Consider the following 114600-nt stretch of genomic DNA (forward strand, 5'->3'; position numbering starts at 1 on the left):
CTGAGCCGCCGAGCCTTCCCCTGCCCCAGCAGGAGCCGGCCCGTCGAACGCCGCACACCCCGGCGGACGTTCAGGAAGCCAACCCCTGTGTCGCGAGATCTCCAAGACGACAGGGCCGCGATGAGTTTGGCCGCGTTGTCCAGGGAGCCCACGAAGTCGAGCTCCACTTCGCCCTCGGGCCTGCGGGGCTGGTCGGCGGCGGTCCTGTCGGCGTGCCCGGATCCGTCGGCAGCGGGCGGCAGATGCACTCCACCGATGTCGGCGCACACGACCATGCCTATAGCTGCTGGCTATGCTGAATCAGCAGGAGTCCCACCGTAGGCAGAGCTCAACAAGCCCCGGTAGGAGACATCAGCGAATGGAGCGATAACCCATGGCTATCATCGATCGCCTGAATCCCGAAGGGCTCCGGTACGCGCAGGCGGTCGCCGAGACCAAGTCGTTCAGCGCCGCCGCACGCGCCTACGGCGTCACCCAGCCCGCCCTGTCCAACGGGATCGCCAAGCTGGAGGAGCGCCTGGGCGACAAGCTGTTCGACCGCTCGCCGCGCGGTGTGACCCAGACGGCGTTCGGTGCCCGGATGCTGCCCCTGATCGAGCGGGCCCTGGACGCGCTCGACGCCGTCGCGGCGGAGGCCGGACGGCTGAACGAACCCGGTGAGCAGAAGATCCGCATGGGTGTCTCGCCCCTGATCGGCTCACACCTGGTCGCCCGGGCGTTCAGCATGGTCCAGGGCCTTCCCGTGCCCCGCGACCTCGTACTGCGCGAGGCGAACATGCAGGACCTGCGCGAATGTCTGCTGGCCGGTCAGCTCGACATCATCCTGATCCCGGCCGTGGCCGCGATGCCGCGCTTCGAGCACCGGGTCATCGACGTCGAGCCGATCGTCGTCGTCAGCCCCGACACCGCTCAGGCTCCGCTCGAACTCGAAGAGGCCGGCAAGGAGTGCTTCATCCTCGTTCCGGACACGTGCGGCCTGACCACGTTCACCACGCGGCTCTTCCAGTCGCACGAGATGCCCCTGCGCACCTATCCGGGAGAAGCCGCCGGCTACCAGGTCCTGGAGGACTGGACGAAGCTGGGCCTGGGCTCGGCCCTGGTCCCCCGATCCAAGCTCACCTCGCCCGACGTGCCCCACCGGCCGCTGCTGAACCGGGGACGCGAGGTGCAGATCTCCTTCGAAGCGGTCTGGAGCGCCGGCACCCCGCTCGCGGCGGACCTGCTCCGCCTCGCCGACAGCCTCGCGGCCGCCCGCCCCTAGCCATACACGTTGCTTATGGCGCGATTCAGCGGACGCCCCTACCGGACGGCGTATGGAATGCCTAACTTGGCAGGCACGTCGCGGAACCTACCGCCACTGCCCATCCCAGCCGATCAAGTGAGGCATAACCATGGCGTATCGCGAGATCACGCTGCAGGTGGACCCCGCCGACCGCGTCGCGGCCACGGGTGTGTACGAGAAGTACGAGCAGCCGTTCCTGGACACCGTCCCGGGCGCCACCGGCGAGGAACTCCTCGTCCGCGAGGAGGGTGTCCAGGTCTCCCACGCCTTTCGGACCGTATCCGGGGCGAAGGCGTACCTGGCGAGCGCCCTGTTCACCCGCGATGTGGTCGGCGGTCCGCCTCCCCCGCTGAAGGCGGCACCCGAGGTGCGCCTCCGGGACGCCGTCCGAACGCGGCGGGTGGGGTGATGCACGAACTCGAAGCGTTGCTGCGCGAGTACGACCGTGCCCGCGCGTACACCGACGACCTGTGGAAGGACCTCACCGCGGACGAGGTGACCTGGCGCCCGCACGAGAATTCCAGCGCCATCGGCTGGCATCTCGGCCACCAGGCCCACGTGGCGCACTTCATGATCCGCAATCTCACCGCGGCCGAGCCCAGCCCCGATCCGCACCTCGACGGACTCATGGACGCGGCGAATCCGGAGAGGTTCCGCGGCGCGCTGCCCACGGTCGAACGGCTCGCCGCGTTCCGCGGCACCGTCGCCGAACGTGTCCACGCCCGCATCGGCGACATCGCCTCCGGCAGCGTCGGCGCGCCCACCCAGTTGACCACCGTCGGAACGCATCTGCTGACCGCGCTGGTCAACCACGAGTACCAGCACGACCAGTGGATCAGCGAGGTCCGCGCCGACAACCTCGGCCACCAGCTGCCGGACGACCCCGTCTCGGACCGGCTCAGCCGCGTCGACGGCTACCTCGTCCTCAACCCCTACGCCTGAGCCCGCACCGGACGACCGCCCGGGCCACCCCTCTGCACCAGGAGCACCACATGTCCACCACACCCCTCGACTTCACCGGCCAGAAGGTCGTCGTCATCGGCGGCACCAGCGGCATGGGCCACACCGTCGCCCGCCACGTCCTCGACGCCGGCGGCACCGCCGTCGTCACCGGCCGCACGCAGTCCGGCGCCGACGAGGCGGCCGACGCCCTGTCCACCCACGGCAAGGCCGTCGGCCTCGCGGCCGACCTGGCCGATCCCGCGGCCGTCGACCGCCTGCGCGCCGTCCTCACCGAGGAGCACGCCGACGCCACCCTCCTGGTCAACGCGGCCGGTGTCTTCGCCCCGAAGTCCTTCCTGGAGCACACGTCCGAGGACTACGACCGCTACCAGGCCATCAACCGGGCCTTCTTCTTCCTCACCCAGACCGTCGTCGGCAACATGATCGAGCGCGGCGCGAAGGGCTCCGTCGTCAACATCGGCTCCATGTGGGCACACCAGGCCGTCGCCGCGACGCCCTCGTCGGCGTACTCGATGGCCAAGGCCGGGCTGCACTCGCTGACCCAGCACCTCGCGATGGAACTCGCCCCGCACGGTATCCGCGTCAACGCGGTCGCCCCGGCCGTCGTGCGCACCCCGATCTACGAGGAGTTCATCCCCAAGGCGGACGTCGACTCCGTCCTCGACGGCTTCAACACCTTCCACCCTCTCGGCCGGACCGGCACCCCCGACGACGTGGCCGCCACCGTGGCCTTCCTTCTGTCGGACCGGACCGACTGGGTCACCGGCGCCGTCTGGGACGTCGACGGCGGCGTCATGGCCGGACGCAACTGACCCGTCCCCCGATTCTCAGCGGCGCAGGGCTCGCCGCCGGCGTCACCGTCGGCGCCCTCCTCTGCGCCAGTGCCCGGTCGCACCGTGCGACCAAGGGCGAAGATCATGCCGGGGGCGGTGCTCCCCCTGCCCGCCCCCGTAATCTGCAGCTCCCACGCCGTGTCACTGCCCCGGGCGATGACGGAGAGATGGGGCGAGCGACGGCCTCAGCCGTCTTCCAACGAAGGATGGCTGGGACACCTCCTCACGCGAGTAGGCGGGACGCTCCAAGCCGAGGTTGGGCCAGACCAGCCGGGCCCCACCGCTGGGACTGCCGCCTGGAGACGAGGTCCGTGCACCGCTCGCCCGTGGCGGACCGCATACCGCAGACGGCCCCTCCTCCGGACAGGAAGGGCCCCCTGATCACAGCCGTACCCGCGTACGTCAGCGGCTACGCGGGATCCAGCACGGGCCTCGCGGGGAGCCCGCCGTTCTTCTCGCAGCGCAGTTCCTTGGCCATGGCCAGCGAGAAGGAGTGGGCCACGGTCGCGTAGGCGTCCTTCAACGCCTCGATGTCGCCCTCGGGCTCCGTCGGCATGCCCCAGCGCTCCACGCCGATGGCGACGTGAGCCGCATTCGTCGAGTTGGGGAACCTGTCGCTCCGGCACGCGAACCGGACCGACGCCCTGTTCGCCGCCGCCAGGGTGCGCTCCCCCATATCCAGCACGGTGAAATCCGCGGCCGGAGTTCCCGTCGGGGGGCCGCCATCCAGCCCCCAGGTGACTCGGATCGCGAAATCCGGCGCACCGTCGGCCGTGTAGATGCGGCAGACGTCGTCGCGCCCCCCGGTGGCGACCGGAAACGCCTCGACGAGGTCCGTCGCGGCCCGCGCGACGGTGGACTTCTCCGCCGTCGTCCCGAACCGCGACGACCCCGTGATCACCTTCAGCGCCTTGGACGCCTGGGCGGACACGGCGTCGCCACCGCACAGTTGCGTCCCCGGCAGAGCCTTGTCGGCCGCCTCCTCGTCTCCGTCCCCACCACAACCGGTGGCCCCGAGATACAACAAGCCGGCCACGGCCGTGGCAAGCAGTCCAACGCGCACCGGCCTACGATTGATCACTATCCGCATCCTTACGTGTCCTCGGCCGCCGGCCTCAGCCGGTCTCCGGGCGGTTGCCCTGCTGGTTCTCCCGGTCGTTGCCGACCCCGTAGCCGATCAGCATCGATTCGCGAAGGTCCTGCGCGAACGTGCTGTTCTCGGGGTCCGGGACGTGCCGCCCCAGAAACTCCTCCATCGGTGCCTCAGCCAGGGCCTCACCGGCGGAGAAGATCGCCATTCTCTCCTCATCGGTGAGCTCCTCCATCTTCTCCTTGTGCTCGTCCACTGATTTGTCGGAGATGTCGCCGACCATCTGGCCGATGACTTGTTCGGCAGCACCACTGGCGGTGTCGGTCGCCAGCGGGACGAGCACCGCGGCCGTGCCCACGGCCGCGGTCGCGGGCAGGAAGGCGACGCCCGCCGCGATGCCCGCCGCGGCCCCGAACTCGACCCAGCCCGCCCGCTTGGCGACCGCCTTCTCGTAGTCCTCGTGGGTCTTGAGGTTCGTCGCCTCCACCTGGTCGGCCCGGGACTGGTCGAGCATGCCCTGCACCTCGGCGCCCACGCGCACGGTCGCCCTGGCCCTGGCAGCGACCTCGTCGTCAATCTTTCCGTCCGGGCCCACTGCCCCTTCCAGCACGCTGCGGGTGTAGACCTGCTCCGCGGTCGAGACCGTCGCGTAGGCGTCCGGGTGCTGACCCAAAGTGCTGAGGAAGCCCCGGACGACGCTCCGTCCGTTCCCGTCCACGGTGTCCGCGAAGTCGAGGTGCCCCTCCGGGTTCTTGCCCGGCGCGAACACGCTGTCCGGATGGTTCTTGGCCAACGCCCAGTTGACGTCGTCGATGTAGCCGCCGCCCATGACGCCCAGGCTGTCGGCCATCGCCTCGTGGTGCTCCTTGAGCAGACCCGGGTCCGCACCGTACTTCTCCATGACCTGCTGCATGACCGCGGCGTTGTCCGCGTCCCGCACCACGCCGGGGTCCGGGTGCCCGGCCGGGTAGCCGAGGGTCGCTGCCTCCAGGGCGTGGCCGAGGGCGTCGGGCATCTGGTCGAGCGACGCCTTGAGCTCCTTCTCGTCGAGCGAGTTGACGTCGGGGAAGGACTCCCACTTCTCGTTGCCGAAGAAGTCGAGGTAGTTGTCGATCGCCTCGCCGTCCTTGTCCTTCCCGAGGTCGGCCGTGGCACCGCGGTTGACCGTGCCGTCCTCGTTGTACGCGGTCGGGGGGTCGGCGAAGAACTTCTTCGCCGCTTCCGGACTGTTGCCGAGGGCTTCCAGCATCGCGGTGGCCGGGTCGTAGCCGGCCCCGTTCACGCCGGAGGGGTTGAACGGGTTCTTGAACGGACTGTTCACCACCTTGTTCTCGGCGAACATGTACGGGTCCTTCGCGTGCAGCTGCGCCACGTGTTCGGCGATCGGGTTGAGGAACTTCGCGTCGTAGTTCCCGTACCGCATGATCCCGCCGAGCAGCTGGTATCCGAACGGCCCGCCGTAGTCGTGCTTGGCCAGCGGAATGCGCTCCGTACCCAACTGGCGGAGCTCCGGACCCCACTTGTCGGTGAATGCCTTGTCGTGGGAGGCGGTGGCCAGGTTGAGGCCGAGGTTCTCCTGGAGGTCCTGGACGTCCTTGAGGCGCTGCGGGTCGACCTTGCCGTACTCGTACGTGTCCGTGGAGAGCTGGCCGAAGAACGCGAGCGACTTCTCGGGGCCGAGCTTCTCGTAGAAGTTCTTGGAGAACTCCACCGACGAACCGTTGTCCTTCAGCAGCTCGTTGAGCTGCTGCAGTTCGGCGTGTGTGATGTCCCGGCCCTTGGCCGCCAGAGCGGCGGCGCGGGCGGCCTCCTCCTGGTCCAGCTTCGTGTACGTCGGAGCGCTGAAGTCCTTGCGGTCGGTAACGTTGGCCTCAAGGGTGTTTTTGAGGGCGAGGTCGGTGTCGTTGCAGTTGTCGACGATGAGGTCGATCCTCTTCTGCCACGACTCGATGTTCCGCTCCTCCTCCCGTAGAAGCTGGCTGTAGTCGGGGTCGTGCCGCGCCGCGGGGATCCCGGACAACGGGTTCCGCGCCGTGACCTTGCCGTTGCCGTCCACGCGGATGCCGGCCGCGGGCCCCTCGTGGTCCTGGATGTTGACCAGGTCGTCCTTGGCCTTCTTGATGGCCGCGTAACCCTCTTCCAGGATCAGCTTCACACCCTTGGCCTCGGCCGCGGCGTCCGCGAACTCCTTGGCCGTCTTACCGATGAACGCCTTGGTGACCCCTGCGTTGACGCCCTCCCAGGCCGCTCTGTCCGCCTTTGCCTTCATCCCGTCGGCGGCGTCGGTGGCGAGCTTGTCCAGCTTTCCCGCCATCTCCGACCAGTCGTCGGCGGCGGCCTTCAGCTTCGCCACCGGGGCGTCGATTATGTCCTCGTACTTCAGCATTTGCGCGCTCCCCCGAGCCCTATTTCATGTATTCCGTGAGCACCGACATCCGCGTCAGATCTCCCTCGATCTTCGCCTCGTCCTTGGCGTGCTGGGCCTTGCTGTAGTCGAGGTGATTCGAAATCTGCGCGCAGGCGTCCAGCAGCGTCTTCAGGTGGGTCTGCCAGAAGTCATGCACCTTCAGCACGGCCGAACCGCTCACGAAGTTCCCGTTGGTCAGCGCCGTCGCCGCGTCGAACGTGGAAGGACGGGCGATGTCGCCCTCCTTCGCCAGCCGACCCAGCAGGTCATACGCGTCATTGCCGATAGCGCCGAGGTCGTCCCGATTGACCACCAGGTCGTTCCCGCCACCACCACCTCCGCCGCCGTCGGCCGGAATGCTGTTGATCTGCATGGCAGTCCGCTCGGCCGCCGCCGCGCGCAGTTCGGCCCATTCTTGTTCGAACGTCATGAATTCCCCCAAGGCCATCCGGGCAGGCCACTCCACCGTACTCGCGCGGCCACCGACCTGATCACCTGTCTCTTGTACCATCACCCGCCCACGGGGCGGCCGGTAGTTGATTCCCCGAAGCCCGGACGACAACGATCGAATCCCGGCAGGGTCATGCCCTGTGGAACCGGCCTCCCCGGCCTCCCCGCCTGCCCGAAGCCGGCAGATACGGCCCCAGAGACGACGAAAGGTTCATTCCTCCCGTTTGAACCACGTGGTGCCACCGAGCGGGAATCCGTAGCGCGGACGGCCGTTCATGGCGCTGGTACGGAAGGGCTCGCTCTGGTCCCTTATCTCCATCGTTCCCTGGCGGCCGCCGCTGGACCATTGCAGCTCCAGATACCACCTCACGTAGCGGGAGCCGGTGTGGGCGGTGATGTGAAGCACTTCGGGGTCGGATCGGCTGACGCTGTAGGGGAAACCGCGCTGGCCTCCCTTCGGCACCACAGTGGGCCGTGCGGCGTCGAGGTCCACCTCGAACGGCCTTGTCGCCACACCTCCGCCGCAGCCATCGCCCATGGCGTACGCGTTCCAGGCCAACGGCGCTTCGGCGCCGATCACGCGGACGTACAGCGACTCGATGACCACGGCCTGCTCCCCGGTGCCCTGGACGGTCAAGGCCACGCGCTGCCCGCCGGCGGGGACGGCGCCGAGTTCGCTCGCCCAGCCCTGGGCGTCCTGCGGCAGCGGCGGCTGCGGAACCTTGGTGGGGGGCCGGTCGACCAGGGAGGAAGCGTCGCAGGGGTGTTTCCAGGCGTGGGCACGGACGCTCACCGTCAGTGGCGCGGGTGCACCGTCCGGGGCGGTGTCCTGGGCCCGGTCCGGGGCGACGGTGGCACCGCCGCTCACCGACGTCGACGGCCGCGCGCTCGGCGTCTGCGAGGCGGAAGAGCGGCTTGGCCGTGCAGAGGGGGACGACGACGAGGACGCAGTCGTAGGCCCGTGTGCTGCCCCCAGCGTCCCGAAGTGCCCGCCTGGAATGGCGGATGGGACGGAGCATGGCACAGGCTTTGGTCATCCAAGCACGCCGCTCCGGCCACCCGGTGACGGCGCTTTGGACTCTCCTGGATTTGGCACCAAGTCGGCCTTGAGGCAGGGCCGTCGCACGGCAGCGTTCCGGCATCCGGCCGGGCAGCGGCACCACCTACCAGCACGGCACACCCAGGCACGACCGACCGTCGGCCAGGACCAGAAGATCATTTCTCGGAACATCACAGAAAGCAGTCTTTCCATGCGTAGCGCCAACCGCTTCACCGCCCGCGCGGCCGTCTCATCCATGGTCGTGGCCGCGGCCCTCTCGCTCGTCGCTGTCCAGGCCGCCTCCGCCGCCGCCCCGAGGAAGGCCGCCTCGATCGTCGACTGCACGACGGAGAACACGAAGCTGACGGTCAAAGATGTCCCCCACCCCATAAACCACCTGTTGCTCACGGTCACCAACACCGGCACCAAGCTCTGCAACGCCTACGGCGCGCCCTTCCTGGCCGCCGGCGCCGGTGCCCAGGCCGCCGTCCCGTGGCTGGAGTCCAGCCGGCCTCAGGCCGTGGTGACACTGGCTCCCGGAGAGTCCGCGTACGCCGGCATCGGGACGTACACGCCCGACGGCTACGAGGGCCACACCGCCAAGACCCTGGGCGTGTCGTTCTCCAACAGGCAGCTGAACGGCTCGATCGGCGCGGGCAAGACTCTGAAGCTGCCCAACGGGGGCGTGTACTTCAACAGTTCCAACTACGTCACCTACTGGCAGAGCGACGTGGACAACGCCCTGTTCGGCTGAGCCGTCCGGCGTCCCACGGCACCGTCACGGCAAGACCGCGGTCGCGGGTGCGCGGCGAGCACCGCCGGTGATGGCGGTGCCGTGGGACGCGGAGCATGAGCGCGAGCAGGGTACTCCGGCGACTCGGCCGCAGCCCCAAAGCCCTGGCGGACCTGGCCCACGGCACCATCGATGCCAGCCACAGCACCCTGGCCGAGGCCCTGACCGGCCGGTTCGAAGAGCACCACGCCTTCATGTGCCGGATGCTGCCGGACACCGTCGACCACCTCACCGCCCGTACCGCCGGTGTAACGGCGGCCACCCGCTGTTCCGTCGAACAGTCGGCATCGCCGCTCCAGAGGCTCGTGCCTTCCCGTCGAGCGTGACGTGAGCCGCGGTCTGCCGTTGTAGAAGCCGATGCCCCCGACACCACAGCCAGACTTCAGCGCTCCCACGATCGTTCGCGCCGGATGACGCACGTCCGCAGAAGCGCTGCGAGGGGTACTTCCATGCAGGAGCCCGCGCGCACCCGGCCCGGGGCGGGGGCCGTCCGCCCGGACAGGGCTACCGCACGCTGGAAGCCTGTCGGCGGTCGGCCTGACACATCCGCTGCACAGCCCTGGCCCGACGCGCTTCGGCATCACGGCGGGGAAGGTCAGGTGGTGAGCGGGCAGGCACTCGGGGCGCCTGCCCCTTCCGTCACACGCTGAGCGCCGCCCGAACGGTCTGCTCGAACTCCGCTCCTCCCTCGCCGGAGGAGGTGACCCGGCCCGCCTCCAGCACGTAGTAGCCCTGGGCGGCCCGCATGGCGAAGCCGACGTGCTGTTCGACGAGGAGGACGGACAGGCCGCCTCGCCGGGTCAGGGCGAGGATCGTCTCCTCGATCTCGGAGACGACGGAGGGCTGGATGCCCTCGGTCGGTTCGTCGAGGAGGAGCAGTCGGGGGCGGGTGATCAGGGCGCGGGCGATGGCGAGTTGCTGGCGCTGGCCGCCGGAGAGAAGTCCGGCGCGGCGGCCGGACAGCTCGCGCAGGACCGGGAAGAGGTCCAGGGACTCGGCGATGGCCTCGTTGCCGTCGGGGCGGCCGTCGGCGACGAGTTGGAGGTTCTCGGCGGTGGTCAGGTGCGGGAAGGACTGCTGGCCCTGCGGGACGTAGGCCATACCTCGGGCGACCCGCTGGTGCGGAGCGAGGCGGGTGATGTCCTCGCCGTCCAGCAGGATCGTCCCGCCCGTCGGCTTGATCAGCCCCATGGCCGCCCGCAGGAGGGTGCTCTTGCCGGCGCCGTTGTGGCCGAGGACGGCCGCGACGCCGTCCTTCGGTACCGCGACGGTCACTTCGTGCAGCACGGTGGTGCGGTCGTAGCCCGCCCGGACGGTGTTGATCTCCAGCATGGGCGTCACGCCTCCTCGGGGACAGGAACGGCAGCGGGCTCGGGTTCGGATGCGCGGCCGAGGTAGACCTCCTGGACCTCGGCGTCGGCCTGGACCTCGGCGACGGAGCCCTCGCTGAGCACCTTGCCGGCGTGCAGGACACTGACGCTGCGTGCGAAGGAACGCATGAAGTCCATGTCGTGCTCGATGACGACGACCGTGTGGTCCTCGCTGACCCGTTGCAGCAGTTCGCCGGTGGCCTCGCGTTCGTCGTGGCTCATGCCGGCGACGGGCTCGTCGAGCAGCAGCAGCTTCACGTCCTGGACGAGCAGCATGCCGATCTCCAGCCACTGCTTCTGGCCGTGGGCGAGCACGCCCGCCGGGCGGTCACGGAGGTCGGTGAGGCCGGTGGTCTCCAGTGCCTTCGTCACTGCCTCGGGGATGTCCTTGCGGCGCCGCAGCATCGTCAGCGGGCCGCGCCTGGCTCCGGCGGCGATGTCGAGGTTCTGCAGGACGGTCAGTTCTTCGAAGACCGTGGCCGTCTGGAAGGTACGGCCGATCCCGAGGCGGGCGATGCGGTGCACGGGCTTGCCCAGGAGGTCCTCGCCGCCGAAGCGCACGGACCCGGTGGCCTTCACCAGTCCGGTGACCGCGTCGACCAGGGTGGTCTTGCCCGCGCCGTTGGGGCCGATGAGGAAGCGCAGGTCGCCGGGGCGGATGTCCAGGTCCACGCCGTCGACTGCCTTGAAGCCGTCGAACGTGACCCGCAGGTCGCGGACGGTCAGTCCCTCGCCGCTCATGCTGTCTCTCCAGTCGTGCGGGCAGGGGTACGGCGCTTGCGCAGGACGGTCACCAGCGAGGCCAGACCCCCGGGCAGGAAACCGACCGCCACCACGAACAGCAAACCCTGGAGGTACGTCCACGCGGCGGGATAGGCGTCCGAGAGCGTGCTCTGCGTCCAGGCCACCGCGATCGTGCCCAGCACCGCACCCACCAGCGACGCCCGGCCGCCGACCGCCGCGCCGATGACGAAGCCGATGGACGGCACGATGCCGATCAGCGCCGGGGAGATGATCCCCACCGCCGGCACGAAGAGGGCACCGGCCAGGCCCGCCATGCCGGCCGCGACGACGTACGCCACCAGCTTGACGTTGGCCGGGTTGTAGCCGAGGAAGCGGACCCGCTCCTCGGAGTCCCGTACGGCGATGAGGAGTTCGCCGTAACGGCTGACGAACAGCTGGCGGGCGGCGGCCATCAGCAACAGAAGCACGGCGGCGATGATGAGGTACACCATCCGCTGGTTCACGGGGTCGTTGAGGTCGTAGCCGAAGAAGCCCTGGATGTCGGTCAGGCCGTTGGTCCCGCCCGTGGTGGCCTGCTGGCCGACGAGCCAGATGGCCAGGGCGGCGGCGAGCGCCTGGCTGAGGATCGCGAAGTACGCGCCCTTCACCCGGCGGCGGAAGACGAAGAAGCCGAGCAGCGCAGCCACCGCCATCGGCAGCAGCACGGTCATCGCGAGGGCGAACGCCGGGTTGGCGAACGGACTCCACCACCAGGGCAGCGCGTCACCCGTGCCGTACAACTGCATGAAGTCCGGCAGCCTCTGGCCGGTGTCTGCGGCGTCGGCGAGCTTGAGGTGCATGGCCATGGCGTAGCCGCCGAGACCGAAGAAGACGCCCTGGCCGAGGACCATCAGTCCGCCGCGGCCCCAGGCGAGGCTCACGCCGACGGCCACGATCGCGTAGCACAGGTACTTGGCCAGGAGGTTGAGCCGGAAGTCGGACAGGACGAGCGGGGCAACGCCGAGGAGCAGGAGGGCGCCGAGGAGGAAGGCGCCGGGCACGCGGAAGCGCTCCAGGAGGGACACCGACGGCTGCACCACGGACGTCGTCTCGGTCGGGGAGGTCGTTGTCGTCATGCCAGGCTCCGGGTGCGCAGTGTGTACAGGCCCTGGGGTCGCCACTGAAGGAAGGCGACGATCGCCACGAGCACGATGACCTTGGCGACGCTCACGGTCGTGGAGTACTCCAGCACGGACTGCAGGACGCCGAGCGCGAAGGCCGTGATGACGCTGCCCTTGAGCTGGGCGATGCCGCCGACGACCACGACCAGGAAGGCGTCGACGATGTAGTTGGTGCCCATGGTCGGGCCGATCGGGCCGACCAGGGTGAGCGCGACGCCGGCCACACCCGCCAGGCCCGAGCCGATGAAGAACGTCGTACGGTCCACCCGCTCGGTGGCGATGCCGGAAACCTCGGCGAGGTCGCGGTTCTGGACGACGGCCCGGACACGGCGCCCGAGCGGGGTGCGCCGCAGGATCAGCGTGAGGGCGAGGACGCACAGCAGGGCGAGGACGAGGATGAACAGGCGGTTGTTGGCGAGGGTGACGCCCGCGACCGAGATGTTGCCGGTCAGCAGGTCCGGGGCGTGGGTCTGGACGTTGGGGGCGCCGAAGATGTCACGGGCGAGCTGCTGGAGCATCAGGGAGACGCCCCAGGTGACCAGCAGGGTGTCCAGGGGCCGGGTGTACAGGCGGCGGATGAGCAGCCACTCCAGGAGCGCTCCCATGGCGCCGGCGACGAGGAAGGCCAGTGGCAGGGCGACGAGCAGGGAGACGCCGGCGCTGCTGACGGACTTCTGCAGCACGTACGTGGTGTAGGCGCCGGCCATGATGAACTCGCCGTGCGCCATGTTGATCACGCCCATCTGACCGAAGGTCAGGGTCAGGCCGAGCGCGATGAGCAGCAGGACGGCACCGATGCTGATGCCGGTGAAGGACTGGTTGAGGATGACCGTCATGAAGCGGCTCCGGGTCCGGGACGATAGGTGCGGGCTTTCCATGGCGTGACCCGGCCTCACGACGAGGCCGGGTCTACCGCGAGGGGCCGAGCGGGGCTCAGGAGAGGCCGGAGGCCCAGGAGTAGCCCTTCAGGTACGGGTCCGGCTTGATCGGCTTGCCCGAGTTCCAGACCTCCTCGATGAGGCCGTCCGAGCCGATCTTGCCGATGCGGGCCGTCTTGTAGACGTGCTGAGTGGCGCCGTCGACGGTGACCTTGCCCTCGGGGGCGTCGAAGGTGACGCCGCCGGAGGCCGCCTTCACCTTCGCCACGTCGAAGGAGCCCGCCTTCTCGACCATCTCCTTCCACAGGTAGACCGAGATGTAGGCGGCCTCCATCGGGTCGCTGGTCGGCTTGTCCTTGCCGTACGCGGCCTGGTACGCCTTCACGAACTTCTCGTTCGCCGCGCCCGGAGTGGTCTGGTAGTAGTTCCAGGCCGTCAGCTGGCCCTCCAGGTACTGGGTGCCGATGCTCTTGACCTCCTCCTCCGCGATGGAGACCGACAGCACCGGCAGGCTCTTCGCGGTCAGCCCCGCGGACTTGTACTCCTTGAAGAAGGCCACGTTGCTGTCGCCGTTGAGGGTGTTGAACACGGCGTCCGCGCCGGCGTCCTTGACCTTGTTGACGATGGTGCTGAACTCCGTGGAGCCCAGCGGCGCGTAGTCCTCGCCGACCACCTCCATGCCGTTGGCCTTCGCGTACGCCCGGATCTCCTTGTTGGCGGTACGCGGGAAGACGTAGTCGCTACCGACCAGGTAGAGCTTCGTCAGGCCCTGCTTCCTGAGGTAGTCCAGCGCGGGAACGATCTGCTGGTTGGTGGTCGCACCGATGTAGAAGATGTACGGCGACTGCTCCAGGCCCTCGTACTGCACCGGGTAGAACAGCAGCGACTTGTTCCGCTCGAAGACCGGCTTGACGGCCTTACGGCTGGCCGAGGTCCAGCAGCCGAACGTGGCCACGACCTTGTCGTCCGTGATCAAGGTCTGCGCCTTCTCGGCGAAGGTCGGCCAGTCGGAGGCGCCGTCCTGGCTGATCGGCTTCAGCTTCTTGCCCAGTACACCGCCGGCGGCGTTGATCTCCTTGACCGCGAGCAACAGCGCGTTGTGGACCGTCACCTCGCTGATGGCCATCGTGCCCGAGAGCGAATTCAGCAGACCGACCTTGACGGTGTCGCCGGAGGTGTCCGCCTTGGCGCCGGAGCCGGACGACGTGTCACTGCCGGTCTTGGCGCCGCACGCGCTGAGAGCGGCGGATGCGCCGAGGGCGGATACGCCCGTGAGGAGACCGCGTCTGCTGATGCTGAGCCCGGACATGCAATACCTCCTTGCCCCGAAGGGCGGTGCGAAGTGAGCGGAAGTCTCTGGGGAAGGAATGGAGGGAGTGGATGAGACGCGCTTCAGAGAGGCGGCGGCGTTGGCGCGCGGGTCCCCCAGCCGTTCCGGGGTGACCTCCGGGCTGGTCGCTGAAGTGCGTCCACAGCCTGCGGCGGAACTGTTTCAACCGTGTTTCCGTGCAATTGAAGAACAGTTTCCAGCGGAAGTATCTCGGTAGGTCAGAAAGAGAAAAGCCGTAACTGGCGACGCACGGATGGCGGCATCTCAGTGACGGCACTTATTGCTTCCACCGGGAAGGATCAGATTCTGGGAATCCACTGTCAAGAGTGAGGTGTCGACGGTAGGCTCAAGTCGCCCCCGCCGCGGGGACATTGCGGATGCGACCTGAGGAGTGCGATGGCGAGGCGGCCCCAGGACCTGCTCCACCTGCTGACACGGGCCGAGCGCCTCTCGGTGCGCCGAGTCCAGTCCGTGCTCGACGAGTTCGACTGCTCCATCGAGGCGTGGCGGGTACTCGACCTGCTCTCCGACGGCGACGGACACATCATGACGGCCCTCGCCGACCACGCCTTCGTGCCAGCACCGACCCTGACCAAGCTGATCGACCAACTCGTCGACCAGAACCTGGTCTTCCGCCGCGTCGACCCCGCCGACCGGCGCCGGGTCCTGGTCCAGCTCACACCACGGGGCATGCAGCGCTGGCAGCGGCTGTCCCGCGCGGTCCGGGCCGACTGGGGCGGCGTGGAGCCCCTGCTCGCGGAGGACGAAGCGGAGCAGCTGAAGACCCTGCTCGATCAGCTGGCCGGGGCACTGGAGGGCAACGGCGGAGTCACAACAGCTCGTGCGGAGCGCGCAGTTGGGCGAGCACGTTGAAGTCGAGACCGTCCGCCTGCGCCAGGTAGATGCGCTGGCGCACATGCCGTCCGTCCAGGCTCAGCAAGCCGCGTGGACCTTCGTAGGCGACGTTCTCGGCGGCCGCTCCGATGGCGGAAACGTCCAGGGTGCGGGCCCGTTCGATGAGCGCCGCGAGCAGCAGCACGCCCTCGTAGCAGGACTCGCCGAGGCTGCCGGGCGCCGGTGCGTCCATCCCGAAGCGGCCGGCGTACCGGCCGTGGAAGTCCATCGTGTTCTGGTCGGCCAGTGACGCGAAGAACCCGGCCGTGCTGTAGAGATCGGTGGTTGCCTCGGGGCCGCTTGCCAGCAGCATGCTCTCGTCCATGAGCGTGCTCAGCCGCAGGCAGCGCTGATCGAGGCCGGCAGCGGCGAAGGCCCGGTTGAAGCGAACCGCGTCGCTGCCCACAAGGAGCATGAGCACGCCGTCCGCGTCCGCCCGCTCAATGCGCCGCAGCACGTCGGTGAAATCGTCGATACCCAGCGGGAGGTACGCCTCACCGGAGACCCGGCCCCGGCCCTCGCGCGCGTAGCGGCGCGCGGCCCGGGCGGTGCGCCGGGGCCAGACGTAGTTGTTGCCGACGACGAACCAGCGGCGCACACCCCGCGCCTCAGCGAGCAGCTGCATCGCAGGCAGCAGCTGCCAGGCGGGGGTCTCGCTGGTCATGAAGACGCCCTCGGTGCGCTCGCCGCCCTCGTACAGGGCCGTGTAGACGTACGGCACCCGGTGCGCGATCCGCGGCGCCACCGCCTGCCGCACCGAGGAGATGTGCCAGCCGGTGACACCCTGCACCGCACCCGCCGCCACCAGGGCCTCGACCACGTCCGCGACCCGCTGGGGCTCCGCGCCGCCGTCGACCTCAAGCAGCCGCAGTTCCTTGCCGAGGACACCGCCCGCCTTGTTGATCTCCTCGGTAGCCAGCCGCGCGCATGCCTCACAGGCGGGGCCGAAGATTCCGGCAGGACCCTGCATCGGATACACAAACGCGACATTCAGGGTTGACTCGTCGGCCGTGAACCACTCGGAGGCGTGGAGGCGGAGCGGCGGCCGGTGCATGGGCCCCATGATTGCCGCACCGCCCTCAGGGCCCAAGCGGTGGCCCGGATCGAGACCGATTCGTAGACATGGGGCACGACTCGCTGTCTCGGCAGCCGGATCAGGTCTGCGCTGCCCGGTTCTCCGTGGCGGCCAGTACCAGGATCTGGTCGGTGTCCCAGGTCTTGGCTGCGGTCTGTTGGTGAAGGTAGGGCTCGAACGGTCCTCGTAGAGGTCGGGATAGTGCGACCGGAGCAGGTGGCAAGAGACGAGCAGGTAGGAAAGCAGCCAGTCGCCGGCTTGTCCCACCTCAAGCACATCGGGCAGGCCCTGGGAAATCAGTCGGCGAGCAGGCTGCAGCCCCGGGGGCGGTGAGGTGGGCGAAGAGTGCGCGGAGCGGGGTGCCGGGTGGGGAGGACTCGGGCGTCTTGGAGGTCGTCGTCAGTCCGTTTCCGGACCGGCACCCTCTGCTGGGGCGGGACGTCCGCTTTTCGTGTGCTCGGCACGCCCATGCCGCCCTTCCCCTGGTCCAGCCGGAGCACCACCGACGATGTCACCGTCGGCTCCGGACAAAACGCACCGGTTCCGCGAGCACGGCGGTAGCGGACTCCGTGTCGGCCAGCCGGGCCGACAGGGTGGCCTCGGCCAGGCGTGGAGGAAGGGCCTCGCCGAACTTCAGGCCGCGCAGGGCGCGTTCGTCGACGTCCGGCAGACACAACCGGTCCGTCACGTCCCGCGTCGCGTCGCTCCAGGTGCGCGCGGTAATGTCCTCCCGCAGTCGGATCCAGCGGTCGTTGATGTGCTGCCCCGGCACGGCGACCGTGCCGAGGGTCGCGGCAAGTGTGGCGTTCGTGCGGTGGCCCGCCCAGGTCCACCAGCGCAGGTGGCCGCCCGTGTCCTGAATGATCAGGGTGCCTCCGGGGTGCACTCGCTCCAGGTAGTCCTCGCGGGCCTGGCGCAGGGCGGCAGCCGCCCGCCCCGTCATCCTCACGGGCGGGTCCTCGCCCAGTAGTACCCGGCGTTCGGCGCGCGTCAGCTCATGGGAACCCGCCGGGCCGAACCCGGCGCTGCTCCACTTGGCCTTTCCTCCGCCGTCGACGGGCTCGACGAAGCAGCGCCTGCGCCGCCAGTCGATGTACGTGACCTGCCAACTCCGACCGCCCAGCAGCAGCCGGCGCGGACCGTCGATCCGTTCGGTGAGGAGGCTGGGGTCGGTGCGGCCGATCTCCGCGCGTCCTTGCAGGACGGTGAACTGCGGGGGCGCGGTGAACACGGCGGTGAGGTTCATGAAGTGACGGTGGCCGAAGCGCCGTTCCGCCTCCGGGCCGATGAACAGCATTCCGTCGTCCCGGTCCAGGTAGCCCTGGTCTACGAGGTGGCGCACGATCGGCTCGGCCGATGTGCCGAAGGGGCCGAGTCCGTTCCACCATTCCTGCCAGAGGTGTTCACCGACGCGGTTCTCCTGCAGGCACAGGGCGAGGAGTTGCTGGGCGACGATGTGCCGGGGCTCCGGCGGGGCCACGACCGGTTCCACCCAGCCCTGCGACCATGTGAGCAGCAGTCCGGCCGCGCCCAGCAGACCGTCCTCGTCCAGGGCGAGGAACAGGCAGTTGCGTGCGGCACCCTCGCGGCGTCCCGAGCGGCCCAGGCGCTGCAGGAAGGAGGCGACCGAGGCGGGGGCGTCGATCTGGATGACGCGGTCCAGGTCCCCGACGTCGATGCCGAGTTCCAGGGTGCTGGTGGAGATGATCACGCAGTCTCGGGCCTCGGCGAAGGCTGCCTCGGCACGTCGGCGCTCGTCGAGGGAGAGCGAGGCGTGCGACAGGAAGGTGGTGACGCCCTTCGCCCGGAGCTTCTCGCCGAGTTCCTCCACGTACCGCCGCGACTCGCAGAAGACGAGGCGTTTCTCTCCGCGGTGCAGCGCGGCGATGACGGTGGCCGCGTTGTCGAGCGAGCCGACGTGGTCGAGCTGGATGTCTCCCGGCGGTACGGCGGCCGGGGCGCCGGCTGCCGCGGGCGAAACCCCGGCACCGGTCGTCGCCGAAAACCCTGTGCGGTCAGGGGCGATCACCTGCCCCGGTCGCTTGCCCGCCCCCGAGCCCTGCAGCCAGGTGAGCAGCGCCTCCGGGTTGCCGACGGTGGCCGAGAGGCCGACGCGCTGCACCGGTCGGCCCGCGACCCGTTGGAGTCGTTCGAGTACGGCGAGGAGGTGCCATCCCCGGTCGTCGCCGGCGAAGGCGTGCACCTCGTCCACCACGACGGCCCGCAGCCCGGAGAAGAACGACGCGTGGTCGACGTTGGCGCTCACCAGCATCGCTTCCAGCGATTCCGGCGTGGTGAGCAGGACGTCGGGCCGCGCGGCGAGAATGCGTTTGCGGGCGCCGGCCGTGGTGTCGCCGTGCCACAGGGCCGCGGTGCGGCCGAGCCAGGAGGTGTAGGTCTCCAGCCGTGGCAGCAGGTTGTTGAGCAGGGCCTTCAGCGGGCAGGCGTAGAGGACGGAGGTGCCGCTCCAGCGCTCCCCCGCCATCCGGGTCAGCAGCGGGAAGACGGCCGCCTCCGTCTTGCCGCCCGCGGTGGGAGCGAGCAGGACGGCGTCGTCCCCGCAGACCAGGGGGGTGACGGCGGCCTCCTGGAGTGGGCGCAGGCTCCGCCAGCCCAGGGTGTTGACGATGTGGTGGATGAGCGCCGGGTCCAGGTCCCCGCCGCTCACGGCAGCTCCAGTTCCACGGCGCCGGCGTCCGCGTCCCCGGACGCGGCCGCGTTGCGCTCGGTCTCGGTGAGTTCGGACGAGGTGATGGTGAGCGCGTAGTGCGTGCGCGGGTCGAAGTCCTCGAACTCGTCGACGCGGTCGAGGATGTCGGCGACCAGCTTGCGCAGGAACACGCGGGGCGCGATGCCGACCTTGCCGCCGAGTCCGCCGGTGACGGCCCTGGCCAGCTCTGCCAGGTACGCGTCGTCGACCCGCGCGGCCACCCGCTCGGGATGGCGGGCGGTCTGGGCGTACAAGCCGCGTACGGTACGGCCGAGTTCGCCGAGCTGCGTCAGGTCGAATCCCGGCAGTCGGAGCTGGACGGCGCGCGGGGAGTCGAAGCGCGGGTCGGTCGTGAAGTCGGTGGCCAGCCGTTGCGCGAGCGGAGGCAGCCGCTGCGCTCCCTGCTGTCCGTCGTAGAACGCAGAAGTCCCGGTGATGACGAGGAAGAGCCCCGGGAACCGGCCGGCGTCGATCTCGTCCAGGAGTTGCCTCAGCGCGTTGAGGCCTTTCTCCCGGACGTCGCCGCGGACGCGTTGCAGGGTCTCGATCTCGTCGAGGACGAGGAGGAGGCCGGGGTGGCCGCAGTCGCGCAGCACGGTGAGCAGCCCTTGCAGGAAGCCGAGGGCCGCGAAGTGGTCGAGGTCGCCACGGACGCCGGCGCTGCGGCGGGCGGAGGCCGCGACCGACTTCTGGCCGCCGAGCCAGGCGATGAGTGCTTCCGCCGTGGCGCCGTCTCGGGCGGCCACGGCCCGGCGGTAGCCGCGCAGTGCGGCGGCGAAGGCGGGGGTGGTCCTGGCGACGTCGGCGAGTCTGCGTTCCATGAGCTCGTCGACGGCCGCCGCGAGCGCCACCTCGTCCTCCTCGTCCGTCTCCCCGGCGTCGAGGACTTCCTCCTCCAGTGTGTAGAACCACGAGTCGACGACCGCGCGCAGTGCGCTGGGCTGGTGGGTGGCGGTCGTCAGGCGCTCGGTGAGTCTGCGGTAGACCGTTTCCAGCCGGTGGAGCGGAGTCTCGGTCTCGGAGATCTGGACCTCGGCCGTGGCGAGTCCGGCTCGCTTGGCGCGCTCGGCGAGCCACCGCGCGAAGAACGTCTTCCCGGAGCCGTACTCGCCGCGAATGGCGTGGAACGCCGCTCCGCCTCGTGCCGCCCCGGCCAGGTCGTCGTCGAGCGCGGCCTCGAACCGGCCCAGGCCGACGGCGAGCAGGTCCAGCCCGGCCTGCGGTACGGTGCCGCGCCGCAGCGCGTCCACGACCTCTCGCAGGCGTACGGGACTGGCGGGTGCCGCCGCGTTCACGGCGTGTCCTTCCTCGGCGGCCCGGCCTTGGCGTCGGCGGCCAGGAACTGGTCGCGCAGCAGGGCGATGTCGAGCTTGACCGCGTGACCGGCGTCGACGAAGCCGAGCACCGGGTATCCCTCGACGTTGAGCAGACGCTGCACGGTGGCGACGAAGCCCTCGATGTTGCGTCGCACCCGGCCGGTCGCGGAGATGGCGGCGGCCAGGGCTGCCGGGGACATGGTGCCCCCGGCGGCGGCGAGGGCGTCGATGACGGCGGCGACGACCTTGCCTTCGGGGGCCTTGCGGACGTACTCCTTCTGCGCCTCGTACACCTCGCTCGCCACCACGCTCCCCCCGAGGGTCGCGGGAGCGGAGGCCGCCCCGGGCAGTGCTTCCGGCATCACGACGTCGTCGGCGCCGAACAGTTCCTCGTCCTGTCGGCGCGTGGGTTTCGCCGGCCTCCGCGCGGGTTGCGCGGCGCTTGCGGGGCGGGGTTCGGGCACCTCGACGGGTGCCGTGGTGGCGGGCGTCCACCAGGAGGGCGTGGCCTGTTCGCGGGGCAGCGGTTCCCAGTCGCGTGGAGCGAGTTGCATCGTGGGGAGGAGTACGAGGACGGGGACGGTCGTCTCGGCGAGGGAGGCTCCGCCGTGGTATCCGGCCCGGCGTGCGGCGTACCGGATGTCCTCGTGCCAGGCGGCGGTGATGGTGCCGTCTCCTTCGAGGACGCGGGGTCCGCTCAGCACGACCTCGCCGTCGCCGGCCTCGGTGTCCGGCCGCCAGCGTGCCGACCCGCCGCCGTCCGCGGCGGGGGTCAGCCGGCCCCGGCCGCGGTCGATGACATGTCCGTGGTCGGCGACGAGGACGACGGGACGTGCGTAGCTGCGGGCGGCGGCCAGCAGCTCCCGCAGGTAGGTGATGTCGCCGAGGGACCACACGGTGCGCTGCCCCTGCTGGCCGGAGTCGAGCGCGTCGTCGATGGTGTTGAGGACGACGCCGACGACCGCGTCGGAGGCGAGTGCGGAGGTGAGTTCCGGGGCGAGGAAGTGGCCCGCGTCTCCCCCTATCGACGCCTTGTGGAAGAGGACCGCGTCCTTGCGCCGCTTCGTCCAGCAGGACGCGAACCCGGAGACCTCGGTGGACTGGCCTCCCTGGGTGGCCGCGCCACTGAGCAGGGAGGCCCGGCTCGTGCGGGTGATCGAGGGCAGCATGGAGACGGCGGCGAGACGGGTGCGCCGTGTGCCCTCGTCGGGCCGGGGGACGATCTCCTGCCAGCCTTCGCGCTCGGCCTCCTCGCCCAGTTGTGCGGCGACGGCACTGCTCATTCCGTCGAGCACGATCACCAGGGGCGATCCGGCCGCCGCCAGGGGGCGGACGACGGCGTCGAGGACGTTCTCCACGACGAGGCAGCCGCCCGGTTGCTGGGCGGTGGCGTTCGGGGTCCAGCCGGCCAGGTGCCGGGCGAACTGCTCGTCCAGCCGTTCGCGCTGGGCGCGGCCGTCCTCGTAGAGGTCGCGCAGGCTCCGCGCGACGGCCGGGTCGCCGCCGGGGTCGCCGGCCCAGAGCACGGACAGCGCCCGGTCGGCCCAGCCCCAGTCGGCGACATGCTCGCGTACGCCCGTGGCGACGGACGTCACGGCCGGTGTTCCCCGGCGCAGCCAGCGGGCGAGGCGCACGGCCATCTCGGCGACGCGCACCCGGTCGGGGAAGAGGCCCGCCAGCGCGTGCCCGGACAGCTCGGCCAGCGCGGCCTCCCCTTCGGCGGGCGACCTGTGCGCGCCGTCGACGACGGCGGCGAGCTCGGCGGCGAAGCTGGAGACGAGGAAGCGGCTGCCGGTGAGGCCCGCGGCGAGTCCCGCGTCCCGGGCCAGTTCGTCGGCGCGCTGCAGTACGGCGAACACCTTCTGCCGGGCGTCGACCGACTGCGCGGCCTCGGCGATCCAGCGCAGCAGGGTGCCCTCCACCGCGTCGGTGAAGGCGCCGATCTCGCCCCGGCGCGGACCGGCCTTGCCGAAGAGGCCTCCGACGGCCAGGGCCACGTCGGGGTCGGCGGCGGGGTCGCGCAGCGCGGCGCCGAGCAGGCCGAGCGCCATCGCGTCGTGTCCTCGCCCGGTCTCGGCGAGGGTGAGCAGGACGGGGACGGCGGGTCCGGCGACCTCGCCGAGCCATTTCTTCAGTTCCCCGCGTTCGGTGTCGGGGAGTTCGGCGAAACGGCGGGGCCCGGCGGGGGTGCGTGACCAGGCGAGCAGGACGTCCGCGTCGACGGCGGCCTCCGCCGTGGCGTGGGGCGAGATGTCCGGGTGGTCGAGGCCGAGGCGTTCGACGGCCAGGGCGCGCAGGGCGGCGTCCCGGGTGAGGACGCCCGCGGCGCGCGGCCATCCCCGTCCGGCGGGTTCGGCGTCGACGAGGGCCTGGAGCAGCCAGTCCTCCCGGTACATCCGCACGTCGAGCCCGGTGGCCCCGAACCGCTGCGCCACGATCTCGGCCCTCTCGACGGTGAGGGTGCGCCGGTGCACCGCGTGCCCGCGCAGGTCCCAGCCGAGCTGGTCGTCGTCGACACCGGTGGTGACGACCAGCAGGTCGCCGGGCGCGGCCTCGGCGCGGTGGCTGTGCCAGGCGGTGAGGATGCCGAGGACGGAGGACTCGTCGCGGACGGTGACGCGTCGGGTCTGCTCGCCGACCTCGGCGGTGAAGGTGGTGGCCGAGCCCGCCGCGTACTGTCCGTGGATCAGCATGAGGCTGTGCTCGGCCAGCTTCCTGGCGTGCCGGTCGAGGAGCGCCTCGACGGAGCGCCGTCCCACCTGGGGCAGGAGCGCCATCAGCGTTCGGTCCCCTTCTCGTCCCGGTTCTCGTCCCGGCCGGCCGCGTCGGCCTCGCCGTGGGCGTCTTCGACGACCTGCCAGGTGACCTGGACACGGGTACCGGGGTGCGCGGTGAGGAAGCGGCGGATGTCGGCGCTGAGTCCGTCGACGGTCGCCGCGAGCGTGCTCTCCAGCCGGGTGGGTTCGACGACGTACGCGGCGGGGCGACGGTCCGCCCCGGCCGCGTAGCCCACGCGCGGGTCCGGCGCGGCCGGTCCGGAGTGCGGGGCGCCTCGGTCCGGCTCCGCGGGCACGGCGGGAACCGCGGGCACGGGAGGCGTGCCGTGTTCGGTGAGGCGTACGTCCTCCGCGGTCGGCGCGGCATCCGGCTGCGCGCGGGGGGCGGGCTCCACGGGCCTGGCCGCCTGGGCGAGCCGGGTGGCCTCCCGCATGAGGGCGACGGCCGACTCCTGCAGCGAGTCCAGCACCGGGACGAGGGACTCGTCCTCCTCGTGGGCGTTCGCCGCCCGCCGGACGGAGTCGAGCAGCCGCATGGCCCGGTCACCGACGCCGTCGTCGCGGCTCGCGAGTTCGCGGACCATGTCCAGGTCGGACCAGCGGGTGTCGCGCTGTGCCCGCAGCACCCGGAGCACTTCGGGGGCCTGCTTGAGGGCGGCGCCGATCTCACGGTCCGTCACCTCGTATGCGGCGCTCGCGAGCTCGTTCGTGAGGAGGGTGGCGTCGGTGGTGCGCAGCAGCCGGGCGATCAGGTCGGCGGCGGCCTTCGTGGACTTCAGCCGCGGCGCGTCCGCGCCGCCGGGCCCTTCGAGGCCGAGCCGTACGGCGTTGTCCTGGAGCAGGGTCCGGGTATCCCCCACCGCGGTGCGGTGCTCCTCGGCGACGGCGCGCACCTGCGCGGCGAGCCGGGAGACGTTCCTCGCGAAGAGGACGGGCGACACGCTCTGCCCGAAGACCGCCCCGGCGCGTCGCAGTGCGGTGGTGAAGGTGTCCTCGTCGGGGAGGGCGACGGCACGCAGACCGTAGCCGGGGACGACGCGGTCGAGTTCGGGGGCCTGCGGCACCACCTGGGTCTGGTAGATCCAGGTGCGGTCGTCGAGCAGCGCGTACGTCGCGATGATCAGGTTGGTCACGTTGCGGTCGAGGCCCTCGTAGCCGAGGTCGGTGATCCACTCCCGGATCGTCTCGACGGCCAGGTCGGGGCCGGTGTCGGGGCTTTCGGCGGCCTTCTTGTTGATGCGCAGCCGCCAGTCGTTGCCGACGTTGAGCGGTCCGTCGTGGACCTCGCCCAGACCGAGCGCGTGCACGATCTTCCGGACGACGGGCAGGTGGTGGCTGTCCACCACGACCCGCCGGGAGCCGTCCTCCATCGCGCGGGCGATCCACTCCATGGCGGTCTTGAGTTCGCGCGGGGTGATGGCCTTGCGGGTCAGGCGCGGGTCGAAGTCGGGGTGCTTGGGGTAGCGGGCGGCGAACATGCCGTCGGCGAGCAGCAGCAGGTTCTGCTCGAATCCGACGGACGGCTCGGGTCGGGTACGGGTGAAGCCCGGCAGCAGCGACACCAGGTGCTCCCCGTCGGGCAGGGTCGCCCCGACGATCTCCGGCTCGGCGCGGTTGATCCCGTAGAGCTGGAGCAGGACCTCGGTGAGATGGCCGCTGATGTTGTCGCGGCTGGCCTTGAGCTGGTTGCGGATCTGGGCCCGCTCCTCGGCGGGGCGGGTGGCCGTGTGCTCGTCGAGCCGGTCGCGCTCCAGCAGGTAGTTGATCTTCAGCAGGCGGCCGAGCTGCCGGGAGGTCTGCTCGGAGAAGAAGTCGGCCAGCCAGACGAGGGTGGGCGCGGTACTGCCCGCCCCCCGGAGCCGTTTGACACGCTGGAGGTCGTCGATGGGACCGTGGTCGCCGTCGTCGAAGGGGTAGTCGAAGACGATGCGGAGGTTACCGCGCTGCTGGGGCGCGAACTCGTCGTCGGGCAGGTGCGTGTCGCGCACGTTGCCGAAGACGAACTCGACCGTGCGCCGGGTGCCGCGCCAGACGACGTCCCGTTCGCAGACGAAGGGCTGTGTGTCCTGGATGCCTAGCTCGCGCCAGAGCTGGTCCTTTATCCACTGGCGTCGGTAGCCGAGCTGGTCGGCGACGCCCTGCACCTCTTCGAGGAGCGGTTCGACGTCGATGTCGGAGAGGTGCAGGTGGAAGACGGGGTCGGTGCGGTCCCCGTCGCTGCGCAGCTCGCTGTCGAAGGAGACCTGCAGTTCCCGCAGCCGCTTGGCGGCGACGGAACCGGCGTCTCCCACGCGGGTGCGGATCGATCCGTGGTTCAGCGCGGCTAGCCGGGTGCCGGTGAGCCGGGTCAGCGCGGGCACGTTGGGTGCGAGCGCGGCCAGCAGCAGGGTCTTGACCAGCCGCTCGTCGGCCTGGAACCGCTTGTCGTCGGGGGTCTTGTACTTGCGCAGCAGCTCCTCGCGCACCCTGCCGTGGAACTGGTCGGCGGTCTCGGCGTCCTTGCGCAGCCGGGGCGTGAACGCGGCGCCGGAGCGCTGCGCGATGACGTCCCACAGGTCGCCGAGCGGGATGAGTTCGCCGAGCTTCAGGTCCTCGCGGCGTCGGCGCAGCAGCTCCTGGACGAGTTTCAGGCCGGTGCGCTCCCGCTGGAGGGCGCCCGAGAGGTCGACTAGGACGTTGAGGAGCGCCGGCGACAGCGGGTACAGCTCGCGGAAGTCGTCCCAGGTGGCTTCGGTGCGCCCCTGCCCGTCGAGGAGGATCTGGCGCACCTCGTCGTTGGACGACTCGACGAGTTTGAACGCGTCGTCGCGTACGGACTCCATGCCGGGCTTCGGGGCGAGCACGCGGTGCTTGATGATCTCGACGAGGTTGCTGTCCTCCAGGTCGACGACGTTGAACCGCTCGGCCAGGTACTCGATCTGGCTTTCGAGGTTGGTCACGTCGGCGCCGACGACGTCCGAGCCGATCAGCTGCGACAGGTCGCGCTGGCGGGAGATGAACGACACGATCGGCACCGGCCGACCGCTGTCCCCCGACTCGATCAGCTTGACCAGCCGCTGGACCTGGTCGCGTACGAAGTCCTGGTTGCCCATCTTGGCCTGGAGCCACAGGACCAGTTCGTCGAGGAAGAGGACGACTCCGGTGTAGCCGAGGGACTGGGCGTGCTGGGAGATGACCTTGAGGCCGTTCTCCAGCGGCAGGAACGCGCTGGCCTCGCCGCGCATGCCCTGCGCGTAGGCGGCCATGGGGCCGCTGAGCAGGGCGGAGACCAGCCGTTCGCGGTAGGGGTCGTCGGGCGCGCCCGCGAAGGCCCGGTCGAAGTCCGCGCCGGTCCACGTCCCGGCGGGCAGCGCCCCGGCCTCACCGTCCAGCATCGGCATGTCGTCGGGGTCGGCCTCCACGGGCACGGCCGCGCTCGGCGTGAGGGCCGCGGCGCCCTTGCCGAGCCACTTGAGGAACTTGGCGTCGTCGTCGAGGAACGCCCGCTGGGTGCGGGCGTCGGCGAGCAGCGCGTCGGCCCGGTACACGGCGGGCAGCGGTGTGTCGGGGTGGAGTTGGCGCACCGTGTGCACATAGCCGCCGAGCAGCGCGGAGTCGAGGTCGGCGGAGCCGACGAGGTGGTAGGGCACCATCAGGAACCGGCTGTGCCGCAGCCACTCGTCGTGCGGCGCGACGACCTCCACCAGCCGGGACTTGGTGCGCACGGCCGGGTGGTTGTTGAGCACGGCGTGCAGCACGGTCAGGAAGTGGCTCTTGCCGGAGCCGAACGAACCGTGCAGATAGGCGGCCTCCGAATTGCCCGACCTGACACAGGCCGCCACGATGTCCAGCGCCTGCCGGAACGCCTCCCGGAGCTGCTCGGTGACCACGTACTCGGCCACCCGGGCGTCCGTCTCGCTGAACCCCTGGGAGAGCTCGATCTTGAAGTCGCCGGCATGGACGTCTTCCTTGATCTCGATGACGTCCTTCAGCAGGAGCTCGCTCGTGGGCATCAGGCGGTCGGTCCTTACTCTCGGCTCGCGGTACGGCTACGGGGCTCGCGCGCTGGTCGACGCATCCCAATCCTGCCAGGGGGCACCGACACGCAGGCCCGCCGGTGCGGAATCCGCCGTACCGCACGGTGCCGGAAGGATCACCGCGAGTGCAGGGTCTCGCCGCTCGTGACATGTCGATCTTGCGTGACCTGGGCGTTCTTGGCTGTCTCACGGCCTTGTCACCCATGATCAGTTCAAATCCGTGGCATCTCCCCGCGGGGGCGAGGTCGAGATCAGGCGGCTCGTCCGAGTCAGCGGAGTACACCACGCTGAGCCCCGAGCACGAGGGCTACCGGCGAGCCCGGATCGCGCACCGATGAGTTTCCCGCGCCGCGCTGGTCTATACGCCGGACACCCACGAACGGAAGGCTGAGCCATGCGGAAACTGATCTACGGCATGAACCTGACCCTGGACGGCTACATCGCCGCGCCCGGCGACGACATCGGCTGGGGCGTGCCGAGCGACGAGCTGTTCCTGTTCTGGTCCGACCAGTTGCAGGCGACCGACCTGTCGCTGTACGGGCGCAAGCTGTGGCAGACGATGAGTTCCCACTGGCCGACCGGTGACCAGCAGCCCAACGCCACCCCGGCGGAGATCGAGTTCGCGCGCCGCTGGCGGGACATGTCGAAGGTGGTGTTCTCCTCGACGATCGACAAGGTCGACTGGAACACCCGCCTGGTCACCGGCGACGCGGTCGCCGAGATCACCCGGCTCAAGGCCGAGGACGGCGGCCCGATGGACATCGGCGGCGCGACGCTCGCCGGGGCGGCCATGCGGGCCGGGCTGATCGACGAGTACGTGCTGGCCACCGCGCCGGTCCTGGGGGGCGGCGGCACGCCGTTCTTCACCGCGCTGGACAACTGGGTGAACCTGAACCTGGTGGAGACGCGGACGTTTCCCGGCGGCGTGGTCCTGACCAGGTACGAGACGAGGCGCTGAGCAGCAGCACCCATCCTCGCCGAGGTGAAGAAGGCGCACTACGCCTTCACGGCGAAGCGGAACCAGAAGAACCTCTTCGAACAGATGCGGACCCTGCCCTGGGGCGAGGTGACGGCGAAGTTCTACGACCGCTCCCAGGGGCACGGCCGCAAGGAGACCCGGGTCGTGCAGGTGCTGACTGTCACCGACCTCGGCGTCGACTTCCCCCACGCCGCCAAGGTCGCCAAGGTCGTACGCCACCGCACCGACACCAAGACCGGCAAGCAGAGCCACGGGACCGTCTACGTGATCACCGGTCTGACCAGTCGGCAGGCGTCCCCGGAACGCATCGCGACGATCTTGAGGGCGCGCTGGGTGATCGAAAACAGGCTCCACTTCGTCCGGGACACCGCTTTCCGCGAGGACGCCTCCAAGATCCGCACTTCGACACTATGGGACGGACTCAGCCGTATCGCTCAACGAGCGCGTTGCCGATCGAGGCCAGGTGGTCTCGCACACCCGGAGGGCCAGTCACCTCGAGCCATTCGACCAGCCCGGCAAGCTCGCCGGCGAGCACGTACTCGTTGTGGCCGCGGATCACGACCTCGATGCGGCCGTCGGTCGTGGAACCTCCCACCTCGAGCCGACCGCCGAGCGCCATCCGGAGCACGCCTATCCCGTGGGGTGCGCATACCGCCTGGATTTCGAGGGGCGTTCGCTTGCGGTCGACCTCGTCGGCGATCTCGTGCCAGCTCTCGGCAAGGTCGAAGTCCTCGGGTCGGTGCACGGGATCGTCGGTCGGGTCGGCGGACGACACGCGGTCGATCCGGAAGGTCCGCCGGCCTGCCTCGGTGTCGGAGACGAGGTACCACGACGGGCCTTTGGCGACGATGCCCAGAGGGTGGACGGTTCTCTCGGTTTCGGTGCCTTTGCGGTCGATGTAGCCGAGCCGTACCTGGACTCCGCGGATCACCGCGTCCTGGAGTTCGTCGAGGAAGCGGGGCGGTCGGTGCTCGATCCGGCTCGCCCCCATCGTTGCGGGTCCGTGACCAGCGACGACGCTGCTGCCTCGGCCTGGACCCGGAAGGGTTCCGGCAGGGCATGGACGAGCTTGCGCAGTGCTGCTTTCACGGCCGGTGTCGCGGCCGAGGCCGGGCCGGCGACCAGGAACAGGGCGCGGGCCTCGCTGGCGGTCAGCCCGGACAGGTCGGTGCGGGCGCCGCCCACGAGGCGCCAGCCGCCGCTTCGGCCCTGCAGGGAGTACACGGGCACCCCGGCCATGGCCAGGGCGTCGAGGTCGCGGCGGGCGGTGCGCTCGGAGACCTCCAGCTCTCGGGCGACCTCTGCTGCTGTCACCTGCTCGCGCCGTTGCAGCAGGAGGAGGATGGCCACCAGCCGGTCGGTTCGCATGCCGACGACACTTCCACAAAAACCGGTCATGGGGTGACCGGTTTTGGTCGGCAGGATGGCGACATGGCCTCACCGGCGACTCCCACCGCCCACGGCCGTATCGGCCCCCGGCCCGTCGGGGGTGCGCCGACGCCGTCGTCGGGAACCTTCGTCGCCTGAGCCTGATCACCCCGAAAAGAAGGAGAGGAAATGCAATGTTCGATCCGGCCGATTTTCCCAAGCCCACCCTTATTTCGGTCAACGGTGTGGAGCTTGAAGTCTTTGAAGCAGGCCGGCAGGATACCGGAAAGCCCATTGTGCTCTGTCATGGCTGGCCGGAGCACGCCTTTTCCTGGCGCTATCAGATGCCCGCCCTCGCCGCAGCGGGCTACCATGTCATCGTCCCGAACCAGCGGGGTTATGGGAACTCATCCCGTCCGACCGAAGTAACGGACTACGACATTGAACACCTGTCGGGTGATCTCGTCGCACTTCTCGATCACTACGGATACGAAGATGCCACCTTTGTCGGTCACGACTGGGGTGCAATGGTCGTCTGGGGACTGACCCTGCTGCATCCGAACCGTGTAAACAAAGTGATCAACCTGAGCCTGCCCTACCAGGAGCGCGGAGAAAAGCCCTGGCTCGAGTTCATGGAAGATGTGCTTGGCGGCGACTTCTATTTCGTCCACTTCAATCGGCAGCCAGGCGTCGCGGACGCCGTGTTCGAAGAGAACACCTTCCGGTTCCTTCGCAACATGTACCGGAAGAACGAGCCACCCAGGGAGCCTCAGCCGGGTATGGCGCTGATCGATCTCGCCAGAGCGGAAACGCCACTCGGTGATCCCGTCATGAGCGACAGCGAACTGGCCGTTTTCGTCTCCGCCTTCGAATCGACAGGGTTCACGGGCAGTGTGAATTGGTACAGGAACCTTGACCGCAACTGGCGCTTGCTGGCGGACGTGGACCCGATCATCCAGCAGCCCACACTCATGATCTACGGCGACCGGGATGCGGTCCAGAGGTCTGAAAAGCTGGCGGAGTTCGTACCCCATGTGGAAGTGGTCAATCTGGATTGCGGTCATTGGATCCAGCAGGAGAAGCCGGAAGAAACGAACCAGGCGATCACGAAATGGCTGGAACAACAGGATGCCATTTAGCCGCGATCTTTCGTGACGGTCCGCCAACGGAGTTGGCCACCCGAAAGGGTGAACCGCTTGACCTGCCAGTCTCAGAATCGCGTCCTGTGTCAGGTGCGTTCGCGGACTCGGGCTGTCAGGCCCGGGGAGCCGTCGTGCACTCCGCCCAGACCGTCTTGCCGGGGCCGGGGCGGTCGTGTACGCCCCAGTCGGCGGAGAGCGCGTCGACGAGGAGCAGGCCGCGTCCCCCGTCCTCGTCCGGGCCGGGGGTCAGTCGCGCCGGCTGGGCGGGGTGGGTGTCGGTCACCTCGATCCGGACCATGCCCCGGCTCTCGTCGTGGGACAGGGACAGGGCAAAGTCCCGTCCGGGGACGCGGCCGTGGAGGACGGCGTTCGCGGCGAGTTCCGCGACGACGAGGACGACGGTGTCGTGTGCCTGGGTGCCGTGCGGGTGGCCCCACTCGGTGAGCTGGTGCGCGGCGAGCAGCCGGGCGAGGCGCGCACCGCGCCGGGTGGCGGAGAAGCGCTGCGCGAACGTACGGGCCGGGGCGGGGCTTTGGGTGCGGGGGGCTGGCATGGCGGCCACCCTGCCGGGAGGTGACGGCCCGTCGGCAGGTCCGGCGCTGATACAGATCACGTTGTACTGGTTCACTCACTGGACTGGGTCGGTCGCTGTACGTGACGATGAGTGGGTCACGCGTGGCGCAGCGCGCACGGCAGACGGTACGGCAAACGTCCGGGCCCGGCACGAGCACGGCCCGGCGGCACAGGGGAAGGCGGCTGCGATGGCGACGGGCAACGGCGGCGGGGCGGGCGGGAACGCCGGGCAGGGCGGAGGGCTCGGCGGGGGCGGTAACTGCGAGCCGGAGCTCTCGGACAGTCTGAGGACCTTCGGCGCGGTCCTCAAGGCCTTACGGGAGGAAGCCCGCCTGACGCAGGAGCAGTTCGCGCCACTGGTGCGGTACTCGGTCGCGTACATCGCCAAGATCGAACAGGGCAAGCGGTTCCCGCCACGGGATCTGCTGGAGCGGTCGGAGGAGGTGCTGGGGGCGGTCGCGGGGCGGGTCCTGGGGGCGGCGGCGAAGAGTCTGACGCGGAGGGCGGGGCTGGCGTCCTGGTTCTTGCAGTGGGCCACCATCGAAGAAGAAGCACTCTCGCTGTATGCATACGAAAGCCGAGTCGTTCCAGGGCTGTTGCAGCCCGAGCCTTACATTCGGGCTCTCTTCGACCGGTACCTGCCTCCGCTCACCGAGGAGCAGTCCGAACGGCAAGTGGCAGCGCGTCTGGCCAGACAGCAACTTCTCGTCGATCGCCCCAACACGACGTTCAGCTTCGTCATCGAACAGGCTCTGTTGGAGCGTCGCATGGGAGGGGTTTCCGTAACGAAAGCTCTCCTCGATCACCTCATCGCAGTCGGCAGGTACCGCAACGTAGAACTACAGATCATGCCTCTGCTACAGGAGGAACACTCAGGCTTCGAGGGCGAGATGTACCTTGCCGAGACGGCCGATCACCGCTGGATCGGGTACGTCGAGGGCCACGGCACCAGCATGCTCATCAGCGACCCGAAATCGGTAAGTCACATGCTCCAGCGCTATGGCAAGATGCGCTCGCAGGCTCTGAGCCATCAAGCCACGGTGAGCCTGTTGGAGCAGATGCGAGGAGCGCTATGAGCACCAGCGAGCTGGCCTGGTTCAAGAGCAGCTACAGCGGCGGCGGCGGTGACAACTGTATCGAGGTTGCAGTGCGCCCCAGCGTCGTTCTTGTCCGGGACTCGAAGGACACCCAGAAGGAGTCCCTGGCCGTCTCCCGCGATGCCTGGTCGGCGTTCACGACGCTGGCGGCCGACTCGCGCGTCTGAACTTCCGGTGGGGCAGCGCCTGTCGCTGCCCCACCGAATGCGTCACGCCTACTCCACGTCCAACGCTGGCTGCTTCACCGCCGCCTTGCGGCCACGCGTCTTCCGCACAGGACGCCAGGCCTTCAGCTCCTCGGCGCCGACCTGGTGCTTGCGGAGCTGGTTCTCGTACTCGGCCTCCAGCTCGTCGGCCGGTACGTCGCCCCACTCGTCGTCGTACTCGCCGTGCCACTGCTTGACCCACGGCATGACCTCGTGGAGGCCGGCCAGCAGCGGAACGACCCGTTCGGAACTCCAGCCGTCCCGTGTCGTCCGGGCGGTCAGCAACTCGAAGAGCGCCTGCGCCTGGTCCTTGTGATCCCAACCGGCCCACCCGAGCATCAGCGTCGAGTCACTGTCCGGCCCGGCCTCGGGGTAGGAGATGAACCGCTCCTTGGGCACGTCGAGCTTGCCGCGGTTGGACCAGAAGGACGCGCGGGCGAAGTCGGCGGACGTGTACTTCGGCGGTACGGGGATGTCGAGCCGCTGCCCGGTACGGTCCTCCTCGCGCTGCTGCCGCCAGACGTCTTCCCACTGAGCGCGCTTGCGCAGGCCGGGGTCCTTGTAGCGCATCGCGGCGAGGTAGGGCACATGCTCGTCGGCGATCACTTCGGTGAGGGTCTGCGCGAGGGGCAGGTCGGGCTTACCGAGGTGGTCGGAGGCGTAGAGCGCGGCGACGGAGAGGAAGTCCTCGTCCGTACCGAGCTGGTCGGCAAGGTAGTTGACCGTCATCGGACGAGGCCGCTTGAGCCCGTCCCGGACCTCGTACCAAAGCTCTTGCTTCTCACACCGGTCCAGCAACCAGTTCCGCAGCGCGGCGCGTTCCTTCTTCTCCCACGGCTCGGTGGCCCAGCGGCGCTTACACTCGGGGCGCTCGATGAGGGCGATGTCCTTGCGGGAGTTGATGATGTCGATACGCGCCTGAACGATGTCGCGGTACCAGTCGGGCCAGTGGGCGGGGATCTCGGTGACGGGGGTGGACCCGTGCCGCCGGAACCACTGCTCGACTGCCTCGTCCCGCTCAGCGTTGGGGGCGATGACCAACTCGAAGGCGCGATGCCCCAACTCGACCTCGGGACACTCAGTCAGCCGTTCCGAAGGAACGGTAGCCCTCTCGACGTCTGCCGGACTAAGCAGTCCGTAGAGACCATAGACCTGCCAGTCCAGCTCCTCCTGTGTAGCGATCATGCAGCGACGGATGCGTTCAAAGCTGGCACGTGCCTCGCCAAGCACACTACTCATCGGGACTTGCTTCGCAATCACAGCATCTGGCTCACACAGCGCGATTCCGCTCGCCGCCGAGTCCAGCATGCGGCCAAGCGTAAGCGGAAGCCGCTCGGTAAGGGGGAAATCCTGAAGCTTGGTACCGGTGAACTCGTAGAAGCTTTCCCACGCGTACCTCCCTGTGGACCGCTCACCTCCTCGATTTCCCTTATCCTGACTGACCTGCTTCAGCCAGAAACAAGCAGTCGAAGAGTTCAGTACTCCCAACAGCTGCAGGTACTCATCCTCACTAGCCCCATCACACAACTTTACGATAGGAGCGTGCCTATTGAATACTTCCTCCCCTCGCCCCAGAACAAAGTGATTATGTGTCGCAACACATGCAAAAGCGAGACTGAAACCACCGAATCGGCGATGGAAAAACATCGAATACTCAAACCATTGGAGGTCTCGCTCCAACTGGGTCTTACCGTACGCAACGCGATCCCGAAGGATTACCCGATTAGGCCACGCCAACCGAAGGATCGCTTCATCAGCGACCGCATGATGAGGAAACTCCTCAGCGTATGGCCAGAGAACAGTTACCGGTTCAGTGATACGCCAGTCCCGACTCGACTCACCATCGACCATCGGACGTTGGAAGTCTCTCGAGACATGGGCACGAGAGAGGGCTCCTCTGCCCAGCGTGTAAACATCGTCCGCTCGTGTCACGGCACCGAACCCAATAGAGGAGGTGCGTGCACCCAGGACCAACGCCGAGTGACTTTCAATGAACTGCTGCAACTCACCTGCACCACCCCCGGTCACAGCCCACGGATGATCCATGAAACGTGCAGCAAGGGTGTTCTCCACGGTGACCCAGTCGGACTCGCTGCCAGGGTCATTCACCTGCCGAACGATCGCCTTCCAAACACGCCCCTGCGCGGCAACCCTCGGCTGATCAGGCTCACCACGGACACCAAGTACCGCTCGCACGGCTCGCTCAGGACTGGGAACTCGATTCCGCCCAACGAGAATAACCGTGGGCGTCCCGTGCCCCGGAACATACGCCCCTGAAGTGTCAATCACGTGAGAAAGCTCGACGCGGTTTCGAAAAACAACCTCAATGAGCTTCTTACCGAACTCCCTCTTCATGAAAGAGTTCGCGGTAATCTGCCCCACGAAGCCGCCACCACCGCGACGGCCGCCTGCCCCCTTCACCGCCAACTCGAACAATCGCTGAGCAAACGGCACCGACAATGCGTACGTCCCTGTACAAGCATCGTACGCAGCGCGGTAATTCTCGTTCTCCTGCTTATCCTTAACCGTGATATAAGGCGGATTCCCCACCACCACGTGATAAGATCCCCGCCCCAACAAATCAACCCGCTTCGCGTACTCCCACACATCCTCCGTCGAATACGCGAACGCCGCCCCCTCCTCGCGCCCGATCTGCACCTCCGCGAACAACGTGTCCAAGTCCGTCTGGATACCCGCCGCATCCCGCCCGTGCAGCAGCGAGTCCCCCACCGCGACGTTGATCGGGAACGGCGGCGCGTCCTTCAGCCTCTCCGCCCCCGCCGCCCGCATCGCCGCCACCAGCAACCGGAACCGCGCGATGCTCACCGCGTACGGGTTCTTGTCGCAGCCGTGCACGGACTCCAGCGAACGGCGCACCAGCGTCCACACGTCGGTCCCCGGCTCAGCCGCACGCCACTTGTCCATCAGGCGGTGGAAGATGCCCAGCAGGAAGTGGCCGGAGCCGCAGGCCGGGTCGATGGTGCGCAGGCCGCGCCGTTCCTTGCCGTCGGGGCCCTCCCACGCCGGGTTCAGGCCGAACGCGTCCGTGGAGACGGCCGGTTCGAGGGTGAGATCGAGGATGAACTCCTCGACGAACTCCGGGGTTTGCAGCAGCGCGTACGTCTTGCGGGCGTGCTCGCTGAGGTCCTGGTACAGGTCGCCGAGGAAGCGGGTGTCCCACTCGGGGTCGGTGAAGTCGTAGCGGATCTCGCCCTCGGCGCCCCACCGCCGCCAGAAGGACAGCAGTCCGGTCGCCGCCTCGTAGCCAGGCGTGATGTCCCACAGCGGGTTGTGGGCCTCGTCGAAGAGGCCGGCCGCCGTGTCGTTCGCCTCGCGGAGGGCGTCGAACGCGGCGAACAGCCAGTCGCGGTTGTTCTTGGTCGGGTTCTCGCGGAAGTACGCCTCGTGCCGGGCCTCGGCCTCCGCCAGCCGCTCCCCCGGGCCGGCGATGAACGGCTCGTCGATGAGACCGTTGTCCTCGCAGAAGCGGACGAAGACACAGGCCAGCACCCAGGCCGCTGCGGACTGCGTGACCCGCTCGTCCCGCCAGGCCCCGTACGTCGCCGCCGTGCGCCGGGCCTCCCGGGCGTGCCGGTACTCGGCCTCCAGGCGGACCCGGATCTCGTCCACGGACTCGGCACGCTCCCGCAGGTCGTCCTCCAGCGCCGTGACCTGCCGCTTGAGATCCTTGAGCAGGGCCGCCGGGTCCACACCAGCCTTGACGTCCGTCACGTTCCGCTTCCTTCTCGATGCACCGCGCGCACTACGGTCCCCCGAGGTCCCTCGCGCCAGAGCCCCAATCCTGCCAGGTGACGGGGCACGGACGGAGGGCCACCCGTCATGCCGAGACCGCGCCATTTCCCGTGATCACGCCGTCAAAGTGATCGCCGTGACGGCTCCTACCACTCCGGGCGTTCCGCCGCCGGCGTTCAGGGCGGCGAGCAGACACCACTACGACACCGCGCAGCTGGCCGCCGGGAACCGGTTACGGATATCCGCCGACCACCTCGCGGGACTGGCCGCCGAATGCGCGATCAAGGCCATCCTGCTCGACTGCCTCGGCTCCGCCCTGACCGGCAAGGGACGGCCCTTCCACCCGGAGCTGAAGGAAGAGGCGAAGGAGCGCAAGGAACGGGAGGGGTCAAGGACCTCCCGCAGCAGGACTACATGCACGGCCACCTGCCCTGGCCGTGGGGCCAGTTGTGCGCCGTCGCCGGACGGAGACGGGGACGCGAGGTGGGCCCCCTGTTCAGCCAGCTCATCGCCACCAACCCGTTCCACGGGTGGGCGGTCGAGGGGCGCTACTGCGACGAGACGTCCATCACCGAGGCCGACCTCGCCCGCCGTCTCGCCACCATGGCCGTGTCCCTGCCGGCCCCTCCGGCAGACGGGCCTCTTCCCGCCGCCTCTAGGCCGGCTGCTTGAGGAATCCCCCGTCCAGATAGGCCAGTTCCCCGTCGTTGCGCAGGGCCTCGACCGGCTGTCCGTCCAGGTGCGGGTCCTGGGTGCGGGACTCCATCGGGCACAGCAGCCACAGGCCGTGCGGCCCCTTGGACGGCAGGCGGGCGGCGGCCTGGAGGGCGACCAGGAACGTACGGCCGCCCTCGTCCCAGTAGCGGGCGATCAGGCCCGCGTCGTGGAGGAAGAGAATCGTGCGCGGCTCGGCGGAGCGGGCGGCGAGGTCGTCGGCGACGCGCTGCCACACGACGCGGACGAACGTGGCGAGCCCCGGCTTCACGCGGCCCGGCGCGGAGGCCGCGTCGGCGCGCAGGACCGTCCGCCAGTCCTGGCCCTTCTCCTCGACGAGCCGCGTGAACTCCCTCAGGAACAGGGCCCCGAGGTCGACGGGAACCACCGGGAAGCGGGCGGCGATCATCTCGGCCGTGCCCTGCAGACGGGCGGCCTTGACTGTGAGGGCGAGGAATCCGCCGCGGTCGGCGCTCTCGGTGAGCTGTTCGCGCAGCGCCCCGTGCGCGTCGTCGCTCTCGCGGCGCGCGTGGGCACGTACCGGAGGGAGCATGCTGGTGACCGAGCCCGTGGAGGACCAGGGACCGGTCGAGCTCGGCGCCGGAGGAAGGAAACGTCCGGCCTCGTCGTCGTGCCGCAGGTCGAAGCGGGCCGCCCGGAGCGCGTCCTCCAGCACCACGGGGGTCGGCTCCCGGCCGTCCGCCAGGACATCCAGGTCGGGGAAGCGGGCCCGCACCCGGGCGACGAGTTCGGTCGCCGAGATCCCCCGGTCCGCCCGGACACCGGCTCCGGCCTGCGAGATGCGCAGCGCGCGTTCCAGGCCCAGGTCACGCCGGTACAGCTCCAGGCGGGGTGTGTGGCGCACCGCGGACGAGGCCACGGCGGCGGCCAGCGGCACCAGATGTGTGTCGGCGAGCGGCGTGAACCCCTCCGGGGCGGGCACCGCGCGCAACTCGCGCACCACCTCCGCGCGTCCCGGAAGGGGCTCCCGGCCGGCGAGTTTCTCCGCGGTCGCACCCAACTCCGCCGCGTAGTCCGCCAGTTCGCGGGGGTTCGGGTCGTCGGTGCCGGGCAGGGACTCGGACGCCAGCAGTACCGTGTCGCCGCGCCGGTGGACAGCGAGGCGGGGTTCGTGCCCCTCTTCCTCGCGGGTCTCCGCCTCGACGGCCGCACGGACGACGGCCAGTGACCGGGCGAGCACCCGCTCGGGCGCGTCGTCCTGCGCCCCGTGCAGGGCACGCAGCTCCTGGGCGGCCTGCGACGCGGTCATCACACGGCCGAAGTTCCCGACCACCTCGACCAGTTCGCCGCACACCTCCCGCAGCCACCTGGCCTCGGCCCACCGCTTGATCTCCGCACGGTGGTGGCGGGAGACCGGCGGCTGCTTGATGCCCAGATGCTCGGCGATCCGCGCCTGCACGGGCCAGGGGCCCAGCGGTGAGAGGCCGCCGTCCTCGGGCGGCAGGCCGAGGGTGAGGCGTACGACATCGGCGCGGTGCGAGCCCTTGCGGCCGGACGGCGGCGTCAGCAGACCGGCCATGTCGTCGACCGACAGGATGCCCGTCACCCCGGCCCGCGTGTCCTCGTCCCCCGCCGGGGAGGCGGCCCTGCGCGCGGCCGGTACGGCGGCTTTCCCGCGCAGGGCGGCCACCCACTGGTTGCGGCGGCGGTTCAGCTCCTTGAGTACCAGCGGGCCGGCCCCCCGGGCCTTGCGGATCACGGACGGCTGGACGTCCAGCAGCTGCCCCACCGTGGTGGCGCCGAGACCGGCGGCGACCGTGACCGCACGCGGCGACAGGCCGGCCAGCTCCAGCTCGGTGCCGGCGTCGGCGGCGAGAGCCGCACGGTCCCGTGCCTGCTCCGTGCCCTCCGCCTCGGTGCCCACCGTGGACGGGGTGGTCGGCGGCCGGTCCGTGTCGGCGTCCCGGAAGACCTTCTGCCAGGCGTCCTTCATCTGCCGCAGCGTGTCGAAGCGGTGCTCGATGTCACGGTGCAGGGCACGCCGGAAGAACGCGGTCAGACCGGGCTGCAACGGCCGGTAGAAGACCTCACCGGCGATGTGCAGCTCGGCGGACTCGTTGGTGAGGGGGTCCGAGCGGCCGTCGCCCCACAGTGGCCGCTCGCCGCTCGCCATCTCGTGCAGGGTGACGGCCGCGGCGTAACGCTCGGCGTGGTCGTCGAAGTGGGGGCGGCGCACCGAACCGAGGAACGGATCGAGATAGCCGCGGGTTCCGGCCTTCACATCACGGTCGGAGGCGTCCGTCAGGGAGAAGTCGAACAGCTTCAGCTGCCAGGTGAAGTCCTTGCGGCGCTGGATGCCGAGGTTGTCCGGCTTGATGTCGCGGTGGCGGACACCGTTCGCGGCGAGCTGGTCGAGCGCCAGGAACAGGTTCTCACCGAAACGCTCCAGGTCGTCGTAGGTGAGCTGGCCCTCGCCGCGCAGCCGGGCACCGAGGGACTGCTCACCGGCGTACTCCAGTTGCAGGACCGTACGCGAACCGATCTCGCGCAGCCCGTCGCCGCGCAACTGGACCACGGCGCCGCCGCCGACCAGCTTCAGCGCGCGCTCCTCCGCGCGCAGCCGGTCGGCCTTCTGCTCGTCGAGCGCCACCTTGAAGACGCGTTCCTCGACGCGGACGGTGCCGTCGTCGTCCTCCACGGCACGCTCCACGAGCAGGGCGCGGGCCGTGGCCCCCGTGCCGAGGACCCGGCGCACCGACCATTCGTCGTCCAGGGCCTGGCCGGGCAGCGCCTCCAGCGGGTCGACGGCCTCGGTCGCCGCCGAGTCGGGGACGGCGCCGGCCCGTTCCGCCTCGTCGAGGAGGTCCAGGAACTCCTCCGCGGAACTGAGCCGGTCGTCGACGTCGGCGCGGGTGGCCCGGAAGACCAGGGCGTCGAGCGCGTCGGAGACGCCGTCGGCGACCGCGAACAGGTGCAGACCCGACTCGGTGCGCAGCCGCTCCTTGAGAACGCTGCGCTGCGGGGCCGGCGGCCTGCCGGTCAGGATCAGATAGGAGACGGCGCCCAGCCCGAAGACGTCCAGGTCCCCGGGGTCGGGGAAGGGCTGGTCGGTCTCGGGGGCGAGGTAGACGTGGGCCGCGTCCTCGATCAGCGCCGCGTCCAGCGCGGAGCCGCCGATGGACCGGAAGAAGGTGGCGTTGCTGTCGAAGTCGCGGGCCGCGGTCTGCCAGTCGGTGATACGCAGCTCGGGGCCTGCGCCCTCGCCCCGGAACGACACGTAGACGGAACGCGCCGCCAGCGCCCGGTGGTACAGCGAGCGGCTGTGGGCGTGCCGGACGGCCTCGGCGAGCTGACGCACGAGGTCGAGGCGGATCTCGGGGGTGAGCCTGCTGCCGTAGGTGTCCAGGTACTGGTCCAGGCGCAGGTCGGTGTGCCGGTGGCGGAAGAGGATCGCCGGGCCGCCCTCGTGGTCACGCAGCTCGACGGCGTCGACGATGCCCCGGTGCGTGATGCCCTGCAGAACCTGGTACTCACGGCGGGCCGCGCGCTCCGTCTTCCCGCGGTCCGCGTCGGTCGCGCCCTGGCTCACCAGGTAGATACGGACGCGGCCCTCCTCCTGGGCCAGACCGTCGTCCCGCTTGGCGAGGCGGTCCTCCCACGAGGCGCCCGCGTCGAGGGGGTGCGGCTCCATCTTCCAGGCGTCACCGAAACGCAGATGACCGGTCGACTGGCGGATGCCGATGGTCTTCAGCAGCTCGGGCAGCCGGTGCCGGGAGAACTCCTCGGTGATGCGCCGCTCGGGCCGGTCGGGGGGCAGTCCGAGGAAGTCCTGCCAGATGCGGCCGAGGCCGCTCGCGCCGTCGTCGCGCCCGTACACGCGAAGACGCTGGACGTCGTCGAGGTGGCTGACCAGGTCCGGGGCCGAAAGGAAGACGGCGGGCTCGATACGCGGAACCATCCGGTCGCTCCGGTAGAGCTTCCGGGCGGCCCACTGAAGCTGGCTGCGCAGTTCCTTGGACTTGAGGTCGTTGAAGTGCAGCGGGTTGTTGATGGTCCGGGTGCGGTCGGCACCGCGGAAACTCCAGGTGGACCCGGTGTTGCGGAGCTCGCCGGGATGGCTCTTGATCTCGACGAGGAAGAGGCCGGCGGGGACGGCGACCAGCAGATCGCACTCGTTGACCCGGCCCGACCGGGCGGTGAAGGAGAAGGTCGCCCAGGCCCGGTACGGCTCGGCCGCGGGCATCAGACGCCTGACGTGGTCCAGCGCGTCCTGCTCCCAGGAGTAGGGAGAGGGACGCTCCTGGAACCACTGCTGAGCGGGCCTGACCGGTCCCGGCTCGGGCACGGCCGGACCGGGTGTCCGCCGCGGCTCCCCTCCCGATGCTGCCACTGCGTCGGCCTCCTCACCGCTCGGCCCTCAGGGCCCGACAAAATGACGCACCATCAGCACCAGCGTCAGAAGAGCGTCAGGATGGTCGATCCTAGTCCGGCGGGAAAGCGACACGCACCTGCTCCTCACACCCACACTGAATGAAGCAGCAGGTCAGATGGCCCCAGCAGCTCTCACCGACTCCACCCTACGAGGGGAACCTCACCCGTACCTCACGACGTGGAACGTCAGGAAACGGGGAACCAAGTCGACAGGCGCTTGGCAATGGCCGGTACATCGATGTTGTCCTGCGCGACCTCCTCGACGAACGGGCCGGCAACGGAGACGGGCGGCGGGACGGTACTGGCGCTGACGCCGTTGAGCCGCAGGAAGACACGCATGGTAAGCCAGGCGGTGCGCTTGTTGCCGTCGATCAGCGCGTGATTGCGGGCAACGGAGTGCAGCAGTGCCGCCGCCTTCTCGTGCAGCGTGGGATACAGCTCGGCTCCGAACACGTTGGTCCGGGGCCGTTCGATCGCTGACACCAAAAGTCCCAGGTCACGCACGCTGTGCTCGGTACCGTTGACCTTGCGGGCGATGGCCAGGATCTCGTCGATCTGGATGTAGCGCACTTCGGTCACTTCAGGTAGTCCAGGATCTCCGCATCGCTGTCCATGAGCTCGGCCAGGACGTCATCGACCTTCAGCTCGGCCCGGTTCTGGGCGTCACGGATGGCCTCAATGGCAAGTTCCTGCTTGCTGCGGCGCTCCCGACGAGCCCGCTCGGTGAGCTTCGCGTCAAGGTCGTCGGGGAGTCGGAGTGTCATCGCCATATAGCGATGATACCGGACTGGTATCTAGGCGGCGAGGTGACACCAGCCACTCAAGACCACGGACCACGGCGCCGTCCCTTGCGGCCCGGTCGGGCCGCGCTCCCGGTTCCAAGGTGCGTGCGAAGGTGGCAGGACGCGCCGCCGCCGGGCAGGTGCGGTCGGACCCTCGAACCAAAGTCCTTGCCCCGTGCCGACGGCCCCCGGTCCGCGGCCCGGGCCGGAGAGGTCCGCGAGGTTGAGACTTTCGATATCCGAGCGTCAAAATTCTGCATTCCGCATCGCCACGTCGCCCGCGAGACCCGCGCCAGCCCTTGAAGCTGCAGCTCAGACCGTTTCCGCACAAGCGAACCTCAGCCGACGCATTCCGCGAGCGAAAACAAGTCGAACTGGCCACCTGGAATACAAAGGAGCAGGCCAGAGCGCCTTTGTGACGGGCTCCAAAATCGCCACACACTCCACATGATCCGGATCCGGTCGCCGTACCGGGAGTGCAGGTCACGGATGCCTTCTGCCGAGCTTTCGGTGACCGGGCAGGTCAGCGACCCGACGCCCAGGTCGGTCCGGGGAAGAAGCATGTCGCTCATGACGACGCGGATCGTGGGGCGGTCGATGCGGTAGGGCTCCGGCCGGTCGACGGTGGTGGTGCTGGTCATGGCAAGCTCCTGCGATTCGGATCCTCTGCCTGTGAGGGAAACCCGCCGAGCGGGCGTGGGCCTTCCACCCCGGCGTATCCGGTGGCGATCTCGTCGACCTGCTGGTAGCCGGTGCGCAGCAGGAAGGTGTTCAGGCGGCCGTAGGACTTGGCACCCAGGATGAAGAAGTCGGGCTCGGGGCTGCGGAGCTGGGCGATGCCGGTGGCGGGCTGGGTGAGGCAGTCGCCGCCCGCCGCGCCGAGCAGGGCGGCGGAGAGGTTCATGGGGGCGCCGGTGGCGTAACACTCGTGGATCTGGAGCTGACGGTAGAGGGTGTGGTCGCCGGTGTAGCCGGTGAGCGAGACGACGTGATCGGCGAGCACCTCGCGGGGACCGTCGGCGGTGGCGAGGCGTACGAGCACGCCCTCGCCATCGGGAGCCTGGGACAGGGCCTGGACGTGGGCGCCGGTGTGGACGGTAACGCGGTCGTGCGCGCCCGTCGCCAGGGCCCGTGCGGTGGAGACGAGTTCCTGGCGGCCCGGCAGAGTGTCCTCGGGGACGGCTCCCCAGTCGGGCGCGGGGCTGCGTACCACCCATTCGAGGCGGGTGCCGGGGAGCGCGGCGAGGTCCCGCGCGGCGGTCTGGGCGGACTTCCCGGCACCGACCAGGAGAACGGTTCCCCCCAGCGGTCGGGATCGTCGGCCGAGGGCAGGGTGCGGGTGATGCGGGAGTGCAGGGCCCGTTCGCCCGGGGCGGGGATGCCACCCTGCCCGAGGGGGTTGGGGTGGGAGTAGGTACCAGTGCAGTCCAGGACCAGGCTCGCTTCGGCGGTCTCCTCGCCGTCGGGGCTGTCCAGCAGAAGCCTGAAGGAGGCCGCCGCCCGGGTATCGGTGCCGATCTGTTCGTGCTTGAGAAGGCCGGTGCGTGCGATGGCAGCCACGGGGGTGCGGTAGCGGATCCGCCCCTCCAGCGCCGGGAGCTGTGCGACCGGAGAGAGTACTTCGCCGATGAGCTCATTGCCCGTGGGGCACGCGTCGCCCGTGGGCGCGTGCGGGAGACGGGCGCGCATCCGGCGCGAGACGTTCAGGTCCCAGGGGGTGAACAGGCGTACGTGACCCCAGCCGCCTACATGGGCGGCGACGGTGTCCGCCGCCTCGTAGACGGTGAACGGCCATCCGGCGTCGGCGCAGGCGAGGGCGGCGTCGAGCCCGACGGGTCCGGCGCCGAGGATCGCGACATGCGGTTGTCGCTGCTGCATGGTGGTGGACTTCCTTTCCCTACGTGTACGGGCGGATCAGACGGCGCAGTGGACGGGCCGGGGAAGGCTGCCGTCGTTCAGACGGGCGGTGAAGAACCGCTCGGTGACCAGCTCCTTGCCCACGACGAGCGGGGTGCCCGCGGGGGCGATATGCAGGTCGGGGCTGGTGGCCAGGTCGGCGCCGGCGGGGTGCCAGTGCAGGCCGTCGGCCGTGACGGTCAGTTCCGGGATGCTGGAGTCCTCGCCGATCTCCGCGCCGGTGTCCGAGAAGCCTCGGCGCAGCAGTGGCCGCACGGCGAAGTGACTGGCGGACAGGCCGAGTCCGGCCAGCAGTTCGGCGACCGCCGGGACCTCGTGAGTGTTGTCCGGGGTTTCGGTGAGGGCGACCCGCGGGGGCAGTCCGAGGTCGACGAGATGACGGATGCCGTCCAGGGTGCGCAGCCAGGAACCAGCGCCCCGGTGTGCGTCGTGCACGGCCGGTGTCGCGCCGTCGAGGGAGGTCTGGACGGTGAGCTTGCGGCCCGCGAGTGCAGCGAGCCCGGCGGCCCGCCGGCCGCGCAGCAGCATCGCGTTGGTCATGACGACGGTGGGCAGTCGCGTGGTGGCGTAGTCGAGGAGGCCGACGATGTCGGGGTGGAGGAAGGGCTCGCCGCCGGTGACGTACAACTCGGTGAACCCGGCCTCCACGGCCTTGTCGACGAGTGCGTGGAAGTCGGTCGCGGGCAGGGTGCGGGGTGCCGCCTTCGGGGACGAGGCGACCGCGCAGTAGTCGCAGGCAAGGTTGCAGTGAAAGTTGGTGTAGACCCAGAGCCGCGACGGGAAGTATGCCGTGCCGAAGAGGGGGACAACGGGGCGGTCGCCTTCCGTGGCCCCGGCGGACGCGTCCTCGCCCCAGCCGTCGTCCGCGGGTCGGAACCCGCCCGGCAGGGTGGAGCGGTAGAGGTGGAAGCGGCCGCGCGAACGTTCGCGCGGCGGGAGGATCTCCAGGCAGGTGGTCCACCAGCCGGTCTCGATGGTCTCGGTGAAGGTCTCGGGGAGCCCGGCGGCGCGCATCGAGGCTGCCTGCGCCTGCCAGTCGTAGGAGAGCGGGACCAGCTCGGCGGTCGGGCGCCCGCCGTCCAGGTCGAGGATCGCGTACCAGACCTCTTGACGGCCGTCGTTGGCCGGCTTGCCGAGCACTCCGACGTTCACCACCAGGGTGCCGTCGACCTGGCGCTGCCAGGGCAGGCCGCTGTGCGTGCACAGGACGACGTCGGCACCCGATGCCTCGGCCCGCAGGCGGTGCTGCTCCTCGGGGAGCGACTCCCACCAGAAGTCGTTCAGTGCCAGCGTCGAGCCGTGGACCATGTGCACGTCGACGCCGTCGATGGTCTCCCGGCGCTCGGTGGGCAGGGTGCCCATCCAGGCGGCGAAGTCGCGGTGGGTGGTGGCGAGCGTGTGGTCGTAGATCAGCTGGGCGTACTCGTTGTCCTTGGCGTCGCGGTAGCCGCAGCCGCAGTCGGTGTCGCCGCGCGCGATCGCCACGTCGTAGTTCCCGGCGACGCACTCGACGTCGTTGTCGGCAAGGATCGGCCACAGTGCGTTCACGTCGGCGCCGAATCCTCCCAGGTCGCCCAGGCAGAACAGGCGCTCGCAGCCGCGGGCGCGGGCGTCGTCGACGAACGCCTGGAGGGCGTACGGGTTTCCGTAGGGGCCTCCGCTGACTGCGATGCGCATGAGGACTGGTCTCCAAGATGTCTAAAGGGGAGGGAGAGAAGGAGCGAGTGAGAGAGGGGCTCAGGTCCGGGCGGTCCCCGTCGGGGCAGTGCGTCTGCGCCCGAACAGGCGGGGGCCCGCGGTGTAGCGGGTGCGGATGGTTTCCGGATCGACGCCGGCGAAGTACAGCAGTTTCAGGTACTGCATGAAGGCGATCATGCGCCATGTGCCGTGCGCGACGAGGCGGCGTGAGGAGGCCGTCGAGGTCGCGGGCAGCAGGCGCAGCCGGCCGTGGCGGTGCAGGCGCCGGGACATCTCCAGGTCCTCCATGATGGCCAGGTCGGGGAAGCCGCCGAGCCTGTCGAAGGCGGTGCGGCGGACGAACATGGCCTGGTCGCCGAAGATGTGGTGCAGTCGGCGGGCCCGGGCGTTCGACGTCCACGCGAGATAGTTCAGGCCGGGTGTTCTGCGGTCGAAGCGGATGGTGAGTCCGCCACCGACGACGGCCGGGTCGGCGAGAGCGGCCCGGATCTGGTCCAGTGCGTCGGGGTCGACAGCGGTGTCGGTGTGAACGAACCAGAGGATGTCGCCGGTGGCGTGACGGGCGCCCTCGTTCATCTGCCTGGCCCGGCCACGCTCGCTGGTCACCACGGTGGCGTGGAGGGCCGCGAGTTCGACGGTGGCGTCGGTGGAGCCGCCGTCGACGACGATCAGCTCGCAGTCGGGGAAGTCCCGGCACAGGCGGCTCACCGCACTGTGGATGGCGGCTTCCTCGTTCAGGACCGGGACGATGATCGAGACTCGGGGCGGGGTCAGGGGCATGACGTCTCCTCGGGCCGGAGCAGAGCGGCGATACGTGCCGGCAGCACCGGATCCGTGAGAAGCGCCGTCGCGTCATCGGGGGTGCCCGGGTCCCGCAGCGGACGGAGCGTCCCCATGCTCAGCCCGCCGTCATGGGCGAGGGCGCGGGTGGCGGTCGGTACCCGGTCCGTGCTCCAGACCTCCGGGCCGAGGGCGAACAGGGAGGTGTGGGGCGCGCGCAGGCCGATCAGGTAGTAGCCGCCGTCCAGTGCAGGGCCCAGTGCCACGTCATGGTTCTCCAGGGCGGTGAAGGCGGCGGTCAGATGGCTGCCGGTGAGGGTCGGTGCGTCGGTGCCGACGACCAGCAGGGGTCCCGCACCGTCGGCGAAGGCATCGGTCACGGCCGTGGCCAGGCGCTCTCCGAGGTTCCCGCCGCGCTGGAGCAGCAAGCGGACACCGGCGGGCACTGCCGCGCTGATGGCGTCCTCGCCTTCGCCCGGGGCGTAGGCGAGGTAGGCCCTGGGGGTGTGGGAGGTAGCCAGTTCCACGGTGTGGCGGATCAGTTCGGCCTGGAGAACCGCGCAGCGCAGAGGACTCAGCAGCGGGTGCAACCGGGTCTTGACCAGTCCGGGACGGGGCGCCTTGGCCATGATCAGGATGGCGGGAGTGCCCTGGGGGCCGGGGGTGTTCATGCGTCGAACCGGTAGACGAAGCCGGCCCCGGTCGTACGGTCCAGGGAAGGGAGCGCATGTCCGGCCAGCGTCGCGAAGATGTCCTTGCTCGCCTCCATGCGGTCGAGCAGGGCCTGCACCGGTTCCGGTTCGGTGGCGACTCCGTTGGCGTAGTCGGTGACGAAACCGACCAGGGCCATGGGTAGTTCGGCCTCCCCGGCCAGTACGACCTCCGGGCCCGCGGTCTGGCTGATGGCAGACACCCCGGCCGCGGCCAGGGCGGCCACCTCGGGGCGCGAGTTGAACCGGGGGCCATCGACATGCCCGTACACGCCGCGCGTCGCAACGGGCACCCCGGTCTGCTCGGCAGCGGTGATCAGCGCCCGGCGCAGCGGCTCGCTGAAGGGCCGATCGAAGATCCAGTGGCCCCGCCCGGCCTCGCCGGGAGTGTCGTACCGGGTGCACGGGGTGCCGTCGGGCAGCCGGTTGGCGGGGAAGTACAGATCGTCGAAGACGACCAGGGAGCCTGGTCGGACGGCCGGGTCGAGGGAGCCGCAGACGGTGAAGGACACGACGGCCTCTGTCTTGCAGGCCAGCAGAGCGGAAAGGTTCGCCTTGTGGTCGACCTGACTGGAGAGCCGGTGATGACCGGCGCCGTGCCGGGACAGCTGCACGATCTCCGTGCCCCGCAGGTGTCCTTCGGTGACGGTGACGACGCCGTGGTCCGTGACGACGGTCCGCTCGGCCGCCCCCTCCAAGTGGGGCCAGTCGTAGCTGCCGGAGCCGGTGATCACACCGATGCGCATGGACTACTTCTCCTTCGGTGATGTGCCGGACGAGCTGCCGGCGGGGGTGCGGACCTCGACGATCGGGAGCAGAGTGCGCAGCGCGGCGTTCTCGGCCGGGTCGAGTACGGCGTGCTGGACGCAGGCGGGGACGAGGGTGCCGTTCTCGGGGTGTGCCATGGCGTAGTGGCAGGCGGCCAGCCGCTCCTGGGTCTCGCGCAGCCCGGGGTCCTCGGCCTGCTCGCCGCGCTGCATCATCTCCCAGGCCGGGCCGACGACATCGGAGTCCATGAACTGGTGCATCACGAAGGTCACCGGACGCACTCGCATCCGGTGCCGGACCAGCCGCAGCACTCCGACCCGGCGGACGGTGCGGCTCAGCCAGCGAAGCGCCGTCACCGCCGTGGACGGGTGGCGGGCCACCACCCGCAGGACCCTGGCCGCGAGGAGGGCGGGCGGGGTGCCGGTGAAGGTCACCTTCCCGAAGTAGCGGAAGAACGCGTCGCGCACGGCGAGATCGCGTGAGTCGCCGCCGTCGAGGAACGGGTACCAGCCACGGCCGACGTAGAAGCCGTAGGCGGTGCGGTTGCAGCGCACGTCACCGTTCTCGAAGACCCGGTAATCCAACCGGGTTCCGGCGCCACGCTCGATCTCCGCCCACACCGCGTCCGGGGTCGCCTCGCGGAACTTCTCCTTCCAGCGGCGCTCGTCGCCGAGGAAGGCGGCGGGCTGGAAGGAGAACATGCCGTAGCCCATGGCCTGGCAGTCGCGGATCACGCTCGCGACCTCGTCGAGGTTGCCCGGGGTGACGGTCATGTTGTGGGCGAGGAAGAACCGTACCCCGTGCTCGCTCCGCAGACGGACGAGCATCGCCGCGAACCGTGCCCGGTAGGAGTTCAGCACCTTCTCGTTCGGCGGGCGTTCGATGCCGCGTCGGCCGTACATGAACTTGTCGAAGTGCGCGGCGAAGGACAGCCGGTCGAAGCGCCGTGTGCCGTCTGGGCCGAGCGCGAGCTGGGTGAGGTAGTCGTAGTCGAAGTCGCCGTGGGTGAAGCTCATCGGTTCCCGGCCGTGCTCCCGCATGATCGTCAAGGCGGCGGCATGGTCGTCGGGAGGGAGCAGGCTCACCTCGCCGCCGATGAGCTGGGTGTGGGCGCGCGGGCCCCGCAGTTCACGGAGCAGGCGCATCTGGGCCGTGACCTGTTCGTGGGTGTGGGGGCCGTCGACGCGTACCTGGTTCGCGTCCCGGGAGTGGTAGCAGGGGGTGCACTTGAGGTTGCACTTCGGGAAGACGCCGTGCGTGCCCTCGCAGCCGACACCGTGCCTGCCGAGGATCTGGCCGGGGGTACGCGCGGTCTCGGGGAGTTCCGCCCAGCGGCGTTCCATGGCCGCGGCGAACTCGGGGTCGTAGGGGCGGGTGGCGCGCTCGAGAGCTCGAAGCGTGGCGATGATCCGCATCAGTGGTTCTCCTGCTGTGTCCGGGATACCGCGAAGGCCCCGGCGGTGGGCGGGGCGGTGCGGGCCCGTCGCGGTCGTCGGGGCAGAGCTCGCCACAACAGCCAGGCGTAGAGCGGCATCAGGGCGTCCTCGACCAGTACGTACCAGCGCAGGGGCTGAGCGGCGTACGTGCCGAAGCAGCCGCAGTTGTCGAGGACGAGTCCGCGGGCGAACGCTTGGGCGGCGAGGACTGCCCACACCACTGCGACGGCGGTGTACAGCCAGACGGGTGCGGCCGCGCGGGAGCGGGGCCGGGCGAGGAACCAGACGGCCGTGACGGCCTCCGCGCCGATCAGTGCCACCGTCAGTGCGGTCGAGACCGCGCCGGACGTCACACCGTAGGTGCTGATGATGCCGGGCATCGCGTCGAACGAGGCGAGCTGGCCTCCTGCCATCGCCGCGAGTACGACGCCCAGGCCGATGCGGAGGATCATCGGCTCAGCCTTCTGCGCAGGCCGAGCAGTGCGCGGATGGCGCCGCTGCCCCGGGCCAGACGGGTGTAGACGTCGGCCAGTGCCGCGTGCCAGGGCCCGTCGGCGTAGGTGGGGTACGGGTGTACGGTGCGGGCGTAGTCGGAGGGCGTCCAGCCCAGACGTACTGCCGCCGCCAGATGGGCGATGGTCTCTCCGGCCCTCGGTGACACGACCGTCGCTCCGACGATCTTTCCGCGCGGGCCCAGGACCAGGGTGCCGAAGCCCTCGGTGCGGCCGTCGGCGACCGCCCGGTCGACCCGGTCGTTCTCCAGCGTGTGGACGCGCGCGGTGTCGCCGTACGTCTCGCGCGCCTCGTCGGCGGTGAGGCCGACGCGGGCGATCTCGGGATCGGTGTAGGTCACCCGGGGCACCGCGCGGTAGTCGATGGGGCGGCGCACACCCAGGAGCGCGTCGGCGGCGGCCGCTCCTCCCTGCGTACCGCCCAGGTGGGTGAATGCCGAACGGCCGGTGACGTCGCCGGCGGCGTAGATCCGGTGGTTGGCGGTGCGCAGCCTGCCGTCGGTCCGGACGTGACCGGTCTCGGTCAGCTCGACGCCGGCCTTCTCCAGGCCGAGCCCCTCGGTGTTGACCCGGCGGCCCGTGACGGCGAGCAGTGTGTCGTACGGGAGGGGGCCACCGGGCCCGTGGACGGCGCCGGCATCGACTCTCTCGGCGCGGTAGCCGGTCAGCACGGTGACTCCCTCTGCCTCCAGCCGTTCCCGCAGCACCTGCGAGGCCCGCGGTTCCTCTCGGGGCACCAGGCGGTCCATCGCCTCCACGAGGGTGACCTGCGAGCCGAGCCGGGCGAACGCCTGGCCGAGCTCGCAGCCGATGGGTCCACCGCCCAGCACCACGAGGCGCTGCGGGAGTTCGGTCAGCTCCCAGACGGTGTCGCTGGTCAGAGGTTCGGCCTCGGCCAGGCCGGGGACCGGCACCAGGGCCGGCGAGGAGCCGGTCGCGATCAGCGCGTACCGGAAGGAGATCTCCCGCCCGCCCGCGGTCAGGGTTCTCCGACCGGTGAAGGAAGCCGCGCCGCGTGTCACTTCGACGCCGAACGGGGCGAGCGCCTCGGCCGAGTCGTGCGGCTCGATCGCGCCGATCGCCCGCTTCACCTCCCCCATGGCAGCCGCCAGGTCGGCGCGGCCGGACACCGGCGGGAGACCGTAGGCCGCGGCGCGGCGGGCCGCCTGGACGTCGGCGGCCACATGCAGAAGCGCCTTGCTCGGTACGCACCCTGTCCACAAGCAGTCCCCGCCCAGCCGGTCCCGCTCGACGAGCAGCACCCGGGCGCCGAAGCGCCCGGCGGTCCGGGCCGCGGTCAGGCCGGCGCTTCCGCCGCCGATGACCACCAGGTCGTACGTACTCATCGTGTGGGCTCTCTCCGGTCGGTGCGCAGCAGTGGGACGCGAGGGGAACCCGGTGACACGCCCGCGGCCTTCCCTTCTCGGCCACACGATTCCCGCCCGGCGGGCCGGCCGGAATCATCCAGCCCGAACCGGCGTGTCCGAAGCGGAATGCGGAGCCCGCCCGGCAGGGTTCCCGGCGGCAAGCACCGGGGCGAGCGGTCGGCAGGCCACAACAGAGACGAGGACCGGATGGACGAACAGGACTGGCGACGCTTCATCGCCGCCTACCACCACGCGCATCCCGGCATCACCGAACAGCTCTTCACCCTGGCCGACACCTCCCCGTACGCCTGGCTGGCCGAACCGCTCCACGGCATCGAGGGCACGGTCCTCGACCTGGCCTGCGGTTCGGCACCCACCCGTGCGGAGCTGCCCGACGCCGACTGGATCGGGGTCGACCTCTCGGCCGCCGAGCTCGCCGAAGCGGCGCGGCGGGGCCGCGGGCCGTTGGTGCGAGCCGGCGCGGACGCGCTCCCGGCCGCCTCCGCGAGCGTCGCGGCCGTCTGCGCGGCCATGTGCCTGCCAGTCGTCACCCCCTTGCCGCAGGTGTTCGAGGAGATCCGGCGCGTACTGCGCCCGGGCGGGACGCTCGCGGCGCTGGTGCCCTCCCAGACCGGACTCTCCCCGTCCGGCATGCTCGGCTGGCTCCGGGTGATGACCGCCCTGCGCGCCGTACGCCAGCCGTGGCCCAACCCGCAGGCCCGCGACGGGCTGGCCGCCCTGCTGCGCGATGCGGGGTTCCGCGTCCGCTCCGACGAGCGCCGCGTCTTCACCCTCGCCATCGACTCGGCCGACGCCGCGGCCCTGCTGCCCGATGCCCTGTACCTGCCCGGACTGTCACCTCGGCGCGCCGAGGCCGCCAAGCGCTCCCTGGCGCGGTGGGCGGCGTCGGGGCGACGCCTTGAGCTGCCGCTGCGCCGCGTGGTGGCCGACCTTCCCACCGAAAAACCATCAGAGGAGCCGATATGAACCGTCCGGCAGCCCCCTCATCCGTAACCGAGCCCCCGCCGTCCGATGCGGCGGCCCCGGACAGGCCGGCACCGCGGTCGGCGCGCGCGGCGTGGGTACGACTGGCACTCCTGGTGGTCCTGCTGGTAGCGCTCGGCTCCTGGGTGACCTCGCCCCCGGCCGGTGCCTGAGCAGGATCCGGCGGGGAGCCTGCCGTGCTCGGGGAGATCGCCCCAGCGGATGGGTCTCTCATACGTGCGGCGGCGTCCAAGGACCTCCACGTTGCTACGGTCGGTGCATGCTGCTGGAGCGATTGCCGGACAGCCTCGCCGTACACGTCGAGCCGTTCGCGTTGTGCCGGATCCCCGTCGGCTCTTCGATGCGGCTGAACGCAGGCTGTACCTCCTGCGCATCACCGCCCCGGCCCGCCTCACCGAACCCGGTGTGGACGTCGCTGCGGCTTCCGCCGTCGTGCACGGGGCCAGTGCGGCGGTGGGGGACCGCGTGCTGGGCTGCGCCTTGCTGATCGCTGGAAAGGTGCCTCGGGGCGCCTGATCGACGAGGCTGTCGCAGGCTCTGCGCTGGGGTCTTTCATTACCCGTCAGAGGCGGGCGTGCGATGCAGTCGGCGTGCCTGGGTGTCGTAGTCGCTCAACACGTGCCTGAGCTGCTCCAGCGATTCCTCGGGGATGTCGGGCGGAGCGGACTCGGCCACGTAACGGGCGGCGGCCACCAGCGCCGCGAACTCGAAGGCGTGCGCTGTCGCCCGCAAGACGCCGGGCCGGGCCCACTCCAGCTGCATGATCAGCCCTTCGACGACAGGTATTGCTTGATCTGGCCGAGTTCCTTCTCGAAGTCGTCGTAGTCCTCTCGGATGCCGTTGAGGTACCCGCTCCAGCCGAGGCTGTTCTTCGCGTAGTGGACCGCTTCCTGGATCTCCTCGTCCGTGGCCCCGAAGAGCTTCGCCGCCTCGGTGTGGAAGAGCGTGCAGTAACGGCACTTCGTCTCCGAGTGCAGCGCGATCCCGATCAGCTCCTTGTACTTGTTCGGGATCAGCGTCTCGCCGAGCTCGAGCTTCTTGAAGATCTCCCACTCGTGGTCCAGCAGGTCATCGGGTATCCGGGAGAAGAAATGGGGAACAAGGCCCAGAGTCTCCTTGATCTCCGCCTCCACCTCGCTCCGGCTACGTCCCGCCATGGCGACCACTCCTCTCAGTCGAGCCGAACCAACCCCCTTCCGTCCACGCTAGGCCGCGCCGACGCCCCCTGCGACTCCTGTCTGAACCCAGCGCGTCACGCCACTTGGGCGGCAGACCGGCGGCGAACGCGTACCCCTGGTCCACCCATTCGGCCAGGGCCTCGTCCTCGGTTACGGCGGAGGCGTTGACGACGACCCAGCCGCGCATCGGGCGACCGGTGAAGTCGAAGACCCTCGCTCCTGGGCGCGCGAGGGCGGCGTCGGTGGCGTCGGGGCCGACCCGGACCATCAGGTCGTCGCCGATCACGCCCACGGCCATGTTGCCGGCGTGCAGGAAGGCCAGGCCGCCGACCATCCGCTTCTCCGTGACGTTCGGGTCCGCACCCAGGTGGGCCCGGATCCGGTCCGCCAGTCCCTCGTCGAAGGCCATGACCGTCCTCGTGACCGGATGGCACCGCTCTTGGCCCCGCTGCTCAACCAAGCCCTGAGCAGACCCCAACACGTTGATGAGGTGCATTCGGCCTAGGCTGGCGTCAGGTCGTCCAACGCGCTCTGAAGCGTCGCGCGGGTCACCGGTGGCGCCTCAGCGACCTTCCGGAGGTCTTCACCGGTCAAGTACCGATGGCTCTGCGACGGATGGAGCGATCCGGAGGCTCGCAGCGCGGCCAGCGGCACCCGGGTTTCGAAGGTGATCGCTTCTTCGAGTGACAGGCCGCTGGCCTGTGTCGCGCCACTCATGTACTCGTCGTACTACCCCTGACACAACACACACCAGACACCCCACCTAGCGTCACGGAACGTCACTGCCGAGAAGCGGATGGGCAGGGGCAGCCAACAGCTCGGCAGCCAGCGCCCCAGCCACTTCAACGTGCCCACCTCCATACAGCTGGCGGCTCCGCCCGGCGGTCGCCAATCGCGCACGACGATCCATCAGAAACTGCGCCGTTCATGCGTCAAACGTGCGTCAGATATGCCTCAGATATACGTCAAGATATCGCACCTAACGCATGTAACGCCCATAACGCACACTCGGAGAAATGCCAGGTCAGCGGCCCTTTTCGACAGGCTCAAGGATCGCGACGCACTCCACATGATGCGTCATCGGAAAGATGTCGGCCTGGGCGAGTCGCGGAAAAGCCCAGGTCAAAGCCGGATCATCGACTTCCTGTCCCGGGCGCGGGCGCCCAGAGCGTCAAATGAGCGTCATGACCAACAGTCCATCCCTCCTCTTCGGGCGGAAGAGGCCGCCACGACCAGCTCACCTGCACGAGCCCGCTCCCGTTTACTCTGGACGCAGGCTCGAACATCATGACCCGCACCGCTTCTCAGACCGCCATAATGGAGTCATGCCCTCCAGCTCACAGCCCGCCTCACCCACGCCGAGCGACATCTCGGGCGCAGTCGCCGAGGACCTCGCGCTGTACCGGGAGAAGTTTCGGCTCCGGCTGCCGGAGTCGCTGGACGAGTTGCACGGCCCGACCCAGGGGGTCGTGGTGCTGCCACTGCACATGGCCTGGTCGGGGATGACCTCGTACGACATGAGCAAGCCTCGCCAGCGCATGGGCCTGTACCGCACCGTCCTGCACGAGGGTCTGCGCGATGACCTGCCCCGGTACCTCAACCAGGATCTGCTCCTCCAGCTGTGGCCGGTGCTGCGCACACTCGTCGGCCGTACCGTGCGCGCCGTGTGGGAAGACGCCTTTCCCAAGCTCGCGTCCCGCACCCGGGCGGCCGCGTGACAGACATGCCGGAGCTGCACACGCGGCTCCTGGCGGATGTGATCGCTCTCGGCTCCCCGTATCCCCTGGTTCTCACCGGCGGGTATGCCGTGCGGGCGCATCGCCTCGTGAACCGCCCGAGCCAGGACCTCGATGTCGCCACCGAGAACCCGGCGCCCATGGCCGACATCGCCGCCGCCCTCGGCGCCGGCCTGGAAGCCCGCGGCTGGAAGGTGCACGCGCTGGAGACCGCCCCGCTGTCCGCCCGCTTCACCGTGACCGACCCGGTCACCGGGCAGGAATGCGAGGTCGACATCCTCAAGGAGATCTTCTGGCGGCCGGTCGCCCAGAGCCCGTACGGACCCGTCCTCGCAGAGGAGGACGTGATCGGGACCAAAGTCCGCGCCCTCGCCGACCGCGGGGCGCCCCGCGACCTGATTGACGTGTTCGCGGCCTCCCGCCGCTGGAGCAATGCCGAGCTCGAGGAGTTCGGCCGCCGCCACGCGCGTGGCCGCTTCGAGCGCGAGGATCTGCAGTCGAACCTCACGGGCGCCGAGTGGACCGACGACGAAGCCTTCACTGCCTACGGCCTGGACGAGGCCACCATCAGTGCTCTCCGCACATGGGCCTTGGAGTGGGCCGAAGACCTCGCGACCCGGCTCCTTGAAGAGGCCGATGAGCCGGACATCGACTAATCGCGTCCGGACGAGATCACAGCTGCAAACGATGCCGCGAGCTTGTCACAGCAAGCACGCCGGGCAAGCTGCGGCCCCATCGGGACGGTGACCAACTGGGGTCATCCCTCGTGCGCGCCTATGAACCTGGCCTCCAGGCCCTCGACCGTAGGGAAGGCGGCGTGAACAGGGCAGAGTGCCGCCGGGATGCGTACGCCGGGTCCGGCGTCAGCCGAACGCGCGGCCCGTCATGGGACGGCCCTGGCAGTCCAGAGTCTACCTCGCCGTGTCTGGTCGGTTATCGGCAAGGTGACCGCAAAAGGCGACCGGCCGCCCGGGCATGCGGGCGGCCGGACCGGTATCACGCACCGTCACATGCGGAGCGCAACGCACTGGCGCAACAGCGGTTCCAGGTGCAATTGAGTGTCCTCGCGGTCGAACACCTGAAGAGCGTCGAGGCAGTTGACGATCCACCGCCCCTCGTCCTCGTCCTCGATCTTGAGTGCCACAGCAGTCACCGCGCCCTCCAGATCGAAAGGGCCGTCCTTGAACTCGTCGTCGAGGGCCCGGTACCCAGCGGCAAGCAGCGGGTCCGCGTACACGCCGGCCGCCTCGGCCAAGGCGCGGGCCTCGACCCGGTCCGTGCGTAGGTTTGCCAGGCGGCGCAACACCTCGTCGGGGTCACCCAGTTCGCCATGCAGGAGATGTGCTCGGCTGACCAAGAGCGGCCAGCCACCGGTCAGCTCGTGGAGACGGTCCAGGCGGTCCTCCGTGTGGAACACGTTGACACGCTGAGCCCAGCCCCGCAGGCTGCGGCGGTCGTGACGGCGCAGGACCACCGGGGCTGCCGAGGTGGGTTCGGTTCCCATCAGTAGGGTCCGCCACAGGGCCAGTTGGGTGGTGTCAGTGACGAGGACGACCGCGCGGGTGACTCCCGGGGTGACGGGCAGCAGCGTCTCAGCCAGGTCGACGGCTTCCCGGCAGGTCTCAGGCCGCACCGGGTCCCGGTAGTTGACGAAGTCACTGATGACGACACGTCGTTCGCGAGGGCGTCCTCCGGTGAGCTCCTGCTTGTAGACGCTGGGCTTGCCGACGGGCGGCAGCGTCCAGCCATCGATCGGTCCGGCGATCGTACGCAAGGTCCGGGCGACGTCGGTGACTCCGGTAGCAGAGGTGCCGAGGACGACCCTGGTCCGGCTGGACCGCTCGCCCAGGAGGTCGTCGAGCTGAGTGTTGGTCAGCGGAGCCGGCTGGCCGTCGGGGAGTTCTGGGCGGCCTTCCTGCACGATGCTTTCCTGGAGTTCACAGTCCTGTTCGGCCCTGAGCAGGCGGGCCTCCACCTCGTGGGAGGTCCCGATCATGCGCAGGGCGTTGGGTCCGCGCAGATGCCAGCCCAGGCCGTCGTGGTTGGGCGCGAGGATACCAAGCCCGACCATCTCGGAGAGGTACGCGCGGAAACCCTCGGTGTCAAGCTGTTCGAACCCCTTGCGCCAGTACGTCTCGCACTCCTCGCGCAACTCGGTGTCGCTCAGCCGCACCTCGAGGCCGTGATGGCGGGCGTGGTACGCCAGCACGTTGGCGATCACGTCGTAGCGGTGGTCAAGGCTCAGTGTGTCCTTGAAAGCCGCCGAGATGCCGTCTCTGAGCGCGGCGTCCGACTCCACGACCTCGATGTCGGTCACCTCCACCTCATAGGAGGGTCCCTCGGCTCCGCGCCGCGCCCGCTTGCGGTGCATCAGCTCGACCAGCCGGTGCCCGAACATCTGGAGCAGGAAGGGCTGGTAGGAGCAGTAGCCGAGCACCCGGTTGACGAGATCCAGGTTTTTGAACTCGAACCCGAGCGCCCGCATCGGCTCGACCAGCAGCTCGGCCGCGGATTGGGGAGCCAGCGGACCGATCACCTTCGGGGTCTGCGCGAGGTGGCCGAACGGCCCGTTGCTCGCGAGTTTGGAGAAGCGCTGCACGGAGTGCAGTCCGGCGAAGACGACCTTGGCGCGGTCCTTTGTGTCGGACCCGAGGCCCTTGAGTTTCTTGGTCTGGTCGAAGCGCGGGGCGTCCGCCTCGAAGAACTGGTCGCACTCGTCGAGCAGGACCAGCAGACGGCGGCGCGAGTCCCCGTCCAGCCATGCGCGGATTCCGACGCGCACCCGCTCGGAGATCTCCTGCCGTTTCCTTCGCCCCTGCGGCCGGTCGTCGAGTACCTGCGCCTCGGTCAGCTCCCGCTCCAGGACGCTCCACAGCGTCACCGGACCGAACGAGCTGCCTTTACCGATGTTCTCCTGGTCGAGGTTGACGTACACCGCCTGGTGGTAGCCGGGGCGTTGCTCCGTGAACCGTTCCCCGGCGTCGGCGAGCAGTGCCGACTTACCGAGCCCCCGGCCGCCGTAGATGACCTGGGTGCCGCGCGGGTCGAGGATGCTCTTGCGTTCGGCGTCACGGCCGTAGAACATCTCGCCGCCGATCCGGCCGCGCTTTTCCCTGATGTATGGGTTGACGCCCGAGAAGGGCAGCAGTGTCTGCGTGGCGGTGCTGACCTGGCGATTGCCGCGGGCAGCGAGATAGGCGAGGGCGGCGTCGTCCACGACCAGCAGCGGCTGCAACCGGCTTGCGCCGACGGCGAGTTCGACGCGGGCCTCGCGGCTCAGCGTGCCGAAGTAGACGACGAGGAGGCTCGCATCGCTGGTGTCGCGCTCTGCCCAGCTCATGACGACCTTGGCAGGCGGTCTGCCCCAGACCATCATCACCCGCAGATTGCCGCCCTGCTCCCTGATCTGCGAGCCGAACGCGGGCGCCTTCGCCCTGCCGTTGATCTCCACTCCGGTCGCTTCGAAGAGACGGTATTCCCGCCGGTGCTGGGACCGGTCGTCAAGCGGCCTGGCGCTCTTGGCGTCGTACCCGAGGAGCTTGAGGAGCGGGGGCACCTGTCTCGTCGGAGCCACTTGGAGCCGGTCCTTCCGCTCGACGGCGGCCAGCGCGCGCCACTCGTCGAGGGCCTCGGCCGCGAGTGCCGCCTCGTCGGTGGAGAGGCTGCCGTAGTCCAGGACGGGAAGCGTCGGATGCTTACCGCCGGACCGGACCAGTTCGACGAGGTCGTGGTCGATGCCTCCCGGCAGGCCGTCGGGCACAGCCGGGAAGAAGTCGGGCAGGTGGGACTCGCCTCCCTCGATCTCCGGGACGGGTTCGCCGATTTCCAGGAAGTAGACGAGGTCGGCGGCGGTAGCCAGGTCGTTCGTCTCCAGGCGCCGCAGCACCTGGGCCCGCTCCTCCGCGGTGGGGTCCAGGGCATCGAGCCGGGCGCGGATCCGGTCGGACGCTTGCTGCCGGAAGGCGGGCAGGTCACTTCGCACCGTGTCGAGCGCCCGCCGCACGTCCAGCAAGTCGTGCCGGTCGCCGCCTTCGAGGCGGTCATGGGCGTCGGCTAGCAGCTCCTGTAGGCCCAAGTCCTGATCCTCGGTCACGGCACCGTCGGCCTGCGCGCGGTGCACCTCGGCGACGAGTTCGGCGTGTGTCTTCCGCAACTCCGTGCGCCGGACGGCTTCCCGGTCGTCGATCTCAGCGTCCGCGGGCGGGACGAACTCACCAGCCCGGGCGGCGGGCAGCAACTCTTGTCCGGCCAGCTCTACGATGCTACGAGCCGCGGTGAAGGCGTCGTGGGAGAGTCGCTCGTCGAGGGCGTCCTGCCAGCTCCGGTCGACCGCGGTCAGCAGCTCGTCGAGCGACGGCCGCTCGTCACAGGTGTCGCACACCTTCAGCAGTTCCGCGTCCAGGACGATTTCTGGGTCAACCGGAGCGCCGGAACGCCTGGTCACGCTGCCACCAGCCAGCATCGCGAACAGTTCCTCCATCGATGCGCGAGCCGCCCAAGCCGTCGCGGCGGCGATGGCGTCCGAGCGCCGCGCCATCTGCTCCAGCTCGCTCAGCGAAGCCTCCCTGCCGTCCAGCAGGGACTGGCGCAGGGAGGAGATCTCCTTGGCCGCCCGGTTGCCGTCGGAACGGTCGCCGCGACGGATACCTTCGACCGCCAGGCACCACTCCTTAACCAGGCTGACGGCTCGCTCCACCAGGTGCACCAGATCCTGCCGCCCTGAGCCCTGCAGCGGCTTGCCGCTGGACGAGCGGTGTCTGCGGTCCATGCGGTCGATCTCGCTGTTGACCTCGGCCAGTTTCGCCAGCCGCTCGGCCTGCTCCCGCACCTGCTGTATCGCGTCGCGGTTGTCGCCGACGACGGTCATGAGCAGCGATCCGAGCATCCCGTCGTCGGGGGCGAGCCAACGCTTGGCGATCTCCGTCGCCCGCGCGAACCGCAGCCTCTGTGGCACGAGCAGGGCACGGCTCTGCTCACGCAGCTCCCGCAGCCGGACCTCTGTCTCGGAGACATCGGCGACCAGCGGGGAAGCGATCAACAGGGCACCGCTGAGGGCACGGTCCGCGACGGTGGTCGCCGCCTCCGCGAGCCGGTCCGGGAGTCGGGGTGCCAGCGCCTTGAGCTGAGCGCCTGCCGAGTGGTCGCCGGTGATCAGTGCGGCACGCAGCAGGGCAGGCAGCACGAGGAGTTCGCTGCCCTCGGTGTGGTGGCCCGCGTATCCGCCGTACTGCTGGAGCAGGTCCGCCGTCAGCCGGGCGCCCTGGCTGTCACCGGATGTGAGCAGCGCGGCGGCACCTGCCAGGCGGAGCGCCGCCACCTGGGGCTCGGGGTGGCCGGTGGCCCGCGCCAGATGGTGGGCGAGTCCGAAGCGTCGATCCGCGACTAGATGCGCCAACGCCCGCTCGGCTACGGCGTCGTCGGAGGCGTCACCCACGGCTGGCCCCGCTTCCCGGACGGGCGTGTCCTCCTTGAGACAGATGGAAGGTGCGGCGGACACCGACACGGGCTCGCCCGGGTCCATGAGGGGTACCGGGTCGCTCGCGGCGGGAGGCGTGGCATGCGCATCGGCAGCGTGGACGGGCTCCCGGGCCGTTATCAGGGCGAGCGCATCCGGGTCCGTGAGCGGTACCGGGCCGGTGTCCGCAGGTGGCGCAGCCTCTGCGTCGTGGGCATACGCCGGCTCAAGGGCCGTCGCAGCTTCCGGCTTGGAGGCATGCTCGGGCGCGGTCTCCTTGGTGGTTTGGCCAATGCTCTCCGCCGTTTGCCCGGCAGGCTGTCAAGCCTCGGGTTTCGTGGAGACTGAGTTAGCTGGTTGTCTGGAGTGACGCAGGAGGTTCGGTCGCGAGGTAGTGGGTGGCCTCGTGCTCGGCAGGGGTGACGTGGCCGAGTTCGCCGTGGAGACGGCGCTGGTTGAACCAGTCGACGTACTCGGCGACGGCGACCTCGACGTCGTTGATGCCGGTCCACGGTCCCTTGTTGCGGATCAGCTCGGCCTTGAACAGGCTGTTGAACGCCTCGGCCAGGGCGTTGTCGTACGAGTCGCCCCTGGAACCGACCGAGGCCACGGCGTCCTGTTGTTCCAGGCGTTCGGTGTAGCGAATGGCACGGTATTGAACGCCGCGGTCGGAGTGGTGTATCAGCCCGGTCAGGTCGCCGTCGGCGTGCCGGCGCCGCCAGATGGCCATCTCCAGGGCGTCCAGGGCGAGGTCGGTGTAGAGGGAGGTGGCGACCTGCCAGCCGACGACCATGCGGGAGAAGACGTCGATGACGAAGGCGGCGTAGACCCAGCCGGAGAAGGTTCTGATGTAGGTGATGTCGGCCACCCACAGCTGGTTCGGCGCACTCGCGGTGAACGCCCGCTCGACCAGATCAGCCGGCCGTGCCGTCTCGGGCGCGGGGCGGGTGGTGCGCGGGCTCTTGGCCCGGATCACGCCACGCAGTCCGGCCCGGCGCATCAGGCGTTCGACCGTGCAGCGGGCCACCTTGTGCCCCTCGCGCAGGAGGGCGGCGTGGACCTTGCGGGCCCCGTAGACGCTGTAGTTGGCCTCGTGGATCCGGCGTATCTCCTCGGTGAGGTGCTCGTCTCGCAGGCTGCGGGCCGAGGACGGGCGGGTGCGGGCGGCGTAGTAGGTGCTCGGCGCGATCGGCGCGTCCGTCTCGGAGAGGACGTCGCAGATCGGCTGGACGCCGAACGTCTCCTTGTACTGGTCGATGTAGGCGACCTTCATCGCAGTGGACGGTCCAGCTCCGCGGCGAAGAAAGCCGAGGCGGACTTCAATATCGCGTTCGCCCTCCGCAGTTCCTTCACCTCCCGCTCGAGCTCAGCGATCCGTGCAGCGTCGGTGCTGGTAGTGCCGGGAACGATGCCTTCGTCGGTCTCGGCCCGCTTGACCCAGCCGCGCAGGGCTTCGGGATGCACGTCGAGCTGGTCGGCGATGCGCTTGATCGCACCGGCCCGGCCAACCGCGTCCTTACGGGCTTCCATCGCCAACCGCGTCGCACGCTCACGCAGTTCGTCGGGGTACTTACGGGGAGCAGCCATGATCGGCATCCTTCCGGGTCTTCGATGCCTCCATCAAACCCGGGGCGGTTCAGGCTGTACGGCCGCATACTCCACGGTCGTCTCGGCGTCGGCGCGCTGAGGGGTTCCGTCCGCCCCGGCCCCGGTGGGTTCGCGGCCGGCATCCTCTGGCTGAGCCAACGTCAGCTCTGGGGCCATGACCACCGCGATGGCACACGTGGGCAGCACCCGCACGACCTGCTCCTGCAGAACCAGGATCTCCGCCGCCGCCTCCGCCTGCCGGCCCAGCCTGATGAGCCGGGCCAAGGCGGCCAGCGCTGCGCTTTCCTCCCGTTGCGGCTCCTCCCACACCGGTGTGTCCAGCAAGCGGCGGGCCGCGCCGCGCACGGCCTCAGCCGCAGAGGCGGCAGCGGCGGAGCTGTCCGAGCGGGAGGCAACATCCAACAGTTCCCGCAGAGGCTCCCGTGCCCGGAGGTCACGCTCGTGCGCAGCCCGGTGCGCGTGTACGGCGCACGTCATATCCTCCAGGCGGCGAGGCACCCCCTCGATTCCCGCCGTGCGGAGCACCGCGTCGACGCTGTCGAAGACGGCACCTAGCGCAGCCAGCGGGGCCAGGTCCTCCTCCTGCGGGGGCAGCCGTCCCGGACCGCACTGGTCACCTTCTCCGCAGCTTGCCGGGCTTGCGCGAGGGCCGACTGCAACTGTCGGCAGGCCGATTCCGGATCCGTCCCCTCATCGGTTCCGGCGCTGTCGGACGCCGTAGCGGTCGTCTCGTGAGAGGTGCCGGGGTCGGATACCACGATCTCGGGAGTGGGGGTATGAGTGCTTGGCCGGTCGGCGACGGCAGCGCGCACAGAATTCCCGTCGCCCGCGACCGGCGGTTCTTCGTCTTCCGCTGCTCCGGGTGCGACGTCCGGGTTCGCCGCCACGATGGAGCGCGCAGCGGCACCGACAGCGGCGAGCTGAGCCGTCTCCTTGTCGTCGGCCGTCACCGCGAACCAGTCCTGCTCCGCCGCCCACGCAAGGATGTGGGCGTCGGTGACCGAGGCGTTGCACCACGCGAACACCGTGGCCCGGACAAGCGTCGCGCCCCACCGGGTAACGGGGTCGGAAACCGTCTCGCCGTCCTGCGCGACGACGAAGTTGCCCACCTGATTCATCACGGTGACCGTGAGTTCTTTGATTCCGCATGTGCAGGTGTGCTGCCGTGCCTCACGCCGCAGCCTGGCGAGAACGTCCTGGCACAGGGCTTTGCTCACCCGTCGGGGGGCCGCTATGCGGATGCCCAGCCTGCCGAGCAACTCCTGCCGGTCCTTTGGACGCAGGGAGTTGAAGGCCAGTTCCACCATGTCGGCCGTGAGGTCGTTGAGGGCGGTGACGGCTGGGTGGTCCAAGGCGTTGAGCGCGGCGGCCAGGCCTTCGAGGTCCTGGGCCGAGACGCTCGACGGGGACCACGGCGGCCCCGTGACGACGCGGTAGCGGTCCTGCATGTACGCGTACTCCATTTCTGTGGACACCAAGGAGTCGGAAGAGGCTGGCCGGACCCGCGTGATGAATCAGCAGCCGCGCGTGTGCTCGGTGACGAACGTGTATCCGTAGGGCAGTTCCCAGCCGTCCGCCTTGCCGAGCCTGCGGCAGTGCTCCCGAAAGGCCGCACGCTGAACGACGCTGGGCGAGCACCCCGGTCGCAGGCGGCGCAGATGACCGGGGACGAACTGGATCCCCCGAAGCCCCTCGCCGCCCGGTTCGGTGCCGCCCCAGGGACGTATCGCCCGCGGCCGCGCGGGGCGGTAGCCGATGAGAGGAATGGTCCGCTGTCCGTCGCGCGGCGGGAAATGAGGCTGGCCCCAGGCGTCTCGACTGCCGAGCGCCGGTTCCAGAAGCCGTTCTGCGAGCAGTTCCGCAACGGCCGATTCCAGGGCGGCGGCCTGTGACCGGGCCGGCCGACGCCCGTAGACCGCGCTCGGCAGGACCGAACGGTCCATAAGGGCATGGCCGTCCAGGGTGAGCAGACCGCAACGGCGCACCGTGCGCATCACCAGCTGCCGGGGGCCCAGCCCGACCGCGCTGTCACCGTGGCGGTCACTTCCCGGGACGTCCTCCCTGGTAAGCACAAGAGGGTCATAACAATGCCCGGTGTCACGGTCGCCGACCAGCACGCGTTCCTCGAGCGACGTCGTGGCCATGCGGATCACCGAGCCGCCGCGGAGGCTGCGCAGCTCAAGCATCAGGCCGGGGAAGAAGTCGCCGGGCCAGACGATCCCGGTCAAACGGCCCGAAGTGTCATCGAGTTCGGCGATGACGTCCTGCACTGCCTCCTTCTCGTCCAACGCCTCGCCGGCATGGTCGAGTTCGAGGCCAACCGTGGGGCGCTCACCGTGAGACCGGCGAAGTTCCTCGACGACGTACGGATGTAAGGGAAACCAGCCGTCGATGAGCTGGGACAGCCGCAGGGGTGCCCGCCAGACGATCTCCTGTGCGTCACTCCGCAGGAGTTCACCGGTGCCGAGAGAGGCATCGTCACCCAGAGGCAGATCGACCGGGTCCAACTCTGTTTCCGGCTCTGGCTCCGATATCGCGGGCAACGTGGACGTCCAGCCGCGTCCGGCCGGGGCCAGGGGATCTCCGTGCGCTTCTGCGTCACCGGGATGATGTGACCGCCACACGCCTCCGCCCTCGAAGGCGTCGTCGAGCGTGATCCGGGAGCCGTTCTCGAACAGGCCCTGGTCGCTGTCCCCTTGGACGACGTCGGCGAGCGCCACATTCGCCCGGCACACCGCTGCGGCGTATCCCACTCCCCTGAGCACTTCCGTCGCTCCCGGGAACCCGCGAAGCCGCGGTCCAACCGCTGTGTACACGGTGACAGGCGTGGTAAGGCCGTAGCGGCGCCTCCCCGGGGTGGCCGCGCGTTCGACCGCTGCGGCAAGCGACCTGAGGTCATCGCCGCCCAGCGGCCCGGTGTCCCGCCAGCAGTCCGCGAGGGAGCTCCGGGTCATGGTGTAGTCAACCCATGTGCGCAAGACGGCACTGGAGTTGAGCGCACCCTTCACCGTGCCAAGGAGACCGCGCAGCCCTGCTCGCAGGTCGTCGTCGTGCGCGCTGCCCACCAGTGCAGCGAGGGACACGGGGACGAAAGGGCTGAGCAGCTGCTCCCGTGCCGTCGTCAGGAGATGCTCCGCATAGGCCGTCAGGTCGTCGCGCCATGCCGCCTCCGGGGACGGGTAGCAGACGTCGACGACGACATGCCCGTCCTCGTTGATCCAGCGCCGGCGCGTGCGTAAGCGAACGAGCTGGGCCGATGACAGGCTCAGAGCCGGGCCGAAAGCATGGAGATCCGGGACCAGGAGCTCCCTTCGCCGTGGCGCGGCGCCGTCTCCCGGCCGCCCCGGGCCCTCGGCCCCTGCAGGCGCCCCCGATACCCAGGCCGGTACGTCACCAAGGGCGCCCACCTCTGGGCGGGCACCCTCCCGATAGACGATCTCGGCGTACAACGGGTCCGACCCGGTGGCGACACACACCATTGCGCCGACCGGGAGCACGGGGACGCACTCGCCGAAGGTGATCACAGGGAAGTCGTCGAGACAGAGCGGGCTGCCGGCGTAGCCGTCGCCGCCGAGGTCGTACCCGAAGTACACCGCGTTGAAGGCGACGGCAGTGTGCACGGGCGCCGGGCGGGCGACGACAACCGCTTCCAGATAGCGCCGCAACCGATCCCGTTCTTCGTCGGGTACGGCGTCATAGCCTTTCGTCATTGCAGAGGTCAACAGAGGCCGGTCACCGTACGGATCAGGCACCTGCGCCCTGTCGCGGGGCGTCGACGACACCTCCGGCCCCCCACGTTCGTCAACCGTTGCTGATACATACGGGTCCCCACCCATGACACCTCCGCCGCGCTTCAGACCGCTGCGGTCTGACGTGCGGTAATTCCCGCAGGGTATGCCGAGACGGAACATTCCGGAAGCACTTTCGTCACTTTGCGATGATAGGTAGTAACTCATATCGGGCACACCCGCGCGCCGACATCAGACCGAGCTCAGATGGCAGGACCTGGGCAGGTCAACGTCCTCTGCAACAGCACTTGACAGCTCGCGGAAGCCACAGCCATCGCCTCACCTCCAAGGGCAAGATGGCCTGGCACTTCCAACTGCGCGTGGATGCCCCACGCCGGGGTGACCGTCGAACGGGAGGAGTTCGTACCCGAAGGCGATAGCGGGCACGCCTTGTTCTGGGCACGATGCCCCTGATACCCCAACCTCCGGTTGGGGTGAGGTCGCGTGGGCCTGCAAGAAGGAAGCGTCGTTGCGGTGCGGACGCCTCTGCACGCTGTCGCATTCCTGAGAAACAGGTCTGAATGGGTACGATCCGGGTCCCGCAGTCGCGCTGATCACCGGCGTGATGGCGTCGGGGAAGTCCACCGTGGCCGAACTCCTGGCCGGGCAGCTGCCCCGAGCCGCCCACGTGCGCGGTGACGTCTTCCGGCGGATGGCGGTTTCCGGCCGGGAGGAACTGTTACCCGAGGAGACCACGGAGGCCCGAGCCCAACTGGGTCTTCGCTCCGGCTCTCCGCGCTCGTAGCCGACGAGTACGCGCACCACGGATGGACCGCGGTCGTCCAGGACATCACCCTGGGCGACGACCTGACCCGGCATGTCACCAGGGTGCACACCCGACCGCTGTTCGTCGTTGTGCTGGCCCCCGCTATCGCGGTCGTGCCGGCCAGAGAGGCCGCGCGCCCGAAGGCCGGGTACGGCGTCTGGACGGTCGAGACACTCGACCACGCCCTGCGGGCGGAGACTCCGCGCATCGGGCTCTGGCTCGACACCTCGGAGCACACCAGACACTGACGGTCTCAGCGTTCTCGACAACCTTCCGGCTGACCCACGTCACCACGCAGCCCGGCTGCCGAAACCGGCCAGCGACAAGCCATGAACCAGCAGCCCTCGAATCGCAGCTGACGCCCCATCAGAACGTGCGTCATCCGTGCGTCAGGAATCGCTGCGGCCCGCACGCAAACCGCCACCGGAGCACCGGAAACCCCAGCTCAGGCTGGGTTCTCCACGTCCACCTGTTGCGACCACCGGAAACAGGTCGAACCGACGGCCATTCCCAAAATCTGCAGGTCAGACGCCCTCTCGGACCGGCTCCAGAATGGCAACGCACTCCACATGATGCGTCATCGGAAACAGATCGAACGCCCGCAGCATCCGCACCCGATATCCGCCCTCCCGGAAGTACCCCAGATCCCGTGCGAGCGCCGCCGGATCGCAGGCCACGTAGGCGATCCGGCGCGCCCCCAGTGACGACAGGTGCTGGACGGTCTTCTTGCCCGCCCCGGCGCGCGGCGGGTCCAGGACGACCAGGTCGACCTCGGTGATGCCGGTGCGGGGAGGAGGGCGTCGACCTTGCCCTGTTCGATGCGGACGCGGTCGAAGTCGGCGAGGTTGTGGCGGGCGTCCTCGACGGCGCGCTTGCCGGACTCGATGCCGAGGACGGCGCCCTTGTCGCCGACGCGGTCGGCGAGGGCGCCCGCGAACAGCCCCACCCCGCAGTACAGGTCCAGCGCCATGTCGCCCTTGCGGGGCAGCAGACCCTGCATCACGGCCTTGACGAGGGTGTCGGCGGCCATCGGGTGGACCTGCCAGAAGCCGCCGCTGCCGACACGGTACGTACGGTCGTCCGCGCGCTCACGGACGAAGGGGCGCCCATGGACGCGGTGCACGCCCCCGTCCCTCTCCTCGACCCGCATCACCGACACCGGCTTGTCCAGCTCCACGATCGGCAGGCGCGCACCCGGCCGGGGTTCGAGGATCACCTGACGGTCCTGCGAACCCGTCGCCGCGATCGCGTCGATCGACGCCATGCCCGTCCAGTCACGCTTCTCGATGCCCAGCTCGCTCACGCCGGGTGCCGCGATCATGCAGTGGTCGATCGGCTCGACCTGGTGCGAGCGGTGGCGGCGCAGGCCCGCGCGCCCCGAGGACGCGTCCACGGCGTACTGCACCCGCGTGCGCCACGCCGGTACCTCGCCCGCCGGCACCTTGTCGCCCTCGGCCGGCATCACCGTGCCGTCCCAGCCGGCCTCCTCGGGCGTGAGGCCCGCGAGACGCTGCAACTGTTCGGTGATGACCTCACCCTTGAAACGGCGCTGGGCACCCGGCTTGGCGTGCTGCCAGTCGCAGCCGCCGCAGCGGCCGGGCCCGGCATAGGAGCAGGGGGCCTCGACGCGGTCCTTGGAGGCCGACAGGACCGAGACCGCGTCCGCCCGCAGGAAGCGCGCGCCCTCCTCGCCCTCCGTCACCCGCACCACGACCCGCTCGCCGGGCAGTGCGTGCCGTACGAAGAGGACCTGCCCCTCGGACGTGCGCGCGACGCAGTGCCCGCCGTGGGCGACGGGTCCGACCTCGACCTCGTACTCCTCTCCCACCAGTGATTTATTCGGTTCTGCCTGCATGGTGGGGTGACTCCAGGAGAGAGGGGAAAGCGGAACGGCCGGACAACAGCCCACCAGTCTACGTGGGTGCCGTCCGGCCGTTGACCACGAGCGGCGCCGGGCGCCTCCCCGCGCTCAGCCCTTGCTGCCCCAGGATCCCCTCGATGGACCCTTCGAGGACACCTTGGCCGGCTCCTTCGGGCGCTCGTGCGCCGGACCACGCCGCACCGAACCCGGCGCGTTCCACTCCTGGCGCTTGCGCTCCCGCCGCTTCGCGACCTCGGAGGACGCCAGCTGGTAGGGCACGGAGGTCACCATGACGCCCGGCGTGAAGAGCAGCCGGCCCTTGAGCCGGAGCGCGCTCTGGTTGTGCAGCAGATGCTCGTACCAGTGGCCGACCACGTACTCGGGGATGATCACCGACACCGCCTCGCGCGGGGACTCCTTGCGCAGTCCCTTGACGTACTCGATGACCGGCCGCGTGACCTCGCGGTACGGCGAGTCGAGGACCTTCAGCGGTACGTCGATGCCGCGCCGGGACCACTCCTCCTGAAGCGCCTTGGTCTCGGCCGGGTCGACGTTGACGCTGAGCGCCTCCAGGGTGTGGGAGCGCATCAGCTTGGCGTAGGCGAGGGCGCGCAGGGTGGGGCGGTGGATCTTGGAGATCAGCACCACGGAGTGGACCCTGGAGGGCCGTACGACGTCGTCGCTGGGGCCGTCCGGCGCGGCGATCTCCTCGGCGACCCGGTCGTAGTGCTTACGGATGGCCGTCATCGTCGCGTAGAAGATCACCATGCCGAGCAGGGCGACCCAGGCACCGTGCGTGAACTTGGTGACGAGAACGACGATCAGGACCAGCCCGGTAAAGAACGCGCCGAAGGCGTTGATCGCGCGGGAGCGGACCATGTGGCGTCGCTTGGCCGGGTTCTTCTCGACGCTCAGATGGCGGTTCCAGTGCCGGACCATGCCCGTCTGGCTGAGCGTGAAGGAGACGAACACCCCGACGATGTACAGCTGGATCAGATGCGTGGAGTCGGCGCCGTAGATCCACACCAGGAGCACTGCGGCGCCCGCGAGGAGCACGATGCCGTTGGAGAAGGCGAGGCGGTCGCCCCGGGTGTGCAGCTGGCGCGGCAGGTAGCGGTCCTGGGCGAGGATCGACCCGAGCAACGGGAAACCGTTGTACGCGGTGTTGGCGGCCAGGAACAGCACGAGGGCGGTGGCGGCGGCCAGCAGGACGAAGAAGAACGTCCCGTCGCCGAAGACGGCGGCGGCGACCTGTGAGATCACCGGGTCCTGGACGTAGGAGTCACCTACCGGGGCACCGTCGCGCAGCAGGTCGATCGACGGGTTCTCGGCCATCCGCACCTTGGTGGCCATGGCGAGGACGATGATGCCGCAGAACATGGTGACGGCGAAGAAGCCCATCAGGGCGAGGGTGGTGGCCGCGTTCTTCGACTTGGGCTTGCGGAAGGCGGGTACACCGTTGGAGATGGCCTCGACGCCGGTGAGCGCGGCACAGCCGGAGGAGAAGGCGCGCAGCAGCAGGAAGACCAGCGCGAATCCGGCGAGGCCCTGGTGCTCGGGCTTGATCTCCAGGCCGGCGGTGGGTGCCCGCATGGTCTCGTCGAGAACCAGACCGCGGAACGCGCCCCAGGCGATCATCATGAAGACGCCGACGACGAAGACGTACGTCGGGATCGCGAAGAGTTTGCCGGACTCCTTCACCCCACGCAGGTTCATCAGCGTGAGCAGCACGATGATGCCGATCGCGCACAGCACCTTGTGCTCGACGAAGAACGGGACGGCCGAGCCGAGGTTCTCCACACCGGAGGAGATGGACACGGCGACGGTGAGCACGTAGTCGACGAGGAGAGCGCTGGCGACGGTGAGGCCGGCCTTCGGGCCGAGGTTGGTGTTCGCCACCTCGTAGTCGCCGCCGCCGCTCGGGTACGCGTGCACGTTCTGCCGGTACGACGCCACCACGGTGAACATCAGCACCACGACCGCGAGGGCGATCCAGGGGCTGAAGTGATAGGCCGACACGCCCGCGACGGAGAGGACCAGCAGCACCTCGCCGGGTGCGTACGCCACGGACGAGAGCGGGTCGGAGGCGAAGACGGGGAGTGCGATGCGCTTCGGCAGGAGCGTTTCTCCAAGCCGGTCGCTGCGCAGGGCGCGCCCGATCAGAATCCGTTTGGGCACGTCGGTCAGTTTGGACACGGAGAGGATCGTAAGCGCCCTGGCTGGTTCTGGGCACATCCGGGTGAAATCCCAACGGGCCCCGGGGTGAAATCCGCCCGGCGGCCACCGCGAAGTGCGTCACGTCACACATCCTCCCGCCTAATGGACGGCGTCCTCACGTCTGTATGACGGATCCCGCGCACCCGAGCAATTCCTTGAAGCCGGGCGGATCCCGTCCACATGACGGCTCCCGTCCCTCACCTTCTGGAGGCCCCATGCAGGCCGCGACCGCGGAACTGATCGGCGCTCTCGCCTCCCTCGCCGGACTCGGCGTCCTGACGATGATCAGCGTCCGCCGGATCAGCCGACGACCGCCCACGATGTGACCCGGAACCGTACGGGGGTGCCTTCCGCGGACCGCGCGTGTATAGCTTGGGCGACGGTCTGAGACCCTGTTTTTGACGTTTCGGCTGAACAGTAGCTATGGACACTGGAAGGACGGTCGTGCACATCGTCATCATGGGCTGCGGGCGAGTGGGTTCGACCCTCGCCCAGACCCTGGAGCAACAGGGGCACACGGTCGCCGTGATCGACCAGGACCCCACGGCCTTCCGTCGTCTGGGCTCGGGATTCGGCGGCCGTCGCGTCACCGGTATCGGCTTCGACCGCGACACGCTGCGCGAGGCGGGCATCGAGGAGGCGGGCGCGTTCGCCGCGGTCTCCAGCGGTGACAACTCGAACATCATCGCCGCCCGCGTGGCCCGCGAGATGTTCGGCATCGAGAACGTGGCGGCACGGATCTACGACCCCCGCCGGGCCGAGGTCTACCAGCGGCTGGGCATCCCGACGGTCGCCACGGTCCGCTGGACCGCCGACCAGATGCTCCGCCGGCTGCTGCCCTCCGGGGCCGAGCCGCTGTGGCGCGACCCCACCGGCGGCGTCCAGCTCGCCGAGGTGTACGCCTCCTCGGCCTGGGTGGGGCACAAGATCAGCAAGATACAGGAGGAGACCGGCGTCCGCGTCGCCTTCCTCACCCGCCTGGGCGAGGCGATCCTGCCCACCTCGCAGACGGTGCTGCAGGAGGGGGACCTGGTGCACGTGATGATGCGTACGGACGACGTCGAGAAGGTCGAGGCGTCCTTCACCGAGGGCCCCGACAAGGAGGGCGGTCACTGATGAGGGTCGCCATTGCCGGAGCCGGCGCGGTCGGCCGCTCGATCGCGGGGGAACTGCTGGAGAACGGCCACGAGGTCCTGCTCGTCGACAAGGCGCCGACCGCCATCTCGGTCGAGCGCGTCCCCTTGGCGGAGTGGCTGCTGGCCGACGCCTGCGAGATCACGTCCCTGGACGAGGCGGCGCTCCAGCGCTGCAATGTCGTCATCGCCGCGACCGGCGACGACAAGGTCAACCTGGTCGTCTCCCTGCTGGCGAAGACGGAGTACGGCGTCCCACGCGTCGTCGCCCGCGTCAACAACCCCAAGAACGAGTGGCTGTTCAACGAGTCCTGGGGCGTGGACGTGGCCGTGTCGACCCCCCGACTGATGTCGGCCCTGGTCGAGGAGGCCGTCAGCGTCGGTGACCTGGTCCGCCTCCTCCGCTTCAGCCACGGCGACGCGAACCTGGTCGAGCTGACGCTGCCGCCGGAGTCCGCCCTGGCCGGCACCCAGGTCGGCGACGTCGAGTGGCCGGAGGACACGTCCCTGGTGACGATCATCCGGGGCACCCGGGTCCTCACCCCGACCCGGGACGACTCCCTGGAAGCGGGCGACGAACTCCTCTTCGTGGCCGCCCAGGCCCGCGAGGAACAGCTGGAGGACCTGCTGTCGGTCCGCCGCGACGACGCGACGAGCTGAACGGCGGGGTCCACGACCTCGTGCGGGTACGGGCTGGATATGTGAAGGGGGCGCTCCGAAGACTCGGGGCGCCCCCTTCACATACCCAGCCTGTTCGGCGCTTGAGGACGAGGCCGTGCGAGCCGGAAGGGGCCCGGGGCGGCGGCCCTCAGCCAGGGCCTCACGGACGCCGGGTGCCTACGTTCGCCCCGCCGCGAACGCCCGGCGCGCTCCCCCACCGCCTCAAGGAACGGCTCCGGTGGCCGCCCCACTCGCCACACCGGACGGCCGCTCCCTGACGGGCAAACGGTGCCTGCCGTGGCGCTAGTCGGCCGAGCGGGCGGCGGCCTTCCGTTCCTTCTCCGCGCGCTCCTCGGCCTCCATCTCCGCGAACACGTCGATGGGAGCGGGCGCCTTGGCGAGGAACACCCAGGTCAGCCACACCGCGAGCAGGAACGGCGGGATCTTCAGCGCGATGAGCACCCAGCCCAGCTGCGTGGTGTCGGCCCACCAGTACAGCGGGAAGAGGATCGCGCACTTGCCGAGCAGGATCGCGCCCCAGGCGTAACTCGCCTTCGTGTACGCCTTCTTGCGGCCGGGGTTCCGCGTCCGCCAGGACAGGTTCTCCTTGAAGACCGGGCCGAGCATCAGGCCGATCAGCGGCACACCCGCCACCGTCGTGAGGATGTACGCGAGCCCGAGGCCCAGCGTGTACAGCATGCCCGGCAGATAGAAGTCCTTGGCGTTGCCGGTCATCATCGCGAAGACCACGCCGAAGGCGACCCCGAAGACACCGCTGAAGGCGTGCTTGACGGTGCCCTTCATGACGAGCCGTACGACGACCAGCAGCACGGACACGCCGAGGGCCGCGAGGGCCGACGCGTGCAGGTCCTTGTTGATCGTGTAGATGGAGACGAAGATGAGGCCCGGGAGCACGGTCTCGACCATGCCGCGCACGCCGCCGAACGCCTCGAACAACGCGGCCTCGGTCACCGCCCTGGAGTCGTGCGAGCCGTCCTGTGCGCCGTGGGCGTCCTGGACGTCGCGCTGGGTGTCTTCCGTCGGCTTGTCGAGCGACGTCACCGGCTACTCCCGTCCGAGCGGTCTGAGTTCGTACTTCGGATTGAACAGCACCCTACGGCCCCGGCTCATCGAGACCCGGCCGGATGCGATCAGCTTGCGCCCCGGCTCTATCCCGATGATGGAGCGCCTGCCGAGCCACACCACGTCCAGGGCGGCCGAACCGTCGAACAGCTCGGCCTCCAGGGCCGGGACACCGGCGCGCGGGCGCAGCGTGACCGTGCGCAAGGTACCAGTAACCGTCACTATCTGTCGGTCGTGGCAGTCACAGATGCGCGTACACCCCGCGGTGTCCGCGTCCTCACGCAGCTCCTCCGACTCCAGGTCCTGCTGGGACGAGGAGAGCCGGTCGAGCATGCGCCGGAACCGGCCCGCCGGCTTCTCGGAACGAGGAACAGCACTCATGGCAAAAGCCTACCGGGGCCCGCCGGCAGAGCCGCCCCCCGTACGCCGGGGCATCCGCCCGCCTCCCGAGCGACGGCCCCGCGCCCTGGCCCCTGCCGACAACCGCCGTGCACGCGCATGGGCCGCACCCCCGGCGGGGGTGCGGCCCATGCGCGTGCACGGCGGTTACGTGAGCGGAGGTCCGCTAGCGGACCTCGGTGATCTCCGGTCCGCGCTGCAGTTGTCCCATGCCGCCGGAGAAACGGGAACCGCTCTGCTCCTCCTGCTGGACGCCCTCGGGGACCATCTGGGCGTCGTCGGGCAGCTTCAGGACGATCGGGTCGCGCGGAGCCATGGGGCCGTCGCCGCGGACGACGACCGTGTCACGGAAGATCTGCTCCAGCAGCCCGGCGGTCTGCGGCTCCACCGCTCCCCGGCCGGAGATCACCCCGCGCAGGAACCAGCGGGGCCCGTCCACACCGACGAACCGGACGACCTGGAAGCCGCCCGTGCCGTCCGGCAGCTGCACCGGCACCTGGGCGCGCAGCTCCCAGCCCAGCGGGCCCTCGACCTCGTCGATGACACCGCCCTGCTGGGTGATGCCGGTGGCGATCTCCTCGCGGACCTCGCCCCAGATGCCCTCGCGCTTGGGCGCGGCGAAGGCCTGCAACTGGACCGCGCTGTCGCGCAGCACGACGGTCGCCGCGACGATCGCGTCACCGGCGACCTCGACCCGCAGCTCCATGCCGTCGACTCCGGGCACGAAGACGCCGCCGAGGTCCACCCGGCCCTCGCCGGGCTCGCGCACCTCGGAGCTGTCCCACGGCCCGTCGGGGCGGGGTTCGGGTTCGAGCCGTACGCGCTCCCGCCCGCCCTCGTCCGCCTCGGTGTCGGCGTCCCCAGCGACGCCGTCGACCTGCTCGGCCTCGCTCGCCGCGTCCGCCGCGTCCTCAGCGGAACCCTTCTTCTTGCGACGTCCGAACACGTCACTGTCCTTCCCGGTCGGATACGACCGAAGCGTATCGATTCCCACCCGTTGTGCCGCCCACGGCGGCATGACCGCCGGTGGACCCGAAGCCCCCCTCGGCCCGCGCCGAGTCGGGAAGCTCCGCCACCTCCTGGAAGCGCACCTTCTCGACCTGCTGGACGACCAGTTGGGCAATCCGGTCGAAGCGCTCGAACCGCACGGGTTGATGCGGGTCGAGATTCACCACGATCACCTTGATCTCCCCACGGTACCCGGCATCAACCGTCCCCGGGGCATTCACCAGGGCGACGCCGCAGCGGGCGGCCAGACCGGACCGTGGGTGCACGAAGGCCGCGTACCCCTCGGGGAGCGCGATGGACACTCCCGTGGGAAGTACGGCCCGTTCGCCCGGCTGCAGCTCGTGGCTCTCCGTGGTGCGCAGATCGGCACCCGCGTCACCGGGCCGCGCGTATTCCGGCAGCGGAACCTCCGGGTCGACGCGCCGGATCAGAACGTCGACGGGGGCACGGCCGCCGCTCACGGGTTCACCTCGAAGGCACGGGCCCGCCGGGCCTGGTCCGGGTCGTTCATGGCCGCCTGGATCTCCTCCTCGCGGCCGTGGTCGATGAAGTGGTCGACCTTCACCTCGACGAAGAGCGCGTCGGCACGGACGGCCGGCGGGCCGTCGGGGCCGCCGATGCGTCCCTGGGCGGTCGCGTAGATCTTCCGCCCGGCCACCGCCGTCACCTCGGCCTGGAGGTGCAGCACGGTGCCGACCGGCACGGGCCGTACGAAGTCGGTCTCCAGTCGCCCGGTCACCGCGATGGTGCGCAGCAGCCAGGTGAGGGAGCCGAGCGTCTCGTCGAGGGCGCTGGCCAGGACTCCGCCGTGCGCCAGGCCGGGTGCCCCCTGGTGCGCGGGCTTCACCGTGAACTCGGCGGTCAGGGAGACCCCCTCGCCGGCCCGGGCCTCCAGGTGCAGCCCGTGGGGTTGTTCGTCACCGCAGCCGAAACACTGCCCGTAGTGCGCGCCCAGCAAGGCGCCGGGGGCGGGTGCCTCGGGATGCCGTACGGGCGCCGTGGCGTCCGACGGGGGCTGCAGGGCCGCGGAAGTACCTCTCACAGGCGCAGACCTTACCCGTCCGTCAGCGTCCGGCCATCGTCTTCGCGGGCAGGGTTTCCCCTCGGGCGCCCCTATTCCGGGGGCGGGCGGTCAGCGTGCCAAGCTTGAGGCCATGCAGCTCTCCGCCTCGCCGTACGAAGAACGCCTCACCGCGCCCCGCTCCTGGTGGCTGGTCTGCTTTCTGGTCGGCGTCTCCATGGCCCTCATCCTGCTGCCCTTCGGCACGCTCCCCCTCCTGGGCGGCCTGGTCGGCGGCACCGCGGCGGCGGCGGTCGTGGCCAGCTCCTACGGTTCGGTGCGCGTCCGCGTCGTCGGCGACTCCCTGATCGCGGGCGAGGCGAAGGTCCCGGTGAGCGCCCTGGGCGAGCCCGAGATGCTCGATTCGGAGGAGGCCCGTGCCTGGCGCACCCACAAGGCCGACCCCCGCGCCTTCATGCTGCTGCGCGCCTACATCCCCACCGCCCTCCGCATCCCCGTCACCGACCCGGCCGACCCGACCCCGTACCTGTACCTGTCGACGAGGGAACCGGAGCGCCTGGCAGCGGCCCTGGAAGCGGCGAAGAGCACCGCGTAGGCGAAGAGCACCGCGTAGAGGCCCCCGAGGAGCCGGCTCACGTCACCGGCGGCAAGGCGACGCCTTGGGCCGACGGACGACGGCCCGTCCGCGCGTCACCCGACGACAGGGGCGCCGACGACCGACAGCGGAACGACGCCGGGTGCCGTCCGACGCCAGGGGGCCGGCGGACGACGGGTGAGTCGCGCGTCGCCCGACGCGGGGTGCGTCGCGTCACCGACAGCGGAGCGACGCCGCGCGCCCGCGCCAGGAAACTCCATGTCACCCGAGCACCGGGGCATCGCGGATAGCCCGATCCCGGAATCGTCGCGTCACCGACAGCCAAGCGTTGCCGCGCGCGACAGACGGCGGCGCACCGTGTGTCGCCTGACGGCGGGGCGTCGCGGGTCGTCCGACCCCGGAGTGCTGCTCGGTTGCTCGACGGCGGTGGATTTCCTGCCCGATTCCTACCGTCCGGCGACTTCAGGCACCGACCGGAGACATTTCTTTCGGCCGCGACGGCGATCAGCCGGGCCGACGCGTTTTCGGCGGTGCCGAGCCGACGCGATTTCCGCGGTGCCGAAGCGACGCGCCCGCCCGGCAGACGAACCGGAGCGCCCGGCACCGATCGGTCACTCTCCGCCCAGTTCCTTCGGCAGCTCCCCCACCCTCAGCGGATCCGCCGGCTTCTCCAACGGCGGCAGTTCCGGCAACGCCTCCCACGGAACCTGGATCCGCCGCAGGTCTTTCCTGATCCGCTCCGCGAGGTGCTTGGTGTCACGGCGGTTCATGACCGCCCCGACCGCGGCCCCGACCAGGAACGGCATCAGGTTCGGCAGATTCCGCACCGTCCGTTTCGTGATCTGCTGCCGCAGTTGCCGCTTCATCTGCCCGCCGAGCGCGGAGTTGATCGTCGACGGCTTGGTCACGTCGATCCCGCGCTCACCCGACCACGAGTCCAGATAGGCGGTACTGCGCTGCCGCAGATTCCCCGGCGGTCGCACCCCGTACACCTCGTGCAACTCGGCGACCAGCTTCAGCTCGACCGCGGCGACCCCGGTGATCTCGGCGGCCAGCTCCGCGGGCATGGCCGGCGGCACCGGCAGCATCGCGGCGGCCCCGACGCCCGCGCCGACCGTGGAGGACGCGTTCGCGGCTCCCGCGACGAGCTTGTCGGCGAGTTGCTCGGGCCCTAGCCCCGGGAACTGCGCGCGCAGGCCGGCGAGGTCCCGTACGGGGATCCGGGGGGCGATCTCGATGATCCGGTCGGTGAGATGGGCGAGCCCCGCTCTGGCGCGGTCACCGCTCTTGCGGGCCCCGACCTTGAGGCCCTGTTTGAGTCCGTCCCGGACGACGGCCGTGCGCCGTCTGGCGACCCGCGCCGGACTGTCCACCGGTACGGGCAGGCGGCCCTGCTCTTCCGTGGCGCCCCCCGACGCCGTGTCGGACGCACGTTCGAGCGAGGCCGCTCCCTGGTCGGAGGAGCCTCGCTCGTCATCACGCACGCCGTCAGAGCCGTCGAACGGCTCCTGGTCCGCCTCCTTGCGGAAGCGGCGCTTCCAGGGAGGGGTCGAGCCAGTCACGGCCGACCCTCCCTCAGTCGCAGTCGCGACAGATGGGCTGACCGTTCTTCTCGCGGGCCAGCTGGCTGCGGTGGTGCACCAGGAAGCAGCTCATGCAGGTGAACTCGTCCTGCTGCTTGGGCAGCACCCGGACGGCCAGCTCCTCGTTCGAGAGGTCGGCGCCGGGCAGTTCCAGGCCTTCGGCGGCCTCGAACTCGTCGACGTCCACGGCGGAAGTCGACTTGTCGTTCCGGCGAGCCTTGAGTTCTTCCAGGCTGTCCGAGTCGACGTCGTCGTCGGTCTTGCGTGGGGTGTCATAATCCGTTGCCATGTCGCTCTCCCCCTCTGGGTGTCTGCGGTGTCTCCAGCGCACGTAACGCGTGAGAGGCCGGACTTGTGCCCGACCTGAGGCGGAGATTTTGCCTCACATCAAGGTCTGTTACTCAATCGACACCCAACCGGATCCCTCAAGAGTGATCGGCTTGGATGGCGAACGGGACCGTACACGGTCTAGAGGCTGCATACCAAAGGCGCCTCAGCATGTACTTCCCGTGATATCAACCCCCGAAAACTCGGATTTTCCCGGCTTTCCGACGGCTACATGATCACTCTCGGTAGATGGCTGGAGAATCGCCCATGTGATCGATCACACATTGGTCGTGCGCGACCGTTTCGATCGGCCGTCCGGAAAATTCCGCGCAAAGCGAACACGCCCCGGAACCGCGGGTCATCTTCTCAGACGGGCAGAGTCACCCGCATCACGAGGCCCCCTCCCTCACGTGGCTGGGCGGCGATGTGGCCGCCGTGCGCGCGGGCCACGGACCGGACGATCGACAGACCGAGGCCCACACCCTTGTCGCTGCCCGTACGCTCCGTACGCAGTCGCCGGAACGGCTCGAAGAGGTTGTCGATCTCGTACGCCGGGACCACGGGCCCGGTGTTCGTGACCACCAGGACCGCCTGGCCGTGCTGGAGCTCCGTCGTCACCTCGACCCAGCCGCCCACACCTTGCACGTTGTACCGCACGGCGTTCTGCAGGAGGTTCAGGGCGATCCGCTCCAGCAGGACGCCGTTGCCCTGGACGACCGCCGCGGCCCGCTCTCCGCGGATCTCCACCTTCTTGGCGTCCGCCTCGCAGCGCACCTGGTCGATGGCCTGGGAGGCGACCTCGGCGAGGTCCACGGGTTTGCGCTCGACGATCTGGTTTTCGCTGCGGGCGAGCAGCAGCAGACCCTCGACCAGCTGCTCGCTGCGCTCGTTGGTGGCCAGCAGCGTCTTGCCGAGCTGTTGCAGCTCCGCGGGCGCGTTCGGATCGGACAGGTGCACTTCAAGGAGCGTGCGGTTGATCGCGAGCGGTGTTCTCAGCTCGTGCGAGGCGTTTCCGACGAACCGCTGTTGGGCCGTGAAGGCCCGCTGGAGCCGCTCAAGCATGTCGTCGAAGGTGTCCGCCAGCTCCTTCAGCTCGTCGTCCGGACCGTCCAGTTCGATACGCCGGGACAGGTCCGAGCCGGCCACCGCGCGGGCGGTGCGGGTGATCCGGCCGAGCGGGGCGAGCACCCGGCCCGCCATCGCGTAGCCGAAGGCGAACGCGATCACGGCGAGTCCGAGCAGGGCCAGCAGGGAGCGGCTGAGCAGCGTGTCCAGGGCGACGCGGCGCTGGTCGTCGATGCAGTCGGCGATCGCGGTGTTGAAGTCGGTGAGCGGCACATTGGCCGAGTCGGCGTCGACGGCGGGGCACTTGTCGCTGGCGACACTGATGTCCGTACCGCCCACGATCTTGAACAGCGGCGCGTTGCCGGTGTTCACGGCCTGGGCTGCCAGCAGATAGATGATCGACAGCAGCAGGATCCCGGCGATCAGGAACATGCCGCCGTACAGCAGCGTGAGCCTTATCCGGATGGTCGGTCGCAGCCACGGGAAGGGAGTCTGCGGCCGCTGGGGGTCCCAGGTGGGCTTGGGCGGCGCCGCGGGGGGTGCCGGTGTAGCGGCCATGGCGGATCAGATCCGGTAGCCGGAGCCGGGCACGGTGACGATCACCGGTGGCTCGCCCAGCTTGCGTCGCAGCGTCATGACGGTGACCCGGACGACGTTGGTGAACGGGTCGGTGTTCTCGTCCCAGGCCTTCTCCAGGAGCTGCTCCGCGGAGACGACGGCACCTTCGCTGCGCATCAGCACCTCCAGGACCGCGAACTCCTTGGGGGCGAGCTGTACCTCGCTGCCCTCGCGGAAGACCTCGCGGCGGTTGGGGTCGAGCTTGATGCCGGCGCGCTCCAGGACGGGCGGCAGCGGCACGCTCGTACGCCGGCCGAGGGCCCGCACGCGCGCGATGAGCTCGCTGAACGCGAACGGCTTGGGCAGATAGTCGTCGGCGCCGATCTCCAGGCCCTCGACGCGGTCGCTGACGTCGCCGGACGCGGTGAGCATGAGCACGCGCGTGGGCAGGCCCAGTTCGACGAGCTTGCGGCAGACGTCGTCGCCGTGGACGAGGGGGAGGTCGCGGTCGAGGACGACCACGTCGTAGTCGTTGACGCCGATGCGCTCCAGGGCGGCCTCACCGTCGTACACGACGTCGACGGCCATGGCCTCCCGGCGCAGTCCGGTGGCCACCGCATCGGCGAGCAGTTGCTCGTCCTCGACGACGAGTACGCGCACGTCGCTTGTCCTTCCTGTGTCCACCCGCGTAGCGCGTCGGAAGCGCGACGGGCGGGGTGTTCGTGGGTGTGTGACCTCCATCCTGCCTTTTTCGGCCGTAAGTCGGCGGTAAGGCGGTCCAAGGGTCCGGGCGAGTGCGGGGGCGCGTGCGTCAGAGGCGGGGATTTTTCGTCCGGGTGAGGTTTCCGTCCGAGGGACGGGGGGAAGACGGCTTTACACCCCGCGATCACGCTCTGCTCGTGCCGTACCACCATGCGGTATGAAGCGATCCGCTTTCCGCGGAGCGGGCGTGGGTGTCCGGCACCGTCGCCGCCCGGCACGGGCGGCGCTGGGCATCCACAGGAGACGTGATCGCCCCTTCCGAACGGCACACCCCCGTGCCATCGACCCACGACCCAGGACGAGGGGGCGCAGCATGGACGCATTCACCGCAGGACTTCTGCAGCGCATAAGGGCGACCGAGTCCGACCTGACGAGGGCTCGCGACGAGGGCGACGAGTTCCTCGTCGAGGTGGAGCAGGGCGAGCTCGACGACCTGCGCCGCCTCGCCGCCGATCACGGTGTGGAGGTCGGCGCGTACAGCGTCTGATCGACGGCTCGTGCGTACGGCGGCGGGACCCCGGGAGATCCAGACCCGGGGTCCCGCCCGTTTCGGGCCCGGTCCACGTACGGGGGGCCGAGGCCTGCGTCAGTCGTGCCAGGCGCCCAGATCCTCCAGGCGGGCCTGGAGGGCCTCGAAGAGGCCGGGTGGGGCCGCGATGGTCAGGTCGGGCGAGAGGGGCTCTGCGGGGCGGCCACCGGTCAGGGCGCCCGCCTCCCGGGCGATGAGGTCACCCGCCGCGTAGTCCCAGGCGTTCAGACCTCGCTCGTAGTACGCGTCCAGGCGGCCCACGGCCACGTCGCACAGGTCGATCGCGGCCGAGCCGCCGCGCCGGATGTCGCGTACCTGCGGGATCAGCTCGCGCAGTACGTCGGCCTGCCTGGCCCGGCGCTCGGCGCGGTAGCCGAAGCCGGTGCCGACGAGGGCCAGCTCCAGGGCGGGCGCGGGGCGCACGCGCGCGGGGCGGTCGTTCACGTACGCGCCCTCACCGAGGACCGCCCGGCAGGTCTCGCCGCGCACCGGGGCGTGGACCACGCCGACGACCGTCTCACCGTCCACCCGGGCCGCGATGGAGACGGCCCAACTCGGCAGCCCGTACAGGTAGTTGACGGTGCCGTCGATGGGGTCGATCACCCACTGGACACCGCTCGTACCCTCGACGCTGGCGCCCTCCTCGCCGAGCACGCCGTCGTGCGGCCTGCGCTCGGCCAGCAGGCCAGTGATCAACTTCTCGGAGGCGATGTCCATCTCGGTGACGACATCGACCGCGCTGGACTTGGTGGCGGCCACGCCGAGATCGTCGGGCCGGCCGTCGCACAGGAAGGTCCCCGCGCGGTGGGCCGCCTCCAGGGCGATCTCCAGCAGTTCGGCCTTCAGCCGGTCGGGCTGCTCTGACTGGTCGGTCACGGTGCTCCTCATGCGTACGGGCTGTCGGCGCCCGCTGCGGCGGGCCGTGGGGCGCGGGCCGGGCAGCAGCCGACCGGGCACAGGTGGTGGCCCGCGCCGAGCGCGCCGAGCGCGCAGGGGGTCACGTCCTGGCCCCGCTCGGTCGCGGCGCGCTCCAGGACCAGGTCGCGGATCGCGGCGGCGAACCGCGGGTCGGCGCCCACGGTGGCCGAGCGGCGGACCGGCAGGCCCAGCGCCCCGCCCTTGGCCATGGCCTCGGTGTCGAGGTCGTACAGGACCTCCATGTGGTCCGAGACGAACCCGATGGGCGCCATCACGACGGCCGGGACCCCGGCCGCGTGGCGCTCCTCCAGGTGGTCGCAGATGTCGGGCTCCAGCCACGGGATGTGCGGGGCGCCCGAGCGGGACTGGTAGACGAGCTGCCAGGGGTGCTCGACGCCGGTCCGCTCGCGCACGGCGTCCGCGATGAGCTTCGAGACGTCCAGGTGCTCCGCGACGTACGCGCCGCCGTCCCCGTGCGCCTCGACCGGGCCGGAGGTGTCCGCCGAGGCGTTCGGGATGGAGTGGGTGCAGAAGGCGATGTGCGCGCCGTGGCGGACGCCCTCGGGGAGGTCGGCGAGGGACTCCACGACACCGTCGATCATGGGCTCCAGGAAACCCGGGTGGTTGAAGTAGTGCCGGAGCTTGTCGATCCTCGGCAGCTCCAGCCCCTCGGCCTCCAGGGCGGCGAGGGAGTCGGCGAGGTTCTCGCGGTACTGGCGGCAGCCCGAGTACGAGGCGTACGCGCTGGTGGCGAGCACCAGGACTCGGCGGCGGTCGTCGGCGGCCATCTCACGCAGGGTGTCGGTCAGATAGGGCACCCAGTTGCGGTTGCCCCAGTAGATCGGGAGGTCCAGGCCGTGCTCGGCGAAGTCCTTGCGCAGGGCGTCGAGCAGGGCGCGGTTCTGGTCGTTGATGGGGCTGACCCCGCCGAACAGGAAGTAGTGCTGCCCGACTTCCTTGAGGCGTTCCGCGGGGATGCCGCGCCCCCGCGTCACGTTCTCCAGGAACGGGACCACGTCGTCCGGGCCCTCCGGGCCACCGAACGAGAGCAGGAGGAGGGCGTCGTAGGGGGTGGCGTCGTGCGCGTGTGGCATGACTCCGATCCTGCCACCCGGCCCCGACAGACGGGATCCCGGCCCACGCCCTGGGATGACTTAGGGTTACCTGACTCGTAAGCTGTATCGGCCGACTTCGCGCCTTACGCGGAATTCATTCCTCCCCTTCCTGGACCGACCGGAGCCTCCGTGCCCAGCCCCTACACCGCCCTGTTCGCCGCCCCCGGCACCAAGGGCTTCACCGCCGCGGGTCTCCTCGGCCGCATGCCGCTGTCCATGATGGGCATCGGCGTGGTCACGATGGTCTCCCAGCTCACCGGGCGGTACGGCCTGGCCGGCGCTCTCTCGGCGACCATCGCGCTGTCCGCCGCCGTGGCCGGACCTCAGATCTCGCGTCTGGTGGACCGGTACGGGCAGCGGCGGGTACTGCGCCCTGCGACGCTCTGCGCGCTGACGGCGTCCGCGGGGCTGCTGTTCGCCGCGCACTACGGCTGGCCGGACTGGGTCCTGTACGTCTGCTCGGCCGGCATCGGCTGTGTGCCGAGCATCGGGGCGATGACCCGGGCGCGCTGGGCGGCCCTGTACCGGGGCACACCGCAGCTGCACACGGCGTACTCCTTCGAGTCGGTCGTCGACGAGGTCTGTTTCATCTTCGGGCCGATCATCTCCATCGGGCTGTCCACGGCATGGTTCCCGGAGGCCGGGCCACTGCTCGCCGCCTGCTTCCTCACGGCCGGTGTCTTCTGGCTGACCGCGCAGCGCGCCACCGAGCCGGCGCCGCACCCGCGCGAGCACCGCGGCAAGGGCCGTTCGGCACTGCGCTCGCCGGGCCTGCAGGTCCTGGTGGCCACCTTCGTGGCGACCGGGGCGATCTTCGGAGCCGTCGACGTGGTCACCGTGGCCTTCGCCGAGGAACAGGGCAGCAAGGCCGCGGCGAGCTTCGTCCTCGCCCTCTACGCTGCCGGATCCTGCCTGGCGGGCATCGTCTTCGGGCTGCTGCGCTTCGCCGGGGCCCCCGAGCTTCGATGGCTGCTGGGCGTATGTGCCATGGCCGTGAGTATGATCCCCCTCCTACTGGTCGGGAACTTGCCGCTTCTGGCCGTGGCGCTCTTCGTGGCGGGCCTGTCCATCGCACCCACGATGATCACGACGATGTCACTGATCGAAGAGCACGTACCCCGCGCACAACTGACCGAGGGCATGACCTGGGTGAGCACCGGGCTCGCGGTCGGGGTCGCGCTCGGTTCCTCGGCGTCCGGCTGGGTGATCGACGCGGCCGGGGCGGAGGCGGGGTACGGGGTTCCGGCGGTGTCCGGAGCCGTCGCGGTCGCGGTCGGTTTCCTCGGGTACCGCCGGCTACGCAGGCCGGCTACAAGGCGGGGAGGGCCCCATGAGCACCACAGTGATCGGGAAGAGCGGCACGTGGCGTAACTGGGCGGGGAACGTCACCGCCCGGCCCGTACGGGAGGTCACCCCCGCCACCGTCGAAGAACTGGCCGCGGCCGTACGGAAGGCCGCCGAGGACGACCTCAGGGTGAAGGCCGTCGGCACGGGCCACTCCTTCACGGCCGCCGCCGCGACCGACGGCGTCTTGATCCGCCCTCAACTGTTGACGGGCATACGCAAGATCGATCGCGAGGCCATGACCGTCACGGTGGCCGCCGGCACTCCTCTCAAGCGACTCAATGTGGCGCTCGCGCGCGAGGGGCTGTCGCTCACGAACATGGGCGACATCATGGAGCAGACGGTCTCCGGCGCGACCAGCACCGGCACACACGGCACCGGCCGCGACTCGGCTTCGATCGCCGCCCAGATCAAGGGACTCGAACTGGTCACCGCCGACGGCTCGGTCCTCACCTGTTCCGCGACGGGGACCGACGAGGAACGAGCCGTCTTCGCCGCCGCCCGCGTCGGCATCGGCGCCCTCGGCATCGTCACCGCGATCACCTTCGCCGTGGAGCCGATCTTCCTGCTCACGGCACGCGAGGAGCCGATGCCGTTCGAGAAGGTGTTGGCGGAGTTCGACGAACTCCACGCCGAGAACGAGCACTTCGAGTTCTACTGGTTCCCGCACACCGGAAACACCAACACCAAGCGCAACAACCGCAGCGCGGGCCCAGAGAGGCCCGTACCACAGCTGAACGGCTGGATCGAGGACGAGTTCCTCTCCAACGGCGTCTTCCAGGTGGCCAACTGGGTGGGCCAGGCAGTGCCCGCCACCATCCCGACGATCGCGCAGATCTCCAGCCGCGCCCTGTCCGCGCGGACGTACACCGACATCCCCTACAAGGTCTTCACGTCTCCGCGCCGGGTGCGTTTCGTGGAGATGGAGTTCGCCGTCCCGCGCGAGGCCGTGGTGGACACGCTGCGTGAACTCAAGGCGATGATCGACCGTTCGAGCCTGCGCGTCAGCTTCCCCGTCGAGGTCCGCACCGCCCCGGCCGACGACATCACCCTCTCCACCGCCTCGGGCCGCGAGACCGCCTACGTCGCCGTGCACATGTTCAAGGGCACGCCCTATCAGGCGTACTTCACCGCCGCCGAGCGGATCTTCACCGCCCACGAGGGGCGTCCGCACTGGGGCAAGGTGCACACGCGCGACACGGACTACTTCTCCAAGGTCTACCCCCGCTTCGGCGAGTTCATCGCGCTGCGTGACCGGCTCGACCCCGAACGGCGGTTCCAGAACGACTACTTGCGCCGGGTCCTCGGGGCCTAGCCGGGCGGGCGGTTCCGGTGATCGAGTGAAGCAGGTCCCTCTCCGAGGTCACGAAAAGGTCCATTCCGGCGTCCGATCGGCTTCCCTCATGAGAAGTTGAGCGGCGTGCCGATCCACGCAAGTGGCCCGAATGGAGTACTGTTGCGAGCCCTGGCCCCGGACTCCCGCCAGGGTGTCCGGGGCCTTCGAGGACCGCCTGGAGGGGGATCGTTGCACAGGGTGATGAGGTTCGTCACTTAGCGTTGCGAATAGGTGACCGTGCCATAACGGCGGCCCCGGGCTCACGCCCGACACGCCGGGCAACTCGGCAAGGTTGTGGCAGGCTGCACCCGGGCAGGCCACACTCGACTAGCGGAAGCAGCGACGCACGTGACGTCGGCAGGCACCACCCGGGAGGTCCCCATGCCCGAACTGCGTGTCGTGGCCGTCTCCAATGACGGCACACGGCTGGTGCTGAAGGCTGCCGATTCCACGGAGTACACGCTTCCGATCGACGAACGGCTGCGTGCCGCCGTGCGCGGCGACCGCCCCCGCCTCGGTCAGATCGAGATCGAGGTGGAGAGCCATCTGCGCCCCCGTGACATCCAGGCGCGGATACGCGCGGGTGCCACGGCCGAGGAGGTCGCGCAGCTCGCCGGTATCCCCGTGGACCGGGTACGCCGGTTCGAGGGTCCCGTACTGGCCGAGCGCGCCTTCATGGCCGAGCGGGCCCGCAAGACGCCGGTCCGCCGCCCCGGCGAGAACGCCGCGGGGCCCCAGCTCGGCGAGGCCGTCCAGGAGCGGCTGTTGCTGCGCGGCGCCGAGAAGGACACCGTGCAGTGGGACTCGTGGCGCCGCGACGACGGCACCTGGGAAGTGCTGTTGGTGTACTGCGTCGCGAGTGAACCGCACTCGGCGAGCTGGACGTACGACCCGCCCCGTCGGCTCGTCCAGGCCGTCGACGACGAGGCGCGTTCGCTGATCGGCGAGTCCGACGATCTCGGCACGCCCGAGCCGAGTTTCCCGTTCGTGCCGAGAATCGCGCGACTGCCCCGTGACCGCCCCCTGGACCGTCAGGCGGAACGTCCCGTCCTGCCCGCAACGGCCGAGTCCGACGAGGAGACGGCGAGCGAGCGCGACTCGCTCACCAGCATTTTGGAGGCCGTCCCCAGCTACCGGGGCGACCTGGTCGTGCCCGAACTGCCCGCCGCCGAACCGCAGGAGGAATCCGCGGAGGAGGTGGCGGACGAGGAGTCCGCGGCGCCCGCCGCCTCGGCCGGCTCCGCCTACGCGGACGTCCTCATGCCGCGGTCGGTCAACGGCCACCGTGACCGGCTCATCGGCTCCACCGACCGCCAGGCCGAGGCCGACGGCGTCCGGCCGGGCCGTCGTGCGGCGGTGCCGAGCTGGGACGAGATCGTGTTCGGCACCCGACGCAAAAAGCAGGAGTAGCGGGCCTACCACGGTGGGGAGTTGGACCGGTCGTCCACGCAGATCCGTTTCGCCTCCCTTCCGCCTCTCGTCCGTAGGAATCCGCCCGCAAAAGACCCCTCCGTGCCGAATCCGTCCGGGCCTGGTCGGTCATTCATACGTGTGTGGGGCCCGCGTCGTTCAGTCGCGGGCCCCACGGCATTCCGTCGGCCGTGTGTCACCGGGGGTCGGGCCCGGTGGCCACCGGGCGGTTGCCGTCGCGGGACCACTCCGACCACGAACCGACGTACAGGGCCGCCGGGATGTCCGCGACGGCCAGCGCCAGCACCTGGTGGGCGCCGGAGACGCCCGAGCCGCAATAGACGCCGACCTCCAAGTCGGCCCTCGCGCCAAGTGCCTCGAAGCGGTCGGTGAGTTCGGCGGAGGACCGGAAGCGGCCGGATTCGGCCATGTTCTCCGTGGTGGGTGCCGACACCGCGCCCGGGATGTGACCGCCGACCGGGTCGACGGGCTCCACGTCGCCGCGGTAGCGCTCGGCGGCCCGTGCGTCCAGGAGCAGCCCCGTGCGGGCCAGCGCGGCGGCGCCGTCCGCGTCGAGCAGCGGCAGCGCTCCGGGGGCAGGGGTGAAGGTGCCGGGGGCCGGCTCCGGGATCTCCGTGGTCAGCGGGCCGCCCCAGGCCGCCAGACCGCCGTCCAGGACCCGTACCGAGGGGTGGCCCGCCCAGCGGAGCAGCCACCACGCGCGCGCGGCGGCCCAGTTGAGCCCGCCGTCGTAGACGACGACGGCGCGGTCGGAGGAGACGCCGGCAGCCCTCATCGCCGCACCGAAGGCCTCCACATCGGGCAGGGGGTGGCGGCCGGCGGAGCCTGCCGGGCCGGCGAGTTCGGAGTCCAGGTCGACGAACACGGCCCCTGGGATGTGCGCCTTGTCGTACTCGGGGCGCAGGTTCGGGCCGCCCAACTGCCAGCGGACGTCCAGGAGGACCGGGGGGCGCGCCCCGCCAGCTCGCTCGCGAGATCGGATGCGGTGATGATGACGTTCATGGCCACCATCCTCGCGTACGGGGTGGCCGCGTCGTCCAGGTCCGGCTACTCTGCCCGCCGGACGGACCCGATCACGAGGCGTACGGGATCGGGCACATGGCGTGCAGCCGATGGACACCGCACGGGTGGCGACGCGGAGAAACGGGAGCCCGGCGTCCGTGCGTACGTACGCGTCGCGCGGCGGTGCGGCGCGCCCCCGTGGCACTACGGCTGGTGCGAGCATCGGCACGGGGCGTGATCGCGGGTGGACGCGGTACACGCGTACGGAGGGCGACGGACACGGCCGCCGCGAGGGGCCGAGGAGAGAGTGACGATGACCGAGGCACGGGGGTCGACCGGCCGGAACGGTACGGCGTATCCACCGGGCACACCTTGCTGGGTGAGTCTGATGGTGCACGGGCCGACCACGACCCAGGAATTCTACGGAGGGCTGTTCGGCTGGGAGTTCCAGCCCGGCCCCCGACAGCTCGGCCCGTACGTGCGGGGGCTGCTCGACGGGCATGAGGTGGCGGGCATCGGGCAGCTGCCGCCCGACCGCCATCTCCCCATCGCCTGGACACCGTACTTCGCCTCGGACGACGTGGACTCGACGGCGGAGACCGTACGGCACTGCGGCGGCACCGTCGGCGTCGGCCCGCTGGACGCCGGCGAGGCGGGGCGCCTGGCGATCGCCTCCGATCCCGCGGGCGCTGTCTTCGGCATCTGGCAGGCGGCGGAGCACCTGGGCGCGGACATCACGGGCGTCCCCGGCACCCCGGCCTGGGACGAACTCCTCACCGTCGACAGCTCGCTCGTCGCCAAGTTCTACGAGACCGCCTTCGGCTACGAGGAGGAGCCGGTCGTCACCGCCGACCTCGACTACGTCACCCTCAGCATCGAGGGGCGCCCCGTCGCCGGCATCCACGGCATCGGCACCGCCCTCCATCGCGACCGAGGACCCCACTGGCTCACCTACTTCGAGGTCACCGACCCCGAGGAGGCCGCGAACCGTGCCATCGAACTGGGCGGCCACATCCTCGAACCCACTCACCCCACCCCCCACGGCCCGGCAGCCACCCTCGCCGACCCGGAGGGCGCGAAGTTCGCGGTGGTCCGTACGGAACACTGAGCCGCCGGGTGTCGGCCGCACGAGCAGGTGGTCTTGGGTGGCCCCGGGCCCGGCAGTCCGCTCAGACCGCCTCGACCGGCAGTACGTCCGGGGAGAGGGCGCCGGCGTGGGCTGTGGCGGCTGTCAGACGGCGGCGGTGGTGGCGGCGGCAGAGGACCTCATAGCCGATGTCGTCCGGTTGGTTGACGTCGCCGACGACGACCTGGGCGCCCTCGACGACCATGTGGCCGCCTATGGTGCGGGCGTTGTGGGTGGCGCGGGCGCCGCACCAGCAGAGGGCCTCGACCTGGAGGACCTCGACGCGGTCGGCCAGCTCGACCAGGCGCTGGGAGCCGGGGAAGAGCTTGGAGCGGAAGTCGGCGGTGATGCCGAAGGCGTAGACGTCGACTCCCAGGTCGTCCACGACGCGGGCGAGCTGGTCGATCTGCTCGGGGGCGAGGAACTGGGCCTCGTCGGCGATCACGTAGTCCGCGCGGCGGCCCTGCGAGAGATGGTCGACGAGGTACGCGTACAGGTCCTGGCCGTCCTCGACCTCGACGGCGTCCGTGACCAGACCGAGGCGTGAGGAGAGCTTTCCCTCGCCCGCACGGTCGTCACGCGTGAAGATCATGCCCTGGAGGCCGCGCGCCGAGCGGTTGTGCTCTATCTGGAGGGCCAGCGTCGACTTCCCGCAGTCCATCGTTCCGGAGAAGAACACCAGCTCGGACATGGTGAGTTGAGCACCTTTCGGCGAGGAGGGCGACAGGGCGGGCGTGGTTTCAGGAGCGCACTTCGAGGAGCGGGACGAGCTGTTCCACCGGTGTCATCGAGCCGTGGTTGCCGACCATCGCCGACTCCTTGGGTTCCCGCTCGGAGGCGATGATCAGAACGTCGTCGCGCGCGGCAGCGACCACGTCGCCGATACGGGCGTACACCCGTTCGTCGACCTTCGGGCCGAACCAGCCCGCCGCGATCGCCTCGTCGCGTGAGGCGATCCAGAACTGCTCGCCGAGCACCTCGCGCCAGCAGGTCAGGACGTCCGACTCGGCACCCGGCACGGCGTACACATGGCGGGCACGGCCCTCGCCTCCCAGGAGGGCGACCCCGGCGCGCAGTTCCCAGTCCTCGTCGAAATCGATGCGGTGCCGCTCGTCGAACGGGATGTCGATCATGCCGTGGTCGGCGGTGACGTACAGAGCCGTACGCGGCGGGAGCTGCTCCGCCAGGCGCTGGACCAGCCGGTCCACATGCATGAGCTGCCCGCGCCAGGCGTCCGAGTCGACGCCGAAGCGGTGCCCCGCGCCGTCCACCTCGGAGTAATAGGTGTAGACCAATGAACGGTCTCCTGCGGCCAGTTGTCCGGCCGCCACGTCCATGCGGTCCTCGCCGGAGAGCCGGCCGTGGAAGGTTCCGCCGCTCAGCGCGATCTGGGTGAGGGGGGTGTTCTGGAAGGCCGGGGAGGTGACCTGCGCGGTGTGCACCCCCGCCTCGTCGGCGAGCTGGAAGATCGTGGGGTACGGCTGCCACACACGCGGCGCCGTCCACGGCTGCCAGCGGAGCTGGTTCATCAGCTCCGCCGTGTCGGGGTCGCGCACGGTGTAGCCCGGCAGTCCGTGCGCGCCCGGCGGCAGGCCGGTGCCCACGGAGGCGAGGGATGTCGCGGTGGTGGCGGGGTAGCCCGCGGTGATGGGACGGCCGGTGCCGCCGCGCGAGGACGCCAGCAGCGAGGTCATGAAGGGCGCCTCGTCCGGGTGCGCCCTCAGCTGCTCCCAGCCCAGCCCGTCGACCAGGAACACGCAGTTGCGGTCGGCCGCCGTCAGTTCCGGTATCGCGGCGGCCGTACCGGGGACCTCCATGCCCGCCGCGAGGGTGGGCAGGAGGTCGGCGAGCGAGCCCGCGCCGTACTCGGGGACGGGTGCGGAGCCGACGGCGAGGGGCTCCGGGTCGTCCCAGGTGGGCAGCGCCATCAACGGGCGGTGTCCGCGGTCGCCTCGGAGAGGGACTGCGCGAAGGCGAGGGCCTGCCGCACGGTCTCCGGCCCGTCCCCGGCCTCGCTGACGCGCAGGCTGAGGTCGTCCGCCGTCGAGCTGCCCGTGTACCCGTGGTCCGCCTCGCAGTTGGGGTCGCCGCAGGCGGCGGGCTCCAGGTCGATGCGGGAGACGGCGCCCCAGCCGATGGTCAGGACGACCTCACGGGGCAGGGTGCCCGGTGCGTACGACTCGGGGTTGGCGACGACCCGGCTGAGCACGACCGACGAGATCCGGCCGAGCTTCACCGACTCGGTCGACGTCGTGGCGTACGGCGTCGGCGAGGTGGTGTCCGCGGCCTGCTCGTCGGTGTGGCTCACGATGAAGCGGTTGCCCGTGAGGACGAGCACCGTGACGTGCCGCCGCACCTCGTTCGCGTCGAACGTGGTCTCCTGATGGACCAGGTACGACTTGACGGCCTCGCCGCCGACAGCGGCCTCCACCGCCTCGGCCACGAGGGCCGGGTAGTAGCCGCTGCGCTCGATCGCCGCACGCAGCCCCTGGGTCGTCGTACTGGTCTTGGCCATGACGTCCATCCTACGGTGGCGCACCGACTGCGAGGGACCGCTCTGCGGTCTCCGTTCTGTCGTGGGCCGATGGATGCGCGAGTCCGTGCGCCGTCCGGACGGGGGCCGCGCGCCGCCTTGAGCGCGCCGGACGCGCCGGCCTCAGTACACCGGAAGGGTCCGCGGGCCGAGGTCGTCACGGGCGGGCGGGCGCGCGAGCCGTACGGTGGCGCCGAGGACACTCAGGCCGCGCTGGGCCACGACGACGGGCTCCAGACAGACCGCGACGACCTCGGGGTGGTCGTCGACCAGGCGGGACACCCGCAGCAGCAGTTCCTCCAGCGCCGCCGTGTCGACGGGGGCCGAGCCTCGCCAGCCGAAGAGGAGCGGTGCCGTCCGGATCGATCGGACCAGCGAGGACACGTCCCGCTCGGTGGCCGGAATCAGGCGGTGCGCCATGTCCCCGAGCAGCTGCGACGCCGGCCCGGCGAGCCCGAACGAGAGCACTGCTCCGGCCGCCGGGTCGACGACCGTCCGTACGATCGTGTCGACCCCGCGTGGGGCCATGCCCTGCACCACGGGACGCAGCTCCTCCGGCGTCCCGAACAGCTCCGTCAACTCCGTGTACGCCCGCCGTAGTTGCTCCTCGTCCGCCAGATCGAGCCGTACGCCGCCCAGATCGGCCCGGTGCCGCAGGTGCGGGGCGGTCGTCTTGAGCGCCACCGGATAGCCGACGGCCCGCGCGGCGGCCACGGCCTCGTCGGGCGTGGGCGCGGGCCGCGCCTCCCGCAGGCGGATGCCGTACCGCGCGAGCAGCGCGCCCGTCTCCTCCGACCCGAGCGTGAGCCGCTCCCCGCGCGCCTGCAGCGCGTCGATCTGCTCGGCCGCCCCTTTCTCGTCGATGTCCTCGTACTCCGGGACCCGCCCGGGGTCGGCCGCCTCCCGCCGCCACCGGGCGTAGTTCACGGCTTCGGAGAGCGCGCGGACGGCGCGCTCGGCGGCGGGGTAGGCGGGGATGAGGCGGGAGTCGGCCGCGTCGGCAGGAGGCACCGTCGCCGGCTCTGTCGTCCCCTCGGCGGGCGGTCGTCCGGCGGGGCGGAACGGGTGGGCACCGCCTGCGGCCCCGGGCGCCTTGTCGCCCGCCCGGGGCGCGGTACTGGCCGCGGCCGACAACGCCTCCGCGAGCCCGCCCAGCTCGACGTGCACGACGAGCACCGTCTTCGACGGATTCGCGGCGGTCGCGGACCGCAGCGCCTCGGCCAGGGCCGCGTCACCGGGTGACTCCTCCCCCAGGGCCGGTATCGCCGTCACCACCACCGCGTCGCACGACTCGTCGGCCAACGCCCGTGACAACGCCGCGTAGAAGTCCTGCGCCGAGGCCCCTGTCGTCAGGTCCAGCGGGGGCAGCGGACGCAAGCCCTCGGAGAGGCACGCGTCGTACGTGAGCAACCCCAAGGACTCCGAGTTCCCCAGGATCGCCACGCGCGGCCCCGCCGGAAGCGGCTGGCGGGCCAGCAGCAGACCCGCGTCGACCAGCTCCGTGATCGTGTCGACCCGGATCACCCCCGCCTGCCGCAGCAGCGCGGACACGGTGGTGTGGGGCAACCTGGTGGCGCGTACGGCATGCCCCTGGGGCGCGGAGCCATGACGCGCCCCCCGCACCACCACGAGCGGCTTGACCGCCGCCGTGCGCCGGGCGAGGCGGGTGAACTTGCGCGGGTTGCCGATGGACTCCAGGTACATCAGGACCACGTCGGTGTCGGGGTCCTCGTACCAGTACTGCAGGACGTCGTTCCCGGACACGTCCGCGCGGTTGCCGGACGACACGAAGGTGGAGACGCCGGTGACGCCGGTGACCCCTCCTCCGCGCCGGTGCAGCCGGGACAGGAGCGCGATCCCGACGGCGCCGGACTGGGCGAAGAGGCCGATGCGTCCGGGGCGCGGCGTCTCGGGGGCGAGCGAGGCGTTGAGCCGTACGCCGGGGGCGGTGTTGATGATCCCGAAGGCGTTCGGTCCGATGATGCGCATGCCGTACGTACGGGCCTGGCGCACCAGTTCGCGCTGGCGCTCCCGCCCGTCGGGGCCGCTCTCGGCGTACCCGGCGGAGACGACCACGAGCCCCTGCACGCCGTGCTCACCGCACTCGGCGACGACCTCGGGGACGTACGCGGCCGGGACGGCGACGACCGCGAGGTCGACGGGCCCCTCGATGTCGGTGACGGACCGGTGGGCGGGCACGCCGGCGAGTTCCGTCTCGTCCTCCCCGAAGGCGTTGTTCACCGCGTACAGCCGACCGGTGAACCCCGCGTCCAGGAGGTTGGCGAGGACGCTGCGGCCCACTCCGCCCGGTGTGCGCCCGGCGCCGATGACGGCGACCGAGCCGGGGGCGAGAAGCCGCTGGACGGACCTGGCCTCGGCGCGCTGCTCCCGCGCGCGCTGGACGGCGAGGGAGCGGTCGGTGGGCTCCAGGTCGAACTCCAGGCGGACGACGCCGTCCTCGAAGCTGCGCTTCTGCTGGTACCCGGCGTCCGTGAACACCTTGATCATCTTGCTGTTGGCCGGCAGCACCTCGGCGGCGAAGCGCCTGATGTCGCGTTCGCGGGCGACGGCGGCGATGTGTTCAAGGAGGGCGGAGGCGACGCCGCGGCCCTGATGGGCGTCCTGGACGAGGAAGGCGACCTCGGCCTCGTCGGCAGGGGCCGACGCGGGCATTCCCTCGGCGTCGATGCGGTCGTAGCGTACGGTGGCGATGAACTCGCCGCCGACGGTGGCGGCGAGCCCCACCCGGTCCACAAAGTCGTGGTGCGTGAAGCGGTGGACGTCCTTGGCGGACAGGCGAGGGTACGGCGCGAAGAAGCGGTAGTACTTCGACTCGTCCGAGACCTGCTCGTAGAAGCTGACGAGACGCTCGGCGTCATCAACGGTGATGGGCCTGATGCGTGCGGTGCCGCCGTCGCGCAGCACCACGTCGGCCTCCCAGTGGGCGGGGTACTCGTGCCGGTCCGACGAGGTCTGCATGGGCCCCAGCGTACGGCTCGCGTACGACAGTGGCGCGAGGCAGTCTGGGCAAGCACAAACGGGAGGACGGCAGCCGGTTCGTGGTCAGGCCGTGGGCCCGGTCCGGCGCGCTTCACCCTGTGGGAAACTGGTCTGGACAAAGAGGTCTAGACCTCTCTGAGGTACCCGAGACATCTGAAGGGCAGCATCACATGGCTGAGCGCCGCGTCAACGTCGGCTGGGCCGAGGGCCTCCACGCCCGCCCCGCATCCATCTTCGTCCGGGCCGCCACGGCCTCCGGCATCCCCGTGACGATCGCCAAGACCGACGGGAACCCCGTCAACGCGGCCTCCATGCTGGCGGTCCTGGGCCTGGGCGCCCAGGGCGGCGAGGAGATCGTGCTCACCTCCGACGCCGAGGGGGCGGACGCCGCGCTGGACCGGCTGGCGAAGCTCGTGGCCGAGGGACTCGAAGAACTCCCCGAGACGGTCTGAGTGGTCCGGTAGAGAAAGCGGAAAAGGCCTGGAAGGCCACCCGCGTACACACCGAAGGGCTCGTCCGATTTATCGGGCGGGCCCTTCGCATTTCCGCCTGCGGGCAGCATGAATAATGCCCCACAGAATTCTTCTCTCTTTGTATACGGCGCCCGTGTTAATGCCGCAGGCTCGGCATGTTTACGTGGTGTTGCGAAGTCCTCACACGACCCGGGCGCTCCGTCCCGCCGGGCCCGCCCGGAAATCGCAGCCGGTGCGCGGCGGTGGCGCGCTCGGTGTGCAGGGATGTGATCGTGCGGGCCCGCTCGCCGTCGCCGCGCGCGACCGCGTCCACGATGCCGCCATGCTCCGCCCAGGACTCCACGGGGTCGGCCGGCGCCTCCACCGCGTACATCCAGGCGATCTTGTGCCGCAGCTGGGCGAGTGTCGAGGTCAGCGCGGGGCTGCCGGACGCCTGTGCGAGCGTCTCGTGAAACCAGCCGCCCAAGGAGCGCAGATCCTCGCTGCTGCCCCGCCGAGCCCGCTCCTGGCCCAGCCTGACCAGGCCACGCAACACCTTGAGGTGCGCCTCCGTACGGCGCTGGGCGGCCCGGGCGGCGCCCAGCGGCTCCAGCAGCATGCGCATCTCCAGCAGATCGGCGGCCTCCTGCTCGGTCGGCTCGGCGACGCACGCGCCCGCGTGTCGGCGGGTCACCACGAAGCCCTCGGCCTCCAGCGTGCGCAGCGCCTCGCGCACGGGGACGCGGCTGACGCCGTACCGGCGTGCGAGCAGTTCCTCGGTGAGGCGGCTGCCGCGCTCGTAGACACCCGCGACGATGTCATCACGGATCGCCGTGCATACCGAATGCGCCGGAATACGCATACCGACCTCCGCCTTAAGCCCCGTGAAACGTCGATGATTGACGCGTGTTCCAGCGACTCTATTGCAGCGAGCCGGAATTTCCGATGGCAGGCCGGAATCCATGGATATTTTTTGGACATCGGGTACGCCACAACGAGGAAAGCCCCGGCTCGGCGAGCCGGGGCCTCCCGCGAAGCACTGTGAGCGCGTCAGACGTTCACGCCGTGCGAGCGCAGGTACGCGAGGGGATCGATGTCCGAGCCGTACTCGGCCGTCGTCCGCGCCTCGAAGTGCAGATGCGCGCCGGTGACGTTGCCGGTCGCCCCGGAAAGGCCTATCTGCTGGCCCGGGGTGACCGTCTGGCCGACGGAGACGGCGATGGACGACAGGTGGCCGTACTGGGTGTACGTGCCGTCGTTCATCCTGATGATGATGTTGTTGCCGTACGAGCCCCCCAGCCCGCCTCGACGACGGTGCCGGAGCCCACCGCCTGGACGGCGGTGCCGGCCGCGGCGTGGAAGTCGACGCCGGTGTGGCTACCGGAGGACCAGACGGCGCCGCCGGCCTTGTAGCCGGTGGAGACGTACGAGCCGCTGATCGGGGCGACGTAGGAGTTGAGGCGCTCACGCTCGGCGGCGCGGGCGGCACGCGCCTTGATCTCCTCGCGCTCCTCGGCGGCGGCACGTTCCTGTTCGGCCTTCTCGGCGGCGGCCTTCCTGGCCGCCTCCTGTGCCTTCTTCTTGACGGCGGCCACCTCGGCGGCCTGCTGCTGGGCGACGGCTTGGGCGTCGACCTGCTCGGCGACCGTGTCCCCGAGGGTGATGATCTGGTTCAGTCCGGTCTGCTCGGGAGCCGGCTCCGCGGCGAGCGCGGGAGCGGCGAGGGTTCCGATGACACCGGTGCCGGTGAGAGCGGCGACGCCCACGTTCCTCGTGGTCGCGCGCTTCACGCGGCCGGGTCGGCGGTGCTTCCCGGGGGCGCGGGTGAACGCCATGAAGTGGCTGGTCCTTTCCTTCCCTCTCGCCTACCGGGTTAGCTGACGGGTTCGGAGCAGGAAGGTCTCCTACGGAAACCCCTCGTGTCGCGGCGCTTCGCGAAGGGCGTCCGATTCACCCCAGGGACTGCGGTGGGTCCCCGGCTCCCCTGGCTCGCGCCATACGGGGACTCGGCGATGACTGTCCGGTGCCGCGGCTGCGGCGGACTGCTGACGAACAGCCGGACTGACGCTAAGCGGGCCGTCCTCGAAATAACAAACGAATCACGGGTTTTGTAGCGCACGCCACAGGGCAGACGTGCAACCTCTGCCATCAATATGGACAAACAGGGGCCCCGGTGACTCCTCAGTCACCGGGGCCCCTTCTGTACGCCGCCTTCCGTCCTGCCTCTACTCCGCCGGTACGACGGTGACTTCGCCGATACCGAGGGCCCTGACCGGCTCCTCGATCGCGGCGGCGTCGCCGACGAGGACGGTCACCAGACGGTCCACCGGGAAGGCGCTCACGGCGGCCACGGTGGCCTCCACCGTGCCGGTGGCGGCGAGTTGCCGGTAGAGCGTCGACTGGTAGTCGTCCGGCAGGTACTGCTCGACCTGGTCGGCCAGTGTGCTCGCCACGGCCGCGGCGGTCTCGAACTTGAGGGGGGCGACCCCGACGAGGTTCTGTACGGCGACGTCGCGCTCGGCGTCGGTCAGACCCTCGGCGGCGAGGGTGCGCAGCACCGTCCACAGGTCGTCGAGCGCCGGCCCGGTGTTCGGCGTGTCGACCGAGCCGCTGACGGCTAGCATCGCGGTGCCCGAGCCGTCGGGCGCCGAGCGCAGCACCTGGCCGAACGCGCGCACGCCGTAGGTGTAGCCCTTCTCCTCGCGCAGGACCCGGTCCAGACGGGAGGTGAGGGTGCCGCCGAGGCAGTAGGTGCCGAGCACCTGGGCCGGCCACACGCGGTCGTGCCGGTCGGCGCCCACTCGGCCGATGAGCAACTGGGTCTGGACGGAGCCGGGACGGTCCACGATGATCACCCGCCCGGTGTCGTCGGCGGTCACCGACGGCACCGGGCGCGGCTTGGCCGGGGAGCTGGTCCAGGCGCCCAGGGTGTCGCCGAGCACCGCGTCGAGGTCGACACCGGTGAGGTCGCCGACGACCACGGCGGTGGCCGTCGCGGGGCGCACGTGCCTCTCGTAGAAGGCGCGTACGGCCGCGGAGTCGATGCCCTCGACGGTCTCCTCGGTGCCCTGGCGGGGGCGCGACATGCGCGAGTCGGCCGGAAACAGCTGCTTGGACAGCTCCTTCGCCGCCCGGCGGCCCGGGTTGGCCGTCTCGTGCGGGATCTCGTCGAGCCGGTTTGCCACCAGCCGCTCGATCTCGCTGTCGGCGAACGCGGGTGCCCGCAGGGCGTCGGCGAGCAGGCCGAGCGCCTTCGCCAACCGGGACACGGGCACTTCCAGGGACAGGCGTACACCGGGGTGGTCCGCGTGCGAGTCCAGGGTGGCGCCGCAACGCTCCAGCTCGGCGGCGAACTCCTCGGCGGAGTGCTTGTCGGTGCCCTCGGAGAACGCCCTGGTCATGATGGTGGCGACGCCGTCGAGGCCGGCCGGCTCGGCGTCCAGAGGCGCGTCGAGGAGCACCTCGACGGCGACGACCTGCTGGCCGGGACGGTGGCAGCGCAGCACGGTCATGCCGTTGTCCAGGGTGCCGCGCTCGGGCGCCGGGAAGGCCCAGGGCCTGGCCTCGCCGGCCTGGGGCTGCGGGTGGAAGTCCATGGTCGCGAGATCGGTCACTTCTCCGACTCCTCGTTCTCGTCGGTGGTTTCGGCGGCCTGCGCCGCGGCGGCCTCCTCTTCCTCGTCGCCGGCGACGGGCTCGTAGACGAGCACCGCGCGGTTGTCGGGCCGCAGGCGCGCCTTGGCGACCTCCTGGACCTCTTCGGCCGTCACCTCCAACACGCGGTCGACGGCGGTGAGGGCGAGCTTCGGGTCGCCGAACAGGACCGCGAACCGGCACAGTTCGTCGGCGCGGCCCGCGACCGTGCCCAGCCGGTCCAGCCACTCGCGCTCCAACTGGGCCTGGGCACGCTCCATCTCCTCCGCCGTGGGGCCCTCCGCGGCGAACCGGGCGAGCTCCTCGTCGACGGCGGCCTCGATGACGGGTACCTCGACATCGCCCGAGGTCTTCACGTCCAGCCACGCCATGGAGGGCGCGCCGGCCAGCCGCAGCAGACCGAACCCTGCCGCCACGGCCGTACGGTCACGGCGTACGAGCCGGTTGTACAGGCGGGAGGACTCGCCGCCGCCGAGGATCGTGAGCGCCAGGTCGGCCGCGTCGCACCCGCGCGTGCCGTCCTCCGGCAGGCGGTAGGCGGCCATCAACGCGCGCGCGGGCACGTTCTCCTCGACGACCTCGCGCAGTTGCTCGCCCACGACGTCGGGCAGCGCGCCGCTCCGCGGTTCGGGTTTGCCGTCGTAGGAGGGGATGGAGCCGAAGTACTTCTCGACCCAGGCGAGCGTCTGGTCCGGGTCGATGTCGCCGACGATCGACAGGACGGCGTTGTTGGGCGCGTAGTACGTCCGGAAGAACTGGCGGGCGTCCTCCAGGCTCGCCGCCTCCAGGTCGTCCATCGAGCCGATCGGCGTGTGGCGGTAGGGGTGGCCCTCCGGGTAGGCCAGGCGGAAGATCCGCTCGAAGGCGGTGCCGTACGGCACGTTGTCGTAGCGCTGCCGACGCTCGTTCTTGACGACGTCCCGCTGGTTGTCCAGGTTCTTCTGGTCGAGCGCGACCAGCAGGCTGCCCATGCGGTCGGCCTCCAGCCAGAGCGCGAGCTCCAGCTGGTGGGTGGGCATGGTCTCGAAGTAGTTGGTGCGCTCCCAGCTGGTCGTGCCGTTCAGCGAACCGCCCGCGCCCTGGACCAGCTCGAAGTGCCCGTTGCCCTGTACCTGCCCGGAGCCCTGGAACATCAGGTGCTCGAAGAGGTGGGCGAGACCTGTGCGGCCCTCGACCTCGTGGCGCGAGCCGACGTCGTACCAGAGGCACACCGCGGCGACCGGGGTCAGGTGGTCCTCGGAGAGCACCACGCGCAGGCCGTTGTCCAGGCGGTGCTCCTTCACTGTCAGGCCTCCGGAGCCTGCCTCGGCTGTGGCCGTGTGACCCATGGGCATGTACGTCCCTTCGATCGCTGTGCTGTGGTCGCGGAATCCGTCGCCGAGTCCGTCGTGGAATCGTCGTGGGACCGCCGTTTTCCTGCCGGTCCTGCCACTGTATGCAAGCGCGCGGGCCCCCGGAGAAGTTCCCGCGTCGCGTACGCCGAGAGCGAGACCGGAGGTTGCGGGGCGCGAAGGGTTGGTTAAGGTCGGCGCACACGGTTGACGCGACGGCCCCGAAGGCCGGGGCGTGCGGTCGACGCCGGGTCGTGTCCGCGTTGTCAGTGCGGCAGTCCACAATGGTCCGCATCAGACCCTGTTCCCGTCTCGGCGCGAGCGCGCCGCGGACGTGAGCGCCCCGTAGGTGAGCGACCAGAAAAAGAGGAGCCGGCAGCGATGGCCCGCCGCAGCACGAAGACCCCGCCGCCCGACGACGCGTACGAGGAGCGGATCCTCGACATCGACGTCGTCGACGAGATGCAGGGCTCCTTCCTGGAGTACGCGTACTCGGTCATCTACTCCCGAGCCCTGCCGGACGCCCGGGACGGCCTGAAGCCGGTGCACCGCCGGATCGTCTACCAGATGAACGAGATGGGCCTGCGCCCCGACCGCGGCTATGTGAAGTGCGCCCGCGTCGTCGGCGAGGTCATGGGTAAGTTGCACCCGCACGGCGACTCCTCGATCTACGACGCCCTGGTGCGCCTCGCCCAGCCCTTCTCCATGCGGCTCCCCCTGGTCGACGGCCACGGCAACTTCGGCTCGCTGGGCAACGACGACCCGCCGGCCGCCATGCGGTACACCGAGTGCCGGATGGCCGACGCGACGAGCCTGATGACGGAGTCGATCGAGGAGAACACGGTCGACTTCGCGCCCAACTACGACGGCCAGGAGCAGGAGCCGGTGGCGCTGCCCGCCGCATTCCCGAACCTGCTGGTGAACGGCGCGTCGGGCATCGCCGTCGGCATGGCCACCAACATGCCGCCGCACAACCTGAGCGAGGTCATCACCGCCGCCCGCCACCTCATCAGGCACCCGAACGCCGACCTGGACACGCTGATGAAGCACGTGCCGGGCCCCGACCTGCCCACCGGCGGCCGGATCGTCGGTCTCTCCGGGGTCAGGGACGCGTACGAGACGGGCCGCGGCACCTTCAAGATCCGCGCCACGGTGGCCGTGGAGAACGTGACGGCCCGCCGCAAGGGCCTCGTCGTCACCGAACTGCCCTTCACCGTCGGCCCGGAGAAGGTGATCGCCAAGATCAAGGACCTGGTCGGCTCGAAGAAGCTGCAGGGCATCGCCGACGTCAAGGACCTCACCGACCGCCAGCACGGCCTGCGTCTCGTCATCGAGATCAAGAACGGCTTCGTGCCTGAGGCCGTTCTCGAGCAGCTCTACAAGCTGACGCCGATGGAGGAGTCCTTCGGCATCAACAACGTGGCCCTGGTCGACGGCCAGCCCCTCACTCTGGGCCTCAAGGAGCTCCTGGAGGTCTACCTCGACCACCGCTTCAACGTCGTCCGCCGCCGCTCGGAGTTCCGCCGGGGCAAGAAGCGTGACCGTCTGCACCTGGTCGAGGGCCTGCTCACGGCCCTGGTCGACATCGACGAGGTCATCCGCCTGATCCGCTCCAGCGAGAACTCCGCGCAGGCCAAGGAGCGCCTGATGGAGCGTTTCTCCCTGTCGGACATCCAGACGCAGTACATCCTCGACACCCCGCTGCGCCGCCTCACCAAGTTCGACCGCATCGAGCTGGAGTCCGAGAGGGACAGGCTCAACGCCGAGATCGCGGAGCTGACCCGCATCCTGGATTCGGACGCGGAGCTGCGCAAGCTCGTCTCCTCCGAACTGGCCTCGGTGGCGAAGAAGTTCGGCACCGAGCGCCGTACGGTGCTGCTGGAGTCCTCGGGCGCCTCGGTGGCGACGGTCCCGCTCCAGGTGGCGGACGACCCGTGCCGGGTGCTTCTGTCGTCGACGGGTCTGCTGGCCCGTACGGCGGGCGGCGAGTCCTTCGCGGGCGGGGACGGCAAGCGCGCCAAGCACGACGTCATCGTCTCCGCCGTCCCCGCGACGGCCCGGGGCGAGGTCGGCGTGGTGACCTCCACGGGCCGTCTGCTGCGCCTGAGCGTGGTCGATCTGCCGCAGCTGCCGGAGACGGCGGCGGCGCCCGGCCTCTCGGGCGGCGCCCCGCTCGCGGAGTTCCTCTCCCTCCAGGACGGCGAGACGGCCATCTGTCTGACGACGCTCGACGAGTCGTCGCCCGGCCTGGCCATCGGCACCGAGCAGGGCGTCGTCAAGCGCGTGGTCGCCGACTACCCCTCCAACAAGGAGGAGCTGGAGGTCATCACCCTCAAGGAGGGCGACCGGATCGTCGGCGCCGTCGAGCTGCGCACCGGCGAGGAGGATCTGGTCTTCATCACGGACGACGCGCAGCTGCTGCGCTACCAGGCCTCCCAGGTCCGCCCGCAGGGCCGTCCGGCCGGCGGTATGACCGGCATCAAGCTCACCGAGGGCGCCAAGGTCATCTCCTTCACGGCCGTCGACCCGGCCGCGGACGCCGTCGTCTTCACGGTGGCGGGCTCCCGGGGCACGCTCGACGACTCCGTCCAGACCACCGCCAAGCTCACCCCGTTCGACCAGTACCCCCGCAAGGGCCGCGCCACGGGCGGCGTCCGCTGCCAGCGGTTCCTCAGGGGCGAGGACTGCCTGTCCATCGCCTGGGCGGGCCCCGCCCCGGCCCGCGCCGCCCAGAAGAACGGCACCCCGGCCGACCTCCCCGAGATGGACCCGCGCCGCGACGGCTCGGGCGTGTCCCTGGGCAAGACGGTGTCGTCGGTGGCGGGGCCGGTGTGAGCGGGGGCCGGGCCCTTCGCGGGCGGGCGTAGCGAGCGGCCGTTGGCGGCGCGGTCAGAGACCGTCGTACGGGCCCTCGGGTACGTCGGGCTCCTCGGCCTCCGCCTCCTGTACGTAGCGCAGGACGCCCCACATGCTGTGTTCGTCGGCGTGTGGGGCGTCGTCCTTGCAGGCCTCCAGCTCCTTGCTCAGGGCCGTGCCGTCGATCCCCGATCCGATGAGCACGAGCTGACTGAGACGGCTCTCGTCACCGTTCTCGTCACCGCCCGTCCAGGGCTCGGGATAGAACCGCAAGAAACGCCCGACGGCATGCACGGCGTAACGGTTCCGGAGGTCGTACGGCCCGAAGTCGACGTACCCCTTGATGCGGTAGAGCCCATCGGGCCTGCTGTCGAGGAAGTCCATGAGCCGGCGGGGATGCAACGGAACGCCGGAGACGAAGGCGACGCTGTCGTAGCCGGAGTGCAGATGCCCGACGTGGTCGTCCCCGTCCTCGCCATGGGTGTGCCGATGCAGGTCGTCGAAGGAGAGCTGGCCGATGCGCTCCTCTGAGGGCCGGCAGTCGAAGAGGAACTCGGGATCGACCCGCCCGTAGGTGGCGGGCACCACGGCCGCACGGTCACTGAGCGAGCGGACGAGCGACAGGACGCGCTCCCCGTCCTCGGCCCGGTCGAGCTTGTTGACGACGACGAGGTCGGCGATGGCGAGATGCCGGTCCGTCTCGGGATGGCGCTGCCGGGTCTCGAGGAACTCGGCCGCGTCGACGACTTCGACGAGCCCGCCGTACACCACCCGGGGATTCTCACTGGCGAGCACCATCCGCACGAGTTCCCGCGGTTCCGCGAGACCACTGGCCTCAATGACGATGACATCGATCCCGGCGGCGGGCTCGGCAAGCCGCCCCAGACAGACATCCAGCTCACTGACGTCGACGGCACAGCACAGACACCCGTTGCCCAACGACACGGTGGAGTCCCCGAGTGCCCCGGCCACCGCCATCACGTCGATCTCGATGGCTCCGAAGTCATTGACGACAGCACCGATACGGCTGCCACCGCTGCGGTGGAGGAGGTGATTGAGCAGGGTGGTCTTACCCGAACCGAGAAACCCGGCGAGGACGACGACCGGGATCTGCCGCGCCCCCTGCGGACTCGGACTCGGACTCTGAATCGACGACTGGCTCAACACGCGTCCTCTCTCCCACCGTTGCGTGCGCCGGCTCGCGACCGGCCACCGCACGAGGACGGCTCATGGACCGGCTCTCGCCGGAACGCCGCAGCTCTCGTGCGTCCCTTGCATGCCGCCCCAGGATACGAGTGGTCCCGAACGCCCCGGGGAGTGAACGATTGTCAGCGGCGCCCGCGGGGCACACGTTGGGCATGGCGCCGATTCGCGCGACCCGCACATCCCTCTGTGCGCCTCCTCTCCGCCTCCCAGCCGACCAGTGCCGCTCGGACACACTGGAGGCGGCAAGCGCCGCCCACCGCTCGCCGGTCCCCACCTGTCGCCCCACTTCCGACGACCGGCGGACGGCTGCCTGAACCGGGGGTTGACATGATCACACAGAACATTGGGACAGGGAGGTGGGGCTCCGCCGCCCGGCAGAGGCTTGCGTCGACCGCGCACGCCCTGGCGAAGCGAAGCTCCCGACAGCGCAAGCGCGCCGCACTCGCCGAGCAACACCGACTGCACTTCGACCTGCTGTGCAGGGCCATGGCCGACCCCGCGCTGGCCGCCGTGCTCGATACCTATGAGAGCGACACCCCACCGGAGCGACAGCGTCAGTACCTCTTCGCCAACGCTCTCTACGTCAACGCCCTGTACTTTCACCGCATCGGGGCGCTCAGTCTGCCGGAGCTGTACGGACACCTGCGGGTGATGTCCCGCAACACGATCTTCCGGGACTACTGGGCCGCCACCCGTCATCACCGGGAGAGCCTGCCGGACACATCCGACGAAGCGGCGCTCGGCGAGATGATGAACCGTCTGGTGGAGGAAATGAACAAACTGGTCGAGGAGCACGACGACGGTGACGAATGGTGGGTCATAGGGCAACCGCCGGACGAGTGATTCACACTCAAGTCCCTTGGTTCGGCGAGACGTTCGGACGGCAAGACCGATACTCTGCCCGCATCCTGCCCAGGAGGAACATCCTGCTCAGGTCATTGCATGTGCGGCGTAGGGCTGCAGATCCCCACCCGAGGCAGCAGCCCTTTCATGAGCATCCGTGGGCCCGCTCATTGAATCGATCGGACGCAAGATGGGCCATCAGCCCGCGCAGCGCTCCGCTCACGTGTGGGCCCATCCCTCTCGATTGCCCTAGGAACCGGACTTGAAGATCGTGCGTCGAGTCGGCGCCTCGCCCAAGGAGCGCGGCAGCGCCACGGGCCAGACCTGCCCCGACATCTTCGAACTCAGTGACGGAAACTTCGCCGTCATCGGCACGGAAGCCACCACCTCTCTCGACAGCGAACTGCCGCCCGACGCAGCGCGCGCCGACTACGAACGCATCGTCGTCATCAGCCGCGAAACCCTCATCCGCGCCAAGGCGGACATCCCCGACGTCTGACGCCGCCGTGTGACGGTCCGGGACATCCCCATGCCCCGGACCGTTCCCACGCCGACGGCACAGGTGCTTGACACGTGGCGGTCGATCAGCGCCCGTGACAAACGCCTTCCTCCTGTTCGAAACCGTGCTGGCGGAGCTCCACCGCGGCACGCCTCCATCCACGGCCCGAGAGGACAGTCCAGCGCTCGTCTACAGGTCACGGCCCCTGTTCAGCCGACTCTGACCACCGGAACCGCCACCGGCGCTCCCGGCCCCACGTACCGTGCCGCCGGGCGAATGATCTTCGAGTCCTCCGCCTGTTCGAGGATGTTGGCGCTCCAGCCGACGGTACGGGCCGCCGCGAAGGTGGGGGTGAACATCTCGCGGGGCAAACCGCAGAGCTCCATGACGACGCCGGCGTAGAACTCGATGTTCGTGTGCAGCGCGCGGCCGGGCTTCAGTTCGGCGAGAATCGACTCGACCTTGCGTTCCACCTCCACCGCGAAGGCGACCCGCGGGCCCCCGAACTGCTCCGCGATGCCGCGGAGCATGCGGGAACGAGGATCCTCCGTGCGGTAGACGGGGTGGCCGAAGCCCATGATCCGGTCGCCGGAGAGGACGCGTTCGCGGATCCAGGAGTCGATGCGTTCGGGGGTCCCGATGGCGTCGAGGGTGTCCAGGGCGCGGCTCGGGGCACCGCCGTGGAGAGGACCGGAGAGCGCACCCACGGCACCCACGAGGCACGCCGCCACGTCCGCGCCCGTCGACGTGATCACTCGCGCCGTGAAGGTTGACGCGTTGAATCCATGGTCAATGGTGGAGATCAGGTATTGCTCGATCGCCCGTGCCCGCAGTGGATCCGGTGCCGAACCGGTCAACATGTAGAGGTAGTTCGCGGCGTACGGAAGGTCGTCTCGCGGCTCGATCGGATCCTGTCCCCGTCCCAGCCGGTACAAGGCCGTGAGCAGGGTGGGCACGGCAGCCGACACGGCCAGCGCGTCCGCGCGGCGCCGGTCCGCGTCGAGGTCGTACACCGGCCGGAATCCCCTGGAGGCGCCGAACAGCGACAGGGCGGTGCGGAGGCCGGACAGCGGTCCGGAGTGGGCGCTCGCCGTCGCGATCGCGGGCAGCGCTGCTCTTACGTCGTCGGGCAGCCGACGCAGGAGGCGGACCCGGGCGGCGAACGCGGCCCGCTGCGTCGCGTCCGGCAGTTCGCCGTGGACCATCAGGTGCCAGACGTCCTCGAAGTCACGGGTCTGCGCGAGTTCGACGGCCGAGTACTGGCGGTAGTGGTAGAAGCCCTCCTGCCCTCTGACGTCACCCAATGAGGTGTCGGTGACGACGACGCCCGCGAGTCCTCGCGGCACGTCGACGGGGGCGGTCGCGGCACGGTCGATCGGCATGTCTCCTCCTTGGACTTGATTCGACTGTCCATGATTGACTCATTCCTGTCAATATTGATTGAATCAATGTAATATCTGCACGGATACGGTGGCGTCCATGACGGAGCAAGGCGATCGAGAATCTGCGAGTGCGGCGAACACCCCCGCCTACGCCGGCCGACGGCTCACGACCCGGGAGACCGCGGAACTCCTCGGCGTGAAACCGGAGACCGTGTACGCGTACGTGAGCCGCGGGCAGCTCAGCAGCCGACGTGATCCCGGTGGGCGGGGCAGCACCTTCGCCGCCGAGGAGGTGGCGGCGCTCGCCCGTCGCAACAGGCGGGAGAGCAGCGGAAGCCCTGCCACAGATGGCGAACTCGCCGTCCGTACCCGGCTCACCCTCATCGAGGATGACCGCTACTACTTCCGCGGGGTCGACGCCACCGAACTCGCCGCGCACCGCTCCTACGAAGAGGTCGCCGAGTGGCTGTGGACGGGGGAGCTGCGGCCCGGCGTCACCTTCACCGCCCCGAAGGCGTCCGCCACCGCCGCCCGCCGGGCGGTGGACGCGCTGCCGGAGCACAGCGGGCCCCTGGACCGGCTTCGGGTGGCGGCGATCGCCGCCTCGGCGGCGGACCCCCTGCGCTTCGACCTCTCCGAGGAGGCCGTCCTCGGCACCGCCCGCACCCTCATCCCCACCCTCGTCGGCGCCCTCCCGCCGGTCCTGCGCTCCCACCGTGACTCGGGGCCGCTGGCCGACCGCCTCTGGGCGAGGCTCAGCGCCCGTACCCCCGACACTGCGTCACTGCATGTCCTGAACACGGCACTCGGGCTGCTCGTCGATCACGACCTGGCCGCCTCCACACTCGCTGTCCGTGTCGCGGCGTCGGCCCGCGCCCACGTGTACGCGGCCGTTTCGGCGGGGCTGGGCGCGCTCGAAGGCCCGCTGCACGGCGCGGCCAGCGCGCTCGCCCACCGGCTGCTTCTCGACGTACTGGACCAGGGCGACGCCGCCCCGGTGATCGCGGACGAACTGCGGGCCGGCCGCAGCATCGCCGGGCTAGGCCACCGCCTGTACCCGGGCGAGGATCCACGCGCGCGTGTCCTGTTCGCGATCCTGGAGGACGTGCCCCGGGCGGCACCGGCCATCGCCGCCGCCCGCGACATCGTGGCGACCGCCGCCCGCCACACGCCCCTGCACGCCAACGTCGACCTGGCACTCGCGGTCTTCACCGTCTCCTACGGCATGCCCTCCTCCGCGGGCGAGACCGTCTTCGCCGTGGCCCGCACGGCGGGCTGGATCGCTCATGCTCTGGAGGAGTACGGGGAACGCCCGCTGCGGATGCGCCCGAGCGGCCAGTACGTGGGAGCGCGCCCGCCGCAACCGCTCCCGGGGTGAACCCATGCAGCACTTCATGCTCCACAACCCTGAGTCCCCGACGCGCCCCTGGCGCCCCTGTCGCCGCCCCTTCGGCCCGGCCGGAAGTCACTCATGCGCAACTCAGGTTAGGCTCACCTCTGTGAGTACGTGCACATCCGCGTCCCGACACCTCGACGAGCCTCTCGCGGGGACCGCCGCCACGGCGAGGACATGGCTGCTGCTGGAACAGCCGGGACCCTGGGGCGTCAAGGCGCTCACTTCGAGCCACCTGGATCCCGCGCTCGGCCACGCCCTCGAAGCGGCGGCGGAGGGTACCGGCGTACGCGTGGCGCTCATCCGGCGCCCCGGCCGCCACGCGGACTGCCGTGAGGTCCGTGAGCGGCGTGTGTACGCGGCTCACACCTCTCCCGGGAACATCTGGCTGCACAGCGCCACGACGTCCGACCCCCGGCAACTGCTCGACCTCGATCTCGCCGCCCTCGGCAGGGGCGACCATCGCACCTTCGGGACGGTTCTGCAGGGCCGACCCCACACCGGCGACCCCCTCGCGCTCGTCTGCACCAACGGCAAGCGCGACCGCTGCTGCGCCCTCCTCGGCCGCCCGCTCGCCGCCGAACTGGCCGCCTCCGGACTCGAAGGCACCTGGGAGGTCACCCATCTGGGCGGTCACCGTTTCTCGCCGACCCTGCTCGTGCTGCCCTTCGGATACGTGTACGGCCGCGCCGAGGCCCCTCACGTCAAGGAGGTCCTTCACGGCGTACGGGATGGACGGATCGTCACGGAGGGGTGCCGCGGGAACTCCGCCTGGGAGCGCCCCGGACAGGCGGCCGAGCTGGCGGTGCGCACGGAGACGGGCGAGGACGCGGCCGACGCGCTCACCGTCGTCCGCACGGACGGCACGGCACCCCGCTGGACGGTGACCGTCACCCACGCCGACGGCCGCCGCTGGACCGTCGCCGTCACCCAGGGCGCCCCCCAGCCGCCCCGCCCGGAAAGCTGCGGGTCCCCGCTCGGCTCCCCCGCCACGATGGACGTCATGACCGTACGAGAACTCGCCCCGGCCGCACCGACGCGCTAGAAGTGCCCTGAAGATCTTGAAATCGCGCCCGGCTTGCACCCATTCACTCCGATTGACATCTACCGGCGATCCGGGGCGAGCCGGGCGGCCAGAGCAAGATCTTCATCGGCCTTCTAGGGCGTGTTTCGAAAGTCCCGTCTGGCTCGCGTCCCGTCCCAGCGGCTCCCAGACCGACTGCCGGACGGACTGCCGGCCACCCGGCATCCAGGCTCAGGACGCCGCTCCGCCCCCTCGCCGCACAGGAACCCGCGCCTGAGATCCGCGCCACACCCCACTACGGCCGGCCCGCCCCGTCCACGTACCGTCGTGGGTATGAGCCCCACTCCCTCCGCACGCCGTCTGCGTCTCGGTCTGCCGCGGCGGGTGTTCTCGCAGGTCCTGCTGATGCAGGTGGTGATCGCCGCAGGTGTCGCCGTCCTCGCGACGGGCCTGTTCCTCGCGCCGCTCGGCGACCAGTTGGACGACCAGGCGATGCGCCGGGCCCTCGCGATCGCGCAGACCACGGCGGTGCAGCCGCAGCTCGCCGAGGATCTCGTCTCGACGCGGCCGTCCGTGAACGGCCCCGTGCAAGCCGAGGCCGAGCGAATCCGAAGGGCCAGCGGGGCCGAGTACGTGGTCGTGATGGACACGTACGGGACCCGTTGGTCGCACCCGGACGCAGCGGAGATCGGCGGAGTCGTGTCGACCGACCCGCGCCGCGCCCTGGCCGGGCAGGAGATCATGGAGATCGACTCGGGGACCCTGGGGCGCTCCGCCCGGGGTAAGGTGCCGCTGCGCGACGCCGAGGGGAAGATCGTGGGCGCCGTCTCGGTCGGTATCGAGTACGACAATGTGCGCGCCCGGTTGGTCCACGCGATCCCCGGGCTCCTCGCGTACGCCGGCGGGGCCATGGCCGTCGGTGCGCTGGCCGCGTATCTGATCTCCCGACGGGTCCACCGTCAGACCCGTGACCTGGCCTTCTCCGACATCGCGGGGCTGCTGGCCGAGCGTGAGGCGATGCTGCACGGCATCCGGGAGGGCGTGGTCGCGCTGGACCGCGCCGGCCACGTGCGTCTACTGAACGACGAGGCGCACCGGCTGCTGGGCATCGGCGACGAGGTGGTCGGCAGGTCGCTCGACGACGCGCTCGGCCCCGGCCGTACGACCGATGTACTGGCCGGCCGGGTCACGGGCACCGACCTGCTGACCGTTCGGGGTCACCGCGTCCTGGTCACCAACCGCATGCCCACCGGCGACGGCGGTGCCGTCGCAACCCTGCGCGACCGCACCGAACTGGAGCAACTCGGCCGTGAACTGGACTCCACGCGCGGCCTGATCGACGCCCTGCGTGCCCAGGACCACGAGCACGCCAACCGGATGCACACACTCCTCGGCCTGCTCGAACTGGAGATGTACGACGAGGCCGTGGAGTTCGTCGGCGAGGTGGTCGGGGACCACCGGACGACCGCCGAGCAGGTCACCGAGAAGATCCACGATCCGCTGCTCGCCGCGGTGCTGGTCGGAAAGGCGACTGTCGCGGCCGAGCGCGGAGTGGCGCTGTCGGTCGCGAGCGGCACGCTGCTGCCGGACCGGCTGATCGACCCCCGTGGGCTGATCACCATCGTCGGCAACCTCGTCGACAACGCCCTGGACGCCGTCGCGGGCACCCGCCACGCGCGCGTGGCGGTCGATCTGCGCGCCGAAGGCCGTACGGCCATCCTCCGGGTGCGCGACACCGGTCCCGGAGTCCCGCCCGACCAACGGGAGTTGATCTTCACGGACGGCTGGTCCACCAAGACGCCACCGGCCCACCGCGAACGCGGCATCGGGCTCTCTCTGGTACGCCGCCTCGCCGAACGGCAGGGTGGCGGCGCCCGGGTCACGGAGGCGGCGGGCGGCGGCGCGGAGTTCACCGTCGTGCTGCCCGACGCACTCGCGGAGCCGGCCCTGGTGACTCAGACGTCCGGGTCGACGCTTACCTCTACGGCACCCGACGACGAGCCGGCTCGGCACGACGAGCCGACGGCCGACCGCGACGGGCGACCGGGGCCCGCGCAGGAGTCCGAAGCCGCCATCACAGCCGCCGAGAAGGAGTCGCGATGATCGAGGTCCTGATCGTGGACGACGACACCCGGGTCGCCCGCGTCAACGCCGCCTACGTGGAGAAGGTCGCCGGTTTCCACGTGGCGGGCGTGGCCCACAGCGCGGCCGAGGCACTCCACCAGTTGGGGACGCTTCCTCACACGGACCTGGTCCTCCTGGATCACTACCTGCCGGACGAGACGGGCCTCGCTGTGGTCCAGGAGATGCGTCGCAGGGGCCACCAGACCGACGTGGTCATGGTGACGGCGGCCCGTGACGTCTCGACGGTCCAGGCGGCGATGCGCCAGGGCGCGCTCCAGTACTTGGTCAAGCCGTTCGCGTTCGCCGGGCTGCGCGCCAAGCTGGAGGCGTACGCGGATTTGCGGCGCACCCTGGACGGCGGCGGCGAGGCCGAACAGGCCGAAGTGGACCGGATCTTCGGCGCGCTGTCGGCGGGCGGCGAGCCCGACCTGCCCAAGGGCCACTCCCCCACCACCGCCGAGCTCGTACGCCGTGCTCTGATGACCGCCGAGGGCGCGCTGTCCGCCCAGGAGGTCGCCGAACGGACCGGCCTCAGCCGCCAGACCGCCCAGCGCTATCTGAAGCTCCTGGAACGCACGGGACGGGCCCGCCTGACCCTCAAGTACGGTGACGCGGGCCGGCCGGAGCACCGCTACGCGTGGGCGACCCGCCCCTGAAGTCACGAGCCCCCGGCCGTCACACCGCCCCGGCGCCCGTCAGCGACCGTACCTCGGTCTCCGCGTGCTTCGCCTTGTCCGGCGGCTCGGCGGAGGTGACGGTGCCGAGCCAGCCCGCGAGGAACCCCAGGGGGATGGAGACCAGGCCCGGGTTCTGCAACGGGAAGTACTGGAAGTCGACGCCGGGGAACAGCGAGTCGGGACTTCCCGAGACCACCGGCGACAGCAGCACGAGAAGCACGGAGGGGACCAGTCCGCCGTACACGGACCACACCGCGCCACGTGTGGTGAAGCCGCGCCAGAACAGCGAGTACAGCAGCACGGGCAGATTGGCTGAGGCGGCGACCGCGAAGGCCAGACCGACGAGAAAGGCCACGTTGAGGTCCTTGGCGAGCAGTCCGAGCCCGATCGCGGCCACACCGATCCCCACGGCGGCAGCGCGCGCCACGGCGACCTCGCTGTACGGCTTCGCACGCCTGCGCCGCAACGACGCGTACAGGTCATGGGCGACGGATGCCGACGAGGCAAGAGTGATGCCCGCGACGACCGCGAGGATCGTGGCGAAGGCGATGGCGGCGACGATCGCGAACAGAACCGTGCCGCCGGTGGAGTCCGTGCCACCCCCCAGGTCGAGCGCCAGCAGCGGCACCGCCGTGTTCCCGGCCGCGTTGGACGCCCGTACGGCATCCGGGCCGACGATGGCGGCAGCGCCGAAGCCCAGCACGATCGTCATCAGGTAGAAGCCGCCGATGAGGCCGATCGACCAGACCACCGATCGGCGTGCGGCCCGCGCGGTGGGCACCGTGTAGAAGCGCGACAGGATGTGCGGCAGCCCGGCCGTGCCCAGCACCAGGGCGAGTCCGAGGCTGATGAAGTCGCAGCGCGCGATCCAGTCACCGCCGTACTTCAACCCGGGCGCGAGGAACGCGCCCCCGTGTCCGCTGCGCTCGGCCGCCGTCCGCAGCAGCTGGTCGAAGTTTCCGTGGAACCGCAGCAGTACGAGCACGGTCAGCGCGATCGTCCCGCCCATCAGCAGGACCGCCTTGACGATCTGGATCCAGGTGGTGGCCCGCATCCCTCCCAACGACACATAGACGACCATGAGGGCGCCGACCCCTACGACCGTCCAGGCCTGAGCCGCCTCGCTCTCGCCTCCCAGCAGCAGCGCGACGAGGGTGCCCGCTCCCACCATCTGCGCCACCAGATACAGAACGGACACGGTCACCGAGGAAGTTCCCGCCGCGATGCGCACGGGCCGCTCGCTCATCCGCGACGCGACCACGTCGGCGAGCGTGAACCGTCCGCAGTTGCGCACCAGTTCGGCCACCAGGTACAGCACCACGAGCCAGGCGACCAGAAAGCCCACCGAGTAGAGCAGGCCGTCGTATCCGAACAGGGCGATGAGACCGGAGACACCGAGGAAGGAGGCGGCGGACATGTAGTCGCCCGCGATGGCAAAACCATTCTCCATCGGCGAGAACAGCCGCCCGCCGGCATAGAACTCCTCCGCCGAACCATGCCGATTGCGGCCCACCCACGTCGTGATGCCCAACGTGACCGCCACGAACGCGCTGAACAGCACCAGCGCCAGCGTCTGATGGTCGGCGGTCACCGCTCGCCCCCTCGAACCCCACGGGTCAACTCCTGGGTGTCCCAGCGCAGATCGAGCGCCGCCCGGTCCCGGCGCAGCCTCGCGTGACGTGCGTACGCCCACGTGA

General features: G+C 70.1%; 93 protein-coding genes, 6 pseudogenes, 1 riboswitch and 1 other annotated feature (2 of these 101 running past the window's edge). Of the genes and pseudogenes, 35 read left to right on the forward strand and 64 right to left on the reverse strand.

Annotation, left to right across the window (positions count from 1 at the left end; all coding sequences use genetic code 11):
- The 5 genes from WBG99_RS07700 to WBG99_RS07720 form a co-directional block, all read left to right on the forward strand.
- Positions 1 to 4: the 3' end of a helix-turn-helix domain-containing protein gene (locus WBG99_RS07700; protein ID WP_338895607.1), read on the forward strand. It extends 404 nt beyond the left edge of the window; only the last 4 of its 408 coding nucleotides appear in the window; its start codon lies off the left edge, out of view; it ends in the stop codon at positions 2 to 4.
- Positions 5 to 373: 369 nt separating this feature from the next.
- Positions 374 to 1261 (forward strand): LysR family transcriptional regulator, encoded by an 888-nt coding sequence (locus WBG99_RS07705; RefSeq protein WP_338895608.1) that lies wholly within the window; start codon positions 374 to 376, stop codon positions 1259 to 1261.
- 130 nt (positions 1262 to 1391) lie between these two features.
- A complete protein-coding gene (locus WBG99_RS07710) occupies positions 1392 to 1691 on the forward strand; it encodes a hypothetical protein (protein ID WP_338895609.1) in 300 nt (99 codons plus the stop codon).
- Positions 1691 to 2224 carry a DinB family protein gene (locus tag WBG99_RS07715; RefSeq protein WP_338895610.1) on the forward strand — a complete coding sequence of 178 codons (534 nt, stop codon included), beginning with the start codon at positions 1691 to 1693 and terminating at the stop codon, positions 2222 to 2224. Before WBG99_RS07710 ends, WBG99_RS07715 begins: the two co-directional genes overlap by 1 nt.
- Before the next feature lie 50 nt (positions 2225 to 2274).
- Positions 2275 to 3057, forward strand: coding sequence for an SDR family oxidoreductase (locus WBG99_RS07720; RefSeq protein WP_338895611.1), 783 nt, complete (start codon positions 2275 to 2277; stop codon positions 3055 to 3057).
- A gap of 430 nt (positions 3058 to 3487) precedes the next feature.
- Here WBG99_RS07720 and WBG99_RS07725 read toward each other — a convergent pair whose 3' ends face one another.
- The 4 genes from WBG99_RS07725 to WBG99_RS07740 all read right to left on the reverse strand — a co-directional run bounded on the left by WBG99_RS07725 (position 3488) and on the right by WBG99_RS07740 (position 7893).
- Positions 3488 to 4168: a hypothetical protein gene (locus WBG99_RS07725; RefSeq protein WP_338895612.1), complete on the reverse strand. Its 681-nt coding sequence runs from the start codon at positions 4166 to 4168 to the stop codon at positions 3488 to 3490.
- 25 nt (positions 4169 to 4193) lie between these two features.
- On the reverse strand, positions 4194 to 6554 hold the full coding sequence (locus WBG99_RS07730) for a hypothetical protein (protein WP_338895613.1): 2361 nt from the start codon (positions 6552 to 6554) through the stop codon (positions 4194 to 4196).
- Positions 6555 to 6573: 19 nt separating this feature from the next.
- On the reverse strand, positions 6574 to 7005 hold the full coding sequence (locus tag WBG99_RS07735) for a hypothetical protein (RefSeq protein WP_338895614.1): 432 nt from the start codon (positions 7003 to 7005) through the stop codon (positions 6574 to 6576).
- Between the two features lie 231 nt (positions 7006 to 7236).
- Positions 7237 to 7893, reverse strand: a complete 657-nt coding sequence (locus WBG99_RS07740; protein WP_338895615.1) for a hypothetical protein — start codon at positions 7891 to 7893, stop codon at positions 7237 to 7239.
- 382 nt (positions 7894 to 8275) lie between these two features.
- On the opposite strand from WBG99_RS07740, the gene WBG99_RS07745 reads away from it, so the two are divergent.
- Both WBG99_RS07745 and WBG99_RS07750 read left to right on the forward strand, forming a co-directional pair.
- On the forward strand, positions 8276 to 8818 hold the full coding sequence (locus tag WBG99_RS07745; protein ID WP_338895616.1) for a DUF4232 domain-containing protein: 543 nt from the start codon (positions 8276 to 8278) through the stop codon (positions 8816 to 8818).
- A gap of 95 nt (positions 8819 to 8913) precedes the next feature.
- Positions 8914 to 9183 (forward strand): hypothetical protein, encoded by a 270-nt coding sequence (locus WBG99_RS07750; protein WP_338895617.1) that lies wholly within the window; start codon positions 8914 to 8916, stop codon positions 9181 to 9183.
- Between the two features lie 313 nt (positions 9184 to 9496).
- On the opposite strand, the gene urtE is transcribed toward WBG99_RS07750, so the two are convergent.
- From urtE to urtA, 5 genes are all read right to left on the reverse strand, one after another.
- Positions 9497 to 10189: an urea ABC transporter ATP-binding subunit UrtE gene (gene urtE / locus WBG99_RS07755; RefSeq protein ID WP_338895618.1), complete on the reverse strand. Its 693-nt coding sequence runs from the start codon at positions 10187 to 10189 to the stop codon at positions 9497 to 9499.
- Between the two features lie 5 nt (positions 10190 to 10194).
- A complete protein-coding gene (gene urtD / locus WBG99_RS07760; protein ID WP_338895619.1) occupies positions 10195 to 10968 on the reverse strand; it encodes an urea ABC transporter ATP-binding protein UrtD in 774 nt (257 codons plus the stop codon).
- Entirely contained in the window at positions 10965 to 12086 is a 1122-nt protein-coding gene (urtC, locus tag WBG99_RS07765; protein WP_338895620.1) for an urea ABC transporter permease subunit UrtC, read from the reverse strand. The genes urtD and urtC overlap by 4 nt, the downstream gene beginning before the upstream one ends.
- A complete protein-coding gene (urtB, locus tag WBG99_RS07770; protein ID WP_338895621.1) occupies positions 12083 to 12967 on the reverse strand; it encodes an urea ABC transporter permease subunit UrtB in 885 nt (294 codons plus the stop codon). Before urtB ends, urtC begins: the two co-directional genes overlap by 4 nt.
- Before the next feature lie 97 nt (positions 12968 to 13064).
- Positions 13065 to 14318, reverse strand: a complete 1254-nt coding sequence (urtA, locus tag WBG99_RS07775; RefSeq protein WP_338895622.1) for an urea ABC transporter substrate-binding protein — start codon at positions 14316 to 14318, stop codon at positions 13065 to 13067.
- A gap of 417 nt (positions 14319 to 14735) precedes the next feature.
- Here urtA and WBG99_RS07780 point away from each other — a divergent pair, with 417 nt between their 5' ends.
- The gene (locus tag WBG99_RS07780) at positions 14736 to 15212 is read left to right on the forward strand and encodes a MarR family transcriptional regulator (RefSeq protein ID WP_338895623.1); all 477 of its coding nucleotides are present in this window, start codon (positions 14736 to 14738) and stop codon (positions 15210 to 15212) included.
- Here WBG99_RS07780 and WBG99_RS07785 read toward each other — a convergent pair.
- The 5 genes from WBG99_RS07785 to WBG99_RS07805 form a co-directional block, all read right to left on the reverse strand.
- Positions 15169 to 16287, reverse strand: a complete 1119-nt coding sequence (locus tag WBG99_RS07785; protein WP_338895624.1) for a substrate-binding domain-containing protein — start codon at positions 16285 to 16287, stop codon at positions 15169 to 15171. The two genes, WBG99_RS07780 and WBG99_RS07785, sit on opposite strands and share 44 nt — an antisense overlap.
- Before the next feature lie 532 nt (positions 16288 to 16819).
- Positions 16820 to 18976 carry a DEAD/DEAH box helicase gene (locus WBG99_RS07790; protein ID WP_338895625.1) on the reverse strand — a complete coding sequence of 719 codons (2157 nt, stop codon included), beginning with the start codon at positions 18974 to 18976 and terminating at the stop codon, positions 16820 to 16822.
- Positions 18973 to 20313: a BREX system ATP-binding protein BrxD gene (gene brxD, locus WBG99_RS07795; RefSeq protein WP_338895626.1), complete on the reverse strand. Its 1341-nt coding sequence runs from the start codon at positions 20311 to 20313 to the stop codon at positions 18973 to 18975. Before brxD ends, WBG99_RS07790 begins: the two co-directional genes overlap by 4 nt.
- A complete protein-coding gene (gene pglZ, locus WBG99_RS07800) occupies positions 20310 to 23111 on the reverse strand; it encodes a BREX-2 system phosphatase PglZ (protein ID WP_338895627.1) in 2802 nt (933 codons plus the stop codon). Before pglZ ends, brxD begins: the two co-directional genes overlap by 4 nt.
- Positions 23111 to 27103 carry a PglY protein gene (locus WBG99_RS07805; RefSeq protein ID WP_338895628.1) on the reverse strand — a complete coding sequence of 1331 codons (3993 nt, stop codon included), beginning with the start codon at positions 27101 to 27103 and terminating at the stop codon, positions 23111 to 23113. Before WBG99_RS07805 ends, pglZ begins: the two co-directional genes overlap by 1 nt.
- A 418-nt stretch (positions 27104 to 27521) precedes the next feature.
- On the opposite strand from WBG99_RS07805, the gene WBG99_RS07810 reads away from it, so the two are divergent.
- Together WBG99_RS07810 and WBG99_RS07815 are read left to right on the forward strand one after the other, a co-directional pair.
- A complete protein-coding gene (locus WBG99_RS07810; RefSeq protein ID WP_338895629.1) occupies positions 27522 to 28085 on the forward strand; it encodes a dihydrofolate reductase family protein in 564 nt (187 codons plus the stop codon).
- 24 nt (positions 28086 to 28109) lie between these two features.
- Positions 28110 to 28502, forward strand: a pseudogene (locus WBG99_RS07815) (ISAs1 family transposase); the annotation flags it as partial.
- Between the two features lie 25 nt (positions 28503 to 28527).
- On the opposite strand, the pseudogene WBG99_RS07820 reads toward WBG99_RS07815, so the two are convergent.
- A pseudogene (locus WBG99_RS07820) lies at positions 28528 to 29474 on the reverse strand (WYL domain-containing protein).
- 194 nt (positions 29475 to 29668) lie between these two features.
- Between WBG99_RS07820 and WBG99_RS07825 the strand changes: the two are divergent.
- Positions 29669 to 30613 carry an alpha/beta hydrolase gene (locus WBG99_RS07825; RefSeq protein ID WP_338895630.1) on the forward strand — a complete coding sequence of 315 codons (945 nt, stop codon included), beginning with the start codon at positions 29669 to 29671 and terminating at the stop codon, positions 30611 to 30613.
- Between the two features lie 115 nt (positions 30614 to 30728).
- On the opposite strand, the gene WBG99_RS07830 is transcribed toward WBG99_RS07825, so the two are convergent.
- Positions 30729 to 31169 carry an ATP-binding protein gene (locus WBG99_RS07830; RefSeq protein WP_338895631.1) on the reverse strand — a complete coding sequence of 147 codons (441 nt, stop codon included), beginning with the start codon at positions 31167 to 31169 and terminating at the stop codon, positions 30729 to 30731.
- 208 nt (positions 31170 to 31377) lie between these two features.
- On the opposite strand from WBG99_RS07830, the gene WBG99_RS07835 reads away from it, so the two are divergent.
- Together WBG99_RS07835 and WBG99_RS07840 are read left to right on the forward strand one after the other, a co-directional pair.
- Positions 31378 to 32265, forward strand: coding sequence for a helix-turn-helix transcriptional regulator (locus WBG99_RS07835; protein WP_338900259.1), 888 nt, complete (start codon positions 31378 to 31380; stop codon positions 32263 to 32265).
- Positions 32262 to 32453, forward strand: a complete 192-nt coding sequence (locus WBG99_RS07840) for a DUF397 domain-containing protein (RefSeq protein ID WP_338895632.1) — start codon at positions 32262 to 32264, stop codon at positions 32451 to 32453. The genes WBG99_RS07835 and WBG99_RS07840 overlap by 4 nt, the downstream gene beginning before the upstream one ends.
- A 48-nt stretch (positions 32454 to 32501) precedes the next feature.
- Here the strand turns inward: WBG99_RS07840 and pglX are convergent, their stop codons facing one another.
- Positions 32502 to 36224 (reverse strand): BREX-2 system adenine-specific DNA-methyltransferase PglX, encoded by a 3723-nt coding sequence (gene pglX, locus WBG99_RS07845; protein ID WP_338895633.1) that lies wholly within the window; start codon positions 36222 to 36224, stop codon positions 32502 to 32504.
- A gap of 435 nt (positions 36225 to 36659) precedes the next feature.
- Between pglX and WBG99_RS07850 the strand changes: the two genes are divergently transcribed.
- Complete coding sequence (locus WBG99_RS07850; RefSeq protein ID WP_338895634.1) at positions 36660 to 36917, forward strand: hypothetical protein; 258 nt, start codon at positions 36660 to 36662, stop codon at positions 36915 to 36917.
- Here the strand turns inward: WBG99_RS07850 and pglW are convergent.
- From pglW to WBG99_RS07910, 12 genes are all read right to left on the reverse strand, one after another.
- The gene (gene pglW / locus WBG99_RS07855) at positions 36901 to 41310 is read right to left on the reverse strand and encodes a BREX system serine/threonine kinase PglW (protein WP_338895635.1); all 4410 of its coding nucleotides are present in this window, start codon (positions 41308 to 41310) and stop codon (positions 36901 to 36903) included. The genes WBG99_RS07850 and pglW overlap by 17 nt on opposite strands.
- A gap of 227 nt (positions 41311 to 41537) precedes the next feature.
- A complete protein-coding gene (locus tag WBG99_RS07860; protein ID WP_338895636.1) occupies positions 41538 to 41930 on the reverse strand; it encodes a type II toxin-antitoxin system death-on-curing family toxin in 393 nt (130 codons plus the stop codon).
- The gene (locus tag WBG99_RS07865) at positions 41927 to 42121 is read right to left on the reverse strand and encodes a ribbon-helix-helix protein, CopG family (RefSeq protein WP_147995503.1); all 195 of its coding nucleotides are present in this window, start codon (positions 42119 to 42121) and stop codon (positions 41927 to 41929) included. The genes WBG99_RS07860 and WBG99_RS07865 overlap by 4 nt, the downstream gene beginning before the upstream one ends.
- Before the next feature lie 350 nt (positions 42122 to 42471).
- Positions 42472 to 42774, reverse strand: a complete 303-nt coding sequence (locus tag WBG99_RS07870; RefSeq protein WP_338895637.1) for a hypothetical protein — start codon at positions 42772 to 42774, stop codon at positions 42472 to 42474.
- Positions 42771 to 43346, reverse strand: coding sequence for a hypothetical protein (locus WBG99_RS07875; RefSeq protein WP_338895638.1), 576 nt, complete (start codon positions 43344 to 43346; stop codon positions 42771 to 42773). The genes WBG99_RS07870 and WBG99_RS07875 overlap by 4 nt, the downstream gene beginning before the upstream one ends.
- A 701-nt stretch (positions 43347 to 44047) precedes the next feature.
- Entirely contained in the window at positions 44048 to 45727 is a 1680-nt protein-coding gene (locus WBG99_RS07880) for a radical SAM protein (protein ID WP_338895639.1), read from the reverse strand.
- A 60-nt stretch (positions 45728 to 45787) separates the two neighbouring features.
- Positions 45788 to 46528, reverse strand: coding sequence for a TIGR04283 family arsenosugar biosynthesis glycosyltransferase (locus WBG99_RS07885; protein WP_338895640.1), 741 nt, complete (start codon positions 46526 to 46528; stop codon positions 45788 to 45790).
- The gene (locus WBG99_RS07890) at positions 46519 to 47199 is read right to left on the reverse strand and encodes a TIGR04282 family arsenosugar biosynthesis glycosyltransferase (RefSeq protein ID WP_338895641.1); all 681 of its coding nucleotides are present in this window, start codon (positions 47197 to 47199) and stop codon (positions 46519 to 46521) included. The genes WBG99_RS07885 and WBG99_RS07890 overlap by 10 nt, the downstream gene beginning before the upstream one ends.
- On the reverse strand, positions 47196 to 47984 hold the full coding sequence (locus WBG99_RS07895; RefSeq protein ID WP_338895643.1) for an MTAP family purine nucleoside phosphorylase: 789 nt from the start codon (positions 47982 to 47984) through the stop codon (positions 47196 to 47198). The genes WBG99_RS07890 and WBG99_RS07895 overlap by 4 nt, the downstream gene beginning before the upstream one ends.
- A 3-nt stretch (positions 47985 to 47987) precedes the next feature.
- On the reverse strand, positions 47988 to 49421 hold the full coding sequence (locus WBG99_RS07900; protein WP_338895644.1) for a radical SAM domain-containing protein: 1434 nt from the start codon (positions 49419 to 49421) through the stop codon (positions 47988 to 47990).
- Positions 49421 to 49894, reverse strand: coding sequence for a MauE/DoxX family redox-associated membrane protein (locus tag WBG99_RS07905; RefSeq protein ID WP_338895645.1), 474 nt, complete (start codon positions 49892 to 49894; stop codon positions 49421 to 49423). The genes WBG99_RS07900 and WBG99_RS07905 overlap by 1 nt, the downstream gene beginning before the upstream one ends.
- Positions 49891 to 51300, reverse strand: a complete 1410-nt coding sequence (locus WBG99_RS07910) for an FAD-dependent oxidoreductase (protein ID WP_338895646.1) — start codon at positions 51298 to 51300, stop codon at positions 49891 to 49893. Before WBG99_RS07910 ends, WBG99_RS07905 begins: the two co-directional genes overlap by 4 nt.
- A gap of 228 nt (positions 51301 to 51528) precedes the next feature.
- Here WBG99_RS07910 and WBG99_RS07915 point away from each other — a divergent pair, with 228 nt between their 5' ends.
- Entirely contained in the window at positions 51529 to 52308 is a 780-nt protein-coding gene (locus WBG99_RS07915) for a class I SAM-dependent methyltransferase (protein WP_338895647.1), read from the forward strand.
- A gap of 333 nt (positions 52309 to 52641) precedes the next feature.
- Positions 52642 to 52842, forward strand: coding sequence for a hypothetical protein (locus tag WBG99_RS07920; RefSeq protein WP_338895648.1), 201 nt, complete (start codon positions 52642 to 52644; stop codon positions 52840 to 52842).
- Between the two features lie 39 nt (positions 52843 to 52881).
- Here WBG99_RS07920 and WBG99_RS07925 read toward each other — a convergent pair whose 3' ends face one another.
- The 4 genes from WBG99_RS07925 to WBG99_RS07940 all read right to left on the reverse strand — a co-directional run bounded on the left by WBG99_RS07925 (position 52882) and on the right by WBG99_RS07940 (position 54221).
- Positions 52882 to 53088 (reverse strand): hypothetical protein, encoded by a 207-nt coding sequence (locus tag WBG99_RS07925; RefSeq protein ID WP_338895649.1) that lies wholly within the window; start codon positions 53086 to 53088, stop codon positions 52882 to 52884.
- Between the two features lie 2 nt (positions 53089 to 53090).
- Positions 53091 to 53483: a carboxymuconolactone decarboxylase family protein gene (locus tag WBG99_RS07930; protein ID WP_338895650.1), complete on the reverse strand. Its 393-nt coding sequence runs from the start codon at positions 53481 to 53483 to the stop codon at positions 53091 to 53093.
- A complete protein-coding gene (locus tag WBG99_RS07935) occupies positions 53470 to 53913 on the reverse strand; it encodes a TfoX/Sxy family protein (protein WP_338895651.1) in 444 nt (147 codons plus the stop codon). The genes WBG99_RS07930 and WBG99_RS07935 overlap by 14 nt, the downstream gene beginning before the upstream one ends.
- 92 nt (positions 53914 to 54005) lie before the next feature.
- Positions 54006 to 54221, reverse strand: a complete 216-nt coding sequence (locus WBG99_RS07940) for a hypothetical protein (protein ID WP_338895652.1) — start codon at positions 54219 to 54221, stop codon at positions 54006 to 54008.
- A gap of 608 nt (positions 54222 to 54829) precedes the next feature.
- Here WBG99_RS07940 and WBG99_RS07945 point away from each other — a divergent pair.
- Both WBG99_RS07945 and WBG99_RS07950 read left to right on the forward strand, forming a co-directional pair.
- Entirely contained in the window at positions 54830 to 55222 is a 393-nt protein-coding gene (locus WBG99_RS07945; RefSeq protein ID WP_338895653.1) for a hypothetical protein, read from the forward strand.
- A gap of 5 nt (positions 55223 to 55227) precedes the next feature.
- Positions 55228 to 55896 carry a nucleotidyl transferase AbiEii/AbiGii toxin family protein gene (locus WBG99_RS07950; protein WP_338895654.1) on the forward strand — a complete coding sequence of 223 codons (669 nt, stop codon included), beginning with the start codon at positions 55228 to 55230 and terminating at the stop codon, positions 55894 to 55896.
- Between the two features lie 350 nt (positions 55897 to 56246).
- Here WBG99_RS07950 and WBG99_RS07955 read toward each other — a convergent pair whose 3' ends face one another.
- The 5 genes from WBG99_RS07955 to WBG99_RS07975 form a co-directional block, all read right to left on the reverse strand.
- A complete protein-coding gene (locus tag WBG99_RS07955; protein ID WP_338895655.1) occupies positions 56247 to 60674 on the reverse strand; it encodes a hypothetical protein in 4428 nt (1475 codons plus the stop codon).
- A gap of 370 nt (positions 60675 to 61044) precedes the next feature.
- Positions 61045 to 62282 (reverse strand): IS3 family transposase gene (locus WBG99_RS07960; RefSeq protein WP_338895656.1). Its coding sequence is split into 2 segments (ribosomal slippage): positions 61045 to 62003 and positions 62003 to 62282, totalling 1239 coding nucleotides; the frame shifts between segments, so codons are not numbered across the junction.
- Positions 61876 to 62004: a sequence feature (AL1L pseudoknot), on the reverse strand. (Overlaps the previous gene by 129 nt.)
- Positions 62283 to 62315: 33 nt before the next feature.
- Positions 62316 to 62627 (reverse strand): hypothetical protein, encoded by a 312-nt coding sequence (locus WBG99_RS07965; RefSeq protein WP_338895657.1) that lies wholly within the window; start codon positions 62625 to 62627, stop codon positions 62316 to 62318.
- Positions 62628 to 62854: 227 nt separating this feature from the next.
- Positions 62855 to 63778, reverse strand: coding sequence for a hypothetical protein (locus tag WBG99_RS07970; protein ID WP_338895658.1), 924 nt, complete (start codon positions 63776 to 63778; stop codon positions 62855 to 62857).
- A 39-nt stretch (positions 63779 to 63817) separates the two neighbouring features.
- The gene (locus tag WBG99_RS07975) at positions 63818 to 66013 is read right to left on the reverse strand and encodes a hypothetical protein (RefSeq protein WP_338895659.1); all 2196 of its coding nucleotides are present in this window, start codon (positions 66011 to 66013) and stop codon (positions 63818 to 63820) included.
- A gap of 643 nt (positions 66014 to 66656) precedes the next feature.
- On the opposite strand from WBG99_RS07975, the pseudogene WBG99_RS07980 reads away from it, so the two are divergent.
- Positions 66657 to 67190, forward strand: a pseudogene (locus WBG99_RS07980) (phosphotransferase).
- Positions 67191 to 67381: 191 nt separating this feature from the next.
- Here WBG99_RS07980 and WBG99_RS07985 read toward each other — a convergent pair.
- Positions 67382 to 68712 (reverse strand): annotated as a pseudogene (locus tag WBG99_RS07985) (TRAM domain-containing protein).
- A gap of 114 nt (positions 68713 to 68826) precedes the next feature.
- Entirely contained in the window at positions 68827 to 70914 is a 2088-nt protein-coding gene (locus WBG99_RS07990; RefSeq protein WP_338895660.1) for an APC family permease, read from the reverse strand.
- A 465-nt stretch (positions 70915 to 71379) separates the two neighbouring features.
- Here WBG99_RS07990 and WBG99_RS07995 point away from each other — a divergent pair, with 465 nt between their 5' ends.
- Together WBG99_RS07995 and WBG99_RS08000 are read left to right on the forward strand one after the other, a co-directional pair.
- Positions 71380 to 72051 carry a TrkA family potassium uptake protein gene (locus WBG99_RS07995; RefSeq protein WP_338900260.1) on the forward strand — a complete coding sequence of 224 codons (672 nt, stop codon included), beginning with the start codon at positions 71380 to 71382 and terminating at the stop codon, positions 72049 to 72051.
- The gene (locus WBG99_RS08000; RefSeq protein ID WP_338895661.1) at positions 72051 to 72728 is read left to right on the forward strand and encodes a TrkA family potassium uptake protein; all 678 of its coding nucleotides are present in this window, start codon (positions 72051 to 72053) and stop codon (positions 72726 to 72728) included. Before WBG99_RS07995 ends, WBG99_RS08000 begins: the two co-directional genes overlap by 1 nt.
- Positions 72729 to 73031: 303 nt before the next feature.
- Here WBG99_RS08000 and WBG99_RS08005 read toward each other — a convergent pair whose 3' ends face one another.
- The 5 genes from WBG99_RS08005 to WBG99_RS08025 all read right to left on the reverse strand — a co-directional run bounded on the left by WBG99_RS08005 (position 73032) and on the right by WBG99_RS08025 (position 76260).
- The gene (locus WBG99_RS08005; protein ID WP_338895662.1) at positions 73032 to 73790 is read right to left on the reverse strand and encodes a DUF3159 domain-containing protein; all 759 of its coding nucleotides are present in this window, start codon (positions 73788 to 73790) and stop codon (positions 73032 to 73034) included.
- A gap of 3 nt (positions 73791 to 73793) precedes the next feature.
- The gene (locus WBG99_RS08010) at positions 73794 to 74192 is read right to left on the reverse strand and encodes an OB-fold nucleic acid binding domain-containing protein (protein ID WP_338895663.1); all 399 of its coding nucleotides are present in this window, start codon (positions 74190 to 74192) and stop codon (positions 73794 to 73796) included.
- A 184-nt stretch (positions 74193 to 74376) separates the two neighbouring features.
- Positions 74377 to 75156 (reverse strand): DUF3710 domain-containing protein, encoded by a 780-nt coding sequence (locus tag WBG99_RS08015; protein ID WP_338895664.1) that lies wholly within the window; start codon positions 75154 to 75156, stop codon positions 74377 to 74379.
- A gap of 1 nt (position 75157) precedes the next feature.
- Positions 75158 to 75679, reverse strand: a complete 522-nt coding sequence (dut, locus tag WBG99_RS08020; RefSeq protein ID WP_338895665.1) for a dUTP diphosphatase — start codon at positions 75677 to 75679, stop codon at positions 75158 to 75160.
- Positions 75676 to 76260 (reverse strand): PaaI family thioesterase, encoded by a 585-nt coding sequence (locus WBG99_RS08025; protein WP_338895666.1) that lies wholly within the window; start codon positions 76258 to 76260, stop codon positions 75676 to 75678. The genes dut and WBG99_RS08025 overlap by 4 nt, the downstream gene beginning before the upstream one ends.
- Positions 76261 to 76372: 112 nt before the next feature.
- Here WBG99_RS08025 and WBG99_RS08030 point away from each other — a divergent pair, with 112 nt between their 5' ends.
- Positions 76373 to 76834 carry a DUF3093 domain-containing protein gene (locus WBG99_RS08030; RefSeq protein WP_338895667.1) on the forward strand — a complete coding sequence of 154 codons (462 nt, stop codon included), beginning with the start codon at positions 76373 to 76375 and terminating at the stop codon, positions 76832 to 76834.
- 611 nt (positions 76835 to 77445) lie between these two features.
- Here the strand turns inward: WBG99_RS08030 and WBG99_RS08035 are convergent.
- The 4 genes from WBG99_RS08035 to WBG99_RS08050 form a co-directional block, all read right to left on the reverse strand.
- On the reverse strand, positions 77446 to 78396 hold the full coding sequence (locus WBG99_RS08035; RefSeq protein WP_338895668.1) for a hypothetical protein: 951 nt from the start codon (positions 78394 to 78396) through the stop codon (positions 77446 to 77448).
- Between the two features lie 13 nt (positions 78397 to 78409).
- Positions 78410 to 78706, reverse strand: a complete 297-nt coding sequence (locus tag WBG99_RS08040) for a DUF4193 domain-containing protein (RefSeq protein ID WP_005481602.1) — start codon at positions 78704 to 78706, stop codon at positions 78410 to 78412.
- A gap of 404 nt (positions 78707 to 79110) precedes the next feature.
- Positions 79111 to 80367 carry a HAMP domain-containing sensor histidine kinase gene (locus WBG99_RS08045; protein ID WP_338895670.1) on the reverse strand — a complete coding sequence of 419 codons (1257 nt, stop codon included), beginning with the start codon at positions 80365 to 80367 and terminating at the stop codon, positions 79111 to 79113.
- A gap of 6 nt (positions 80368 to 80373) precedes the next feature.
- Positions 80374 to 81027 carry a response regulator transcription factor gene (locus WBG99_RS08050; RefSeq protein WP_338895671.1) on the reverse strand — a complete coding sequence of 218 codons (654 nt, stop codon included), beginning with the start codon at positions 81025 to 81027 and terminating at the stop codon, positions 80374 to 80376.
- A 415-nt stretch (positions 81028 to 81442) separates the two neighbouring features.
- Here WBG99_RS08050 and WBG99_RS08055 point away from each other — a divergent pair, with 415 nt between their 5' ends.
- Complete coding sequence (locus WBG99_RS08055; RefSeq protein WP_338895672.1) at positions 81443 to 81616, forward strand: hypothetical protein; 174 nt, start codon at positions 81443 to 81445, stop codon at positions 81614 to 81616.
- Between the two features lie 99 nt (positions 81617 to 81715).
- Here WBG99_RS08055 and WBG99_RS08060 read toward each other — a convergent pair whose 3' ends face one another.
- Complete coding sequence (locus WBG99_RS08060; protein WP_338895673.1) at positions 81716 to 82546, reverse strand: inositol monophosphatase family protein; 831 nt, start codon at positions 82544 to 82546, stop codon at positions 81716 to 81718.
- Positions 82543 to 83670 (reverse strand): ferrochelatase, encoded by a 1128-nt coding sequence (locus WBG99_RS08065; protein ID WP_338895674.1) that lies wholly within the window; start codon positions 83668 to 83670, stop codon positions 82543 to 82545. The genes WBG99_RS08060 and WBG99_RS08065 overlap by 4 nt, the downstream gene beginning before the upstream one ends.
- A gap of 150 nt (positions 83671 to 83820) precedes the next feature.
- On the opposite strand from WBG99_RS08065, the gene WBG99_RS08070 reads away from it, so the two are divergent.
- From WBG99_RS08070 to sepH, 3 genes are all read left to right on the forward strand, one after another.
- Complete coding sequence (locus WBG99_RS08070; RefSeq protein WP_338895675.1) at positions 83821 to 85062, forward strand: MFS transporter; 1242 nt, start codon at positions 83821 to 83823, stop codon at positions 85060 to 85062.
- The gene (locus WBG99_RS08075) at positions 85022 to 86350 is read left to right on the forward strand and encodes a D-arabinono-1,4-lactone oxidase (protein ID WP_338895676.1); all 1329 of its coding nucleotides are present in this window, start codon (positions 85022 to 85024) and stop codon (positions 86348 to 86350) included. Before WBG99_RS08070 ends, WBG99_RS08075 begins: the two co-directional genes overlap by 41 nt.
- 402 nt (positions 86351 to 86752) lie before the next feature.
- Entirely contained in the window at positions 86753 to 87781 is a 1029-nt protein-coding gene (gene sepH / locus WBG99_RS08080) for a septation protein SepH (protein ID WP_338895677.1), read from the forward strand.
- Between the two features lie 196 nt (positions 87782 to 87977).
- On the opposite strand, the pseudogene WBG99_RS08085 reads toward sepH, so the two are convergent.
- A pseudogene (locus WBG99_RS08085) lies at positions 87978 to 88804 on the reverse strand (sulfurtransferase).
- Positions 88805 to 89117: 313 nt separating this feature from the next.
- Between WBG99_RS08085 and WBG99_RS08090 the strand changes: the two are divergent.
- Positions 89118 to 89912, forward strand: coding sequence for a VOC family protein (locus WBG99_RS08090; protein ID WP_338895678.1), 795 nt, complete (start codon positions 89118 to 89120; stop codon positions 89910 to 89912).
- 61 nt (positions 89913 to 89973) lie between these two features.
- Here WBG99_RS08090 and WBG99_RS08095 read toward each other — a convergent pair whose 3' ends face one another.
- The 4 genes from WBG99_RS08095 to WBG99_RS08110 form a co-directional block, all read right to left on the reverse strand.
- Positions 89974 to 90621 (reverse strand): thymidine kinase, encoded by a 648-nt coding sequence (locus WBG99_RS08095; protein ID WP_338895679.1) that lies wholly within the window; start codon positions 90619 to 90621, stop codon positions 89974 to 89976.
- 49 nt (positions 90622 to 90670) lie between these two features.
- Positions 90671 to 91858 (reverse strand): nucleotide pyrophosphatase/phosphodiesterase family protein, encoded by a 1188-nt coding sequence (locus WBG99_RS08100; protein ID WP_338895680.1) that lies wholly within the window; start codon positions 91856 to 91858, stop codon positions 90671 to 90673.
- On the reverse strand, positions 91858 to 92445 hold the full coding sequence (locus WBG99_RS08105; protein ID WP_338895681.1) for a DUF5998 family protein: 588 nt from the start codon (positions 92443 to 92445) through the stop codon (positions 91858 to 91860). Before WBG99_RS08105 ends, WBG99_RS08100 begins: the two co-directional genes overlap by 1 nt.
- 141 nt (positions 92446 to 92586) lie before the next feature.
- Positions 92587 to 95442, reverse strand: a complete 2856-nt coding sequence (locus WBG99_RS08110) for a GNAT family N-acetyltransferase (protein ID WP_338895682.1) — start codon at positions 95440 to 95442, stop codon at positions 92587 to 92589.
- A 191-nt stretch (positions 95443 to 95633) separates the two neighbouring features.
- Between WBG99_RS08110 and WBG99_RS08115 the strand changes: the two genes are divergently transcribed.
- Complete coding sequence (locus tag WBG99_RS08115; RefSeq protein WP_338895683.1) at positions 95634 to 95915, forward strand: HPr family phosphocarrier protein; 282 nt, start codon at positions 95634 to 95636, stop codon at positions 95913 to 95915.
- A 157-nt stretch (positions 95916 to 96072) separates the two neighbouring features.
- On the opposite strand, the gene WBG99_RS08120 is transcribed toward WBG99_RS08115, so the two are convergent.
- The 4 genes and pseudogenes from WBG99_RS08120 to WBG99_RS08135 all read right to left on the reverse strand — a co-directional run bounded on the left by WBG99_RS08120 (position 96073) and on the right by WBG99_RS08135 (position 100902).
- On the reverse strand, positions 96073 to 96777 hold the full coding sequence (locus tag WBG99_RS08120) for a GntR family transcriptional regulator (RefSeq protein WP_338895684.1): 705 nt from the start codon (positions 96775 to 96777) through the stop codon (positions 96073 to 96075).
- A 188-nt stretch (positions 96778 to 96965) separates the two neighbouring features.
- Positions 96966 to 97750: pseudogene (locus WBG99_RS08125) on the reverse strand (M23 family metallopeptidase).
- A gap of 12 nt (positions 97751 to 97762) precedes the next feature.
- Positions 97763 to 97937, reverse strand: a riboswitch (cyclic di-AMP (ydaO/yuaA leader).
- Between the two features lie 203 nt (positions 97938 to 98140).
- Complete coding sequence (locus WBG99_RS08130) at positions 98141 to 99529, reverse strand: pitrilysin family protein (protein WP_338895685.1); 1389 nt, start codon at positions 99527 to 99529, stop codon at positions 98141 to 98143.
- The gene (locus WBG99_RS08135; protein WP_338895686.1) at positions 99526 to 100902 is read right to left on the reverse strand and encodes a pitrilysin family protein; all 1377 of its coding nucleotides are present in this window, start codon (positions 100900 to 100902) and stop codon (positions 99526 to 99528) included. The genes WBG99_RS08130 and WBG99_RS08135 overlap by 4 nt, the downstream gene beginning before the upstream one ends.
- Positions 100903 to 101280: 378 nt before the next feature.
- Between WBG99_RS08135 and WBG99_RS08140 the strand changes: the two genes are divergently transcribed.
- Complete coding sequence (locus WBG99_RS08140; RefSeq protein WP_338895687.1) at positions 101281 to 103734, forward strand: DNA topoisomerase IV subunit A; 2454 nt, start codon at positions 101281 to 101283, stop codon at positions 103732 to 103734.
- A 54-nt stretch (positions 103735 to 103788) separates the two neighbouring features.
- Here the strand turns inward: WBG99_RS08140 and WBG99_RS08145 are convergent, their stop codons facing one another.
- Positions 103789 to 104904 (reverse strand): GTP-binding protein, encoded by a 1116-nt coding sequence (locus tag WBG99_RS08145; protein ID WP_338900261.1) that lies wholly within the window; start codon positions 104902 to 104904, stop codon positions 103789 to 103791.
- 384 nt (positions 104905 to 105288) lie between these two features.
- Between WBG99_RS08145 and WBG99_RS08150 the strand changes: the two genes are divergently transcribed.
- A complete protein-coding gene (locus WBG99_RS08150) occupies positions 105289 to 105804 on the forward strand; it encodes a DUF6082 family protein (protein ID WP_338895688.1) in 516 nt (171 codons plus the stop codon).
- Positions 105805 to 106066: 262 nt separating this feature from the next.
- Positions 106067 to 106303, forward strand: coding sequence for a hypothetical protein (locus WBG99_RS08155; protein WP_338895689.1), 237 nt, complete (start codon positions 106067 to 106069; stop codon positions 106301 to 106303).
- Between the two features lie 209 nt (positions 106304 to 106512).
- Here the strand turns inward: WBG99_RS08155 and WBG99_RS08160 are convergent, their stop codons facing one another.
- On the reverse strand, positions 106513 to 107685 hold the full coding sequence (locus tag WBG99_RS08160) for a citrate synthase/methylcitrate synthase (RefSeq protein WP_338895690.1): 1173 nt from the start codon (positions 107683 to 107685) through the stop codon (positions 106513 to 106515).
- A 97-nt stretch (positions 107686 to 107782) separates the two neighbouring features.
- On the opposite strand from WBG99_RS08160, the gene WBG99_RS08165 reads away from it, so the two are divergent.
- The 4 genes from WBG99_RS08165 (at position 107783) to WBG99_RS08180 (ending at position 112882) form a co-directional block, all read left to right on the forward strand.
- The gene (locus tag WBG99_RS08165; RefSeq protein ID WP_338895691.1) at positions 107783 to 109063 is read left to right on the forward strand and encodes a citrate synthase; all 1281 of its coding nucleotides are present in this window, start codon (positions 107783 to 107785) and stop codon (positions 109061 to 109063) included.
- 121 nt (positions 109064 to 109184) lie between these two features.
- Positions 109185 to 110123: a sucrase ferredoxin gene (locus tag WBG99_RS08170; protein WP_338895692.1), complete on the forward strand. Its 939-nt coding sequence runs from the start codon at positions 109185 to 109187 to the stop codon at positions 110121 to 110123.
- Between the two features lie 312 nt (positions 110124 to 110435).
- Entirely contained in the window at positions 110436 to 112205 is a 1770-nt protein-coding gene (locus WBG99_RS08175; protein ID WP_338895693.1) for a sensor histidine kinase, read from the forward strand.
- Positions 112202 to 112882, forward strand: coding sequence for a response regulator (locus tag WBG99_RS08180; protein ID WP_338895694.1), 681 nt, complete (start codon positions 112202 to 112204; stop codon positions 112880 to 112882). Before WBG99_RS08175 ends, WBG99_RS08180 begins: the two co-directional genes overlap by 4 nt.
- Positions 112883 to 112901: 19 nt before the next feature.
- Here WBG99_RS08180 and WBG99_RS08185 read toward each other — a convergent pair whose 3' ends face one another.
- Positions 112902 to 114494 carry a cation acetate symporter gene (locus WBG99_RS08185; RefSeq protein ID WP_338895695.1) on the reverse strand — a complete coding sequence of 531 codons (1593 nt, stop codon included), beginning with the start codon at positions 114492 to 114494 and terminating at the stop codon, positions 112902 to 112904.
- A protein-coding gene (locus WBG99_RS08190; RefSeq protein WP_338895696.1) for a DUF485 domain-containing protein crosses the window boundary here: on the reverse strand, positions 114491 to 114600 show its final stretch. It continues 424 nt past the right edge of the window; 110 of the gene's 534 nt are visible here — the last part of the coding sequence; the start codon falls outside the window, past its right edge; it ends in the stop codon at positions 114491 to 114493. The genes WBG99_RS08185 and WBG99_RS08190 overlap by 4 nt, the downstream gene beginning before the upstream one ends.

The sequence above is a fragment of the Streptomyces sp. TG1A-60 genome, from assembly GCF_037201975.1.
Classification (GTDB): domain Bacteria; phylum Actinomycetota; class Actinomycetes; order Streptomycetales; family Streptomycetaceae; genus Streptomyces.

Excerpts from the sequence above, each read along its gene's own strand:
- WBG99_RS07705 (WP_338895608.1), top strand. The coding sequence starts at position 374 with ATGGCTATCATCGATCGCCTGAATCCCGAAGGGCTCCGGTACGCGCAG.
- WBG99_RS07710 (WP_338895609.1), top strand. The coding sequence starts at position 1,392 with ATGGCGTATCGCGAGATCACGCTGCAGGTGGACCCCGCCGACCGCGTC.
- WBG99_RS07715 (WP_338895610.1), top strand. The coding sequence starts at position 1,691 with ATGCACGAACTCGAAGCGTTGCTGCGCGAGTACGACCGTGCCCGCGCG.
- WBG99_RS07720 (WP_338895611.1), top strand. The coding sequence starts at position 2,275 with ATGTCCACCACACCCCTCGACTTCACCGGCCAGAAGGTCGTCGTCATC.
- WBG99_RS07725 (WP_338895612.1), bottom strand. The coding sequence starts at position 4,168 with ATGCGGATAGTGATCAATCGTAGGCCGGTGCGCGTTGGACTGCTTGCC.
- WBG99_RS07730 (WP_338895613.1), bottom strand. The coding sequence starts at position 6,554 with ATGCTGAAGTACGAGGACATAATCGACGCCCCGGTGGCGAAGCTGAAG.
- WBG99_RS07735 (WP_338895614.1), bottom strand. The coding sequence starts at position 7,005 with ATGACGTTCGAACAAGAATGGGCCGAACTGCGCGCGGCGGCGGCCGAG.
- WBG99_RS07745 (WP_338895616.1), top strand. The coding sequence starts at position 8,276 with ATGCGTAGCGCCAACCGCTTCACCGCCCGCGCGGCCGTCTCATCCATG.
- WBG99_RS07750 (WP_338895617.1), top strand. The coding sequence starts at position 8,914 with ATGAGCGCGAGCAGGGTACTCCGGCGACTCGGCCGCAGCCCCAAAGCC.
- urtE (WP_338895618.1), bottom strand. The coding sequence starts at position 10,189 with ATGCTGGAGATCAACACCGTCCGGGCGGGCTACGACCGCACCACCGTG.
- urtD (WP_338895619.1), bottom strand. The coding sequence starts at position 10,968 with ATGAGCGGCGAGGGACTGACCGTCCGCGACCTGCGGGTCACGTTCGAC.
- urtC (WP_338895620.1), bottom strand. The coding sequence starts at position 12,086 with ATGACGACAACGACCTCCCCGACCGAGACGACGTCCGTGGTGCAGCCG.
- urtB (WP_338895621.1), bottom strand. The coding sequence starts at position 12,967 with ATGACGGTCATCCTCAACCAGTCCTTCACCGGCATCAGCATCGGTGCC.
- urtA (WP_338895622.1), bottom strand. The coding sequence starts at position 14,318 with ATGTCCGGGCTCAGCATCAGCAGACGCGGTCTCCTCACGGGCGTATCC.
- WBG99_RS07780 (WP_338895623.1), top strand. The coding sequence starts at position 14,736 with ATGGCGAGGCGGCCCCAGGACCTGCTCCACCTGCTGACACGGGCCGAG.
- WBG99_RS07785 (WP_338895624.1), bottom strand. The coding sequence starts at position 16,287 with ATGCACCGGCCGCCGCTCCGCCTCCACGCCTCCGAGTGGTTCACGGCC.
- pglZ (WP_338895627.1), bottom strand. The coding sequence starts at position 23,111 with ATGGCGCTCCTGCCCCAGGTGGGACGGCGCTCCGTCGAGGCGCTCCTC.
- WBG99_RS07805 (WP_338895628.1), bottom strand. The coding sequence starts at position 27,103 with ATGCCCACGAGCGAGCTCCTGCTGAAGGACGTCATCGAGATCAAGGAA.
- WBG99_RS07810 (WP_338895629.1), top strand. The coding sequence starts at position 27,522 with ATGCGGAAACTGATCTACGGCATGAACCTGACCCTGGACGGCTACATC.
- WBG99_RS07825 (WP_338895630.1), top strand. The coding sequence starts at position 29,669 with ATGTTCGATCCGGCCGATTTTCCCAAGCCCACCCTTATTTCGGTCAAC.
- WBG99_RS07830 (WP_338895631.1), bottom strand. The coding sequence starts at position 31,169 with ATGCCAGCCCCCCGCACCCAAAGCCCCGCCCCGGCCCGTACGTTCGCG.
- WBG99_RS07835 (WP_338900259.1), top strand. The coding sequence starts at position 31,378 with ATGGCGACGGGCAACGGCGGCGGGGCGGGCGGGAACGCCGGGCAGGGC.
- WBG99_RS07840 (WP_338895632.1), top strand. The coding sequence starts at position 32,262 with ATGAGCACCAGCGAGCTGGCCTGGTTCAAGAGCAGCTACAGCGGCGGC.
- WBG99_RS07850 (WP_338895634.1), top strand. The coding sequence starts at position 36,660 with ATGCACGGCCACCTGCCCTGGCCGTGGGGCCAGTTGTGCGCCGTCGCC.
- WBG99_RS07865 (WP_147995503.1), bottom strand. The coding sequence starts at position 42,121 with ATGGCGATGACACTCCGACTCCCCGACGACCTTGACGCGAAGCTCACC.
- WBG99_RS07870 (WP_338895637.1), bottom strand. The coding sequence starts at position 42,774 with ATGACCAGCACCACCACCGTCGACCGGCCGGAGCCCTACCGCATCGAC.
- WBG99_RS07880 (WP_338895639.1), bottom strand. The coding sequence starts at position 45,727 with ATGCGCATCGCAGTCAGCGGAGGCCCCTACGGAAACCCGTACGCCCTC.
- WBG99_RS07885 (WP_338895640.1), bottom strand. The coding sequence starts at position 46,528 with ATGCCCCTGACCCCGCCCCGAGTCTCGATCATCGTCCCGGTCCTGAAC.
- WBG99_RS07890 (WP_338895641.1), bottom strand. The coding sequence starts at position 47,199 with ATGAACACCCCCGGCCCCCAGGGCACTCCCGCCATCCTGATCATGGCC.
- WBG99_RS07895 (WP_338895643.1), bottom strand. The coding sequence starts at position 47,984 with ATGCGCATCGGTGTGATCACCGGCTCCGGCAGCTACGACTGGCCCCAC.
- WBG99_RS07900 (WP_338895644.1), bottom strand. The coding sequence starts at position 49,421 with ATGCGGATCATCGCCACGCTTCGAGCTCTCGAGCGCGCCACCCGCCCC.
- WBG99_RS07905 (WP_338895645.1), bottom strand. The coding sequence starts at position 49,894 with ATGATCCTCCGCATCGGCCTGGGCGTCGTACTCGCGGCGATGGCAGGA.
- WBG99_RS07910 (WP_338895646.1), bottom strand. The coding sequence starts at position 51,300 with ATGAGTACGTACGACCTGGTGGTCATCGGCGGCGGAAGCGCCGGCCTG.
- WBG99_RS07915 (WP_338895647.1), top strand. The coding sequence starts at position 51,529 with ATGGACGAACAGGACTGGCGACGCTTCATCGCCGCCTACCACCACGCG.
- WBG99_RS07925 (WP_338895649.1), bottom strand. The coding sequence starts at position 53,088 with ATGCAGCTGGAGTGGGCCCGGCCCGGCGTCTTGCGGGCGACAGCGCAC.
- WBG99_RS07930 (WP_338895650.1), bottom strand. The coding sequence starts at position 53,483 with ATGGCGGGACGTAGCCGGAGCGAGGTGGAGGCGGAGATCAAGGAGACT.
- WBG99_RS07935 (WP_338895651.1), bottom strand. The coding sequence starts at position 53,913 with ATGGCCTTCGACGAGGGACTGGCGGACCGGATCCGGGCCCACCTGGGT.
- WBG99_RS07940 (WP_338895652.1), bottom strand. The coding sequence starts at position 54,221 with ATGAGTGGCGCGACACAGGCCAGCGGCCTGTCACTCGAAGAAGCGATC.
- WBG99_RS07945 (WP_338895653.1), top strand. The coding sequence starts at position 54,830 with ATGCCCTCCAGCTCACAGCCCGCCTCACCCACGCCGAGCGACATCTCG.
- WBG99_RS07950 (WP_338895654.1), top strand. The coding sequence starts at position 55,228 with ATGCCGGAGCTGCACACGCGGCTCCTGGCGGATGTGATCGCTCTCGGC.
- WBG99_RS07975 (WP_338895659.1), bottom strand. The coding sequence starts at position 66,013 with ATGACGAAAGGCTATGACGCCGTACCCGACGAAGAACGGGATCGGTTG.
- WBG99_RS08000 (WP_338895661.1), top strand. The coding sequence starts at position 72,051 with ATGAGGGTCGCCATTGCCGGAGCCGGCGCGGTCGGCCGCTCGATCGCG.
- WBG99_RS08010 (WP_338895663.1), bottom strand. The coding sequence starts at position 74,192 with ATGAGTGCTGTTCCTCGTTCCGAGAAGCCGGCGGGCCGGTTCCGGCGC.
- WBG99_RS08030 (WP_338895667.1), top strand. The coding sequence starts at position 76,373 with ATGCAGCTCTCCGCCTCGCCGTACGAAGAACGCCTCACCGCGCCCCGC.
- WBG99_RS08040 (WP_005481602.1), bottom strand. The coding sequence starts at position 78,706 with ATGGCAACGGATTATGACACCCCACGCAAGACCGACGACGACGTCGAC.
- WBG99_RS08045 (WP_338895670.1), bottom strand. The coding sequence starts at position 80,367 with ATGGCCGCTACACCGGCACCCCCCGCGGCGCCGCCCAAGCCCACCTGG.
- WBG99_RS08055 (WP_338895672.1), top strand. The coding sequence starts at position 81,443 with ATGGACGCATTCACCGCAGGACTTCTGCAGCGCATAAGGGCGACCGAG.
- WBG99_RS08060 (WP_338895673.1), bottom strand. The coding sequence starts at position 82,546 with ATGAGGAGCACCGTGACCGACCAGTCAGAGCAGCCCGACCGGCTGAAG.
- WBG99_RS08065 (WP_338895674.1), bottom strand. The coding sequence starts at position 83,670 with ATGCCACACGCGCACGACGCCACCCCCTACGACGCCCTCCTCCTGCTC.
- WBG99_RS08075 (WP_338895676.1), top strand. The coding sequence starts at position 85,022 with ATGAGCACCACAGTGATCGGGAAGAGCGGCACGTGGCGTAACTGGGCG.
- sepH (WP_338895677.1), top strand. The coding sequence starts at position 86,753 with ATGCCCGAACTGCGTGTCGTGGCCGTCTCCAATGACGGCACACGGCTG.
- WBG99_RS08090 (WP_338895678.1), top strand. The coding sequence starts at position 89,118 with ATGACCGAGGCACGGGGGTCGACCGGCCGGAACGGTACGGCGTATCCA.
- WBG99_RS08095 (WP_338895679.1), bottom strand. The coding sequence starts at position 90,621 with ATGTCCGAGCTGGTGTTCTTCTCCGGAACGATGGACTGCGGGAAGTCG.
- WBG99_RS08100 (WP_338895680.1), bottom strand. The coding sequence starts at position 91,858 with ATGGCGCTGCCCACCTGGGACGACCCGGAGCCCCTCGCCGTCGGCTCC.
- WBG99_RS08105 (WP_338895681.1), bottom strand. The coding sequence starts at position 92,445 with ATGGCCAAGACCAGTACGACGACCCAGGGGCTGCGTGCGGCGATCGAG.
- WBG99_RS08110 (WP_338895682.1), bottom strand. The coding sequence starts at position 95,442 with ATGCAGACCTCGTCGGACCGGCACGAGTACCCCGCCCACTGGGAGGCC.
- WBG99_RS08115 (WP_338895683.1), top strand. The coding sequence starts at position 95,634 with ATGGCTGAGCGCCGCGTCAACGTCGGCTGGGCCGAGGGCCTCCACGCC.
- WBG99_RS08120 (WP_338895684.1), bottom strand. The coding sequence starts at position 96,777 with ATGCGTATTCCGGCGCATTCGGTATGCACGGCGATCCGTGATGACATC.
- WBG99_RS08135 (WP_338895686.1), bottom strand. The coding sequence starts at position 100,902 with ATGCCCATGGGTCACACGGCCACAGCCGAGGCAGGCTCCGGAGGCCTG.
- WBG99_RS08140 (WP_338895687.1), top strand. The coding sequence starts at position 101,281 with ATGGCCCGCCGCAGCACGAAGACCCCGCCGCCCGACGACGCGTACGAG.
- WBG99_RS08150 (WP_338895688.1), top strand. The coding sequence starts at position 105,289 with ATGATCACACAGAACATTGGGACAGGGAGGTGGGGCTCCGCCGCCCGG.
- WBG99_RS08160 (WP_338895690.1), bottom strand. The coding sequence starts at position 107,685 with ATGCCGATCGACCGTGCCGCGACCGCCCCCGTCGACGTGCCGCGAGGA.
- WBG99_RS08165 (WP_338895691.1), top strand. The coding sequence starts at position 107,783 with ATGACGGAGCAAGGCGATCGAGAATCTGCGAGTGCGGCGAACACCCCC.
- WBG99_RS08175 (WP_338895693.1), top strand. The coding sequence starts at position 110,436 with ATGAGCCCCACTCCCTCCGCACGCCGTCTGCGTCTCGGTCTGCCGCGG.
- WBG99_RS08180 (WP_338895694.1), top strand. The coding sequence starts at position 112,202 with ATGATCGAGGTCCTGATCGTGGACGACGACACCCGGGTCGCCCGCGTC.